The sequence below is a fragment of the Maribacter sp. Asnod2-G09 genome (genome assembly GCF_045063795.1).
In the GTDB taxonomy this organism is placed as follows: domain Bacteria; phylum Bacteroidota; class Bacteroidia; order Flavobacteriales; family Flavobacteriaceae; genus Maribacter.
The window spans coordinates 692057-807399 of sequence record NZ_JBEFOA010000005.1; the positions used below are offsets into that span (position 1 = coordinate 692057).

Consider the following 115343-nt stretch of genomic DNA (forward strand, 5'->3'; position numbering starts at 1 on the left):
GGTAATTAAATAGTTTGGCATATTTTATATTATAAAACAACTTATAGTGTGTACCAAAGATATTGAAAAAGTTTGGCGCTGATTTTCGCCTTATAAAAATGACCATCTATTTTATGAATTATAATAGTATCAAGTTCTATACTAGCATGTTTATACTATTAATAAAGTCAAAAAAATGCCGACTTAACTAATGTAATTGTACTACCCTTAGTATCTTTCGCCTCAGTTTTCATTTAAATACTTTTATTATGACTTCAGCCAACTCTGTAAAAGGTGCAAAGCAATCTTCTCTTGAACATCATTTCGCTAAATTCAAATCTCACGTAGTGGGTGAAAATGCGGTATTTAAGACGGTTTATGGTACTCAAAACCTGCTTTATGCAGACTGGATCGCTAGTGGTAGATTATATGGCCCCATTGAAGATACGATGAGAAACAAAATAGGTCCGATGATTGCCAATACGCATTCATTTTCAAGCGAAACCGGAAAAGCCTCTACCTATGCTTACAGACATGCCAGAGAAATAATTAAAAGGCATGTAAATGCAAATGAAAACGATGTATTAGTAACGGCTGGTACAGGTATGACAGGAGTACTTTCTAGACTACAGCGTATTATGGGACTCAGGTGGCCAGACGCTATCAAAAACAACATAAAGTTACCAGAGAACGAACGCCCTGTTGTTTTTATTTCTCATATGGAACACCATTCTAACCAAGTCCCTTGGATGGAAACCATTGCAGATGTAGTTATTGTACCTTCGGATGAAAATAATCTTATTTGTCCTGAAAAATTAAGAACTGAGGTTGAAAAATACGCAGATAGACCTCAAAAAATAGGAGCTTTTACAGCCTGTTCTAATGTTACGGGAATAATTTCTAGATACTACGAACTAGCAAAAGTAATGCACCAAAATAAAGGAATTTGTATCATGGACTTTGCTGCTTCTGCGCCATATGTAGAAATAGATATGCACCCTAAAGATCCAGAGGCGTATTTAGATGCCGTTTTATTTTCACCTCATAAATTTTTAGGAGGCCCTGGTACTTGTGGGGTACTGGTTTTTAATAAAAATCTTTATAATACCGATTGCCCTGATGTACCCGGTGGCGGAAATGTAAAATGGACCAACCCATGGGGCGCATACAGCTACCATACTGACATAGAAACAAAGGAAGATGGCGGGACTCCAGGTTTTCTTCAAGTAATGCGTACAGCGCTTGTTATACGTCTTAAAGAAAAAATGGGAACTACAAACATTGAAAAACGCGAAGAAGAATTATTAGCGCAATGTTTTACCGCTTTTAAGCAAATTGATGGATTGTTTGTCTTAGGAGAAAATGAAGCAAAACGTATAGGGGTTATTTCTTTCGGAATAAAAGGAGCACATTACAATTTAGTAGTTCGTTTACTAAATGACAGATTCGGAGTTCAAGTTAGAGGAGGCTGGTCATGTGCAAGTACCTATTGCCATTATTTATTTGGCATGGATACCGACTCGTCTATTACTATGACCAAAGATATTGAGAATAGTAATTTAACAGACAAACCAGGTTGGGTTCGCTTATCGCTGCACCCAATTACTTCGAATAAAGAATTAGTATATATCTGTGACGCCGTAAATCAAGTTGCGCAAAACTTTAAAGAATGGGGCGAAGATTACGTCTACAACCCAAAAAGCAACGAATTTGATTTTAAAAATAGTGGCGACCAGAAGATTATTGAAGAAGTAACAGATTGGTTTGCTATGTAGTTCACATCAAAACACTATTTATAAAATAATAAAGAAGGCTACTTATAATTAGGCAGCCTTCTTTATTTTATGCTATTTCTTCTATTTGAAAATTTCTTAAAGTAGATAATTACCTTTCTTTAATAATCAAGAAAAACAATTGTTTTAAATTCTGATTTAACAATAGGTTACCCGCAAGTTTTAGTGGTATACCGAATAGTACGCCGAATTTCTTATAATTACTTTGAAAGAGATCCTTGTATTGAAAAGTAGTATTTCTGCCTAAACAACGCGAAGCCGCACCAGTATTGACTAAAAACAAAAAATCCAACCTAAATAAATAGATTGGATTTCGCTTTTTGCTCCCCCTCTTGGGCTCGAACCAAGGACCCTCTGATTAACAGTCAGATGCTCTAACCAACTGAGCTAAGGAGGAAAATAACCCGTTTTAGTTTCCTAAAGCGGGTGCAAATATAGTAGTTTTTTGAAACTCGCCAAACAAAGAATTAAGTTTTTTTATTTAAATATCAATTTATAGATATCATTACCGTTCGCGAACAGTAAAAGTGCTATTAAAATAAAGAAACCTGTTACTTGTGCGTACTCTAAAAATTTATCGCTCGGCTTTCTACCGGTAATCATTTCGTAAAGCAAAAACATTACGTGTCCGCCATCTAAAGCTGGTATTGGCAGAATATTCATAAATGCTAGAATAATCGATATAAAAGCAGTTGTTGCCCAAAATGCTGGCCAGTTCCAAGTATCTGGAAACATACCACCAATAGCAGCAAAACCACCAACCTCTTTATAAGCACCTGTATCAGGGTTGAAGATCTTCTTCATCCCCTTAATGTAATCTGTAAGGGTCTTAACACCTTTGTTCCATCCAGCTGGGATAGATTCTATGAAAGTGTATTTTAAAGTCTCCACTTTGAAATAACCTTTCTCTTGATATTCCTCCATAGAATTTAATCCGGCATAAACCCCAAATTTACCTTCATCCGAAACTTTTGCATTCAAAGTGATTTTATTCCCATCACGAATTACTACAACAGGAACACTTTTTCCTTTATTGGCAGCAAGCACAGGAATAACTTGATCTTGAAATTCAACGGCATTCCCTGCAATATCAACAACTGCATCACCTGCTTTAAATCCACTATCCTTATTTTGAGAATCTTCAGGAATTTCTCTTATTACAAATGGTATTCTATAATTAATAAATCTTGCATTCTCTTTATTATTAGAAATGGTTTCAATAAAATCTACTGGAATTTCCTTTTCTATTGTATTACCATCACGTTCAATAGTAATATTCTCACCATAAACTACTTCTGGCAAAATACTATTTAAAGATTCTATTCTTTTTCCATCTACCGCAAGAACCTTATCACCCGTTTCTATACCAAGAGCATCACCCAAAACGGTATCGGTAATCCAGACTCCGTCTTTTAAACTATCATTTGCAATGTACTTTTCACCATAAGCATAGGCCAAGCCAATAAAAATAATTACTGCTAAAATGAAATTCACTGTAACACCACCTAACATTATAATTAAACGTTGCCAAGCTGGCTTGCTTCTAAACTCCCACTCCTTAGGCTCTTCTGCCATGGCTTCTTTGTCCATGCTCTCATCTATCATTCCTGATATTTTTACATATCCGCCTAAAGGCAACCAGCCAATACCGTATTCAGTTTCCCCTATTTTCTTTTTGAAAAGCGAAAACTTTACATCAAAGAACAAGTAGAATTTCTCTACTCTTGTTTTAAAATATTTTGCTGGTATAAAATGCCCTAACTCGTGTAGTACTATAAGTATAGAAAGGCTTAAAAAAAATTGTATTGTCTTTATTATAATAGGGCTCATTCTTTTTTCCTGAAAATTAAAATCGCACAAAAGTACATTTTTACAACCGCTAAAAAAAAGAAACACTCTGAGGGAGTGGTATTTTATGAATAATTTACCAGCTGACAGGGCGAATTCACTTGAAAAATAAATAGCCCTAGCGTACCTTTGTAAAAAATTCTTATGCGGTCTTTTTTCGCTAAATTCAAATTATTCGGTCTGGTACTGCTGCCTATATCTGCAGTTATCATGTATCTTTTTTACAACGCCCTGCAACCTGTAAAGCTATTACCGGTATATTCGCCTGCAATGGTAAATGCAGAATTGGTTTCTGAAGAAATACAGCACGTTAGAAAATACCATACTATCGCAGATTTCTCTTTAACGAACCAAAATGGCGAAACTATTACCCAAGACAATTACAAAGGTAAAATTTACGTTGCCGATTTCTTCTTTACCACTTGCCCTACTATTTGCCCTATAATGACCAAAAATATGGTAGACCTACAAAAATCGCTTGGTAAAGATTCTGAAGTGATGCTTTTATCGCATTCGGTAACACCAGAAATTGACTCGGTTGCTCAATTAAAAAAATATGCCCTTGAGAAAGGGGTTGACGATAGCAACTGGAATTTAGTTACGGGTGATAAGAAACAAATCTATGACCTTGCCCGTAAATCGTATTTAGCCGTAAAGACCGATGGTGATGGCGGACCATTTGATATGATCCATACCGAAAACTTTATTCTAGTAGATGAGAAAAAGAGAATTCGTGGTTTTTACGATGGTACCAAAAAAGAGGATATTGAGAAACTATTGAACGATATTAAAGTACTTCAAGAATCGCATAAAAAGTAAAACACTTATTCAACGGTTATTTTAAGATAATAATTCACAAATTCCCAACTGTTAAAATAACGACTACTATAACTGCTGTTCATATTAAAAACCCCTATTTAATTATGCTAAAAAGTATAGGGAATAATATTATTTCCATTACTTTTGCCTTACTTATAATGAATCTAAATAAAGATTGGAAACTACAGTCGCACATTTAAAAAGAGGACAAAAGGGAATTATAAAAGAATTCACTGAAAACCTACTACCTATAAAACTGTTAGAACTAGGCTGTTTACCTGGCAACGTTGTAGAATTGGTGCAAGTAGCTCCATTAAACGACCCTATCTATATCAATGTTAACGGATCACATATTGCCATTAGAAGAGAAATGGCTTTGCATATAGCACTTGATATTATTGAAGATAATACGGTTATATGAGCAAACAAATTAATGTAGCCCTTATCGGGAACCCAAACACCGGTAAAACTTCGGTTTTTAATCAACTTACCGGGTTAAACCAGAAAGTAGGTAACTACCCAGGTATTACGGTTGAGAAAAAAGAAGGAATCTGTAAACTGCCCAGAGGTGTAAAAGCCCATATTTTAGATTTACCAGGAACCTATAGTTTAAACACGACTTCGTTAGATGAAAGTGTTGCCGTCGAATTGCTTCTTAACAAAAATGACAAAGATCACCCAGATGTCGCTATTGTAGTTTCTGATGTAGAGAACCTAAAAAGAAACCTACTACTTTTTACGCAAATAAAAGATTTAAAAATACCCACCATACTAGTCATTAACATGGCAGACCGTATGTCGCGCAAGGGTATTACTATTGATATAGAATTATTAGAAAAGAAATTAAACTCGAAAATTGCATTAGTTAGTACCCGTAAAGAAACAGGTATCGACAAACTTAGAGAGTTAATTGCTGATCACAAGAATTTACCAAAAACGCAAAATGTAGATATTTCTGTAATTGCACCAGAGTATTTCGAAAAACTTGCTACCGCATTCCCAAAAGAAGACGTGTACAAATTGTGGCTGGTAATAACACAAGATGTCAATTTCATGCCTCTTGAAAAGACGTTATTTAAAGACGCCTCTTCGTTTGCCACTAAATCTAAATCTGAATTAAAACGTCTTCAACAAAAAGAAACGATTTTAAGATACCAGTTTATTAATGGTATTTTAAAAGAGACATATAAAGTCGACGTTAATGCTGCCAAAGGTTTTAGAGCGACCTTAGACAAGGTTTTAACGCATAAAGTATTTGGCTACCTTATATTCTTTCTAATACTGTTGACCATATTTCAAGCGATTTATGGGTGGAGTGAATACCCAATGGATTTAATTGACGGATTCTTTGCATCAGCTACAGAATGGGTAAAAGACACCTTACCACCAGGGGTTTTTACTAATCTAATTGCTGAAGGTATTTTAGCTGGTATTGGTGGTATTGTTATTTTCATTCCGCAAATTGCATTCTTGTTCCTATTTATAGCCTTGTTAGAAGAAACAGGCTACATGAGTAGAGTTGTGTTTTTGATGGATAGGATAATGCGTCCATTTGGTTTAAGCGGTAAAAGTGTTGTTCCGTTAATATCGGGTACCGCTTGCGCCATACCTGCAGTAATGGCCACTAGAACCATTGAAAACTGGAAGGAAAGATTAATTACCATATTGGTAACTCCGTTTACCACCTGTTCTGCACGATTGCCGGTATACCTAATTATCATCGCATTGGTTATACCCGAAGGTAGCTTTCTAGGTTTGAGTTATAAAGCCCTTACATTAATGTCATTGTACTTAATGGGCTTTGGGGCAGCTATTTTATCGGCAGTAATCTTAAACAAAATTCTTAAGATTAAGAGCAAATCTTTCTTCGTTGTTGAAATGCCGAATTACAAATTACCATTACTTAAAAATGTTGGCTATACCGTTCTTGAAAAGACTAAAAGTTTTGTTTTCGGAGCAGGTAAAATAATCTTGGCAATTTCAATTATACTTTGGTTTTTAGGTTCTAACGGATCTTCTGACGAATTTAAAAACGCAGAGACCATTGTAACCAACCGCGTAGAACAAGAAGGTTTCAGTACTAATAGTGAAATATATTTTGAAACCCATCAAGATGGTTTTGATATAAATGCCCCTAACGCTTCAGACCAACAAAAAGAACTTGAAGAACGTGCTTTAGCACAAGAAATAGCAGGGTATAAATTAGAGCATTCTTATATGGGTCATATGGGTAAAGCAATAGAACCTATTGTAAGACCTTTAGGTTATGACTGGAAAATTGGTATTGCCGTCATCACCTCCTTTGCAGCTAGAGAAGTTTTTGTTGGCACATTGGCAACTATTTACAGCGTAGGTAATGATGAAGAAGAAACCATAAAAAACAGAATGGCTGCAGAAGTAAACCCTAGAACTCAAAAACCACTATTTAATTTGGCTTCTGGTGTTTCGCTACTTCTATTTTATGCATTTGCAATGCAATGTATGAGTACACTTGCTGTAGTAAAAAGAGAAACGAATTCTTGGAAATGGCCAGCTGGTCAGCTAGTATTTATGAGCCTATTTGCTTATATTGTAGCTTTAATAGCTTATCAATTATTAAAATAAAAAACACATGATACAACACATCTTAGTTTACATCACTTTAGCTATTTCTGTTGGTTATATAGTTACTAAATTTTTTATTCCAAAATCTATTTGGTCTAGCAAAAAAGAAAGTTCAAAGGCTTGCGGTCAAGATGGTTGCGGCTGTCATTAGGCTTTAGCTTTTTGTTAAAATTTATTTAAAACGTTCACAACAGTTTCTAAAATTGTAACGTTACTTACATTGGTTCGTCTAGATTGCGTAAGAATAATCGAACCTATGAACACTAAATTACCTTTTCTAGCTTTTTTTACATTTCTAATTTTTAACCTTTTTAACGCCAATGCACAGAGCTTAAGTGCAACTGTTATTGATAGTGTTAGCCAACAACCTATACCTTTTGCCTCAGTGCAATTAAAAGATAAGTGGGCTATTTCGAATGAAGAAGGTAGCTTTAATTTGGTATTCGGCGATGTCATAAAAGAATCTGACTCTCTTATTATATCTATAATGGGTTACGAGACCTTATCTAAACCCATTTCTGAATTCACTACAACCAAAATAGCACTTGTACCTAAAGCTATAGAGTTAAGAGAAGTTATTGTCTCTAACAAGAATTATACTGCAGATGAGATTATGGATTTCGTTGAGGATAATCTAGAAAAGAATTATTCTAATGATCTCTCGAAAAAAAGACTTTTCCACCGAACATCAAATTTTGACCGTTGGACGAAAAGTGATTTTAAGGTCAAAAAATCTTCTATAGATGTATTGAATCAACAGTTTATAGATAGTATCATTACTACGGTTCCAAAAAATGATAGTTATTATTCTGAAATCGTAGGAGACTTATATGGCAATCATAACGAAGAACTACAAAAATTTAATTTACTGAAAGCCTCTAAATTATATGACGAAAGCACAGAATTTGATTATGAAAAAATCGAAGAAAGGTTAAACGACATTTTAATAGAAAACGTAAAACCTGGCTCTTATTTTAAAATTAAATCTGGCTTATTATCTTTCAAAATAGATTCTGATGAAGTAAGCACACTTTTTGAAGAAGATGTTGATTCTACCGATGTAGCAGCTGTCAACAAAGAGCTTGAAGAGAAAAAGAAAAGTAAAGAAGAGCAGCAAAAAAATTATGGTAATTGGAAAAGAGGTCAATTAGCTAAAATATTTAGTGGTTTGCCAACACAAGAAGGTACAAAACTAAATTTTATTGAGAAGCAAAGAAAATACGATTATACACTTCAAGAGTTTACCTTTTTAGGCGATAATCCTGTCTATGTAATTTCTTTTAAACCAGATGGATCAGCAGATTACGAAGGGACTTTATATGTAAATGCAGATGATTTTGCAGTAATACAAGTGGACTATTCTAATGTTAAACCTACTAGTAAATTTAGTCTATTGGGTATTTCAACTAACAACTACCTATCCAAGGGGAAAATAATTTACAACAAGGGTAAAGATGGCTTTTATGGTGTACGTTATTATGAATCTGAAAATGGTATGCGGGTTGGTGTTAGAAGACCTCTAAAAATTATTGAAAAAAATAAAATAGTAAAAGGTAGAAATAAGCAAAACGAATTAGCTGGAGATATGGATTTTGTTATTATCAGTACAGAAAAGAACGAAATGATTGTATTTGAGTCCGAAAATATTAATCAGACTACCTTTGATGGTTTTAAAGAAAACAACACCATATCGCCTACTTATATGCCTAAATACGACCCAACTTTCTGGGAAGGTTATGCCATTATGGAACCGAATACAGCAATTAAAGAATTTACCGCTACTTCTTCCGAATAAATTAAATCAAGTTCTTAATAAAACTATAGAATAATAACCCCCAGCCTACTACTAAAAAGAGTCCGCCAAGAGGGGTTATAGGACCCAATATTTTTAATTTATTTCCTTTGGATGCAGAAATGCATAATCCGTAGATACTGAAAGAAAATAGGATGGTTCCGATAATAAGACAATAGATAATAGCTTTCTCTAAACCAGTTTCTAGATTAAGATTAAAGCTCAGCACTAATATTAATAGCGCGTGATACATTTGATATTTCACTCCCGTTTCAAAACTATTCAATTGATCTGCGGTAAAGGTTTTCTTAAGTAAATGTGCACCAAAAGCACCAAATACCACAGCTAACAAACCCAACAAAGCCCCTACCAATTGTGCCACTAAAACCATAACTTTTTATTTCAAAGATACTGTCATCTCCTTTTAATTCATAAATTACAGAAACCATTATTGAATAAAAATGAAAACGTATCTATCTCTTCACTTAATAGGAATAATTCTATTGTGTAGTTGTGGTTCTACGAAAAGTACTACCAAAGACAAATCATCTTTAGATACTGAATTAAGAGAAAAGAATAGAGCTAATGTTTCGCTATTGCAACGCATAAGGCAAAAGCCAGGAGTGGTGTTACAGAATAATGTTCCCATTTTGAATAAAACAACAAACTCATTCGATTCTAGCGGAAATCAAGAACCATTATACGTTTTAAATAATCAAATAATCGGAAATTCGTTTCATTCTGTAAACGAACTGATAGACAGTTATAATGTGAAGAAAGAGTTATGCTATCTGGCGCAGATGCTGCAGGTTACGGAACCCAAGGTTCTAATGGGGTAATTAAGATAACGAGTTATTAATTGTGATTAATTTAAACTAATATTCATCTCCATATTAGAATTTACGGTAAACACGCACTCTTTATATTTTGGCGGACCGAACATTTTCATTTTCCCTTTTGAAAAAGCAATTTGCTCTTTTGGAATACCTAGCATATTAGTGTCTAAGTTTTTATTTCCATTGGCATCATGAAAAATAGCAATAGCATAATCACCTTCGGGTAAATCTGTAATATCAAAAGATGTTTTCCCTTTAAGTGCTTTCTCTGAACCAGATTTGTAGACTTTATCGAACTTCAAAAAAGAACCTTCATCATTATATACCGCAAAACAGATATTCCCTTGCTCAGAAGCAACTCCGTCAATATTTAAACTAACATTATGCTGTGCAAAAACTCCGGTAGACATTAACGATATGACAAATAATACAAATAGATTCTTTTTAATCATGGGTGCTATTTAAAGACAAAAATAGTTTCAATAGTTATGCCAAAAGGATTGAATACTTTAAGGTTGTTTTAAATTTTAGTTTATTCTCACCTAATTAGGTTCACTTAAATCACTGGTATTAGTACTAAGCTTCTGAAACAATTGAACAGTTTCAACGGAATCTTTTAGGTTAAAGTATACATAGCTCGAATCTTTATAAACCAACTTTACTTTACTCTGATTGATATTATCGACAAACACATGTACCTTCTTATCGGTCAAAGAATCTTTAAATTCTCTAAAGACACCTTTCTCTTTTTCTAAGGCAGAGAAACCATGTAAGCGTTGCATTGGCGGAATTCTTTCTACAAATACCACACTATCCAATTCATTTAGGGGAATTTCAATATTATAAAAACCCGAGCGTAGACCAAGACTTATTTCATCATTAGTTACCCAGTTCTTTACATGAAGTATTAAAACGACTGCACAACAAACAACCGTTATTATTAACGTTATTGTCCAGATCCAATTTTTCTTAGAAGAATGCATAAAAATTTAAAGTATCAAGTTAACAATACTATTGCCTTAAACGCTAAAATTGATATTAAATTATTACATCGCAAAAACACTTTGATCCTAACCTAGACCAACGTCTAAGGTCATCATGATTATGAAGCCGCCAATGAAGCCCATAGTGGCTATATCGGTGTATTTATCTTGCTGTGTTTCTGGTATTACTTCCTCAACCACAACAAAAATCATCGCACCAGCAGCAAATGAAAGCGCATAAGGTAAAATAGGTTGAAAAGTCATGACTGCCCATGCACCTAAAACAGCAGCAACAGGTTCTACAAGTGCAGATGCCTGACCAAACATAAAACTCTTAGTTCTGCTTAAACCATGTCTTCTTAATGGCATGGCAACGGCAAAACCTTCTGGAAAATTCTGCAAACCAATACCTAATGCCAATGCAACGGCACCACCAATAGAAGCTCCGTCAAAACCAGCAGCTACTCCGCCAAAAAGAACTCCAACAGCTAAACCTTCTGGTATGTTGTGCAGGGTAATTGCCAAGGTTAGCAAAGTGGTTCTGTGCCAAGGAGTCTTTACCCCTTCTGCTTCACTTTCTTTAAAATTGATATGTAAATGCGGTAAAATTTTATCCAATCCGAAAATAAACATGGCTCCTAGAAAGAAACCAATCGCTGCAGGTATCACTTTTACAAATCCTTCACCAGGACTCATTTCTATACCAGGTGCCAGCAAGCTCCAAAAACTAGCCGCAACCATTACTCCACCAGTAAAACCTAACATACCATCTAAAACGGCACGGTTCATTGTTTTAAAGAGAAAAACCAAAGCAGCACCGGCTGCAGTTAGTCCCCAAGTAAATAATGTCGCATAAAACGCAGCCAACACTGGGTCTATCGATTCAAAATACGCTATAATTTCATCCATAATTTTAAAAATTATTCAGTTAAAAACTACTCTTCATCAACTATCTCTAAAAATAAATTCGTTGCAATTTGTTTGGATATTCTGATAGACCCTGACCGTGTAGAAATAGTTACCGAACCATCAAACTCTTCAATTTCCAATATTTTAAAAGTATCGCCCAGGGCAATCTTATTCTTATCTAAAAACTTCAAAAAAGCTGCCGAAGAATCATTGACCCCAACACAGACCCCTTGACTCCCAACAGGTAACTCACTAATTAATTTCTTGACAGATTTAGTAAATACGCCGTCTTTATTAGGTATTGGGTCTCCGTGCGGATCCACTTTTGGAAATCCTAAATGGGCGTCTAATTTATCTATTAAGGCATCACTCTTTATATGTTCTAATTGTTCGGCCACTACGTGTACCTCATCCCAAGAAAAATTTAATTTATCAACCAAAAACACTTCCCATAAACGATGCTTTCTAATGATAGAGAGTGCTACTAACCTTCCTTTCTCTGAAAGTGACACACCTTGGTACTTTTTATAGTTCACCAAAGACTTTTCTGCTAACTTTTTAATCATGTCGGTAACCGACGACGGCTTCGTTTTCATCTGCTCGGCTATTGCATTGGTAGCAACAGACTTACTATTGAACTCGCTTAAATGATAAATGGCTTTTATGTAATCTTCTTCAGATAATGTCATGTTAAAACAATATAAACACAAAAATACATTTTTATACGTAAAAACAATTTTTTAGATTTGTCTAAAATTAAATTTAGATGATTAAAATAATATTTTTTGTTTGCTCTATTTTATCTTTCGGTATCGTGAGTGCGCAAAATTCTGCGATATCTGGCACTGTTTCATCAAATGACGGTACAGTAGCGTATGTAAATATTTACTTGAAGGGAACCGAAATTGGCACTGCTTCAGATGAAAATGGACAGTACACTTTAAAAAATATTCCATCAGGAAAATACACACTAATAGCTTCTACCATTGGCTTTGAGAAATATTACAAAACAATTACAATTGCCGAAGGCGAAGACCAAATCGTTAATATCACCTTATCACCTTCTACCGAATCTTTAGATGAAATGGTCGTTACCGGCACATTAAAACCTGTAAGTAGATTAGAGAGTCCGGTTCCTGTAGAAGTATACAAACCCACTTTCTTCAAGAAAAACCCAACGGCTAGTATTTTTGAAGCTTTGCAAAATGTAAATGGTGTTCGCCCACAAATAAACTGCAATGTTTGTAATACCGGTGATATTCATATTAATGGTTTAGAAGGTCCGTACACCTTAGTGCTTATTGACGGTATGCCGATTGTAAGTGGTTTGGGAACTGTATATGGATTATCTGGTATACCAAATTCGCTTATTGAACAGATTGAAGTGGTAAAAGGTCCTGCTTCTACATTATATGGTAGTGAAGCCGTTGGCGGACTCATAAATATCATTACAAAAAACAACCTGTCTGCACCCGATTTTTTCGCGGATAGTTTTGTTACCTCATGGGGAGAATTTAATTTAGATGTCGGCACAAAATTCAATGTAGGTAAAAAAGTAAATGTGCTCTTAGGAGCGAACTATTTCAAGTATGACAACCCTATTGATAATAACGGAGATAATTTTACAGACCTAACCTTACAAGACCGAATTTCAGTTTTTCAAAAGTGGAATTTTACTAGAAAAAATTCTCGAATTCTTTCGTTAGCCGGACGCTTTTTTTACGAAGATAGATGGGGTGGCGAAATGCAATGGACTCCAGATTTTAGAGGAGGAGATGAAATTTACGGAGAAAGTATTTACACCCGTAGATGGGAAGTTTTAGGTAAATATCAATTACCTACCGAAGAGAAAATGATGCTTTCTTTTTCATACAATGACCACAAACAAAATTCTGTTTATGGAGATGTGCCCTACCTAGCAGATCAACGTATAGGTTTTACACAATTGACTTGGGACAAAACTGTAGGCAAACATAGCCTTTTAGCAGGTACTGCATTGCGTTATAATTATTATGATGACAATACACCGGCTACCTCAAATGTCGATGGTAATGGTAACCAGCCAGACGAAGTTATAATACCGAGTTTATTTGTACAAGATGAAATAGCATTTAATAAAAAACACTCTTTACTTTTAGGTGGTCGTTACGATTATGATGATCGCCACGGTAATATTTTTACTCCGCGAGGTGCATATCGTTTTAAATTCACTGACAATGATATAATTCGATTAAACGCTGGTACAGGTTTTAGAGTGGTTAATCTATTTACCGAAGATCACGCTGCATTAACGGGATCGCGAGATGTTATTATCGCAGAAGAATTGAAACCAGAGCGTTCGTTTAATGTCAATCTAAATTACTTAAAGAAAATTTATGGTGATGACGGCACTTTTGTTAGTCTAGATGCCTCTGTATTCTATACGAATTTTCAGAATGTGATTATCCCTGATTATGAGACCAATCCTAATCAGATCATATATGATAATTTAAACGGAACTTCAATTTCAAAAGGAATAAGTGCCAATCTAGACGTGGCTTTCTACAACGGATTAAAATTCATGGTAGGTGGTACTTTACAGAATGTGAGCAATACTGAAGACGGAGTAAAAGAAAGACAAATACTTACTGAAAGTTATTCTGCAAACTGGAGTGTTAGCTATGATATTCGTACTTGGAATTTGTCTGTTGATTACACAGGAAATTTATACGGACCAATGCGTTTACCAACTTTAGGAGAAAGCGACCCTAGAAGCGATTTTTCACCAGCGTGGAGTATTCAAAACATTCAATTTACCTATGATGGATTAAAGAATTTCGAGTTCTATGGCGGAGTCAAAAACTTATTAGATTGGACACCAAACAGAGGAAATCCGTTTATAATAGCACGTGCAAACGACCCATTTGACAAAGAAGTTACTTTTGACACCAATGGTAATGCAGTTGCGACACCAAACAACCCAAATGGGTTGACTTTTGACCCTTCTTACGTTTATGGACCTAACCAAGGTATAAGATCATTTTTTGGAGTACGTTACACATTGAATTAAGCATAAAAGCCAACTGCTATTTCGTATTTTTGAGATTCTCAGTATTTAATACCTGAGCAAAGTTTTAAAATACATGACCGAATACGATTATATCATTATTGGCGCAGGGGCATCTGGTCTATTACTAGCTGATGCCATGCTTAATGATTCGTTTTTTAATGATAAGAGGGTATTACTTCTTGACAAAGACCCCAAAAACAGCAATGATAGAACATGGTGTTTTTGGGAAGAAGGCGATGGTCAGTTTGAAACTATCGTTCATAAAAGATGGCATTCTATTCACTTTCAAGGAGAAGACGTTCTTAAAAGAACAGATATCAATCCGTATTCCTATAAAATGATCAGGAGTATTGATTTCTACGATCATTACTTAGGTCGAATCAAAGAATCAGTCAATATCACATTTGTTCAAGAAGGTATGGTAGCCTTAAAGGAGTCCGCAACCGAGGTTACTGTAAAAACTACCAACAACACGTATTCTGGCAAGTATATATTCAATAGTCTTTTTGACTACAAAATGGCAACTGAACAAAAAAAATATCCGGTATTGCAGCAGCATTTTTTGGGATGGGTGATTAAAACTGAAAAGCCTATTTTCAATGCCAATGAAGTTACTTACATGGATTTTTCTATCCCTCAAAAAGGAAATACCCGTTTTATGTATGTACTACCCTATTCAAATGACACCGCGTTAATTGAATACACATTGTTCTCAGAACAATTATTACCTAAAGCCGAATATGAAGCTGCTATAAAAGAATATATAAAAGATCGTTTTCAATGCGAAACTTATGAGATTATTGAAAAAGAAGCGGGTAGTATACCCATGACAGCATATGACTTTCGAGAACACCACACCAATAGAATTAGATATATAGGTACTGCAGGCGGATGGGCAAAACCAAGCACTGGATATACTTTAATGAGTACTGCAAATAAGATTCCGAAATTAATTGAACTTATAAAACAAGATAAGCCGCTTCAAAAACTGAAATTAAAAAATAAGTTCTGGTTTTATGATATGCTCTTTTTAGATGTATTACACCACAATAATGGTAACGGACATGCCATTTTCGAATCTATTTTTAAATCTTTAAAACCACAAATGGTATTTAAGTTTCTTGATGAAAAAACAAGTTTAAAAGAAGATATCGTTTACATAAATTCTTGTCCGAAAACTCCATTTATAAAAGCCTTATTTAGAAGGTTATTTTAAACGGTTCTATTCATAAGGTTTTCACCAAATTCTCTAAGCAGGGTTTTATTTGCTTCTTCAACATCCATTTCATCCAATACTTCAAATGCTTTGGCAGTATAGTCTGAAATAGCCACTTTAGTCGCTTTATCTGCTTCTGTTTTCTCAAAAATTGAGCGTACGGCCTTAACCTTAGATTCTGATTCTTTTGGCTGAATAGAGTATAAATGCTCTAATTCTTGCTTCATTATTTCAGAACCAGAATTCAATGCTTTTAAATATAAATACGTTTTCTTATTCTCAATAATATCGCCACCTACTTGTTTACCGAACGTTTCTGGATCCCCGAATACATCTAAATAATCATCTTGCAATTGGAAGGCAATACCAAGATTTAATCCGAAATTATACATTTGTTCTTGCGCAGTATCTGAAGCACCGGCAACAATAGCTCCCATTTTAAGCGCAGCAGCAACGAGAACAGCTGTTTTGTACTCGATCATTTTTAAATATTCAGGCAACATTACATCGTCTCTTGTTTCAAAATCGACATCGTATTGTTGACCCTCGCAAACTTCTAATGCTGTTTTACTGAACAATTTGGCAAGATCTCTAAATACATTAGGCTCATAGTTTTCAAAAAGCTGATACGCCATAATTAGCATTGCATCACCAGATAGAATACCAGTATTTATATCCCATTTTTCATGAACGGTAGTTTGCCCTCTACGAACAGGGGCATCATCCATAATATCATCATGTACTAAAGAAAAATTATGAAAAACCTCAATAGCTACCGCCGCATCTAAAGCATTTTTAAAATCGCCTTTAAAAATCTCAGCGGTCATTAATACCAAAACTGGTCTTAAGCGCTTTCCACCTAAACCAAGAATATAGGTAATGGGCTCATAAAGGTTTCTAGGTTCCTTTGTAATTTTCTTTGAGTCCAAATACGCAATAAACTCTTCTCGGTATTCATTAATAGTATGCATTCCTCGCAATTTTTTTCAAAAATAGAACAAATAAGATTGAAATACCCCCTTTTTACACTCTAAGGAACAAATCTCTAAACCCTATAATACCCAAGAAAACTAAGATTTAAACATCAACATTGAATTCAATCAAAAGAGTGTTATAAAGAAGCGCGTTTAATTAACCTCGACGGCATAATTACCTGAGTAACACTTTCATTTTTTAAATGCCTAGCTGCGGCCTTAGCCATTTCATTAAAATCTGTAGAAATGGTGGTAATACCACCAAAAACAATCTCTTTCGAAACATTATCGTTCTGTGAAAGTATACCGATATCTTCACCGATCACTAACTTTTTACGTACAGAATCACGTAAAATATGCCATAGAATAGTATCGCCTAATGCAAAATAAAGGTTACCCTTAGTTGCAGAACCAATAGTATAGTTTTCTTTAACTACACCATCAATTGAAAACTCCTTTAAAAATTTTTCAAAAGCCTTTTTAATGGTTAGCGGTGAATAATCGCTCTCTTCATTGAAATAAAGGATAATCTTATTATATTTTTTGATTTCAGGAAGCAATTGTACTAAAGAAGTATAAATAACATCTTCGAATTCTTGAGAAATGTAAGAAAAAGACTTTCCTAAATTCAAATAACGATCCACTAGCAGTAATTTTTTAGGCTCAATATTCTGCAATAATTGAGCTGCCTTTTGATTTTGAATAGGTGCAACGACATACATTCCATATTTACCATTAATATTGGTCATAATGGTTTCAAAAACAGTAGGATTATTATGGTGAAAAAAAACATCGATTTGAAATCGCTTACCCATCTCTTTTCGAAAGGTTTTGTAAAATTCTTCTTGATAACTCTGAAAAGCAAATAACAACAACGCCATTCTTTTAGTAATGTTTGTTGCTTGGCTAATTACAAAATACCCTTTTAATTGCCTAGACTCAATTAAGCCTCTATTTTTAAGTTCTTCGTATGCTTTAAAAATAGTTTTTCGAGCATAACCAATTTCCTCAACCATAATATTTATAGAGGGTAAGCGGTCACCAACGGTCAATTCTCCTCCTTCAATTGATTCAATAACTCCTTGAACTAATTGTTCGTGTTTTGTAAGGTTATTATTGTGGGTTAGGTTTAAAATTTTACTAATAACCGGCATAAATTATAATCAAATTAAGAGCCGTCAATATACAATTTAATAAAATATATCAAAGTTCTTCCATTTTTAGTTCACTCTTAAACCGTAGTTCAGCAGTGAAGTTTTAATAGAAAAATCATAATTAAAAATTGAAGTAAAACGTTCACGTGAAATTTTTTTTAAAAATTAATTTTTTGATTAAAAAAACCAATCTCCGAAGAAAAACCCCTATAAACAGGGAGTCCTAATGAAATGTTAACACTGACAGATCCTCAATTATTTGTGTTTCAAATATCATATTCAAAAAATATCCTAGCAAAATTTATTAAATTAACATTAATTTATATATTTGTTTATGGTAGCATAGTGTATCATAGTCTTTTTCTCTCAAAATGCTTCCATGAGATTATGATGCCAATGTCAACAAGAATAACTAACAACTGTAACAACTAACTTTATGAATTATCAAAAAAACTTTCCTAAGTTTTCCATGATTCGAAATCATGTAGGCTTAACGATGATTTTATTTTTTAGTGGATTTCTCTTCACCAGTCTCCACGCACAAACAACCGTTTCTGGAACTGTTACATCAGCTTCAGATAACATGCCGTTACCGGGTGTATCAGTCATTGATGCCAATAACCCAACAACGGGAGTACAAGCAGATTTTGACGGTAACTTTACAATTACCGTAAATGATGGCAGTACCAGTTTACGATTTAGCTATATTGGTTTTAAAGCAGTAGTAGTACCCGTAAACAATCAAAGTACCGTTAATGTTTCTTTAGAAGAAGACGTTGCCAACCTAGACGAAGTAGTTGTCGTTGGTTATGGTACTCAGAAAAAAGCAACCGTAACCGGTGCGGTAACTGCAGTACAAGGTCCTGTTCTTGAAAGTTCACCCGCTATTAGTGTATCTAACTCACTTGCAGGTAGACTACCAGGGGTAGTAATCGTACAAACCAGTGGGGAGCCTGGTAATGACGAATCTACTATTAGTATTCGTGGTACAAACACCTTGGGTAACAACCAACCATTAATCGTAATCGATGGTATACCAGATAGAGATGGTGGTATAGGTCGTATTAATGCAGATGATATTGCTAATATTTCTGTACTTAAAGATGCTTCTGCAGCAATTTATGGAGCAAGAGCTGCAAACGGTGCAATTATCGTTACCACTAAATCTGGTAAAGTTGGCAAAATGCAAATAAACTATAAAGCCGATTTCGGACTTACAAGACCAACACGAACTCCTGAAATGGCTAGTGCTGTAGAGTACCAAACCATAATGAACGAACTGGCGATCTACAATAGTAATATACCAGCATCGCAATGGGGTACTGCAAATACCGCTTTTCAAAACTCTGGTAGTTATACCATACCTGGCAGCAGTCCTGCAGAAACTGTGAATGCTGCTTTTAGTCCAGAGACAATTAACAACTATAGAACTAGTGCAGATCCATGGTTATACCCAGACACAGATTGGTTCGGTGCAACTTTTAAAGATTGGGCAGAACAACAAAGACACAATCTATCTATTAGTGGTGGTAATGAAGATTTAAAATATTATGCTTCTTTAGGTTATTCTGACCAGGGTGCTATTTATAAGAATTCTGCGAACAGGTATCAGCAATATAATTTTAGATTAAATACCGATGCTAGAATTAACGACTACATTTCTACAAAGTTGAGCATGGCATACAGAAAGGAAGATAGAACTTTCCCTACTGAAGGTGCAGGTGCTATTTTTAGAATGTTAATGAGAGGTAGACCAAACGAACCTGCAATATGGCCAAACGGCTTGCCAGGTCCAGATATCGAAAATGGACAACAACCAGTTGTTGTTACTACCAATGCTACCGGTTATGATAAACAACCAACAGACTTCTTACAATTTACTGGTTCTGTTGATATTTCGAACCCATGGGTTGAAGGTCTTAAATTAAATTTAACGGCAGGTGTAGATCAAAGTCAGTTACGTAGAAAATTATGGCAAACACCATGGACGCTCTATTCATTAGATCGTGCGAATTATATTGCAACAGGCACTCCTGAACTAAGCGGATCTATTCGTTCAAATTTTACAGATGCAAGATTATTACAATCATCTAATAATGTACTAAACACTAACCTTACGGGTATATTAACTTATGATAGAACCATTGGTGAAGATCATAACATTGGTCTTTTAGCAGGTATTACACGTGAAAATTTTCAAGGCGAGTTTTTCTCAGCATTTAGAAGAAATTATCTTTCTACGGCAGTTGATCAACTTGGTGTAGGTGGGGAAATTGCACAAGAAACAGATGGATATGGATATAACCGAACTCGTTTAGGTTACTATGGTCGTGCTCAGTACAACTACAAAGAAAAATATTTGGCTGAATTTATTTGGAGAGTTGATGGTTCTTACATCTTCCCAGGTGATGATCGTTTCGGATTCTTCCCAGGTTTATTACTTGGTTGGAACATTAATAACGAAGATTGGTTCAATGTAGATTCAATCAGTTACTTAAAACTTAGAGGTTCTTATGGTGAAATGGGTAATGACCAAGTTTCTTTTGACACGAATGGTGATGGCGAGATTACAGATGACGAATTACAGGAATATGCATATCAGTCTATTTATGAGTTCGGACAGTACCCTGTAAATGGTCAAGTACAAACTACATTATTCGAAAACTTATTGGCTAACCCAAGCTTTACTTGGGAGCGTGCTAAAAACTATAACATTGGTTTAGATGGTATAGTGCTTGATGGCAAATTGAGTTTTACATTAGAATACTTTTTAAACAAACGTGATCAAATTCTTATTCAAAAGACAGGTTCTACACCAGGTTCTTCTGGTATTTCAGATTTATTACCTCCAGTTAATGCTGGTAAGGTAAATAATGAAGGTTTTGAATTTGCTTTAAACTATTTCGGCGGTAGTGTTGATGGCTTTAAGTGGGATGTTGGTGTTAATGGTGGTTATGCGCAAAACAGTGTAGAGTTTTTAGATGAAATTCCTGGGGCTCCAGATTACCAATTACAAGAAGGAAAGCCAATTGGGTCATATTTAGTATATGAATCTGACGGGGTTTTTATTGACCAAGCTGCCATAGACGCTGATCCATTAGATTATAGCGCAGTTAAGCCAACCTTAGAACCTGGCGACATGAAGTTTAAAGATGTTAATGGTGATGGCGCAATTAATGATTTAGATCAAGTAAGATTAAAAAACAGCATTAACCCTAATTTCAACTTTGGTGTTACCTTTAATGCTTCTTATAAGAATTTTGATCTTTCTGTATTATTACAAGGTGCAACAGGTGCTAAATTATTCATTCAAACAGAATCTGGAGATATCGGTAACTTCTTAAAGTATAGCTACGATAACAGATGGAGTCCAGATAACCCAAGTAGTGTACACCCAAGACTAGCAAGTCGTGGAGATACATATTATACAGGTGGTGATTATGGTAATAACACCTACAACCTTTTCAGTAAAGATTATTTAAGACTTAAGAACGTTCAACTAGCCTATAATTTCCCGTCAGAAATGATTAGTCAGTTCGGACTTTCTAAATTCAAGGTATACATGAGTGGCCTTAACTTGGCTACATGGGCAGCTCAAGATATCTATGACCCTGAATCGACTAGTAATAGTGGTCAGTTCTACCCACAACAGTCAATTATTAACACAGGTTTTAGTTTAACATTTTAAAAAAAAATCATGAAAAAAAGAAAATTAGTACTCTTAGGTCTACTAACGCTAGCGTTAGTACCTATTTCGTGTAATGAAGATTTTTTAGAAACTTCACCATTAGATGCCATTTCAGCAGATGCCACATGGGCAGATGGGGCTTTATCAGAAGCTTTTGTATTTAATGTGTACTCATCTCTAGGCTATGGAGGATTTGAGGAAGAGGGTTTATCTTCATTAACAGACGAAGCAATGTTTACCCACTCTGGTAGAGGGGTAAATGTAATTACCGAAGGTTCACTTTCACCGTCAGGCACGGGGAACGTAAATATCATTCCACAATGGAACGAGTTGTATTTAGCTATTCGTAAAGCGAATATTGCAATACAAGAATTACCAAACGCAGGGTTTGATGACCAAGCACTAAAAGATAGATTACTAGGTGAGTCTCATTTTTTAAGAGCTTATTATTACCATCAACTAATGCGTTTTTATGGTGGTGCACCATTAATAGATGCGCCTTATGGTTTAGATGACGACTATACCATAGCGAGAGGCACTTACGCTGAGAATGTAACTTTCGTAACTGATGATTTAGACAAAGCAATTTCATTGTTAGACGGTAAAGACGTTACACCCGGTAGAGCATCAATGTTAAGTGCTATGGGTTTAAAATCTAGAATACTAACTTATGCCGCTAGTGATTTAAGAGATGGTCCAACGGCAAGTGCAAAATCATCAGTACTAGGTGGATATTCAAATCTAGAATTAGTTGCTTACACCTCTGGCGATAGAGATGCAAGATGGACAGCCGCTAAAACTGCAGCCAAGGCAGTATTAGATGCAACAACTGGTTATAAATTAGATTTAACAGCGCCTGCATCTGCAGAAGAAGCTGAACAGACTTATATCTCCATTGCTATGGGAGGCGGAAGTGCTGTTGGTGATGCTGCTGCAAGATCAGAACTGTTATTTGAAAGAACGCATTCACCTTTATTTACAGCTGAGAGTAACTGGCCTTTAGGTGGTATTCACCAAGGGATCAACAATGGTCCGAACGGTTACCATAACTGGGCTGGTAATACGCCTATTCAACAACTGGTAGATGATTACCAAATGATGGATGGTTCTGATTTCGATTGGAGCAATCCTGAGCATGCTGCTGCACCTTATGAAAACAGAGACCCAAGATTGACCGCAACTGTTCTTTACGACGGAGCTGCTTGGAAACCAAGACCAGATGACGTTGCTGGAATAGATCCATTTGATGAGATTCAAACAGGTACCTATGCAGATGGTAGTGGCGGAATCATTGCAGGTGTAGACATGCGTGATTCACCTATCGAGAACTGGAACGGTAGTAGAACAGGATATTACGTTCGTAAGTTTATCGATTCAGATCCATCATTAGTAGACAATCAATCAAGTGCACAGGTAGTGCCATGGCCGTTTATTCGTTATACTGAAGTAATATTGAATTATGTAGAAGCATCTATTGCACTTGGCGATGAAGGGGAAGCTAGAAATTGGCTGAACAAGATTCGTTATAGAGCAGGTATGCCAGCAATTGAATCATCAGGTACTGAGCTTTTAGAAGACTACATCAACGAAAGAAGGGTTGAACTAGCTTATGAAGAGCATAGATACCATGATGCTAGAAGATGGATGATCGCTGACCAAACATTGGGTAGAGGTATTAAAGTAATGAAAGTAACTGCGGCACTAAAAGCAGGTGCTACACCAAGATCTCCTTATCAATATGACACAACAGTATATGATTACACGTATACCGTTGTTGATAATAATGATAATGAAACCAGAACTTGGGATGACAAAATGTATTTCATGCCTATTAGTAGAGATGAAATCAACAGAAATAACCTATTGATTCAGAATCCGGGTTATTAGTTTAGTTTAAATTGAGTTAAATTAAAGATCTATCCCTTTTTGGGATAGATCTTTTACTTTTAAGCAAATGACAAAAAATCTAACTCTCTATTTTCTTATTATATGTACACTCCTTCAAAGCTGTACAGAAAAGCCTAAAAAAGATGAAGCAACGGCTACTATCAATAAGCCAGAAAAACCATCTCTTTTTACTCTTTTATCTAAAAATGAAACTAAGGTTACTTTTCAGAACACTTTAAAAGAAGGGCTAAATGCTAATGTATTGGTATATGAATACTTATATAATGGTGGTGGCGTAGCTACGGGAGACTTTAATAATGACGGATTACAAGATTTATATTTCACTTCTAATATGGGTGAAAATAAGTTCTATCTAAATGAAGGCGGTTTTACTTTTAAAGATGTAACCGCAATTTCAAAAATCACCGGCAGACCAGGACCTTGGAAAACGGGTATTACGTCTGCAGACGTAAACGGCGACGGTAAATTAGACCTATACCTATGTTATTCAGGAGCATTACCAGATGCTAAGCGTAAAAATCAACTTTTTATCAATCAAGGTAACGACGCTAACAACATTCCCATTTTTAAAGAACAAGCTGAAACATATGGATTGGCAAGTGCCGCATTCAGTAACCAAGGCTATTTTTTTGATTATGATAAAGATGGCGATTTAGACATGCTGTTATTAAATCATAATCCGAAATCACTGCCAGTATTAAATGAAGTAAGCACAAAAGAATTTTTAAAAAAAGACGACCCGTTTCAAGGTACTCGTCTATTTGAACAAAGAGATAATAAATTTTACGACATCACCGAAAAAGCAGGTATAAGTGGTTCTGCCCTAACCTACGGATTAGGTATTGCCATAAGTGACATCAATAACGACGGATGGCAAGATTTCTACATTTCTAATGATTACACAGTGCCAGATTACTTGTACATTAACAATCAAAACGGAACATTCACAGACCAATTAGGCTCACAAATGGGGCACACGAGTCATTTCTCAATGGGGAATAATGTCGCGGATATTAATAATGACGGACTACAAGATATTTTCACATTAGACATGTTACCAAAAGATAACAAACGCCAAAAGCTACTTTTATCTCCCGATAATTATGAAAAGTTCGATTTAAATATCAGAAGCGGATTTCACCATCAATACATGCGTAACATGCTACAATTGAACAATGGTGATGACACCTTTAGTGAAATTGGGCAATTATCAGGCATCTCAAATACAGACTGGAGCTGGGCTCCACTATTTGCAGATTTCGATAATGACGGATTTAAAGATCTATTTATTTCTAACGGATATTTTAGAGACTACACCAATTTAGATTTCATCAACTACATGGATAGTTACGTGCAATCTAAAGGCAGGTTACAACGACAAGATGTTCTTGAACTCATAAAAGAAATGCCAGCCTCTAACCTAACCAATTTCTTTTACAGCAATAAAGACGGCGTAAATTTTACAGACAATACTAAAGGTGCCGGTATGGATCAACCTGCGAATAGTAACGGCGCTATATATACCGATTTAGATAATGATGGAGATTTGGATTTAGTGGTAAATAACATTAACAAACCCGCCTTTATTTACAGAAACGATTCGCCAAATGAAACCAATAACTATTTGAATGTAGAACTTAAAGGCAGCGATAAAAATACAAATGGTATTGGTTCTAAAGTAAGTATTTTCAGTAATGGAAAAACTCAAGTAATTGAACAAATGCCCACTCAAGGTTATCTATCAACTGTTTCGCCCATTTTACATTTTGGATTGGCTGATAACACTACCATAGATTCCCTAGTAATCAATTGGAATTCGGGTAAAAAAGAAATCCTCACACAAATTTCCACAAATCAATTATTGGTACTTGAAGAAAGTAATGCAAAAAAATCAGTTTTAGTAAAAGATGAATCAGAGGTCTTATTTTCAAAGATCGCAAGTGCTATTAATTACCAGCACCGATCATCATCAGTAAATGACTTTAAAAGGCAATCACTTTTATTAAAACAAGTTTCTCATGATGGTCCGCCAATGGCAAAGGGAGATATTAATAATGACGGATTAGAAGATATTATCATTGGTGGTGGTATTGGGCAAGCAACATCCATATTTATACAGAACAACAATAAGAAATTTACTCAAAAAGTCAATGCTAGTTTTGATGTAGACAAAGAAAGTTTCGATTCAGACATCGCACTTTTTGATGTAAATAATGATGGTAACTTAGACATGTACGTTGCTAGTGGTGGCTACCATAACTTTGCCCAAAATGATCCATTATTACAAGACCGATTGTATTTAGGTGATGGGAAAGGAAATTTTATAAAATCTGAATCTGCCCTACCTAATATGCAAAACAACACAAGTTCAGTTGCTTTTTCAGATGTGAACGACGATACCTTTTTAGATATTTTCGTTGGTGGATCTATTACTCCCGGTCGTTTTCCTGAATCATCTAGCAGCTATATTCTAATAAATGATGGCAAAGGCAATTTCACGGACCAGACCGATGCTATTCAGCCAGAATTGAAAAATTTAGGGATGACCACTGATGCTGTATGGGCAGACATGGACGGTGACCAAATCGATGATTTAATAGTTGTAGGTGAATGGATGCCTATTTCTATTTACCTCAATAAAAATGGTAAATTAATTAATGAAACTAATCAGTTTTTTGAAGAGCCTTTATCTGGATTATGGACAAGCCTACAGGTAACTGACCTTAATAAAGATGGCAAACCAGATATAATTGCTGGTAACATTGGTAGCAATACTCAATTTAAACTGAGCAACGATACTCCCGCTGAATTGTATTATTCAGATTTTGACAACAACGGTTCCGTAGATCCTATTTTGAATTTTTATATGGATGGTACTAGCTACCCCTATATCACAAGAGATGAGTTGCTAGGTCAACTTTCAGGTAAACGACAACAGTTTAATAGTTATGAAAAATACGCCGATGCAACATTGTCAGATATTTTCGCTGAAACCGAAATGCAGAAGGCTAATAAACTAACCATAACCCATCAAGAAACTACCGTTTTAATGAGCAACTCAAATGGCAAATACCAAAACATACCATTACCTGTTCAAGCGCAATACGCCCCTATTTCAGAAATTATAAGTTCAGATTTCAACAATGACGGTAATATAGATTTGCTACTTTTAGGCAACAATGATTTTTATAAACTTAGAATAGGGAAGTTTGATGCCAACTACGGCACAGTACTTTTAGGTGTTGGCAACGGTACTTTTAAATATGTATCGCAACCAAAATCTGGACTATCAATAAAAGGAAGCAATACCCATGCAGTATTGATAAATAATGAACTTATATTAACCAGTTACGGCGCAGCAACTGAAACCTATAAACTTTTAAAATAGCTCTTTAAATAACGATGACTAGTACCATAAATAAAACACTTACAAGAATTTCTACAGTACTACTGCTCTTACTTATAATGGCATGCTCTACAAACGAGCAGCCAAAAATGAGTAATAAAGAAGTTGCTTTAGAATGGGCAAATATGACCTTGTTCATTACCAGATATACGCCCTCGAACTCCCCCACTTTTGCATCTAGGGCATTTGGCTATACTGGGCTAACCATGTATGAGGCAATTGTACCGGGTTTCACTGAATATAAATCAATGAATGGTCAATTGAAAGGGTTAGAAATGCTTCCTATGGCAGATGATTCAAAAGAATATAGTTGGGTATTGGCATTAAATGCTGGGCAATCTGAAATTCTAAAGAATATCTACGTTCAAACATCCGAAGAAAATATTCAAAAAATTGACTCTCTAGAACAAGTGATATTTACTCAATTTCAAAATGGTTTAGATGAAGAAACCGTTTCCCGTTCTGTGGCTTTTGGTAAATCTGTCGCACAAACTATTTTCGAATGGTCAAAAACAGATGGCGGACACAGAGGGTATCTCAATAATTTCGACAAAACAATGGTGCACCCAGATCGACCAGGTGCTTGGAAACCTCCATTATTCGCACAATCGTTCAGCCACCACCCATTACACCCACATTGGGGAGAAAATAGAACCTTTGCATCCACAAATAAAGAACTAAAAGACCCAAAGATGATTCCGTATGACACAACTGTTGGTTCACCGTATTACAAGCAGTTTGAAAATGTATATCTAAAAGATTTAGAATTGACACAGCTAGAAAAAGAAGCTGCTATTTGGTGGGGCGATGATCCAGATGTTAGTTTTACGCCACCAGGGCATTCTTATTATTTTGCCACCTTGGCTATAGATGGGCATGATACTTCACTTATCGAAAGTGCCAAAATCTATGCTCAAGTAGGGATGGCAGTATCAGATGCTTTCGTGAATTGCTGGAAATGGAAATATCAGTTTTTTACAGAACGACCAAACACATTTGTACCAAAATATATTGATGAAGAATGGGAGTCTTTTTGGCCCGATCCACCTTTTCCTTCTTTCCCTTCTGGGCATGCGATTCAAGCAGCTGCAGCGGCAACAGTTTTAGAGCACAACTTCGGAAAAGAATTTACATTTACAGATAAAGCTCACGAAGGCAGAGAACGCGACGAACTTAAAGAAACCGATTTTGTAATTCGGTCATTCGATACCTTTTGGGATGCCGCATTAGAAACTGCAGATTCTAGATTTTATGGTGGCATACACACACAATTAGACAACGAAGTAGGTTTAGAAAAAGGGGTTGAAATCGCTAAAAATGTTTATGCCCTAGAATGGAAGAACAATGACAAAAAATAATTCAGCCCTTATTAAAATAAGCAGCAGCATATTCTTTCTATTATTCGGATTGATGAGCTATGCGCAACAAACTTTTACTGATGTCTCAGAAGCTGCCGGTATTGACCACCAATATGAAGTCTACGAAGGTACTTTTGGCGGTGGTGTTACCGTATTCGATGTCAATAATGACGGCTACGAAGATTTATATATAACGAGCGGCATAAAATCTGACCGATTATACCTTAACAATGGTGACGGTACTTTCAAAGATATTTTTGATAGTTCTGGTTTACAAATTACTAATGACTATGTTACCCAAGGTGTCGTAAGTGCCGATATTAATAAAGATGGATTTAGAGATTTATTCATTACCACCATTACTACTACCGATGGCAAAAGCGTTATACCAAGGGCAAAAAACTTACTCTTCTTAAATAATGGAGATATCACCTTTAAAGATGTTACGAATGAATACGGATTAGAGGACTTAAACTCCTTCAGTACAGGACCAAGTTTTGGTGATTTTAATGCAGATGGATATCCTGATTTATTTGTGGGTAATTATTTTCAAGAATTTACCGGCAAACTTGGTATTATAAAAGATGCCACCATAGTTAGTGCGAACCAAACCGCTAGAAGTTATTTACTAGAAAATAAAGAAGGTAAAAGTTTCCAAAACGTGTATGATGCATATGGTTTAGGGCATAAAGGTTTTGGTTTTGGTGGAGTTTTCACCGATTATGACAATGACCAAGATCAAGACTTATTGGTAAATCAAGATTTTGGTTATAAGGCCGTGCCTAATTTTCTATACCGAAATGAGTATCCTGATGACCATTTTGATGATGCCAGCAAGGAAACCGAAATGGATTTGAAAATAAACGCCATGGGTGCAGCTGTTGGCGATTATAACGGTGATGGGTGGATGGATTATTATATTACCAACATCAAGTTCAATATGCTAATGGAGAACCAAGGTATTGGCAAACCATTTGTTGACAAAGCAAAAGAATTAGGTACTTACAATTTAGCCATTAGTTGGGGCGCAAATTTTGCAGATTTTGATCATGATGAAGATTTAGACCTATTTGTTTCTAACGGAGATCTTAACCCCAATTGCACGCCTATGGGTAATTTCTATTTTGAGAACAATGATAATACGTATACAGAAAAAGGCAGAGAACTAGCTATTAACGATTACGGAATTGGTAGAGGTTCGGTCATTTTTGATATGGATAATGATGGTGATATGGATTTACTAGTTGTAAATCAACAACCGATTCTAAATTACCCCATAGCATCTACCACACGACTTTTCAGAAATGACCTAGAAAAAGGTAATTGGCTAAAAGTTGCACTTAAAGGTTTGGATTCTGAAGCAAATGGCATTGGCTCTCGCGTAACTGTAATTGCTAATGGAAAAAGAATTATAAGAGAAATTGATGGTGGTGGATCGAGCCATTTATCACAAAACTCGGTGATAGCACACTTCGGATTGGGAGATAACATTGCTATTGATTCTGTAATTGTTAACTGGACAGGCGGCAATACTCAAATTCTAACCAACATAAAAGCTAACCAACAATTAGAAATTGTAGAAATCAATCAACCGCAAAAGGAAACTTCTAATATATGGTACTTAATTGGCGCTTTATTATCACTTGTTGTTCTCTATTTTGTAGCAAAAAGGAAAAGGCAATAAGCTTATTTTACTCTACTAAAGACCATTATAATCTATTTATTTTTAGAATACCTACTTCAAAATACATCAGTATTCAATACCTCATCTTTTCTAATTCATACATTTTAAAACGCTTTTATACCTTCTATGCATAATAGCGAAACTTGGTTTTTTCAAAAAGCCATAGTTCTAGCTACAATTCACTAAAGCTATATAGCTAGTTACGAATCTCTCAAAAATTCATTAAACAACCACCGAACATTAAAAAATTGTAAAACTTTGGAAACTTTTTTAGTTTCTAAAGTTTCCTGATGTATATTTGCAGCCGTTATGAAAGAAAAAATTAGGGATACAGCTTCGCAGCTTTTCTTAGAGCGTGGTTTTAAGAGTATTACCATGGACGATATTGCCAATGAAATCGGCATGTCTAAAAAAACTATTTACAGCGAATACAGTAATAAGACTTCGTTAGTAGAAGATTGCGTCATGCATAAATTCTGCGATTTAAGTGATGGTATTGACCTGATTATAGCGATGGAGAAAAACGCTATTGAAGAATTGTATGAGATTAAAAAATATGTAATGTCTCATTTAAATGATGAAAAAAGCTCTCCTCAGTATCAATTAATGAAATACTATCCGAAAATTCATAAAAACCTGAAGCTTATGCAATTCGATAAAATGCATAAGTGCATTTTATTGAATGTTGAAGGCGGTTTAAAACAAGGCTTGTTTAGAGATAATATAAATCCGGAGTTTGTTGCTCGAATATATTTTACCGGTCTAAATAGTATAAAAGACCAAAACATGTTTCCGTTAGAACAATTTCCGATAGGCAAACTTATGGACTCATTTTTAGAATACCATATTAGAGGTATTGTAACACCAAAAGGAAAAACCATATTAAATAATATCATCAATTCAAATCAAGAATAAATGCGAAATCAATTAGTAATCTTAATCACTATTCTAAGTATTAGCTTAGGATATTCACAAGAGCAAACCTATTCGTTTACGTTAGAAGAAGCGATTCAATTTGCATTAGAAAACAACTATTCGGCGATTAATGCGAATAGAGATATCATAGATGCCCAAAAGCAAAAATGGGAAACTATAGCAGGCGGACTTCCACAAATTAATGGATCTGTTGGGTACTCAAATCAATTAAAACAACCTGTAACATTATTACCTGCAGAATTAGTAGGTGGTGCAGCAGGTGAATTTATACCTGTAGTTTTCTCTCAACCACAATCAGCAACGGCAACTGCAACATTGACCCAACAAATATTTGATGGTTCATACATTGTTGGTGTACAGGCAACAAAAACATTTTTAAGCTATAGCGCAAACAACAAAGAGAAAACAGATTTAGATGTTAGAAAACAAGTTGTTGAAGCTTACGGCAACGTGCTTTTAGCAGAAGAAAGCATCGAAATATTAGAAAAGAATAAAAGCACGCTCGAAAAAAATCTCTTCGAGACTTCAAAGTTATTTGAAAACGGACTTGGAGAAGAAGAAAGTGTTGATCAACTTCAAATTACCCTATCATCTGTAGAAAATCAATTACAAAGTGCTCTTAGACTAAAGGATATTACGTTACAAATGTTGAATGTAAGTATGGGGCTTGACCTAAATGCGCCAACACAATTACAAGAAAACCTAGAAGATCTTACCATGTCAAAAATGGATTTAGGTATTCTTGGTTTCGACTTCAATATTAATGATAATGTAGATTACAAACTTGCTGAGAATTTGAACGAACAACGTTATTTTGAATGGAAACTAGCAAGAAGTCGTGCGCTACCTACTTTGAATGCTTATGTAAATTATGGCAGTTCAGCTTACTCAGAAAGCTTCGATTTTTTCAGCGGAGACCAACAGTGGTTCGATTCTTCTATTTTAGGTTTTGACCTAAATATTCCCATTTTCAGTTCATTTAAAAGAAGTGCCAGCACCCAACGCGCTAAAATTGCTTTAGAAAAAGCAAAAACGCAATTAACCGAAGCTGAACAACAAATTAGATTACAGTTAGAGAACGCTAAAAACAATTATACCCTGGCAATCGATAATTACGAAACTGCGAAGCAGAACCTAACATTATCTGAACGTATTGAAAACAAAAACCAAATCAAATACAAAGAAGGTCTTGCAACCAGTTTTGAATTGAGACAGGCACAAACACAATTGTATACTACCCAACAAGAATACTTACAATCAATGGTAGAGGTAATTAATAACAAGACCGAACTAGAAACCATTTTAAATACAAAAGACTAAATAATCAATCAATAAAAATACAATCATGAAGAAAATACTAATTTTATTAATTGCAACCGTTGGCATATACTCATGTGGTAGCGGTGAGCAATCGGTAGCCGATATAATAGCACAGCAAGACTTAGAGGCAATAAGAGCTAAGAAAAATGATATTACCTCACAACAAAAACTGATTGATGCACAATTAAAATCTTTAGATTCTGCAATAGCCGTTTTAGGTAATGAAGAGAAATTACCATTGGTAAATACATTGACAGCAAAAAAAGAGCTGTTTAATCACTATTTAGAATTACAGGGTGATGTGTCTACTAAGCAAAATGTATTGATCTACCCAGAAATGGCAGGTACACTTCAAAGAGTATATGTTAAAGAAGGTGATAGAGTTTCTAGAGGGCAAGTATTAGCCACTATTGATGATGGCGGTATGTCTAGCCAAGTAAGTCAATTGAAATCGCAAGCTGCTTTAGCAAAAACGACTTTTGAGCGTCAAGAGCGTTTATGGAACCAGAATATAGGTTCAGAAATTCAATATTTACAAGCTAAAACCAATTATGAAGCTGCAGAGAATATGGTTTCTCAAACGCAGAGCCAATTAGGGAAATCTACTATAAGAGCACCTTTCTCTGGTATTATTGACAATGTAATAAAAGACCAAGGTACTGTAGTTGCGCCTGGGCAAGGTTCAGAGGTATTTCGCATTGTAAATTTATCTGATATGTATATTGAGGTAGAAGTACCAGAAACGTATTTAGGTAGCGTTTCTAAAGGAAAAGAAGCTTTGGTATACTTTCCTGTTTTAGGTGATAGTATTGTTACAAAAATTAGAGAAACAGGCAATTTTATCAATCCTTCGAATAGATCTTTCGAAGTTGAAATACCTGTACCGAATAAAGAAGGTAAAATTAAACCGAATCTTTCTGCTAAAGTCGCTATTAACGACTACACAAGTGAAGACGCTATATTAATACCAACTAGTATAATTTCAGAAAATGCAGATGGTGAGCAATATGTTTTCGTTGCAGAAGAGCCGAATGCAGATGGTGAGGCATTGGTAAAAAGGAGTGTAATAATTACTGGTAAAACACAAGGTGCGAATATTGAAGTATTATCTGGTTTAGCAGATGGCAACCAAATTATTAAAGAAGGTGCTAGAAGTGTAAAAGATGGTCAAAAAGTAAAAATAAAAAAATAAATATCGATGAGCAAAGTACAAAAGAACGCCGATAAGGAATTCGGTTTATCGTCTTGGGCCATTGATAACCCCTCGGTTATTTATGTGATGATTGCCATTTTTCTTTGGTTGGGATTTAGCGCCTATATGGCGATGCCCAGAGAAGATTTTCCTGAAATTATAGAGACCAAAATCTACATTAGTACACCTTACCCAGGTAACACTGCCGAAGATATTGAAAAACTGATTACAGACCCTTTAGAGGATCGGTTAAAGAATATTAGTAACGTAGTAGAAGTTACCTCAACTTCTCAAGAAGATTACGCCATTTTAACCATAGAGTTCGATGAAGAGATTACTGTTGAACAGGCTAAGCAAAAGGTAAAAGATGAAGTAGATAGTGAAAAAGCGAGTGAAGACTGGCCTACTTTCAATGGTGCTAAGGTAGAACCAAATGTGTTCGACCTCAATTTCTCTGAAGAAGTACCTATTATGAACATCAATTTCACAGGAGATTACCCTGTAGAAAAGTTGAAAGAGTTTGCTGAATATTTACAAGATGAAGTAGAAGACTTACCAGAAATTAAGCAAGCAGATATACGTGGTGCACAAGATTTAGAAGTGGAAGTCGGTGTCGACATTTACAAAATGATGGCTGCTAAAATCAGCTTTCAAGATGTAATCAGTGCTATTAGCAATGGTAATATGACCATGTCTGCAGGTAACTTAAAAACTGTGGGACAAAGACGTACCATTCGTATTCTAGGCGAAGTTGAAGACCCTAAAGAATTGAACAACTTCGTGGTAAAATCTGAAAATGGGGCTGTTTACCTAAAAGATATTGCGACCATTAACTTTCAAGCAAAAGACAAAACTACCTATGCTCGAGAATTCGGGAATAACGTAGTAATGCTAGATGTAAAAAAGCGAGCTGGTAGAAATTCTATTTCTGCAGCAGATAAAATAAAGGAACTGGTAAAAAAAGAGAAAGCAGATTACTTTCCGCCAGATTTAAATATATCTATAGCCAATGACTCTTCTACTCGTACACTGAACCAGGTTGATGACTTAGTAAACAACATCATCTTCGGTATTATACTCGTAGTAACTGTTTTAATGTTCTTCTTAGGCTTTAGAAATGCGTTATTCGTTGGTTTCGCGATTCCAATGTCAATGTTCATGTCTTTCGTCATATTATCATGGCTAGGTTATACCCTAAACACGATGATCCTTTTCGGAATGATCATGGGGCTTGGTATGTTAGTAGATAACGGTATTGTAGTTGTAGAGAACGTGTACCGATTAATGGATGAAGGTTTGTCAAGAACCGAAGCTGCTAAAAAAGGTATCGGTGAAATAGCCTACCCTATTATTATTTCGACAGCTACAACGGTAGCGGCATTCGTTCCATTAGGACTTTGGCCTGGTATTTTTGGGCAGTTTATGATCTACTTCCCTATTACACTTTCTGTAGTATTGGGCTCTTCATTATTCGTGGCAATTTTCATGAACTCGATGTTGGTTTCTAAATTCATGAGCACCGATGAAAAAGAATTGACCCTAAAGCAATTAATTAGAATGAGTGTTATTCTAGGTGGTCTAGGAGCATTAATACTAATTTTTGGTGGCGCTATGCGTGGTTTAGGTTCAGTATTAATATTAACCGGAATCATGTTTTGGGCTTATAAATACATTATTAAAGGTTCAGCTATTAGATTTCAAAAGAGAACCATGGCGCGCTTTGAAAATTGGTATGAGCGTCGTTTAAAACATGCTTTAAAGGGTGGCAATGTATACTGGTATTTTGGTATTACATTTTTAATGTTGATTGGTGTATTCATGTTATTTGCTATGTCTGTAATGAGCGGTCGAACAAAAATTGAATTTTTCCCTGATAACAAACCAAATGAAATCTATGTGTATGTAGAATACCCTGAAGGTACTTCTATTGAAAAGACTAATGAGATTACCAAAGAGGTAGAAAACCAGGTGTACGCTATCATGAATGATGATATGTACAAGAATGAAAAGGGTGAAAACTTTATGATGGCATCTGCTGTATCTGTAGTAGGTGAAGGTGCCGGTAACCCGCTTACCGATGGTGGTTCATCTGCCGAAATGCCTCATAAGGGTAAGGTAACCGTAAACTTTAGCGAGTATAAATTTCGTAATGGTTTAAATACCGAAGATATTCGTGGTCGTGTACAAGCCGCATTACAGGGTATTTATCCTGGTGTTGCCATATCGGTAGAGAAAGATGCCAATGGTCCGCCAGCAGGTTTTCCTATTAACATTGAGCTTGAAGGTAACGATTATGACGAACTGATCAATACTGCCGAAGACATTAAAAACTTCATCAATACTAAAAACATTGCAGGTATTGAAGAATTGAAAATTGATGTAAATAAAGGTAAACCAGCCATGCAAGTAATTGTGGATCGCGAAAAAGCAGGTGAATTAGGTGTTGCCGTTGGGCAAGTTGGTAATCAGTTAAGACGTTCTATTTTTGGCGAAAAAGCTGGTGTTTATAAAGAAGATGGTGAAGATTATGATATCAACATCAGATTCAATAAAGATTTGAGATATAATAAAAGTGCCTTATTCAATCAGAATATCATTTTTAGAGATCCTTCTAACGGACAAATTAAGGAAATTCCGATTTCTGCCGTAGCAACCGAAAAAAACACATCGGGCTTTAGTGCTATTAAACACCGCGATGGTAAACGTGTAGTTACTATTTATTCGGGATTAAAACCTGGCTTTACAGATGCCGGTGCAATTGTTGCCGAAATTCAGAATGAAATGGGAAGTTTTGACGGGACTCCTAATACAGTGAAAATCGATTACACAGGTCAATTAGAAGAGCAAGCAAAGCAACAAGCTTTCTTAGTAGGTGCCTTTTTCTCAGGATTAGGATTGATTATGCTTATCCTAATCTTCCAATTTGGTGGTATTTCGAAACCATTAATTATTATGATCGCAATTTTCCTAAGCTTTATCGGCGTATTTGGAGGATTGATGATCACCGGATGGTCTTTTGTAATTATGATGACCATGATGGGTATTATCTCATTAGCCGGTATTGTGGTGAATAACGGAGTGGTACTCCTCGATTACACCCAAATTCTGGTCGACCGTAAAAAGATAAGACTTGGTATGGAAGATAGCGATCTATTGACCATTAAAGATGCGACAGATTCTATGATCGTTGGCGGTAAGGCAAGATTACGACCGGTAATATTAACTGCCATTACAACCGTATTAGGATTGATTCCGCTAGCTATTGGTTTAAACATTGATTTCTTTGCGCTATTCTCAGAGTTTAATCCGCATATATACATTGGTGGTGACAACGTAATTTTCTGGGGACCATTGGCTTGGACGGTTATCTTCGGCTTAATCGTTGCGACCTTCTTAACCTTAATCATTGTACCGGTATTATTTAATATAGTATACCGTATAAAAATAAAGTTCAGTAGTTTCGGTGGAAATAGTAATGAAGAAAATGAACAATTAGAGCACGTAGCTTAAGCTACAAAAAGCTGAAATAAAAAAGCCCCGTATCAAATGATACGGGGCTTTTCTTATTGTTGTTGTATTTGATTGAGATTATTTATTCGTTACAACAGGATCTTTTTTACTAGCTTTATTTACACTAGCAATTCTGTTATTATCAAAGCTTACTTCGCTTTTTACATCGCCTTCCCAGAATAACCACGTACCAGTTCTTACACCATTATCATAACTACCCATGGCAATTTTGTCTCCTTTTTCATTAAACATTTTCCATTCACCTTCTAACTTCTCATTTAAAAAGTACCCTTCTTGAGACTTTTCACCATTTGCGTGAAAGTACGTTGCTTTTACCTTATCTCCTTCTTTTTCAAAAGTAGGATCAACTTGAGCGTAAGCTCCGAACGACAATGCCATTACAGCTATAATTAAGAATTTTTTCATGATATATTTTTTTTGGGATTATTATTTTACAGTACTCTAACGAGATAAAGATACAATTATTTTGCAATTAATCAATGTTTAGGTAACTTTTACATAACATTAAATTTACATTGAAGCCATATTTAACTGTTTTTAAGATAGTTAAGTAAAATTCAACTTCATATCAACCAAACCGGTCATCCTATAAAACGTGTCTTTAATATAGACCTATAATGAAATAGACTTCTTAAATTTGCCCTTTCATTAAAGCACATGTTATGTATAGAAGCCATTCCTGCGGGGAATTAAGAGAATCACATATTGGCCAAACGGTTACACTATCTGGTTGGGTAGCCAAAACTAGAGACAAAGGTTTCGTTGTTTGGGTAGATTTAAGAGATCGCTATGGTATTACACAACTCGTTCTTGATGAAGACCGCACCAGTGCTGAACTTTTAGAGCAGGCAAGAAATTTAGGTAGAGAGTTTGTTATTCAAATAAAGGGTGAGGTTATTGAAAGAGCTTCAAAAAACACCAACATCCCAACAGGTAATATTGAGGTTTTAGTTTCTGAGCTTACCATTCTGAACGAATCTAAAACTCCGCCATTCACTATCGAGAACGAAACCGATGGTGGTGAAGACCTACGTATGAAATATAGGTATTTAGACATCCGTAGAAATCCTGTAAAAAACAATCTTATTTTTAGAAGTAAGGTAACTATGGAAGTTCGTAAGTTTTTATCCGGTGAAGGCTTTATAGAAGTGGAGACTCCGTATTTAATAAAATCTACACCAGAAGGTGCTCGCGATTTCGTGGTACCAAGTCGTATGAACGAAGGGCAGTTTTATGCCTTACCACAATCGCCACAAACCTTTAAGCAGTTGCTTATGGTTGGTGGTATGGATAAATACTTTCAGATTGTAAAGTGTTTTAGAGATGAAGATTTACGTGCTGACAGACAGCCAGAGTTTACACAGATAGATTGTGAAATGGCTTTTGTTGAGCAAGAAGATATACTTAACGTTTTCGAAAACTTAACCAAGTACCTTTTAAAAGAAGTGAACGGTGTTGAGATCGATTCGTTCCCAAGAATGACTTATGACGATGCCATGGCTAAATATGGTAACGATAAGCCAGATATTCGTTTTGGAATGGAATTCGCTGAATTAAATAGCGTTGCCCAGCATAAAGAATTCGGAGTTTTTAATTCTGCAGAGTTAGTAGTAGGTATTGCCGTACCAGATGCTGCCTCATATACTAGAAAAGAATTAGATGCTTTAGTAAACTGGGTTAAGCGACCGCAAATTGGAGCTAACGGAATGGTTTACGTAAAATGTAATGAAGACGGAAGCTTTAAATCTACCGTAGATAAATTTTACGACCAAGACGATTTAGCTAAATGGGCAGCAGCAACTGGTGCTAAACCAGGTGATCTTATCTGCGTACTTTCTGGTGATGCCAATAAAACAAGAACACAATTAAGTACCTTGAGAATGGAAATGGCAACCAGACTTGGACTTAGAAAACCAAATGAATTTGCACCATTATGGGTAGTTGATTTCCCATTATTGGAGCTTGATGAAGAAACCGGGCATTATCATGCTATGCACCACCCATTTACTTCTCCAAAACCAGGTCAGTTAGAATTACTAGATACTGATCCAGGTGCAGTACGTGCAAACGCTTATGATCTTGTATTGAACGGAAACGAAATAGGCGGTGGTTCTATTCGTATTCACGATAAAGATATGCAAGCAACCATGTTCAAGCATTTAGGCTTTACACCTGAAGAAGCAAAAGCACAATTCGGCTTTCTAATGGATGCCTTCCAATACGGTGCACCACCACATGGCGGACTAGCATTTGGTTTAGATAGACTTGTATCTATTTTAGGCGGACAAGAAACTATCAGAGATTTCATTGCTTTCCCTAAAAATAATAGTGGTAGAGATGTAATGATCGATGCACCTGCACCGATTGATAATGCACAGTTGAAAGAACTGAGTTTGAAGTTAGATATTCAAGAATAGCCTAACTTAATAGTATTATAATTTAAAATCCTGCCACTGCGCAGGATTTTTTGTTTTCTACCAATTGATAAATGAACATCAACAAAGAGTCTAACCATGTAAGGTATTTTTTGTTAAATTCACTTTGTGAAAAAATGGGTTAAAATAGTATTGTATAGTTTATTGGGCATAGTGCTAATATTTTGTGCGTTAGTTGGGTATCTTTATTATCAATATGATTGGAAATATGAAGTGAATGAAAAAAAATACCCTCATAATATTGGACATCTACCGCAGAATAATACAGAATCAAATTTTAATCTTTGTAATAAAGAACGTATAGTTGGCTGGTTTGCTAGTGCTGCTATGTCTGTCCCCATATTCAGAGGGAGCAAATCCACCTTTAAAAAATATATTTTAGAAAACTTTAATACTACAGATAATAGTGATAATGGTTTTTTAAACTTAAGATTTATAATCAATTGTAAAGGAGAAGTTGGAAGAATCGAAATCAATGAATTAGATATTGATTATAAGCCATCTAAATTCTCGCCAAACCTTGTCAAACAAATTGTAGAACTAAGTTCTAGAAAAGAAAATTGGAATATATCAAACATTAAAGGTGAACAGTTAGACAGCTATATGTACTTAATTTACAAAATTGAAAATGGTGAAATTTCAGAAATACTACCTTAGCACAATACTGGGTTTATTTTTGTTGGTTTCTTGCAATAAAGCTTCAAAAAATAATACTCAAAAAGATAAAGAACTTGCTACAATTCTTTTTGAACAAGAATTCGGTACACATGACCACCTGAAGCCTATTCAAGGTACACCTAAATCAATGACCATGTTGGACTCTATTTTAAAATTGGACCCAACACATGCCGCAGCTTGGCGCGAAATTTCAATACCATATTTAAAGAGAGGAATGCCTTTAGAATGGAAACCACTCATTGACAAATCTGTCGAAATAGATCCAAAAAATTGGCAGCCAATGAGAGGCTACCTATATCTTAATTTCTACAGAGATTATGAAAAAGCCATTGCAGATTTTAACGCATCAGATTCGTTAACTCCGTATTTAGATTATCCACAAGGGCATAGTGTAGATTTTTGGCGTGGCATTGCTTATTTAGGCGCAAAAGACTATGACAACTCCATTGCTTTTTGGGACAAACATATTACTAAAGAAACAGAGGACTCTGGTGAAGATTGGGTAGAACTTGAAGCATTTCTATATAGAGGTATTGCGTATTATGAAGCTGGTAACATTGAAAAATCAAATGAAAACTTTGAAAAAGTCATTCAATACTTCACCAACTCTGCAGATGCCAAATATTACACAGCACAGATATTATTAAGTGAAGGAAATAATAAAGCGGCTTTAAACATGATTAACGATGCCATAATTGATTTCAATAATGGGTATTATAACAATAGAGCATATGTTGAAACGCTACGCCAAATTTATCTTGAAGATTTAGAAGAACTTAAATCCAAAATCATAGCAAGTAATTAAATACCTTTGACCCCTATCACTGATATGGCTCAACCATGCCCATCCAAAGGAATAACATTTTAAAAAGTATTTACAAATGGAGATATAAACATATCTCTCAAAAGACCTTTATATATATTTTAAGTGTGGTTGTGGGGCTTTTAGCTGGTTTGGCATCTGTCACCCTAAAAAACATCACTTATTTTATTGAGGCATCCCTTGAAAAAGGAATTATTTTTTCTAGTAATCAACTGTACTTCATCCTACCAATAATTGGCTTAACGCTTGTTTATTTATATGTAAAGTATATTCATAAAGAAAAGCTTAACCATGCTGTTTCTTCAATTCTATTCTCATTATCTAAAAACAAAGGGCGTATAGCTGTAAAACAAGTTTACACCCAACTTATTATTGCTCCGCTAACTGTTGGTTTTGGTGGGTCTGTAGGGTTATTGGGTCCGGCAGTGGCAACGGGGGCAGCTATAAGCTCTAATTTAGGTAAGCTCTTTCACATAAATTCTAAAACACGCTCTTTATTAATTGCCTGTGCATCGGCAGGTGCCATATCATCTATATTTCAATCGCCGATTGCCGCTATCATTTTTGCGGTAGAAGTATTTAGTTTAGATCTGACCATGATATCGATGTTACCCTTATTACTGGCTTCGATAAGCGGTGTGCTTACCTCCTACTTTTTTATGGGAAACGAGAATCTTTTCAATTTCTCGATTACAGAACCATTTGAGGTCAAAGACACTTTGTTTTACATTCTATTAGGTGTTGGTACCGCAGTAGCCTCTATTTACTTTACAAAAATGTACTTTGGTATTATTAATCTTTTTAAGCCTTTAAAGAGTCCAAAATACCGATTGCTCGTTGGTGGTCTAGCTATAGGTATTATGCTATATATGATTCCTCCACTGTATGGTGAAGGTTTTTCCTTTATCAACGACCTTTTAATTGGTGATCATATTAAAGCTTTAGGCAAAACACCATTTGATGCCTACATCGGTAATATTTGGGTAGTAATTGCACTATTGGTCGGTATTACTATTTTTAAAGCAGTTGCGATGACGACTACTTTAGCTGCCGGTGGCGCAGGTGGTATTTTCATTCCCACCATGGTTATGGGGAGCGCATTAGGGAATGTTGTAGCTAAATTGATCAACAATTCAGGATTAGGATTTTCAGTTTCCGAAAGTAACTTCACCCTTATAGGCATGGCGGGTCTTATTGCCGGTGTACAACATGCACCGTTAACCGCAATTTTCCTTATTGCTGAAATAACAGGTGGTTATGCCCTATTTGTGCCTTTAATGATTACCGCATCAATATCGTACATTATCACCAAAAACACCGTAGATTATACGATTTACACAAGAGAATTAGCAGAAAGTGGCGATTTACTGACACACAATAAAGATCAAGCAGTGCTAACCCTTATGGATCTTGATATGGTAATAGAAACCAACTTCAAAATCGTACACCCAGATATGACCTTGGGTGAAATGCTACACGACTCCGTTGCCAAATCAACACGAAATATTTTTCCCGTGGTAGATGTAAATCATATGTTTTTGGGTATTATTTTATTAGATGATATTAGGGAGTTTATGTTCGACACCAAATTGTACAACACTACAAAGGTGGAAACATTTACCCATAAAGCCCCCGATCACATATATTATGGGCTGGACAGTATGCAAATTGTAATGCAAAAATTTCAAGATAGTGGCGCGTGGAATTTACCAGTAGTCAAAAACGGAAAATATATGGGCTTTGTTTCAAAATCAAAACTATTGACCGCTTACAGAAGAGAACTTATAAAATTCACTAAGTAAAATAACTCATGAAATATATAATCATCGCTATAGTATTAGTCTCAATCGGATTAATCATTTACGGATTCAATTTAGATACCGGTGAAGAAGCACTTTCACATCGATATATAGGCTCAGGCACCTTATTGCTATTTTTAATAGCCATGCCACTTTTTCTAATAAGAGAGAGCAAGGGTAAAAAATTCAATGATTACATGCTTACCGATGAAAATGTACGGAAAATGCAAGGAAAAGAGCCTAGAAAGACTGATAATCAAGACACTCCGAAAAATTAATAGTGCGATTCGCTACCAATGAATCTTAAAATATTGTAAATTAGAATGTTAACATTAAAATTTCAATACAATGATTGGTACCGTCAAATTTTACAATGAATCTAAAGGTTATGGATTTATAACCAATGAAGAAACTGGAAAAGATATTTTTGTTCACGCCACCTCTTTACACGGCACTGAACTTAGAGAAGGTGATAAAGTGAGTTATGAGGAGGAAGAAGGAAGAAAAGGTACTGTTGCCGGACAAGTGCAGGTGCTTTAACAAGTATCTTTTTTTCTAAAAAATTTAGATAACCACGCTCTTGCGTGGTTTTTCATTTATGCTCAAAACCCTATTTTCTTTTCTTCGCAAAAAACTGAAGCAATAAACTAGAAGCTTCATGTGCAAGAATACCACCAGATATTTTAGTTTTAGGGTGTAGTGTAGTTCCCATAACTCCGCAACCACGCTGTTCATCTGTAGCCCCATAAACGATTTTACCAATCTGGCTCCAATACAACGCGCCAGCACACATTTGGCAAGGTTCTAATGTTACATAAAGCGTACAATCTTTTAAATACTTTCCGCCTAAAAAATTAGCAGCCGAAGTAATCGCTTGCATTTCTGCATGTGCGGTAACATCATTTAATTTTTCAGTGAGATTATGTGCTCTGGCAATGATTCTATCTTGCACTACAATAACTGCACCAACGGGCACTTCACCAGCTTCAAGTGCATATTCTGCTTCTTGTAGCGCCTTTTTCATAAAATAAGTATCATCGTAAGGTAAAACCATAGGTTCAAAAATACGATAGTTTCATTTTTAAAAAAGTATTTTTGTCTCCATTATACCCACAGCTTGAAATCGATACTAGAACATATCAATTCACCCAACGACCTTAAATCTTTAAAAGAAAAAGATTTAGAGCAACTGGCTATTGAGTTACGTGAGTTTATAATTGATATTGTTTCGGTCAAAGAAGGGCATTTAGGTGCTAGCTTGGGTGTTGTAGAACTAACCATTGCCTTACATTATGTTTTCAATACCCCTGTAGACAAACTTATTTGGGACGTAGGGCACCAAGCATACGGACATAAAATACTGACTGGTAGAAAAGAGGTTTTTGATACCAACAGACAATTAGGTGGTATAAGCGGCTTTCCTAAAATGCAAGAAAGCAAATATGACGATTTTGGTACAGGGCATAGCTCCACTTCTATTTCTGCGCTATTGGGCATGGCTTTAGCTGCCCAATTACAAGGAAAACTACAAAGACAACATATTGCCGTAATAGGCGATGCATCTATAGCCAGCGGTATGGCATTTGAAGGTTTGAACCATGCCGGCGTTACTAATGCCAATATTCTTGTCGTGCTTAATGACAATGCTATGGGCATAGACCCAAGTGTAGGTGCATTAAAAAAATACTTGACCAATGTTAAAACAGGTACCGCAAAAGAAGAAAATATTTTCGAGTGCCTAAATTTCAATTACACTGGACCAATTAACGGTCATGACTTGCCAGCATTAGTAAAAGAATTAGAACGTTTAAAGCATATTGAGGGTCCTAAATTGTTACATGTAATCACCACGAAAGGTAAAGGCTTACAAAAGGCAGAAGAAAACCAGGTTACTTACCATGCACCTGGTAAGTTTGATAAACAAACTGGTGAACTACAAAAGAAAACCAACACCATTGAACCACCTAAATTTCAAGATGTATTCGGAAAGACTTTAGTAGAACTTGCGCTAAAAAATGAAAAAATAGTAGGAATTACACCCGCTATGCCAACAGGTAGTTCCTTAAAATTTATGATGGAAGCCATACCAGATCGCGCTTACGATGTTGGTATTGCCGAACAACATGCAGTTACCATGGCCGCAGGCATGGCAACCGACGGTTTAGTTGTATTCTGTAATATTTACTCCACTTTTTTACAGCGGGCATACGATCAAGTCATACACGATGTAGCCATACAAAATCTACCCGTAATTTTCTGTTTAGACCGTGCTGGTTTGGTAGGTGAAGATGGACCAACACATCATGGTGTATTTGATATTTCATACTTAAGATGCATACCTAACTTAATTATTTTTTCTCCAATGAATGAAATAGAGTTAAGAAACATCATGTACACGGCACAATTAGGTTTAGAACATCCTATTGCTATAAGATATCCGCGTGGACGAGGAAATGAAGTGAACTGGCAAGTACCGATGAAAAAACTCAATATCGGAGAAGCTCAACTTTTAAAAGAAGGAAGCAAAATTGCCATTTTGAGCACAGGACCTATCGGAAATATGGCATCAAATTTGATGTCAGAATTAGACCAACATACAGCAATTGCACATTATAATTTTCCATTCATTAAACCACTGGATACCATTTTGTTAAAAGAAATCTTACAGAAATACGAGTATATTATTACACTTGAAGATGGCTCAGCTATTGGCGGATTTGGTAGTGCTGTGTTAGAATTTGCAAATAATGTTGGAATCCATAAAATAATTAAGATATTTGGCATTCCTGATGCCTTTATTACACACGGTGCTACCGAAAAACTGTATATAAAAGCAGGGATAGATAAGATGTCCGTAAAACAATATGTACAACAATTTCTATGAAAATAATGGCTTCAAAATCGCTTAAATTCTTACTTCCGTTACCTCTTTTGGTAACTTCATTTTCGTTCGGTCAAGATACCATACCGGCACCAATTATCGTAGATAGCGTTACTGTAGACAGTATCGCAGTAGATACTATTGTAATTCGTAGAACGGTCGATAAAATTTATTCTCCTAGAAAAGACGTAAATCTACAAATACCAAAAATTGACTTCAAAAAAACAAAAACTTTACAAAAAGGTTTTCAACGTTTTAGAGTACCATCGTTTTGGGAAACAGAAAATAGCTTTGGTATAAATATTAGCGAAGTTGCCTTTGTAAACTGGAATGCTGGTGGTGATAATGCTATTAGCGGATTAGGCTTTTTAAAATTTGCGAGAAAATATAAATTCAGCAATTTTCAATGGGATAATAATCTAGAATTACGTTACGGATTAAATGCACAAGAAGGTCAAAAACTTAGAAAAACGGAAGATGTAATTCGTTTGAGTTCTAACTTAGGTTTTAAGAAAGAAAATGATAGTAGATGGTTTTATTCTGTACAGTTAAATTTTAATACCCAATTCTCTAACGGTTACAAATACCCAGATAGAGATACACCGATTTCAAGATTTATGGCACCTGGTTATTTACTATTTGGTGCGGGTACATCGTATATCAGTAAAGATGAAAAATTTAATCTTTACCTATCTCCCTTGACCCAAAAATCAACTTTCGTACTAGATCAAGATTTAGCTGATAATGGCTCTTTTGGTGTTCAAGAAGCCATTTTAGATGCAGAAGGCAACGTAATTACTCCCGGCGAAAATCATTTATTAGAAATTGGTATCCTTATTACAAACAATTTCAATTATACCGTTGCAGATAATATTGAATTAAAAAGTAGACTTAATCTTTATTCTGATTATATAAAAAGCTTTGGTAATATCGATGTTGATTGGGAACTTACCATTAACATGAAGGTCAATAAATTTATAAGTACAAGCTTAGGTACACAAATGATTTATGATGACGATATTCTTTTTGATATCGTCAAAAATGATAACGGCACCATTGTAAACCCTGGTGTACCAAAAATACAGTTCAAGCAAGTACTAGGCGTAGGTATTCTATACGGTTTCTAAAGCGTTTTTCCTTTTATCTTATTGTGAATATGCACTGCAGCACTATCAGATAGGCTTGCAACGTAGCAACATGTATTCAATACAATTTGATAAAGCGATGCATTTGTTTCTTGATAAAACCCAGGTAGCGTTCTTAAAATAAGTTTGTGGTAATTAGAAGCTTTGTTGTTCTTCTTACCGATCAAAGCATCAATGTAAACATCTAAAATATCAGAAATAATAGTATAACCCGCTATCTCTTTTTCAACCACTTCTTGAGATTGATAGATTTTCTGAACACTTAGGCTAATGATATCTTCGATTTGGGCTTTAAATCCGCTTTTATCTAACAAAGAGACTTCAAAAGTGCCATTTAAGATGCTTTCTTCATTCTCAATGAAGATCGAAACTGCATCTTGTATTAGCGTATTAATGGCTAAAGCTCGTAAGTAGCTAAGCCTATCTTCCATATACTCCAAAGAATTATACTTTTTGGTATTTATGGTGTCTTTAACCAATTTTATTAGGTATTCTAAGGCGTAATCTTCAGAAATGAGTCCTAAATTAATACCATCTTCAAAGTCAATAATGGTATAGCAAATATCATCTGCAGCTTCTACCAAAAATGTCAACGGATGTCTTCCATAAGAAATAGTACCGTTATTACTTCTAGTGGGTAATCCTAAATCTTGGGCTACTTCGTCAAAAATGTGCTTTTCACTCTGAAAAAATCCGAATTTCTTATCACAGATATGGTTACTAGGTTTTTTAGGTAAAGACTCTTTGGGGTATTTCATGAAAGCACCTAAAGTAGCATAGCTAAGACGGAGTCCGCCAGAAACCCCTGCCCTATCTTGTGTCATTAATCGAAATCCGTTAGCGTTACCTTCAAAATCAATAATATCTTGATACTCTACCTCAGAAAGTAGTTCTTTGAACATTAATCCGTTTCCGGTTTTAAAATATTCCCCGATTGCTTTTTCACCACTATGACCAAAAGGAGGATTACCAATGTCATGAGCTAAAGCCGCAGCGGCTACAATACCACCAAAATCATTGAATTGATAGTCATGAACTTCTTTTAGATATGGATGTTTTTCAATAATCTTTTTTCCTGCCAATCGACCTAAACTTCTACCGACAACAGAAACCTCAAGACTATGGGTTAATCTCGTGTGCACAAAATCGGTTTTTGAAAGCGGTATTACTTGGGTCTTATCTTGAAGACTTCTAAAAGCAGATGAAAATATAATACGGTCATAATCAACATCGAAGCCCAAACGGGTTTCATCTTGTTCATTTCTTAACCTCTTATTTTTATCGCCTTGTCTTCGTAAAGAAAGTAATTGCTCCCAATTCATGTTCGTTATTTTAAAGTCTGCAAGATACGGCATTTGCCCATTTTGATACAGAAAGTGTCAATTAGAGTAAAATATTATGCACCAGAACCTTAACCTTTAAAACATATAATATTAAACCTTAGGTAACCTTATCTTAACCTTGGGTTGTTTTCTTTGTACCAGTTATTTTACACATGAAAAAATTATACATTCTATTTGCTTTAATGATTTGTTCTTTGTCTTTTGCACAAGAGACCAGTTCTATTAAAGGTAAAATTTTAGACGGCGAATTTTTCAATGAACCAATGCTCATGGCTTCGGTAACAATAGATAACGCTGCTCATTCTACACAAACAAATTTTAGAGGAAATTTTGAATTTAACGACATAGCGGCAGGCACGCATAATGTGTTAGTTCAATTTGCAGGGTACGAGCCAATACGCTTAGAAATTGCCGTTATAGAAGGGGAGCAAACTCAAATTTTAGAAACGCTATATGCTAAGCAATTGTCATTGCCTTCTACCGCTAAAGTTAGTGCAACTTCAGAAGACGCTTTAAGTACTTTAGAACTAGCGGTGAACAAAACAAGGTAATCTCTCAACGTTTTTTTCTTAACATTTCTAACTCTTTTGTTTAGAAAAGTGATTTCGATATCAAAACAAAAATTCTTTTTCAAAAAGAAAGTAGTATTTTCATCAACTAAACTTAGTTTCTTTGCAACTATTAAGCATCATTGCAAAGTATACGATATTAACTTCATAACCTTATTTTAACCTTAATGATAATTTATAATATCATTTTTGTTCCTTATTTAAATTTTTGATGGGCGAGAACATATATTTATTCATGATTATTGCATTGGCGGTTTTAGCCATAACAGATTTAATTGTTGGTGTTAGTAACGATGCTGTCAATTTTTTAAATTCAGCAATAGGCTCAAAAGCAATTTCCTTTAAAACTATAATGCTTGTTGCCAGTGTAGGTATAGCCTTCGGAGCTGTTTCTTCAAGCGGAATGATGGAGGTAGCAAGAAAGGGAATCTTTAATCCGTCTGAGTTTGTCTTTGCAGAAATCATGATTGTCTTTATGGCCGTTATGATCACCGATATTCTCTTACTAGATTTTTTCAACACATTGGGTATGCCAACTTCAACAACGGTATCAATCGTTTTTGAGTTATTAGGTGCTGCCGTAGCTATATCATTGGTTAAAATATATTCAGGAGATGGTAACTTTACACACCTTTCGAACTATATAAATACCGACAAGGCAACTGAAATTATTATCGGCATACTATTATCTGTCGTCATTGCCTTTACTATAGGCGCTATTGTGCAATTTTTTACTAGGATATTACTATCCTTCAAATTCAACGATAAACCGAAATGGGTAGGTGCCATTTTTGGTGGCATGGCGATTACGGCGATCATATACTTCATACTTATAAAAGGCCTTAAAGGAACCTCAATATTGAGTCCGGAAGCATCTATGTTCATTGGTGAAAATCCTGAATTATTCTTATTGGGGAACTTCATGGTATGGTTTGCACTATCATGGCTTGCAACTACATTCATGAAATGGAATATTTACACCATCATTATTATTCTAGGTACGTTCGCTTTGGCAATGGCATTTGCAGGTAATGATTTAGTAAACTTTATTGGCGTTCCATTAGCAGCTTACGAATCATATTTAAGCTGGGCAAATTCTGGTCAATTGGCTTCTGAATACAACATGAAAGGTTTGGCAGTTGCGGTTCAAACACCAACATACTTATTGTTAGCTTCAGGTGTTATTATGGTCGTTACATTATGGTTTTCATCAAAAGCTAAAAATGTAGTAAAAACAAGTGTTGACCTTTCTAGACAAGATGAAGGCGACGAACGCTTTGAACCAAATTATCTATCAAGACAAATTGTAAAGTTTTCTATAAAAGCATCAGAAAATCTGAATAACTTAATTCCTGTTTCATTACAAAACAGAATTAACACTCAGTTCGTAAAACCAACTTCATACGCGCAAAAGGCGAAGGCAAAAGACCAACCTGCATTTGACCTTATTAGAGCTTCTGTAAACTTAATGGTGGCAAGTGTACTAATATCTCTTGCAACCTCTTTAAAATTACCTTTATCTACTACCTACGTAACCTTTATGGTGGCAATGGGTACATCTTTAGCTGATAGAGCTTGGGGTTCTGAAAGTGCAGTATATAGAGTTGCCGGTGTACTTAATGTCATTGGCGGATGGTTCTTTACTGCAATCGTAGCTTTCGTAGCTGCAGCTATAATCGCTTATATTATTCACTTAGGTGGTATTTATGCCATCAGTGCATTATTGGTTTTCGCCTTTGTTTTAATTGGTAAAAACTACTTGTCTCACACTAAAAAATTAAAAGAGACCAAAGAAGAAGAGATTTTAGAGCGTGCAGAAAGTAGCTCTATACAAGGTGTAATTGAAGAAAGTGCAAAAAACATTGCCAACGTTGTAAAAAGAGCGAATAAGATTTACTCTAATTCTATTAACGGATTAGCAAAACAAGATCTCAACTCGCTTCATAAAAATAAGAAGCAAGGAGCTAAATTGGCCAACGAAATAGAAGACTTAAGAAATCACACTTTCTATTTTATTAAGAATCTAGAAGAAGCTCATATAGGTGCCAGTAATTTCTACATTAATGCCATGGGGCATTTGACCGATATTTCACAATCATTGGAGTATATTGGCAAAGTAAGCCATAAGCACGTTAACAATAATCATAAGAAGTTAAAGTACAATCAAATAAAAGAGCTTAAGCAGATAGATATAAAATTAGCAGAGATATTAGATAATACTTACCATGCTTTTGAAGAAAGATCGTTTGAAAAAATCGGTACTATTCTTAATAACAAGCAAGAGCTATATGATTTGGTTTCTCAAAAAATAAGTGCACAAGTAGAACGTACAAGATCTGAGGAATCAAGTCCTAAAAACACGACCTTGTATTTCACCATCTTGCTTGAAACAAAAGATTTAATGACAGCAACCATGGATCTTTTAGAATTGTATTACAAAGAACATGATGCCGACGTTGCCCCTGCAACCTTAGATTAAGTCATATTCCTATTTTAATAAAAACCATATTTATGAAATATATCATCTTGTTCACGGTACTGCTTACAGGTATTTATAATCATGCCCAAGAAATATCCGGCAACGAATTATTAGAACGAGCAATAGCATTTCATGACCCAGAAGACAATTGGCCTACATTTAAAGGTAAAATGCTGATTGAGATGGAAAATCCGAAAGGAAGTCCTCGTAGTACAGTAGTAGAAATGAAATTACCTGAGAATTATTTTAAAACTACCGTTACCAAAGACAATTACGTTATTGAATCTGAATTAGATAACAACGATTGTACTTTAAAATTAAATGGAAGCACTTCTATTTTCCCTAAGATAAAAGATAGCATGAACATTAGCTGTGATCGCGCTAAAATGATGAAGAACTACTACACATACTTATATGGGTTGCCTATGAAATTAAAGGACCCTGGCACCATTATAGATAGCAAAGTGGTTAAGAAAACTTTTAAAGGAAAAACGTATTTAGTATTGAAAGCTACCTATGAACAAGAAGTAGGTAACGATACTTGGTATTTCTATTTTGATCCAAAGACCTACGCTATGGAAGTGTATCAATTCTTTCATGATGAAAGCAAAAACGACGGAGAATACATTCTACTTTCTGAGATGATAACTGTAAATGGAATTAAGATACCTAAAGTACGTAAGTGGTATTACAACAAAGGCGATGTATTTTTAGCTACTGATAATCTTCGTAAAGCGAATATTATAGATTAGCGATAAAAATTCATTTCATCCATATACTTCCAAACTTCTGGTGGCAATAAAGGTTTAATGTTTTTACCATTTTTATGCTCTCTTCTAATAAAAGTAGAAGAGATTTCCATAATGGGTGCATTTACATGATGTATCTTGTCATGCTCCTTAAATTGGTGCTCAATAACACCTTCAGATATTCTTGGATAAACATATAGATGATGAAGATCTAAAATAGCTTCATAATTCTTCCACTTATGAAGCCCTTTCAAATTATCCTCGCCCATTATCAATGAAAAATCATATCCGTCAGGATATTTTTCTCCTAAATGAACAAGCGTATTTATGGTATAATTCGGTTGTGGTAAATTGAATTCGATATTACTAGGTTTTAGCTTATCATAATCCTTTGTAGCCTCATAGACCATTTCAAATCTTTGATGATTATCTAGAAGCGTTTTCTTGGTCTTAAATGGACTTTGAGGCGTTACTACAAACCAAACCTCATCTAAGTCTGAAAACTCTACCATATGGTTCGCTATAACCAAATGACCAATATGAATAGGGTTGAAGGTACCAAAGTATAATCCTACCTTTTTCATGTGCACTTATTCTTTATCGTCTGAAACGAAATCGGCTACCAAATCTATAGCTTCTTGTAAAGCAACATCAAGATCATAATTCTTTATGATCTTATCGAACTGTGGTGCAGTTGCCAATTCTACCGAAGCTTTGGCAATACGCATGTTTATTTTGTCTTCGCTTTCGGTACTTCGCTTTTTAAGTCTAATCTTAAGTTCATCAACACTAGGTGGCTTTACAAAAACAGCCAATGTCTGATCAGGAAACTTCTTTTTAATTCTTAAACCGCCAACTACATCAATGTCAAAAATAACGTTCTTACCTTCAGCCCAAAGTCGTTCTACTTCACTTTTTAAAGTCCCGTAAAAGTTATCTCTATAAACCTCTTCCCACTCCAAAAAATCATCATTCTTGATATGATTTTTGAACTCAGAAACCGACATGAAGTAATAATGCTCTTTATTCTTCTCTTTACCTCTTCTTGGTCGTGAAGTTGCAGAAACAGAAAAAGCCAAATTTAATTCTGGTTGTGCCAATAGATGGCGTACAATGGTTGTTTTTCCACTTCCTGAAGGTGCAGAAAAAATGATTAGTTTACCACCTTTCATCTATAATACGTTTAACATTTGTTCTTTAATCTTCTCTAACTCATCTTTCATTTGCACCACAATTTGTTGCATTGGGGCAAAGTTCGCCTTAGAACCGATCGTATTAATTTCACGACCAATTTCTTGAGAAATAAAGCCTAATTTTTTACCATTACTATCGTCTGACTGTAATGTTTTACTGAAGTAATCTAAATGATTCGCTAAGCGAACCTTTTCTTCAGTAATATCATACTTCTCTAAATAGTAAATAAGCTCTTGCTCAAATCTGTTAGCGTCAACATCTGCCTTTAAATCTTGTACTGCTTTTTCTAGGCGCTCGCGAATGGTAGCTTGCCTATCGGGATCAATGCTTATAACCTCTTCTAATAATTTTTTCAAAGAAGATATTCTGTCAAGAAAATCTTTTTCTAATACACTACCCTCTTCTGATCTAAACTCATTAATTTCTACCAAAGCACCTTGCAATGCTTCTTTGATAGCCTCATATTCAGATTCATCTATATCTTCCTTATCGGTCTTCATCGCATCAGGAAAACGCAATGCCATTTCTAACAATCTTAAATCATCGCCATCGGCAATGCTCTTTAATTGGTTCATGTATTGTTTTACTGCAACTTCGTTTACCTGGGTTGAAGTTGTATCGCCTGTAAGCTCAACGTATAGGTTAAAATCTACCTTACCTCTCAACAATGAATTAGCGACCAATTTTCTTAGTTCTAATTCTTTTTCGCGATAACTTGAAGGCATACGTGCATTTAAATCAATGCTCTTACTATTAAGCGATTTTATTTCTACCGTAATTTTTTTATTAGGTAATTGAACTACATGCTTTCCAAAGCCGGTCATTGATTGAATCATAAATACATTTTAGATTAAGACAAAGGTAAGGTAAATGAAAATTTCAACGTTAATCATCTCACCTTACGTAATTAATAAAGGAGCAAACAAAAAAAATATCTTGTTTACTCCTTAAATTCTAACTGATAAAATATTAAAGTTCTCTAACCCAAATATTTCTAAAACTTACACGACTATCGTCGCCGTGATCTTGTAACATTAAAGGTCCTTTACCATGAGCCGGGTTTTTAGGCCAACCAACATAAGGGGTCGTACCTTTTAACTCTACATGATCTTGAACCAAAATTCCGTTATGAATTACGGTAATATCGCCTGATTTTATTTTGCCGCCATCAACATTAAATTCTGGGGCATGATAAATAATATCATACGTATTCCACTCGCCTGTTGGCACAGAAGCCATTGCTAATGGTACATGTTGCTTATAAATAGAACCAACTTGCCCATTTACATACGTTGGATTATCATTTTGATCTAGAATTTGTACTTCATATATGCCGTTTAGAAAAACACCGCTATTTGCTCTATTCTGATTATCTCTCTGCACTGGCAAAGGAGATTTCCATTCTATATGCAACTGTACGTCTCCAAAATTTTGCTTGGTTTGTATATTACCCGTTTTGTCATTTACCGTCATACTACCATCTTTATTCAAATGCCATTTGGCGGCAGTACTATCATTTGTACTGATCCAATTATTTAAGCTAGTACCATTAAAAAGTACCACAGCATCACTTGGTGCATTACTAGCGGTAGCTGATTTAACAACGGCAACTTTAGGCTCATAAAACTCAGTTTCTTCAGGTGTAGTGGGTTCTTCGCCCATGTATTCCTCATAAACGATTACACTATCCTTAACAGCTTCTAACCCTCCATCAGTAGCTACCGTTACTTTTTCTTGACAAGAAATTACTCCTAAAGAAGCAACTAACAATAGTAATGAATATCTATTTTTCATACGTAAATGCTATTAAAGTTGTTTGATTTTTATGTTTCTAAATGCTACTACATTATGGTGATCTTGCAATCCGATTTTTCCGGTTGTATATTTTCCGAATCCGTCCCAACCTGCAAATTTAGATTTTGCCACCATAGCATCCCATTCTTCATTAGCTACTGGGAAAGTTACCATTACAGTGCCATTTAAGGTAACACTACCTACATGCGCATTGTGATCTACCGTAATCACCATAGTGTTCCACTCCCCAATTGGGTTGGTAACATCTTTAGCCGGTGAAACCATATCATACAAAGCACCAGCTTGATGCGTTGTACCTGCCTTTGCATCTGGGTGTTTATCATTATCTAAAATTTGAATCTCTGGACCAGTTTGATAGCCTGTTCCAAATTTCTCATCTTCACTTACACCCCAAAAGACACCACTATTGCCAGCTTCAGATATTTTCCAATCTAAGCTTAACACAAAATTGGTATACTCCTGTCTTGTTACAAGGTCATGGTTTTGATTCTCTTCACCTTCAGCAGGTGGTGTGTATACCAATGCATCCCCCTCTATTTTCCAGGCATCACTTACTCCGTCGGTTTTGAATTCTTTCCATTGATCTAATGAAGTACCGTCAAACAATACTTCCCAATCATTTTCTACTACAGCAACTTCTTCGACAACGGCTGTTTCGGTGGTTTCTTTTTTCTCTTGCTTACATGCAACGAATGCTAATACACATGCTGCACTTACTATATATTTCTTCATCATCTACTTTTAAAGTCCCAACATTTTCTTCAACATTTCTTTATCTATCTCCGCACCTGCAAAATCATCGAAGGTTTTCTCTGTAGCTTCGATAATATGATCAGAAATAAATTTGGCTCCTTCACGCGCACCCTGCTCTGGGCTTTTAATACAACATTCCCATTCCATAACCGCCCAAACATCACAACCGTATTGTGTTAATTTAGAAAATATGGTTTTGAAATCTATTTGTCCGTCGCCCAATGAGCGGTATCTACCAGCTCTATCGCCCCAATCGTTATAACCACCAAAAGCACCTTTTTTACCTGTTGGGTTAAATTCAGAATCTTTCACGTGAAAAGATTTTATAAACTCATGATAATGATCGATGTATGTGATATAGTCTAATTGCTGTAACACAAAGTGACTTGGATCATAAAGTATATTTACTCTTTTATGATTGCCCGTAGCTTCTAGAAAACGTTCAAAAGTATCGCCATCATGTAAATCTTCACCAGGGTGAATCTCATAACAGACATCAACACCTTCTTTATCAAAATGATTTAAAATCGGAGTCCATCTTTTTGCCAGTTCTTCAAAACCCATTTCCACTAAACCAGCTGGTCTTTGTGGCCAAGGGTGCATGGTATGCCATAATAATGATCCAGAAAAAGTAGCATGAGCTTTTAACCCTAGCCTTCTACTTGCAGTTGCTGCTTTTTTTACGGTTTCTATTGCCCATTCTGTCCTAGCTTTTGGATTGCCATGAACATTCTTAGGAGCAAAAGAATCGAACATTAAGTCATATGCTGGGTTTACAGCAACTAATTGCCCTTGTAAGTGCGTTGAAAGTTCTGTTATTTCTAAACCGTAAGAGTTTACTTTGGCTTTCAGCTCATCGCAGTAGGTTTGACTTTCTGCTGCTTTGTCTAAATCGATTAAAAAAGTTTCCCACGTCGGAATTTGAATTCCTTTATATCCTAAATCAGCTGCCCATTTACACATTCCGTCCAAGGAATTAAATGGAGCTTTGCTGTCTACAAACTGTGCCAAAAATACGGCTGGTCCTTTGATTGTTTTCATAAAAATATACTATCTGTTGTTGTTTGAATTTGTTGTTGAATTTGAGATGTCACATCTCTCAAAAAATCTTATATTTAAGAATTGTATCAGGTTCTTCTCAATACTTTGGAGATTTGCTATAAATATAGGGATTACCATCAGAAAAAGATAAAATTTCAAGCATGAATCAAGATGAAATATTCGACGCAATTGTTGTCGGAACAGGAATAAGTGGCGGCTGGGCAGCTAAGGAATTAACAGAGAACGGCTTAAAAACGCTTGTTTTGGAACGTGGCCCAATGGTAAAGCATGTCGTAGATTACCCTACTATGAACGATGACCCATGGGATTATCCTCTGAAAGGGAAATTATCAAAGGAAGATGAGAAAAAATATCATGTACAAAAACGGGTAAATTGGGCTCCGACAGAAGATTCAAAGCACTTTTTTGTGAATGATCTTGAACACCCATATGTAGAAACAAAACGTTTTGACTGGATTCGCGGCTATCAAGTTGGGGGCAGATCACTTACTTGGGGGCGACAAAGTTACCGATGGAGCGATATTGATTTTGAAGCAAATAAAAAAGAAGGTGTTGGTGTAGACTGGCCTGTTCGATATAAAGATATTTCGCCTTGGTACGATAAAGTTGAGGAATATATAGGGGTAAGTGGCGAGGCATTAGGCTTAGATGTATTGCCCGATGGCATATTTCAACCAGCCATGAAATTGAATTGTGTTGAAGAAGATTTTAAGAAAACCACTGCCGATAAGTTTGACGATGGAAGATTGATAACCATTGGTAGAACCGCTCATATTACAGACCCCAATGCAACTTTTGAAGGTCGTGGTACATGCCAAAATAGAGACCGCTGCTGGCGCGGATGCCCGTTTGGTGGTTATTTTAGTAGTAACTCATCTACATTACCAGCTGCAGAACGTACTGGCAACATGACTTTGAGACCAAACTCTATAGTGCATGAAATCATCTATGATGATACAACAAAAAAAGCAACAGGCGTACGAATTATTGATGCTGAAACCAATGAGAAAATAGAATTTAAGGCAAAGGTGATTTTTCTATGTGCATCGGCAATGGCATCAGTTGGTATCTTGCTACAATCTAAATCTGAGCGTTTTCCTAACGGATTAGGAAATGATTCTGATGCTTTAGGAAGAGGTATAATGGACCACCATTACAAACTTGGAGCAACTGCTAAAGTTGATGGTTACTTAGATAAGTATTATAAAGGCAGACGCGCCAACGGATTCTACATACCTCGCTTTGTAAACCTGACCGAGAAAACAAAGCGCGAAGGTTATTTACGTGGTTTCGGTTACCAAGGTACTGCAAGTAGAGGAGATTGGTCTAAAGAAATTGGTGAGTTAGGGTACGGAAAAGAACTAAAAGAATCTGTACTAAAACCAGGAAGTTGGACCATTGGAGTAACAGGATTTGGTGAATTCTTACCATATGACGATAACCGAGTTACCCTAAGCCCTACTGAGAAAGACAAATGGGGATTACCACAATTGGCTTTTGACGTTGAGTTTAAAGAGAACGAGTATAAAATGCGCGAAGACATTAAAAAAGAAATTGTAACCATGTTCGAAGAAGCTGGTTTTAAAGATGTTTCTTCTTATGATGAACCTAGCGGACCTGGCTTAGGCATTCATGAAATGGGTGGCGCAAGAATGGGACACAGTGCAAAGACTTCGATTATAAATAAAAATAATCAAGTACATTTGGTACCAAATGTGTACGTGACCGATGGTGCTTTTATGTCATCATCTAGCTGTGTAAATCCGTCATTAACATATATGGCTTTTACGGCTAGAGCAGCAAACCATGCAGCTGAACAATTAAAAGCAGGAAAATTCGCATAGCGCTAAAATTAATTAGCGATTATAACGTTTATTAAATCCTATAGCTTAAAGAAAATAACAACTTATGGAAAATGCTTCAGCCAGAAATATGTGGGGTGACTATTTAAAAAACCACCTCGAAGATGTCTTTCACGAGACACCGAAAACGATATATTTTGGCGACAATGAACAAGATGCCAACGAAAACGCTAGATTAATACAGAGCGGAGCTAGAAAGGCAATTTCACATTCTTTACTAGGTTTACAAAACCGTAATGAATCTTTACCAAAAATAGGAGATTATATAGTAGTCACAAATTGGAGTGGTGAAGCACAATGTATCGTTGCTACCACCGCCGTTTCTCTTAAACCGTATTTCAGTATTGATGCTACTTATGCTCAATTAGAAGCAAATGGAGACAAATCATTAGATAGCTGGAAAAAGTATCATTGGGACTTTTTTACCAGAGAATTACAAGAATTCAAAAGAGAACCAAGAGAAAGTATGATTGTTGTATGCCAACATTTTAAAGTGGTAAATTCTTAATTATCACTTAAAGTTTATAAAACAAAAAGAGCCGCAAATTGCGGCTCTTTTTTATACTCAATAATTACTTTTTAGTTCTCTAAAGCTACCCAAGTATTTCCGCTTTTATGCGAATCTACGGTTGCTTCAATAAAGTTCATACCACGAACACCGTCTGTCATAGTTGGGAATTCGCCGTCATTGTATTTTTCACCTCTAATTGCTCTTGCAACACCTTTATAAATGTTGGCCATAGAATCAAAAATACCTTCTGGATGACCAGCTGGTAGTTTTGTACCATCTAAAGACAATTCAGAATTATATGCATGACCAGGCTTGTAGATTTGTGTAGGCTCCGTATCACTTAATTTATATAAGAAATTAGGCTTTTCCTGTTCCCATCTAAAAGCACCCTTTTCACCATAAATTGAAATTGCCAGTCCGTTTTCTTCACCCGTAGCTACTTGACTACCTCTAATAACACCTTTTACATGGTCACCCATACGAATTAGCACGGTACCATCAACATCCATCTGGTTATCTTCATAAAGGTAGTTGAAGTCGCAAAGTAGTTCGTTCACTTTAAGTCCCGTAGTATATTCAACCATATTAAAGGCATGAACACCGATATCGCCCATACAAGAACTAATACCAGCTTTTTTAGGATCTAATCTCCAAACAGAAGATCTCTTTTCCTTGTCATGAATAATCGTATTGATCCACCCTTGGTAATAGACTGCATCTACTTTATGTATTTTACCTAAGGCACCAGCTTTGATCATTTCACGCATTTGGCGTACCATTGGATAACCTGTATATGTGTGGGTTAAAGCGAAAACAGTACCTGCTTTCTCATGAGATTTCTGTAAATCTTTAGCCTCTTCTAAAGTAGTGGTCATCGGCTTTTCACAGATAACGTTAAAACCATTTTCTAACAACTTCTTTGCCATTGGGTAATGCAAGAAGTTAGGCGTAAGAATAGAACAAACTTGAATACGTTCATCTTCTGGTAGTTTTAACTCCTCTTCAATTAAGGTATCAAAATCTTTATATATTCTATTTAACGGCACATCTATTTCTTTGGCGAAAGCTATGCTGGCATCATAATCAGGATTAAAAACAGCACCTGTTATTTCATAATTATCATTAATAAACGATGCTACTCTGTGCAACACTCCTATTAAAGAATCTCCTCCTCCACCTAATATTCCTAATCGTATTTTCTTTGGCATTTTGTTGTTGTTTTTGTTGTTTGTTATTGAAAATAGTATTGTTTAAAATCCCTTCGGATTTATATTTGTTCTAATTCTTGAAAAAATTCACCCCATTTATCTACTAAAGAATAGCTATAATATTTAACGAGTCACAATTTTCAGGCGTTTAAATTAAAGAATTTATCTAAGACTGATATTCTATTTTCTCTGTTTTAAAGAAAATGGCGAACAATATAAATACAGCCAACGCAAAACCAGCCGGATACATCCAAATAGTTTCCCAAACATGTTTACCGTCATCTAAAAGGTAAGCCGTTGAAATCTTTCCTGCAACCCAAAACCCTATTAACATACCCACACCATAAGTCGCTAAAGTTATAAGACCTTGTGCCGAGCTTTTAAACTTTTCACCCGCTTTACTATCGGTATATATTTGCCCTGAGACAAAGAAAAAATCATAACATATACCATGCAGTGCTATACCGATGATGAGCATAAACCCAAGTTCGTTAACATCACCAAATGCAAATAATAAGTAACGTACCACCCAAGCAGCCATAGCCACCAGAATAGTCTTTTTAAATCCGAATTTGGTAAAGAAATAAGGAAGTAATAACATAAAGGCACTCTCAGAAATTTGACCTAATGTCATTTTCCCTGTAGGGTTATCCATGCCGATTTCAACAAGAAACGGATTTGCATTCTGATAGTAAAATGCCAGCGGAATACATATTAAAACTGAAGAGATAAAGAAGATTAAAAAATTCTTATCCTTGAATAAACTCAAAGAATCTAACCCTAAAATTTCTTTTAATCCTAGTTTTTCTGAACTAGCTGCTTTTGGCGGTGTTTTAGGTAATGTAAAACTGAAAAATCCTAATATTAAAGAAGCTATGGCAGTCATCAAAAAAGTGTTTTTTAATAAACCCTGCCCTATATTGTCACCTTGGTCCCAGCTAAAAACATAGCTAATTGAGAGTCCGGCAATAATCCATCCTGCAGTTCCGAATACTCTAACCATTGAAAACTCTTTCGCTGGGTTCTTCATTTGATTAAAGGAAATCGAATTTACCAAAGCCAAAGTGGGCATATATAAAATCATATATACCAAAACCAACATATAAAAATTATCGAAAGCAGCACTTTGGTACATGAAATACATGAGAACAGCACCAAAAAGATGCAAAACCCCTAAAATTCTTTCTGCATTAAAGTATCTGTCCGCTATTATACCGATAACAAAGGGAGCAATAATAGCTCCCCATGATTGTGTTGAAAATGCCAAGGCTATTTCACCGTCTGTTGCTTTTAAATTGTTTCCTAAAAATGTACCTAGAGTCACGAACCATGCACCCCAAATAAAAAACTCTAAAAACATCATAAAGCAAAGCTGGGCTCTGACTTTATTTTTCATCTATCTTTTGTAATAAACATAATCTGAGCTTATAGGTGTTTCATCATTATTTCTAAAATCTACAGCAATTTGCCCTCTATGACTTGTAGAATGATTGATGATATGAAACAGAATATCTTGCAAGGTATTGGTAAACAATCGCCCTTCGGAATTCTCATAATCTATACGCTTATCAAAATTATCTGCATTAGTGACTATCTCGAACGAACTACGTTGATTTTCATAATGAATATCTGCCCAGTTTTTGACATCATGTTCTTGCCAAACCTCGTAATCACTAGGTTTATTTAAAATTCTAGCGTTCCAAAGATGATGCGCATTTAATATATGACTAAATAAACGCATGGTTTCTGGCGGCACTGCATCTAGCGCCAAACACTGTTCTATAAGTTTCTTGTTGCAGTGAAAATTATAATCGAATATTTCATTAAAAAAAGTCTCCATAAATCATACTCTTGATTATTCTATTTCTTTTGCCGCTTTCAACAAAAGATCTCTAGTAGCAATTATACCTGCCTCTTCACTTATTTCAGAGCCTTCATATTCCACACCGATAAATCCGGTATATCCAGCATCTTTCACAATTTTCAGCATTTGAACGTAATCAATACCAGTATCATATCCGTCAGCATCAAAATTGTTAGATTTTGCACTTACTGCCTTAGCATATGGCATTAATTCTTTAACACCCTTGTATTTATCATACTCCTTTAAACAATCCCAACTCTCAGGCTTACGTTCAATGCAGAAATTTCCAAAATCAGGTAAGCTTCCACAGTTATCCATATTTACGGTTTTCATCACCTGAGCGTGTAACTCTCCATTAGAGGATAATCCGCCATGATTTTCAACTAAAATATTAATATTCTTAGTTTTTGCGTAAGTCGCTAATTTGGTAAGTCCGTCTACAGAATTCTTGATCCATTCTTCAGGTACGTTACTACCGTTAAGGTTCACTCTAATGGCATGGCAGCCCATAGCTGCAGCGGCATCTACCCATTTTTTATGCTTCTCTACAGTTTCGTTTCTTTCGGTTTCATCATTAACCGCTAAATTTCCTTGACCATCGATCATGATCAAAACATTCTTCATTCCGTATTTTTCAGCCTCTGCATTAGATTTTGCAACGAAATTTGCCATAGCCTCTTCAGAATAACCTGCTTCTTCTAATTCAGGATTATACAGCTGACTTACATATTCTAATCCTGTAAATCCCCAATCTTTAGCTTTTTCAGCAAAAGAATATGGATCAACGCCATCTTCTCTAATCATTTTATGCATTGACCATTGTGCTAGAGATAATTTAAAAAATGGGGCAACATTACTGTCTTTTGCTACGACTTCAGAATTTTCCACTTTTTCTTTTTTGGTTTCCTTACACGCGTAAGTTCCTAATAACGAGATTCCAATACCTACAATAGAGGCAATTCGAATAAAACTTTTTCTTTTCATTTTTGGTAGTTTGTTGTTGTTTGAAATATAACCCTAACTGTTGACGTTAAAATTATGAATTGATACATTATTCTAGCATAACGTTAGCAATAGCGAATTTCGCAAGAATAATGGACTTTAAATGTATAGAATTAATTTTATATTTAATAAATTTAGAGATTAAACAACTTTTATGAGCAAATTTTATTATAACGAAGAACAAGAGTCCTACGACGCAATTGTCGTAGGTACTGGAATAAGTGGTGGTTGGGCCGCAAAAGAACTATGCGAGGCAGGCCTTAAAACCCTAGTTTTAGAACGTGGTAGAATGGTCAAACACATTGATGACTATGAGACTGCTAATAAAGACCCATGGGATTTCCCGAATGCGGGTGAACCGACAAAAGAAATTATAGCGCAACAACCAAAGCAACATAGAACAGGTTACACTACAAACCAAGCAAGTAATATGTGGTTTGTAAATGACTTAAAGCACCCATACAACGAAACAAAGAGATTTGATTGGATGAGAGGGTATCACCTAGGTGGTCGTTCACTACAGTGGGGTCGTCAAAGTTATCGTTTAAGTGATATTGACTTTGGAGCAAATAAAAAAGAAGGTATTGCTGTTGATTGGCCTGTACGTTATAAAGATATTGCACCTTGGTATGATAAGGTAGAGACATTTATTGGTGTAAGTGGTGAAAATTTAGGGCTAGAGCAATTACCTGACGGTCAATTTTTACCAATGATGGACCTGAACTGTGTAGAGCAAGAATTCAGAGAAAAAGTAGCAGAGAATTTTGATGGTCGTGTAGTAACTGCCGGTAGAACAGCACATATTACAGGAACCAAACAATTTGATGGAAGAAGTAAATGTCAATTTAGAAACAGATGTATAAGAGGGTGTCCTTTTGGAGCTTACTTTAGTAGTTTGTCTTCTACATTACCAGCAGCAGAAGCTACAGGTAATATGACACTTAGACCAGATTCTATTGTACATGAAGTAATTTATGACCCAAAGACAAAGAAAGCTACCGGTGTAAAAGTAATTGACGCAAATACGAAAGAAACTTTTGAATTTAAGGCGAAAGTTATTTTCTTATGTGCATCAGCAATTGCATCTACTTCTATATTAATGCAATCTAAATCTGAAACCTTCCCTAATGGTATGGGTAATGAATCTGACCAATTAGGTCGTAACATAATGGACCACCAACTAAAAGTAGGAGCTTCTGGTAAATTTGACGGATTTGAAGATAAATACTATAAAGGAAGAAAGCCTAGTGGAATCTATATTCCAAGATTTAGAAACTTAGGTGGTGATTCTGATAGAAAAGATTACATAAGAGGATTCGGTTATCAAGGTGGTGCCTCTAGAGGTAATTGGCAAGAATCTATTGCCGAACTATCTCACGGTAAAGAATTAAAAGATGCTGTTTTAAAACCAGGTGGATGGACATTTGGTATGATGGGCTTTGGAGAAGTGCTACCATACGAAAACAACAGATTTACATTAGACTACGATAAGTTAGATGATTGGGGTCTACCAACGGTTACTTTTGATGCTGAGCTTCAAGAAAACGAACTTAAAATGCGTAAAGACATTTTAGAGTCGGCTGTTGATATGTTAGAAAAAGCCGGACTTAGAGATGTAAAGGGTTATGATGAAGAAAGTGCATTAGGTTTAGGTATACATGAAATGGGTACAGCCCGTATGGGAAGAGACAGAAAAACATCTGTTCTAAACGGAAACAACCAATTACATGATGTATCTAATGTATATGTAACTGACGGGTCATTTATGACTTCTGCTAGTTGTGTAAACCCATCATTAACTTACATGGCCTTTACGGCTAGAGCTGCAGACCATGCAGTTAAAGAACTTAAAAAAGGAAACATATAATGGATAGAAGACGCGTATTAAAAAATATGGGTATGTCACTTGGATATATGGTGGCCACCCCAACTTTATTATCAATTGTTCAAAGTTGTAAAAGTGAGCCAGCCCTTACTTGGACACCTGAATTTTTAGATCAAAATGAAGGTTCTGTGCTTTCAAAATTGGTGAATCTTATTTTACCAAAAACAGATACACCTTCTGCTACAGAAGTACAAGTTGATATTTTTATAGACAGGTTTGCCAAAGACGTAATGGAAAAGGAACAACAAGATTTCTTTAAAATGTCTATGAACAAATTTATCAATAAAGCCTTGGCTGATTCTGGTAAAGAAAAAGCCGAAGATTTAACTGCTGAAGATTTAGAACCAGTTTTAGCAAGTTCTTTGAAATACAACAAAGATGAACAAGAACAAATGTTCAAAACCATAAACAGTTATACAAAGGCTATTGCCGATGGTGGTACTGCTGAACTAGATGACGAAATTTCAAGATTTGCTTTTGCCAACAACCTAAGAGGTATGACTATTTGGGGCTATAAAGCTTCTGAATACGTAGGTGAAGAAGTTTTGGCATACTTACCTGTACCAGGGGAATATGTGCCTTGCGGTGATCTACAAGAGCTTACTGGCGGTAAGGCATGGTCCTTATAACCAAATAACATTCTAATATTTAATAGCCAAGAGCATGATTTATTATCGCTCTTGGCTATTTTCATTTAAATACACTACCCATGAAAAGAAGAAGTTTCATTCAAAAATCTGCACTAACTACAGGCGCACTTTCAGTAGCAAGTACCGTATCATTTGCCAATACATTAAACCATAATACAGCAGCGCATAAATACAATTTAAAATATGCACCCCACTTAGGCATGTTTAAACATCTTGCAGGCGATGACCCTATTGACCAATTGAACTTTATGGCAGATCAAGGTTATACTGCTTTTGAAGATAATGAGATGCGCAAACGCCCCATTGAGCAACAAGAAAAAATGGCGGCAACCATGAAAAAGCGTGGTATTGAAATGGGTGTTTTTGTAGCCCATGAAATTCATTGGAAAACACCGAATCTAGCATCTGGAGATTTAACTAAAAGAGAAGAGTTTTTAAATGATATAAAAAGCTCAATTGAAGTAGCTAAACGAGTAAATGCAAAATGGATGACCGTAGTACCAGGCCATGTAGATCTAAAACTACGAATGGGCTACCAAACTGCCAATGTTATAGAAAGCCTTAGACAAGCATCTGCCCTATTAGAACCACATAATATTACCATGGTTTTAGAGCCATTGAATTTCAGAAATCACCCTGGGTTATTTTTGACAGACTCTCCTCAAGCCTTTGAAATTTGCAGAGCGGTTAATTCACCTTCATGTAAAATTTTATTTGATATCTATCACCAACAAATTCAAGAAGGAAACCTAATTCCGAATATGGAAGCCTCTTGGTCTGAAATCGCTTATATTCAAATAGGTGACAATCCCGGTAGAAATGAACCAACTACTGGTGAAATCAATTACCATAACGTGTTTAAATGGATACACGAACAAGGCTTTACTGGAGTATTGGGCATGGAACACGGAAACTCAAGAGACGGAAAAGAAGGTGAGCTGGCCGTTATAGAAGCTTATAAGAAAGTAGACGATTTTCTTTAAGCCTAAAATCTACATTATTACAATCATAAGAGAACGAAAAATGCATTTCATCGAATAGTTATCACTTTTTCGATGAAATGCATTTTCAATATGTAAGAATTTACTTACTGATTCGTTCTTTTATATATGTCCCAATACCTACAAACATTACTCGTCTATGCCGGTTTGCTTTTGGCATCAAAAATATCTTTTTATATCTATAAAAAGGTGAAGTTAAATTCATTTGAATTATTTCAAATGAGACTACGATACAAGTGGTTCAATTTTAAAAGTGTCATAAAATTAACCTATCATAGTTTTTTTAATGATACTATTCATTTTCCATAATCCAAAATGGATTTTCATGCGTATATAATTTATACTCTAATACTTAAGCTATGGAAAACTACATCACAATATTGATGATATACGCGGCAGCGCTATTATTTTCGACTGTATTAAAGCCGTATATCAAAAACGATAAATAAAATTCCCCTTACTTAACCTCGGCTTAGCCGTATATAAAAAAGACCTCATCAACGAGGTCTTTTTTATTCTCTTTTTTAAAATTATAGTAAGACCAGAATATTAGTTAATCATCATCTGGTTGCCATTACAACACTTAAAGATCTTTCACTATTTCCTTTGGTGATAAAACCTCTATATTAAATTACGATTAATAAGATCTCGCTATATAAAAACACTAAGGATAAAATAACCTCACTTTCTATACAACAAATAGAAAAAGTATAAATTTTATACTGAAATTTAAAAAACCTAGTAATATAAATAACGACTACTAGTGAATACTGAAGAATATAAAAAGCCAGGTGGTTTGATTGGTACTATAAAAAATGTACGGCCCCACTAATGCTTCTATTATGAAAAATGCCCACCAAGCCTAATAAAGGTAGTTCCCCCGAAACCTTTTCTTAGAACGTAATCATACGACGAATCGTAGTTATACTTATTTTGGCGCTCAAACATTAGATATAAGATAACATACACTACCTTATAAAGAACCGTACTAAATTTTAAACTTTTATATCTGCCTTAAAAGAACCTTGTATATTCAAAGATTCTCCATTAGCATTTTCTAATTGTACTTCTAACTTGCCATCTACATTGTTAGAAAAACTTTCAGTGATTATAACATCACCCGATTTAATAAAAAAAGGTAGTTCACTAATACCACCCAAATCTGCAAAACCGTAAACACCGTTAAACTTATTAAGTAAACGATCTAAATTCTTTATTTTATGAACACCCACAGGTATACCATTATTCATTTTTTCAGTGGAAGCAATTATAAACTCTAAAGTTTGTTTCTCACCACCATCAACTGAAGTAAAACTCAACAACAAATTGTCTATTGTATTACCAAATTTATCTTGTTCAATTTTCTTGGTAAAGGTTGCTTTGCCATCTAAATGAAAACTTCTTTCTCCATCAACCTTAAAACTACATGTGCCTTTATCAACTCTAATACTTTCCAAATCACCTTTTGATCCGCCTGAAAGCAAAATAAAAGGCATTATTCCGAAAAAAAATATTTTTAAAAACTTAGCTATAAACTGAATTATCTTAAACATGATTGTAAGAAATTGTTATAGTCATGGCTTGTTAATATTTCGTTTTTGAACCTCCATTACCACTGCCATATTTTCATTTACCCCATCTTCATCTTGCATAAATTGCGAAGCAACCAATAAAGCAACAATAAATAATGCCAACATTACACCGCACTTTTTCATGTCAATTTCATTTATAACACACTGAAGTTCTTTGCTAAAGATAATTTTAAGCTAAAAAAGGGAGGGTCTTTAATGTATAACCTGTCTTATTTTATGTATAATCGGAAACCTAAATTCTAGCGCAATTAATAAAAAAGAGTATTTGTAGTCTTTTTCTTTCTAAATGTAAAGGATTTAAAAGTTTTCACCCCTTTACCACATTAATATACCGATTACACTAAAATATCTTCCATTGATACAAATTCGCCTATGAAAGCTCTACAAACCCGTAATTTTTCATAACTTTCTAACTTGATACCCGATCTTTTATGTTACAAGCTGTAATAGTTGATGATGAAATTAAAGCTCTGCAGAGCCTAACATGGGAGCTTACCAACTTCAGTGATGAAATCAATGTTATTGCATCATTTACCAATCCAAATGAAGCACTTTCATATTTAGAAAATAACACTCCAGATTGTCTTTTCTTAGACATCGAAATGCCCACTATGGATGGTTTTCAGTTTATTAAAAAACTCACCAACAAGAATTTCCCTGTAGTAATCACCACCGCTTATAATCAATATGCCTTAAAAGCTATTAAAAGTCAGGCTTTAGACTATCTATTAAAGCCGATAGATACCGATGATTTAGAAGAAACCATTGTTAAGATCAAAAAATTTAATAGCAAGAATTTTTCTGTTGAGAAATTAGAAATGGCACTCTTAAATTATAACTCAAGGTCCGTACATAAACGCATTACATTAAACACCGATGGTAAATTGTTATTTTTGGAGAGTGATGAGATTCTTTATGCGGAATCTGATGGTAATTACAGTACCATATTTTTAACCGACGGTCAAAAAATAGTACTTACCAAAAAATTAAAAGAAGTCAACGAGTTGCTTCCGGCAGATTCTTTTTTTAGAATTCACAATTCGTACATCATCAACCTAAATAAAATAAAGGAATTTTTAAAAACTGATGGTTACGTGGTTTTAAAGTCAAATCATAAAATACCCGTATCAAGACAAAAAAAATCAGATTTTTTAGATATGTTATAGCATTATAAAAAGCTATTCACGTATTAATCTTAAGCTCACATTTAAATATTATAGTGCATAAAATCAAGTTTAAATTTCTATTTCTCCTTCTGTACACTATAGTATCGCAGCAACTTAGTTATTCGCAAGATGTAACCAGAAATTTAAAAGAAACAGTAGATAGTCTATTCTCTAAAACTCCGAAAGAATTTCAACAAATACATTCTGCCTTAGCAAACTATAGCAATGACAGTACTTCGTTACGCTACATAGAAAACAAAGCTACAACTAACAAGTATCTTTTGGGTGAAGCATACGCTTTAAACCAACTGGGAAATCTCTATCGAGACTTATCAATGTACCCTAAAGCACTAGAACTTTATCAAAAGGCTTTAGATGTATCTATTAACGCTAATAACATTGAGTTTAGAGTATATAGTTTAAATATGCTCAGTACGGTTTACAGGCGCACAGATGCTATAAAATCTGCTTTAGACAAAAGTCAAGAGGCTTTAGAGTTGGCTGAAAATGTTACCGAACCCAATAATGACCTAAAAAGGAGCATCACCGTATCTCTAAACAGTATTGGTGGAATATATCAAATGCTAGAACAGTATGATCTGGCTATTGAGAAATATGAAAGATCCATGATTCTTCAAAAAGAATTGGACGACAAACAAGGACTTGCCATTAGCCATCAAAATTTAGGTGAGTGTTATGAATATCAAGGAGCGCTTGAGCCTGCTTTAAAAAACTTTAGAAAAGCACTTGTTTACAATGAGATAATTGATTCTAATCGCGGCAAAATAATCTGCAATTATAGTATAGCACACGTGTATGTACACATGGGTAAAATCAAAGAAGCGATTTCAATTTTAGAAAATAATTTATTAAAAGCCATTTCTATTGGTGACCAAAAAATCATAACGACTATTTATATAAACTTAGGATGGTCGTTGATACGTTTTGGCGATTATGACGCTGCAGAAACTAATTTAGAGTCTGGTTTAAGCTTAGCAACATCTAACGATTTCAATGCAGAAATAGCCGAAGCGAATAAATTCTTATCTGAGCTATGGATCAAGCGAGATGATTACCAGAAAGGTATGCGCTATTTTAAAGAATCTAGAAAATACGAAGAGCGCATTACCAACTCTCTTAATCTACGGTACGTAAATGACATGATTTTACGATACGAATCTCAAAAAAGAGCCAACCAGTTAGACCGTCTAGCCAAAGAAAATGAAACGGTACGCTTAAAGTTAAAGAAAAACAGAACCATGCTAATTATCATTGGTATCTTCTTAATTCTACTTGTAGGCATTTTATATATTCTATATAGGCAGAGCCAATTAAACGCAGAGAAAAAACTACTGACATTAGAGCAAAGTATGTTACGTAGTCAAATGAATCCGCATTTTTTATTCAATTCTCTAAACTCGATTAAGCTATATATCATTAATAATGAGAAAAAGAATGCTGTTCATTATTTAAACAAATTTTCGAAACTGGTACGAAAAATACTTGAGGCATCGTCTCAACGAGAAATCTCTTTGGCAGATGAGCTAGAAACGGTAGCGCTGTATATGAATATTGAAAACATAAGGTTTTCTAATGAAATCAACTTTAACATTCATATTAAAGACGACATAAATACTCATAACATAAAAATACCTTCGCTTATACTACAGCCTTTTTTAGAAAACGCATTATGGCATGGCCTCTCATCTAAAGATGGAGCAAAGAATATAGATTTAGAAGTAAAAAAAGGTAAAAGTGGCTTTATTGAAATAATTATTACCGACAACGGTGTGGGTAGAGATGCTGCAGAAAAAATAAAGGACAGTAAGGTTCTCAAGAGAAAGTCGGTAGGTATTGATATTACCAAAGAACGACTAGCAAACTTTTCTCGTGACTATGAAAACTTTTTTCATGTAGATATCATTGATAAGTTTGATGATGATACTAACCCATTGGGCACACAGATAGTAATCTATATACCTATTATTTAAGGTGGTCTTTAGCAACCTCCTCTAATTCATTATACCAAGGCGCACCGAATTTTCTAATTAATGCTTCTTTAACGAATTTATAAACAGGCACTTTTAGTTCGTCACCCAAAGCACACGCTGGGTCACAAATTTGCCATTTATGATAGTTAACAGCAGTTAGCTCGGTATATTCACGCACTCTAATTGGGTACAAGTGGCAAGACACAGGTTTCTTCCACTTTATTTCCCCTTGGTTATAAGCTTCTTCTATACCACATTTAGCTATTTTCTTATCATCGAAAATAACGTAGGCACATTCACTTCCATTTACCAATGGGGTTTCCCACTCACCATCTTCACCCTTAACAAAAGCACCTTGCTCTTCAATAACAGCAACACCCTCAGGTCTTAAAAATGGTTTAACCTTAGCATAGATATCGACCATAATTTCAGTTTCTGAATCTTCAACTGGCGCACCAGCTTCGCCATCGACACAGCAACCACCTTTACACGCGCTAAGGTTGCAAACAAAATCGTTTTCTATAATCTCTTCAGATACTATGGTTTTCCCTAATTGAAACATGACCTAATTTAAAGGGCGCAAGATACATTTTTTAAAAAGTAATGGTCTTAGAAAATTTTAAGAATAAACATCTAAGTGCATATTTATAAACGTAAATTTGCAAAAAATTTGAAGAATGGAGTTTCATTTTGATTTAAGAGAGATTGCAACCGCAAGTATGGTACTATTTGCAGTTATTGATATCTTAGGTAGTATTCCTATTATTATTGGACTTAGAAAAAAAGTAGGACACATTCAGTCTGAAAAAGCATCTGTTGTTGCTGCTGTAATAATGGTTGCCTTTCTATTTCTTGGGGAAGAAATTTTAAATCTTATTGGTATTGATGTAAATTCATTTGCCGTTGCCGGTGCATTCATCATATTCTTTTTAGCTATTGAAATGATTTTAGGTATTCAATTATACAAAGATGACGAACCTGAAAGTGCATCTATTGTACCTATTGCCTTCCCATTAATTGCTGGCGCAGGTACACTTACCTCTTTGCTTTCATTACGAGCAGAGTATTATGTTGAAAATATTATTATAGCTATTGTTGTCAACATTGTCTTCGTTTTCATTGTACTTAAATCATCTGTGAAAATCGAGAAAATGCTCGGTAAAAACGGAGTAAATGTAATTAGAAAGGTATTCGGAGTTATTCTTATGGCAATTGCTGTTAAATTATTCGCCGCTAATATTAATGAGCTTTTCTAGACCGTAAGAAGGTTGTATTTTTATAAAAACAAGTTTATGAGCAAGACGTTATCCATAATTTTCATAGTAATCGCTGTAGCCCTTATAGCCTACAATGTAACTTTAGTGAATTTTGCAGACCCTTTTGAGAAAAATAGTACGATAGCATTAATCGGAATTATGGCGTCGTTATGCGCCATTGTACTTCTTCTAGTATTCGTTACCAGCAGAAAGATTCAAGATAAAATAAATAAGGATTAATTATTGGCTTTAATCTCGCCAGATTCTTGTTGCTGAATTCCGCCGCCATCTAATTCTAGCACCTTCTGAAGCATTAGATCTTCATCTGCTTTAATTTTGGCGTGTATATTCGTGTTGAATAGTTGCTCTGCGATATTAGCTTTCAAAAATCGTTTGATACTCTGCTCATAATCATAGAAATTCATTCTTAGATTTCTATCTACGGAATATTGTACAAATCTTTCAAAGAGAATATCGTCAACTTTAAAATCGTTTACAAATTCTTCTTGTGTGTATTGAGCATATCTTTCTCGATCCTCGTCTAAATGTTCGAATACAAAAAAGGACAAGAAGCCTAAATTATCCATACTCTCAACAGCTTCTTCTTCATTGCTTCCGATTGGCACAAATACATCTGGTATAATACCGCCACCGCCATAAACCACTTTTCCTTTCGGAGTAGTAAACTTCAATGAATCTGCTACTTTAATGCTATCTACAGAAATCATTTCTCCACTATGGAATCTATCTGTAAAACGTTGATAGTAATCTTTAGTACCGTTAGCATATGTTTTTTGAATACTTCTACCTGTTGGGGTGTAATATCTAGAAACTGTAAGTCTAACTGCCGAGCCATCACCTAGCGCCATTTCTCGCTGAACCAAACCTTTGCCGAAAGATCTACGACCTACAATAGTACCAATATCATTGTCTTGTAATGCACCCGCTACAATTTCACTAGCCGAGGCAGATCTTTCATTTATTAAAACATAAATAGGTTTATCTTCAAAACTACCTTCATCTGTAGCAAAACTCTTATTGATCTTGCCTTTTTTATTTTTAGTGAACAAAATGAGTTTACCATCTTCTAGAAACTCATCTGCCATTTCTTCTGCCATGCCTAAATAGCCGCCAGGGTTATCTCGCAGGTCGAGCACTAATTTTTTAGCACCTCGCTTTTGTAAGCGCACCAAAGCATCTTTAAACTCTTTATAAGTAGACTCAGCAAAGCGATTTACTTTTATATAGCCGATATCTCTATTAAGCATATAAAAGGCATCGACACTTTTTAAGGGTACAATACCACGCTTCACCTTTACATTAAAAGTTCTGTTTTCTGTTTTTCTAAATACGGTAAGATCAATAGAAGTACCTTCTTGACCTTTTAACTTTTCTACTATAATTTCACTAGGGAAGTCTTTACCATACAGCGTATCGTTATCTGCCATTAGAATACGATCACCTGGCAAAATTCCTTTTACGAAACTTGGTCCGTCTTTGACGGTTTTTATAACTGCAATAGTATCGTTATAAGAGTAAAAGTTAATACCGATACCCACAAAATCGCCCTTCATATTCTCGGTCACACCAGACATTTCTTTTTCAGAAATGTATACAGAATGCGGATCCAGTTTTTCAAGAATACTGTTGACAGTAATATCAACAATACTATCTGTATTTACATCATCTACATATTCGTAGTCGATGTAATCTATAAGTCTGTTGAGTTTGTCTTTCTTAGAATTTGTAGAAAAAAGACGTTCTGGAGAGTCATTAAAATTCAGTTTTCCGCCTATAAAAAACCCTAATGCAAGCGCAATAGCGATAATTAAAGGAAATAGAGCACTGTATTTTTTATTCATCATTAGTGTAAACGTTAGATAGTAACATTTATTTCTGGCATATGTTGTAATTCAACCCCTGCTTTTGCTAAAAATTGTAATCCCGAATCATCTTTGTATCCTACTTGGTACACTACACGTTTAATGCCAGACTGATGAATTAACTTACTACATTCTCTACAAGGCGATAATGTAATGTACAAAGTAGCACCTTGACAAGATTGGGTAGAACCTGCTACTTTTAAAATAGCATTGGCCTCTGCATGTAAAACATACCATTTCGTGTACCCTTCTTCATCTTCGCAATAATTTTCGAATCCTGTTGGTGTACCATTGTATCCGTCAGAAATAATCATTCTATCTTTTACGATGATCGCACCTACTTGCTTACGCTTACATGAAGAAAGCATACCCCATTCTTTGGCCATTCTTAAATAGGCCCTATCATACTTTAATTGTTTTTCTTTCTTCATTTACAGTACGCTTTATATAAGCACTTAACCCTAAGGTACCTGCTTTGATTAGTACCGACAATATCTTAGGGTAAACTTTAACAATCTAAAAAGGAAATGTTTCATATAACAACGGTAGCGTAACCAGTATTATGATAATGCTACCGACCGTAATAAATAAGCTTTGCTTGACTTTTAAGATGCTTTGAACTACATAAGCCAAAATCAACACTAATAAAACAATAACTACCTGAGATAATTCGATACCTCCGGCAAAACCTAATAAAGGGGCTAATTTATCTTCCTCTCCCATAATCATCATTTTAAAATAATTGGAGAATCCGAATCCGTGAATTAGTCCGAAAAAACCGGTAGCTAAAACATGAAACCAAATAGTTCTATTTTCATTTTGATTCTTATAATCTACCAAATTAAAAATAGCGGTTGCAAGAATTGTTACAGGTATCAAAAACTCTATCCAGCTGGCTTCTATCACTAAAATCTCGTAAACCGAAAATACTAATGCCAAGCAATGCGTAAAGGTAAAGACGGTTGCTAAAAGCAACACATTCTTCCAACTTTTAAATGTAAAAGGAAGCGCCAGTGCAGTTAGAAAAAGTATGTGATCATATGCATTTATGTCTAAAACATGATGCAGACCTAATTCTATATAAAACCAAAACTCTTGCATGCTACTATTTTAAAAAATTCTCTTCTAATTTAACCCGCGCTCTTTCTGTATCGTCTCATAAGCGGCTTGCACCTGCTTAAACTTCTCTTCAGCACCTTTTTTAATAGCTTCATCTTTGGTATTCACCCTGTCTGGATGATACTTTTTAGCCATTTCTCTATACGCTTTCTTTACCTCAGCATCGGTTGCCGACTTCTCAATATCTAAAATTTTATAAGAATTGTTCGCCGATTTCACGAACATGGCTTTTATACTTTCAAATTCATTAAGCGAAACTCTAAGGTAACCAGCAATTTCACGAATTTTTTGAATTTCGGGGTTACTGATACTACCATCTGCCTGAGCAATACCGAATAAAAAGTGTAATAACTGCAGACGGACTTCATAACGGGTGCGTTGTGCCAAAAACGTACAAACGTTTTGTGCAGATATTTGTCCTTTCTTATTTATTTCATTGAAACTTCTAAAAATAGCATTCGCCTTGTCTTTGCCATAGGTGCTAACAAAATACTGGCGTACATAATCCATTTCTGACTGACTCACTTGCCCGTCTGCCTTAATAACAAGTGAACATAACGATAGTAAGTTCAGCTCAAAATCTGCCGCAGTTACATTAGGTCGTGTATAATCTTCGAACACACTACGAGCGCTACCTTTACTAGATCCAAAAAAGCTGTCTATAACACTACCGGCAAAGAAGCCTAAAACTGCTCCAGATAAACCTCTTAAAAAAAAGCCGACTACAGCCCCTAACCATTTAATCATTTCGTATTCTCAATTTTGCCAAAGATAAAATATTACCATCAGAAAGTTAGGCCAATGAAAAGTTAAGGTCTGAAGCACTGCTGCGACTAATTGATTATCTTTGTAATAGTTTAATTAAAATAATAAGAATATGTACCCTGCGGAATTAGTAAAACCAATGAGAGATGATCTGGCTTCTGCCGGATTTGAAGAATTATATACAGCAGATGCAGTAGCAACTGCCATCAATAAAGAAGGAACAACTTTAGTAGTTGTAAATTCTGTTTGTGGTTGTGCAGCGGCAAATGCAAGACCTGCGGCTAAAATGAGTTTGCAGAACGATAAAAAACCTGACTTTGCAGTAACTGTATTTGCTGGTGTAGATAAAGAAGCTGTTGATGCGGCAAGAAACCTTATGGTTCCTTTCCCTCCTTCTTCTCCTTCTATGGCTTTATTCAAAAATGGCGAGTTAGTTCATATGATCGAACGTCACCATATTGAAGGTAGACCAGCTGAAATGATTGCTCAGAATTTAGCACAGGCTTACGACGAGTTTTGCTAGATTTTATAGCTTAAGCTATTTTCTTACAAAATAATAGGATTAAAAAACCGCTCTAATTGAGCGGTTTTTTATTTTTGTACTATGCAGAAGTTGCTTTCTTACATTATAACCCCCTTTTTTTTCGTCGCATTTGGGCTATGCCTCCTTATTTTTCATCCCATTCAATGGATCGGATTTAAGATATTTGGCTACAGCGGATTAAAACCGTCTGTCAGCAAATTGAACTTTTGCTTAATGCGTAGCACCAATATTTTAGGTACAACTTATCGCTTTACAAATAACTTTGACTTACCAACAGACAGACCTTTGATCATTGTTACCAATCATCAAAGTATGTACGATATACCACCACTTATTTGGTATATGCGTAAATACCACCCAAAATTTGTTAGCAAGAAAGAATTAGGAAAAGGCATACCTAGTGTATCATTTAACCTCGTTCATGGTGGCTCTGTTTTAATTGACAGAAACGATGGTAAATCGGCAATAATGGAAATAGGAAAACTGGGTACTTATATTGAAGAACATAAAAGAAGTGCCGTAATTTTTCCGGAAGGTACCAGAAGTAGAGATGGACACCCAAAGCCATTTAAACCGATGGGACTTAAGATGCTACTTAAAAAGGCTCCGTCTGCATTGATTGTTCCTATTAGCATCAATAATTCATGGAAATTGGTTCGCTTCGGACAATTCCCGATGGGATTAGGTGCCAAGGTTCGATTAGAGGTTCAACAACCTTTAGAGAACGAAGGCAACTTAGATGAACTGATCCAACAAATAGAAGCATCCGTAGTTAGCGGGATAAATTCCTTTAAATGACCAATTCAGAAATTGTAGAAGAAACCATCACCTTTGTCAAAGAAACTTTAAAAAATGCCGAAGGTGGGCACGATTGGTTTCATATTCAACGTGTATTTAATAATAGCATGTTAATTGCAAAAGACGAAGATGATGTAAACTTGCTAGTCGTTAGTCTTGGTGCACTACTTCATGATATTGCAGATGCTAAATTTAATAATGGTGATGAAGCCATGGGCCCAAAAATGGCAGAAGATTTTTTGTTAAGTCTTGGTGTGCCGAAAAGAACCATCAACCATGTCACTAATATCATCAAATACAGTTCGTTTAAAGCCAGTTTAACCGATGGTAAGATGAAGAAGAAACTCTTTACTTCAAAAGAGCTGAAAGTGGTTCAAGATGCCGACCGTTTAGATGCCATAGGCGCCATTGGTATTGCCCGTGCCTTCAATTACGGCGGATTCAAAAATCGTGCGCTATATGACCCAAGTATACCTCCAAATTTAGAAATGAGTAAAGAGGAATACAAAAAATCTGAAGCACCTACTTTAAATCATTTCTATGAAAAACTCTTATTGCTTAAAGATAAAATGAACACAGAACCAGGCAAGCGATTGGCAGAAGAAAGACACCAATATATGATTGATTTTCTAGAACAATTTTATCAAGAGTGGAATCCTTTAAAAAATTTAAGTTAAGTTTACAGAACAATTCAACAACATCAAACCATTAAAAAAGGGTCTCAATTTAAATTGAGACCCTTTTTGCATTTTATATGGTATTCTACTATTTCTGTGGCAACTCTCTTGTTAACCAACCGCTTCTACTTGCCGTTACAATTGCATATGGCGTAATCCAGAAAAGACCGAACGTAAAAAGCACGCTGTATGCATATGCCCAAACAGACTCAGATATCGAGTATCTTTTAGCATAGAACAATACTGGAAAAGTTGATAAAACCAATATACTTACAAAAGTAGAACTTAAGAATAATAATGGGTGCGTTACTACAAATACCAACATGAACAGTACAAATGGGTAGCATAATACGATTCTTGAGAATTGGCTAAAGAATAATAATCTTGTACCCGTTTTTGGACCTTTTCTAAAGTTGGTAAATACGTATTTAGACATTTGAATATTCTCACGTACATTACTTCTACCCCATCTAATGAACATTTTGTAAAGTCCTTTATACTTTTCAGGTACGTTAGTATAAGCAAATGCATTTCTTTGAAACAATACGTGGAAACCTTGCTTTAAGATCATGTTCGTCATAGCTCTATCTTCACCTATATCTGAAGCTTGACCCATAAAAGTTTGATTGATCCACTGATCTAAACAACCGAATACTGCAGTAGCTCTGTAGGCTGCTAAAGCACCAGGAGTACATAAAACTGAATTTAGCGTACTTTCAGAAGAACGAACGAACTCAAAACTTAATGCGAAACTTACGTCTAGCATTTTAGGTAAAATCTTATCATTATTCAATACACGAATATTACCTGCAACAGCGCCACAGTTTTCATCAACGATGAAAGGGCTAACTAAATTTCTTAATGTGTCTTTATCTACGATAGAATCACTATCAACGGTTACGAATATCTCACCTGTACCTTCATTAAAACCTCTGTACAATGCGTGACGTTTACCCATGTTCTTAGGTTGCTGGCAAATAGAAACTCTATCTCCCAATTCCTTTTTAGCTTCTTGCATCCAAGTCCAAGTATCATCTTTACTACCATCATCGATAGCCAATAATTGAATTTTTTCTTCTGGATAATCGCTTTCAGCTAAACTCTTTAACGTAGCCCAAACTTGCTTACCTTCATTATATGCAGGTACAATAACCGTAACAGTTGGTAACTCTTTGTCAGAAACCGATGGTATTGCCTTATATTTTAAAAATCTGATGAAGGTGTAAATAAAGAAACTCAATTTAAACACAAAAAAAGCAGCGGCTACAATCATGAAAATGAATCCGATCATGGTGCTTCTTCGCTCTAAGTGTAGTTGCGTAAAGTCGTTTTGTAAAATGTACGCTAAATAAGCTGAACCAAACATTAGCACAAATGTGCTACCCATTACAAAAATACCCCATGCATTGGCATTTTCAATTAGATGTTTAATTCTTGAAAAGAAAGGCTTCTTTTCAGTTTTTTCGGTATTGTTTTTTAATGTTTTCATTTCGTTTTTGGTAGTATTCTTGGTTTTCAGAAATAATGTTCTTATTTATTTCTTCTCCCTATCTACGCTTAGAAGTATCTTTTGGATTTTATTTTAACAAAACTTTTTAAAGAAAATTTTTACCTGTAACTATTCCACGATTTTTAAAAATCATCTGCTAGCTTAAAACCTTAAATTTTTGACTTATTTACAATATTTATCTCGTTTTCATACAGTTAGATCAATCAATTAAGAAATAGCCATATTTAACCTATATTTAAATAACATAAATTAATTTCTCATGAAATACGTTTTTCTACTCCTACTTTTCTCAATAACTTATAGCTACGCACAAACCGATGAAGAGGCTATTATTTCACTTTTAGAAAAAGAATCTTCCACATGGCGTTCAGGCGATGTAGAAGCACATGCTTCTTGCTGGTCAATTCAACCCTATAGCAGAATTTTTGTTTCTATGACAGATGGAAATAGTATTGATGTACCACCGACAATGATGATCAATCCGCCAGAAGATATGGTTGGTAAAGGCGGAACATCTAAAAATTCGAATTATAACATGAATATAAGTGACAACCACGCTTGGGTTACTCATGATGAGGAATCTACCAATACTGACGGAGTTACCAATTATACTTACGAAATGCGCATTCTAGAAAAAATTGATGGCAGCTGGAAACTCGTAGGGCAATCGATACACTCTCGTAATATGGATTAAGCTTAGAATAATTTCAACTGCCCATCTTTATAAGATTCATGCAGCGTAGTATTGAGTTTTGGGAATGTTTTGCCTTCAAAATATTTACCCTTTGCCAAACGTACCATATCATGAATTTGGGTAGCTATAATACCATCACCTCTACTTCTTAAACCGAACCTACTATCGTTTAATCTACCACCATGGCATTCTTGAATTTGATGTAATACCTTCTCTGCTTTGTCGGGCAATGTTTTACGAATCCAATCTGTAAATATTTCACCAATTGCCCCATTTAATCGAACTACGGTAAATGCCATAGATAAAGCACCATGCTCTGACACCGCTTTTGCCAAATTCAAAATCTCGTGACTATTAATACCTGGTATAATTGGCGCCAGCATTGCATTTACAGGGATTTCATTTTCAGATAATACCCTTATAGCTTCTAGTCGTTTTTTAATGGTCGTAGTTCTAGGCTCTAATATTCTTCTTGTTTCTTCGGATAAAGAAGTGACAGAAATGTTGACACCGATTAAGCCGTATTCATTCAATTCTTTTAGAATATCTAAATCACGCAAAACCAAAGCGTTTTTGGTTATAATACCAACCGGATGCCTATATTTCAAAAAAATCTCTAAACATTTACGAGTTAACCGAAATTCTTGCTCTGCAGGTTGATAACAATCTGTGTTGCCCGACATGACTATAGTACTTGGCTTCCAGCTTTTACTTCTTAATTTAGCTTCTAAAAGTTTAGGAGCATCGTGTTTTATCAAAATCTTTCTTTCAAAATCCAATCCGGCACTATAGCCCCAAAACTCATGTGCATTTCTGGCATAGCAGTAAATACAACCATGCTCACAACCTTGGTACATATTCATAGAATAACTCATACCTACATCGGGACTAGTAACTTTATTGACTATCGTTTTGGGAAAAATAGGAAGGTATTGGGTCTTATTTCTATCGGCAACTTCGCCTTCTACACGGCAGAATTCAAGAAAATCGTCTCTTGTTTCGTAACTATATACAGAAAATTTATTGCTGGTATTTTTTTGGGCACCTCTTCCTTTCACCGAAGAATTAGAATTCATTAAATAGGATTTAATCCAAAATTATGGAAATTATCCTAATAAATAAATTTTAAATTTCTAATGCTATTAATATCTAAATTGGCTAAATGAAAAGTATACCTGTTATAGCACTTCTTTTTCTTAGCTGTTATTGTTTTAGCCAATTAGCTTCACCAAGTCTTTATGGTGAATATGATGTATTTATTGATGAAGAATTTAATGACAATATTTTTCATAAAATAACTTTCGGCTCTGAGTTGACATCATTCAAATTTATTGCTCCTGAGTTTGATGTTTCATATTATTATGGCTTAAACTCACAAGAAATACTTTATGCCGAACAAACAGGACCACCAACATATACCGCCTATTTAAGTGAACACTTTGAAGGGTTCGTATGGGGGTTTTCACCAAAACTCTTTTACCAAGAAGAAGGTACTCGCGTGGTTTTTATCCCAAAATATCATTTCGGAAAAATACACGCGACAGGTAATTTTTTAGATTCAGATAATCTTAGGCTAGAAAAAAAGATTAAATCGAAAATGTACTATTGGTCTTTTGCTTTAGGCATTGAAGAATCTAAGTGGTCCAACAATGCTACTTACGGGTTTTACTTAATATATAATGGCTTGAATGCAGGCAAAACATTGAATGAATTAGACTTTGATGCACAATCATTCATAAAAGACAATTACAATACAAGAACCATAGGTCTTGGCATTAGAATCTCTTATAATTTTAAAACACGGGATCAGATTATTTAACACCCACTTGAACCAATTGCTTTTTTGTACCTCTTTTAGCGTAGAATCTTAATTCATCGTTCTGGTGATCAATGTATGGTACAGATACCATTAACGGTAAACGAGCTTCGGTATCATCAATAACCTTACTGTATTTCATATGTCCGTTTTCATCTAAACGGATTAAGAATACATTTCTGTTTCTACTTAAACCTTGTTTGAACATAATACGATCATCGCTCAGTTGTTGCGGGTTTTCTGAAGATGTACTTATGAAAAAGTATGTTGTATTGTTTTTGGTATATGAGCTATAAGATGCATAAGCACCATCGCCCTGTGTAACCTCTGTTTTATTTATATTTCTAGCCCAAACAACATCTCCGGTTGCGCTTAATTTTGCACTGATAATATCATTATGATGGTATCTAGTTACCGCAACACGCCCACCACTAGAGTTAGATTGTACACTTTTACTTGTAAAGTACTCTTCAGCATTAAATAGAATGTTCCCTTCTTTGGTGATATCCATACCTTTGAACACTAAATCTTTTATCGCTTTATCATCTTCACGCCCAAACTTATCCATCATAAACTGTTCTGAAAACGGATTGAATTTTTCAGTCTTCATCTCTAAAGTTTTCGGGTCTAAGTTGAAATAAGAAATTCCGTTATAACGATTATCTTTTCTATCCGCATAAAAACCGATACAAAGCAATTCATCACCTCTAAAAATAGGTTTTAAAGATTCAGGAAATTTACCCGGAGTATAAAAAGACTGTATACTTCTACTGCTATTAGAAATTCGAACCATTTCATATTGAAACTTACGCTCAGTAGCATTAAAACGTTTCTTTTTAAAGTATGCCTTACCTACCAAATACACATTCTGCAAATCTTTCGAGAAGGCGATATTTTCAAAAGCATAATTCTTTTCTTCTACCTCATCAGAAAAATCATGTTCCATTAACTTATTTAAGTTGGCATTGAATACATGAATTTTATGCTGATCAACCTTTCTTTTCTTGTAATGCGTAGTTATGGCAAAAGCCGATTTATCATCATTGAATAAAATAGAAGTTGTAAAGCCAGATGAAAAGTTTCGGTTATAAAAATTTCGATCTAAAGGCTGCTCAACAGGGTCAGACTCAATTGCCAAAATAGTTTCTTTAGTAAATTGAAATTGTGAAAACGGACTTCTATGCACCTCATACTGGTAACTCTTGTTTCTATAACTATACTCTAAAAACAACAAATATACTTGACCGTTACGCACGTAAGCATCTATAAAGTTGGCATCTTTCAACTTATAATTATATTCAGATACGAGTTCTAAATCTTTATTATAATGTTCAATAAAATACCCTTTTGGCCTTAGTATAATACCTGTGTAATAGGCACGTACCACAACAGTACCCTCGCTACCATCATCTGCGATAGCAAGCATATTAGAGTATCTATATTTATCGTGAAATTTTTCGCCAATAGTATATGATACAAGTTCTTCTTGTGCAAAAGAACAAACTACATTAATAAGGAACAAGAATAAGAATGCGCTACGTTTAAACATAACCAATTTGGTTTATGTCATGAACCCGGAAAATTTGCCTTTCTTTTTTCTAAAAATGCAGTAGTACCTTCGGCAAAATCATCTGTACCGAAGCAAGCACCAAAGGCTTCAATTTCCTGCTCATAACCATTTACAGTATTCTTAAAACCAGCATTTACTGCTTTTATTGCATGAGCAATAGCTACAGATGAGTTATTGGTTATTCTAGATATAATTTTATGGCATAAAGGCAATAATTCTTCTTGGGTAGTTACATGGTTTACCAAACCGTAAGCATGTGCTTGTTCTGCGGTTATCATACCTGCAGTCATAATCATTTCCATAGCTCTACCTTTACCAACCAACTGCGGTAAACGTTGTGTACCACCATAACCAGGTATAACACCTAAAGAAACTTCTGGCAGTCCCATTTTCGCATTATCACTTGCTACTCTAAAATGACATGCCATTGCCAATTCTAATCCGCCACCAAGAGCAAAACCATTTACTGCAGCAATAACGGGAGTATCTAATTTCTCTACAAAATCGAATAATTGTTTTTGACCTTTCGCGGCTAATTTCTTTCCTTCTTTTTCACTGAAATCAGAAAACTCTGAAATATCTGCACCAGCTACAAATGCCTTTTCCCCACTACCGGTTAAAATGATAGCTTTAACGCTTTTATCTTTTTGTAAATCTTTAAAAGCCTCATGTAATTCACCAATGGTTTCTTTATTTAAAGCATTTAATTTATTCGGACGATTAATCGTCACGATTGCCGTTGTATCTTCTCTATCTATAAGAATTGTATTGTATGACATAGTTGTTGATTTGTTGATTTATGTATTCTCTTTCGGAAACTTTACACAGAATACCGTACCCTTACCTAAATGAGAAGTGAAATTGATAGACCCCTTATAAGTTTCCACAATGTTTTTTACCATTCCTAAACCTAACCCCATACCACTCGTTTTGGTAGTAAATTTCGGTTCAAATATTTTTTCTTCATTATCCTTTTCAATGCCATAACCATTATCTGCCACTGATATTTTAACCATATCCCCTTCAGATGCTACACTGACCAAAACTCTAGGCGATTCAACATCTGGCACAGCTTGTATGGCATTTTTAACCAAATTGGTTACAACACGTATTAACTGTGTACGGTCTAATTTCGCAATTATTTCCTCTTCATCGGCTATAAAATGTATATAATCTTCATTGAAAATATCTATCGCCAGTTTTACAATTTTGACCACATTTAAAGTTTCGTTCTGTTGCGCCGGCATTTCAGCAAAATTTGAGAAAGCAGAAGCTATACTACTCATGGTATCTATTTGCTGAATTAAGGTATTTGAATACTCCTTTAATTTTTCATGAATCTGCGGATCGCTAGGGTCAAATTTGCGCTCGAAACTCTGCACGGTTAATCGCATAGGTGTTAGCGGGTTTTTGATTTCATGCGCCACCTGTTTTGCCATTTCGCGCCACGCTTGCTCACGTTCACTACGCGCCAGTTTTGCAGCACTTTGACCTAATTCGTCAATCATACCATTGTAAGCCGCAATCAATTTCTCTATTTCTTCACCGGGGTTATCTAGATATATTTTTTTGTTCTGCTTACTCAATTCAGTTTTTCCCATCATGGTTGAAATGGTCTCCAATGATCGGGTGATATATTTTGAAATAAAAAACGCAAATGATATTGCCATTAAAAGCATGAGCAGGTAAACACCTAATAAGCGCCATAAAAACTCCCTCAATTCATGGTCGTTGAACGAATTGTCTTCAAAATAAGGCAAGTTTAAAATACCAATTGGTTTAAATTTTTGATCCGCTATATAAGTAAATGAAGCCTGATAATTATCTCCTGCCAAAGCATTTTCCCTAACGTAACGTTTATTAGGACTTACCGCTAATTCATTCAATATCTCAGCATCTATACACATGGATATAGAATCATTTGCAAATTTTGGTCGAGAGCTTTTAATAAGTTCACCATCTAAACTGTAAATATTGAAATTCATGTTCTGCACAACGGCTATCTCATAAATTTCATTTTTAAAAATAAGATCAAGGTTTTCTGTGGTGACAGGATAAGTGGTTTTCTGAATGGCAAGATCTATACTTTGGCGAATTTGCTCTTCTTTTCGCTCCATTCTGTTTTCATGGTAATCTATATTGATTTCCTTAAACTGATATACGGTTATGCCAAATATTAAAACAGATGCTATTAATACCAATAAAATCATTGATACAAATATGCGCGTCCTAAGAGAAAACTGTTTTAACAAAAGTGATACGTTTCGTTCAAAGTTAGCAAATATCGCACCAAAAATATCAAATAAGCTTTTAAGGTTTAAAGGCAAGAAGTATAAAGTGTTACTTTAAATGCTATCTTCAATACTAGGTTCGTCATTGCGCCATAATTAAAGTATTTAAAAATTCAGATATATGCGTTTACGTACCAGTTGCAATTTAAAGTTCGAGATTTCTGAACCAACTCCATTCATTCTTATGTTAAGACCACGCAGTGGCAGCCAACAATGGGTAGAAAGAGAGGAATATAAAATCACCCCGAGTATTCCAGTTATTGAGTTTACCGACAACTACGGTAATCTATGTCAACGATTAATCGCTCAACCAGGGCAGTTCTTAATTTCTACTTCTTCAGAAATTGTAACCTCAAATTTTATAGATCAAGGTTTTGGCGCATCATTTGTAGATATACAAAATTTACCAGACTCTGTTCTTAGTTACCTATTACCAAGCAGATACTGCGAATCTGATTGCTTTTATGAAATGAGTTCAAGTATAACTAATGGTCATTTATACGGTTATAATCAAGTTTCTGCAATTACCAATTGGTTACGTGACAATATTAGCTATTTACCAGGAAGCAATAATCAGCCATTATCTGCAAGTCAAGTTAATATTTGAAGGTTTGGTGTTTGTCGAGATTTTGCTCACTTGGGTATTGCCCTGTGTCGCAGCTTAAGCATTCCTGCTCGTATTGTTGTTGGTTATCTTTATGGCTTAGAGCCTATGGACATGCATGCTTGGTTTGAAGCTTATGTTGGAGATCGATGGTATACATTTGATGCAACACAAATAAATTCGCCTGGCGGGTATGTTATTCTCGGTTTCGGTCGTGACGCTGCAGATGTTGCTATTTTCAATCAATTTGGTCCGCTTGTACACCCCACAGAACAACTTGTAAAAGTTGAACAGATTTTATCAGACACCTAATCGTATTTGAATCATAGATTGATTTTGTTTGAGCTGGGTTAATTAAATCTCAAATTATTTAAAGTAAAAAATTCATTTTCAAGTGCAATCATTTTGATATATAAAGGCGAAATTTAAAACAAGTTAAAAATGAAAGTAATTTCTTACTTATTTTTGCGTTAATACTATGTTGTAATTTATCTTTTTTATAAAATTCAGGCATGCTATATAAGTCACTATTAACTTTATTCACCATATTCATTGCCCTTTGCACCCCCATAACATTACATTCTCAATACGCTGAATCGCTTACTTTTCAGCATATTCAAGACGGTATGTCTCAAAGTAGTGCAACCGTACTTTTAGAAGATAGTTTTGGTTTTATTTGGATTGGCACCAGAAATGGGCTCAACAGATATGATGGAAAAGATTTTGAAATCTACACTAAAAGTCTAGATGGTAAAACAGGACTCAACCATGAATATATTGTGGCTTTATATGAAGATGGTCAAAATATTATCATCGGTACAAATGAAGGAATAAGTCTTTATCATCGTAGTTTAAATATTATAACACCTTACCCTTTAATCAATGAAGGTCAAGCTATCAAAAATGAAGTATTTGAGACTATAGCTAAGAAAGACGGCATACTCTGGTTAGGATCAGAGTCTAGTGGTCTTTATAGTTACGAGATAGAAACCGGAAAAGTAAAACATTTTTCTCCACCTAATGAACATATTAAAGTTGACAACCCTCGACTTAATAAAGTTGTTAAAATTGATGTTCTAGATGCTAATCGCATTCTAGTGGTATTCACATATAATACCCTAATACTAAATTCTGAAATGGAGATTATTAGTGAAGTATTACAAACAGAAGAGATGGTTACCGGTATAAATTCATCAGATAATTCTTTTTTAATAGGATCAGGCAGGGGATCGCTATTTAGTTTAGTCATAGAAGAAAATTCAATTATTATCACCAAAGAAAAAGATGTTAGCCCTTATTTTGGTATACGCTCTTTAGAAAAAACCCTAGATAATGAATTGTGGATAGGCACCGAAAATAACGGTTTACATATTTATAATGAAAATCTAGATTTTATAAGACATATTGAGTACAGTGTTACAAGACCTAATTCCATTTCTGGTAATTCTATATGGGCATTACTATGTACACGAGATGGTACCATGTGGATAGCCCCTTACAAAAGTGGGCTAAATATTTATGATAAAGAATATTATAAATTTAAACATATTAATTCTGACCCATTCAACTCTACATCGTTGAGCAACAAATTAGTGAATTGCTTTAGCGAAGACGACAAAGGCAACCTTTGGATTGGCACAGATGGCGGAGGAATTGATTACTGGGACCGTTCTTCAGACACATTTGAAAACTATTCATTAAGTAACAAAACATTTGCCAGTAATGTAGTTCTTTCCTTATTACAGGTCAAAGATGACGAATTATGGGCAGGCACATGGACAAATGGTATAGCCGTTATCAATACAAAAACTAAAAAAACCAGTGTACTAACTTCTGAGAATTCATTTTTAAAATCAAATATTATAATTGACCTTTTAAAGGATAAAAAAGAAAGAATTTGGATAGTAAACTACTTTTCAGGAGTTCAAGTGTATGACCCCAAAACAAAAAAACATCAAAATATAATACTCAATTCAGAAGTTGATGGTAGTACAATAAACTCCATATACCAAATTTTTGAAGATAACCAGGGCAATATATGGGTAGGAACATTGAACACTGGTTTATTTAAATTGACAGAAAAGAATGGTGAATGGTCATCTGTTCATTATCATACCAAAAATTCTTTAAGTAATAATTTCATCAATGTGATCATTCAAGATAATGAAGATAACATTTGGGTCGGTACCCAAGGCGGACTTAACAAATATAACCCAGCTACCGATTCATTTTCAGTAATCGCTAAGAGTGATGGTTTAAAAAATGACGCCATTAAAGGTATTATAGATGATCAAAACAGCCATTTATGGTTGAGCACCGAAGAAGGTATTATTAGATATGACACCAATACCGGAGAAACAATTAACTATGATGTAGGCGATGGTCTTCAGTCAAAAGAATTTATTGCAAGTTCATCTATAACTACTAAAAAAGGCGAATATATATTTGGTGGCATTAACGGCTTTAATGTTTTCACTGCAAGTGATGTTGAAAAGCGAAAAGACACGCTTACCCTATTTGTATCCGGATTGAAACTGTTCAATCAACCTGTTTTACCGAATGATGATTTTGGTATATTAGAAAAAGATATTAGTCAAGTAGACTCCCTAACCTTTAACTATGACCAATCTGTAATTAATATAGACTTTAAAGCCCTGACTTTTAGACATCCAGAAAGCGTGAATTATGCTTTTTATCTTGAAGGGTTTGAAAAAGATTGGAATTATGTCGGTAATAATCCTACAGCAACATACACAAACTTAAATCCTGGAGAATATAAATTAAGGATAAAATCTACAAATTCTGATGGTGTATGGGTCGATAACGAAATAGACCTTTATATTACCGTGACACCGCCCTATTGGCAAACTTGGTGGTTTAAAGCATTAATGATTGCGCTTGTTTTATTGTTATTTTATATCGCCCAACACGTTAAACTACTAAATATTCGAAAAAATCAACGAAGATTAGAGTTAAAGGTTGATGAACGTACCAAAGAATTACAATTTCAAAAAAACAAACTAGTAGAAGCAGCAGACAACTTAGCATCTAAAAACGAGGAAATTCAACGATTTACGTATGCCGTTTCTCACGATTTAAAAAGTCCGTTAGGAAATATCAAAGGTCTCGCAAGTCTGATCCCTTTAGAAGTGTCTTTAGAAGATCACCCAGGTCTAGCCGAATACTTGAGTCTTATCGATGTTTCTTGCAACAATATGAACGAATTAATTTCTGATATTACAGAAATTGCCAGACTAGGTAAAATCGACAACAAAAATGAGTTACTAAAAACCAACGAACTATTAAATTTATCAAGAAATTTAATTAAGGGCAAATTGAAACAGCTAAATATAGAGCTTACAATTACTGAAAATATGCCCGATATTTTTGGCGACCGCAATAGAATAATTCAAGTTTTTGGTAATTTCTTAGATAATGCGATTAAGTATATGGGCGACCAAAAAAATCCTAAAATAATAGTTACATACGAAGATAATGGTGACACCAACAGCTTTATGGTTATTGATAATGGGTCAGGTATGCATGAGGGAGCACTTAAAAAGCTATTTACACCTTTCGAACGTTTTCATGATAATGTAAAAGGTACAGGTTTGGGGCTCTATATGGTAAAACAAATAGCGATTTCACATGGCGGTACCATTATCGCAGAATCAGAAGGAGAAGGCAAAGGAGCTACTTTTAAACTAATTCTTCCAAAGGCTAAAATTGCAGCACAAAATGCTAGAAAATCACTTATCTCGTAAATTCTAAAAAATTAGAATCATACTTTAATTTTTAAGTAGTTATGCTTCCGGATTTTTATTTCGAATTCTCTTGTATAGCTTTATACCCAGCATTAAAAGTATACCTAAAACTATAATACCTACCACTCCAAAAATCCAATTAAAGGAGCCTTTCAAAATCACTAAAAACACAATAGCGAATAGAATCAGCGTAGCACCTTCATTCCATATACGCATGAATTTAGAAGTGTATTGAATATCATCTTTTTGAAACTTCTTGAATATTTGATGATTTTTAAGGTGATACAAAATCAGCAACAATACGAAACCTAGTTTTATGTGCATCCACGGTTGGGTAAGCCAACCAGGGTAAATAACAAGCAACCAAATAGCAAAAAATACTGCCAATACAGCCGATGGCCAAGTGATAATATACCACAGCCTTTTGGTCATCAACTTCAATTGCTTAGAAAGAATTTCTTTTTCAGGTGATGGTTTTAAGTTGGCTTCTATATGATAAATGAACAATCTCGGAATATAAAAAAGCCCTGCAAACCACGTTATTACGAAGATGAGATGCAGGGATTTTATATAGTTGTAATATTCTGTCATAGGCTTATAAAAACAAACTCAAGTTCAAGCTCAAAACTAATCTCTCAGTTTTCTTTTCTCAACTCTCTTTTCTAAATTCCAATCTTAAACTAAGCCCAAAGTTAGCAAAAGCGGATAGAACTTATCTTATAATCTTATCGCACCAACTCCAGCATCCCATAACGTTTTATTATAAGCAGGTATAGCAGTGTTGATAAATTGCTTTCCTTTGGCTTTTAAACCGGTCCATTGCGCGTCTAATTCAGCCTTACGATCTTTACTCGCCTTATTCAATCTTGGAATACCACTATTCGTCTGATTAATCATAAATATGTACTCGGCAGAAAACTTGTTAGGAAAATTCTCTACATCATCATATGCTTGCGATTTACGCTGTACCATATCACCATCCCATGCTTTCATATCTGCCAATAGTTTTTCACCAGCAGCTTTCGCGGTAGGATCTGTTACCTTTTTTAAGACCTCGGTTAAATCGTTTTGAGCGGCATATAATTGATTGATCATATTGTGCATTTCAGTCAACTCTGCTTCTGCAGTCGTCATAAAAGCATCATATTCTTCGTACTGACCAGGTTTTGTTTCATAGGTAGGCACTTCATTAATTGTACCTGTAGTAGAAACTGTTTGCCCATCAACCTTTAATTTAAAAGTATATGTACCAGGGGAAACTTTATGTCCGCTGAAACCTGCTTCAATATACACACCTGGTATACCTGGCATTATGGCGTTTTTCATATCCCATACAAAGCGGTTCAATCCTGTCTTCTTACTCAACACTGGTGCTGGTGGTGCACCACCACCATTATGTGGCTTGTAGGTTGGATCCTTTTCTGAACTAATTGTTCTGATCACCTTCCCCTTAGCATCTGAAATCTCTAAAGTAATAGCAGTGCTATCTTTTAATTTAGGAAGCTCATAATATAACACCACTCCGTTAGCAGGGTTTATCCCTTCAAAAGTATCGCTACCCGTAAATTTATCAGAATTACCACTCAATGGACTCCCCCACGAACCATTATAAGCATCTTTTGGCTTTAGAACTTGGAGTCCCGTTTTAGAAGGTTGATACTGCCCAAGAGCAACCACATCATCAAGAATCCAGAAAGAACGACCAGAAGTAGCTACTACCATATCGCCTTTATGCATTTTTAAATCTGTAATAGGAGTTTTAGGTAAATTCAATTGAAAAGGCTCCCAAGATTTACCGCCGTTCCAAGAAGCGTAAATTCCTTTCTCCGTTCCTGCATATAATAAGTCTTTCTTAAACTCGTCTTCACGCACTACACGAGTAAAAGCACCATAAGGAATTCCAGAGTTGATTGCTGTCCACGTTTTTCCATAATCGGTTGTTTTGTAGAAGCCAGGCGTATAATCATTGAATTTATATCGTGTTGTAGCTATATATGCGGTTGCAGGGTCATGCGGAGAAACCTCTATGGCATTGATCAAACATTCTTTTAATCCTTTAGGCGTTACATTTTCCCAAGTTTCTCCTCCGTTTTTGGTCAAGTGTACTAATCCGTCATCACTACCTGTCCAGATATATCCTTTTTCATGTGGAGATTCTAAAATATAAGCCAGTGTACCGTAGTTTTCAGCACCTACTGCTTCGTTAGTATATGGTCCGCCTCCATTGCCTTGTTTTGCATCGATATCTCGGGTAAGATCATCAGATATTTTATCCCAAGTAAGACCCATATCTCGTGTTCTAAATACATATTGTGCTCCGTGATAAAAGGTACCCAACTCATGTGTAGAAGCAATTATTGGAGCGTTCCAATTAAACAAATACTTCATATCTCTAGCCTCGCGACCTAAATATTGAATTGGCGCCTGCATAATCTGCGTTGCTGCTTTCGACTCCATATCCATTACCTCAACCGTACCCAAATATTGACCACCCATTACATATCTAGGGTTATCGGGATCAAAGGCTAAAAAAGCACTTTCACCACCTGCAGAATCGGTCCAATCTCTGGTAGCAATGCTTCGACTGCCTGCAGATAGGCTAGCGATTTTAACAGACCTATTATCTTGCTGACCACCATAAATATTATATGGAAATAAGTTATCTACACTAATTCTATAAAACTGTGCAGTGGGCATATTACTTTGTGTAGACCATGTTTTAGCATAATCAAAAGATACAGATGCACCACCATCGTCTGCTAAAACCATATTTTTAGAATTGTTAGGGTTGATCCATAAATCGTGTGTATCGCCATGGGCAACCTCAACAGTCTCCCATGTTTTTCCACCATCTTCAGAACGTAGTGCTGGTGCACTTAAAACATAAACAGTATCTTCATCATTAGGATCTACAAAAACCTCAATATAATACCAAGCACGTTGCACTAATCGGTTATCACCACTAACCATTGTCCAAGATCCGCCTGCATCGTTAGAAACGAATAAGCCACCTTTATCGGCATCGGAATCACTTTCTATCAAAGCATAGACTTTGTTGGAATTTGACGGACTCACAGCTATCGCCATTTTTCCTTTTTCTTCTGGTAGACCTTTGTGTATTTTCTGCCAAGTCTCACCTGCATCTGTAGATTTATATAATCCGCTACCGACACCACCACTAACTACCATATTCGGTTTACGTTGGTGTTCCCACATGGCAGCATACATAATTTCTGGATAGCTAGCATCCATAGAAAGTTCAGAAGCACCCGTTAAATTATTTACAAACAAAGTATTTTTCCAAGTCTTACCACCATCTACGGTTTTATAGATTCCACGTTCAGCATTCCCTTCAAAAAGAGCTCCTTGCGCCGCAACATAAACAATATCAGGATTTGTAGGATGGATGATAATACGAGAAATATGTTGGGTCTTTTCAAGTCCCATTTTCTTCCATGTCTTGCCAGCATCTGTAGATTTATATACTCCGTCTCCGTAAGATGTCATTACACCACGTGGCGCATGTTCTCCCATACCCACATATACAATATTCGGATTGGATGCCGACACAGAAACTGCACCTACCGATCCTAATTCAAAAAAGCCATCAGAAATATTCTCCCAACGTTGCCCTGCAGATTCTGTTTTCCACACTCCGCCACCAGTTGTGCCCATATAATAGGTCATGGGATCACCAATAACTCCCGTAGCAGTTACCGAACGCCCACCTCTAAACGGACCAATATTTCTAAATTTTAAAGGTTTAAAATAATCGTTGGCCTTTTGGGCAAATGTTATGGTGGTTGCAAGTACCGCCATAAAAAAGAGTAGTTGTTTTTTCATTATAGTTTGTTTGGATGTTGTTTTGGTCTTTATAATGTCAGTTCGAGTGGTTTTTCTTGGAGTAAAACGTAAAGAAAAATTGTATCGAGAACTATTTGGAATACAAAAAGTTTCTCGATACTAATCTTTTCATACTTCAAAAATTCACTCGAAATGACAATTTCGTACGCTACTTACTTTCATCAATGAACAAGTAATTCAATTTAAGCTCGTTAAAACCTTTATTAAACTCTTGAAGCTCTGATGATATTACGTTATTAAAAATTTCAAGTTCTTTATTAATTTTAACCGTCAATTCGTTCTTCACGGCAATATCTTGCTCCGTAGGCGGGAAATCACCAATAGAAACCAAACTATTTAAATGACCCAATTTATTCGTCAATTTAATAGGGAAGTTCAGAGGATCTTGACCACTTCTGTTCTGAGTTTGGTACAATGCTTTTTCTACTTCGCCAAGTTTGTCTTTCATGGCTTTTGCCTTTTCTACCAAATCTTTAGTTCTGTAATCATCTTTATACTGCTCAGTAAACGAATTCAGTTGCTTCGTAACATTTCTAATCTTCTTAATAGATTGATGCGCATTTTCAATGGTTGTATTGATATCAGTAATAAAATCAAACTGCTCTTTCATTTCAGCCACCGAACTTTCTGCTCTTGGGTCTGGCAAAATGGTAAACGTTTCGCTGCTATTAGTACCATTTACATTCAAATGGACTTTATAATCACCAGGTACCGCTTTAGCACCGTCAAAACTAGCCCACCAGAAAATCATTCCTTCTAGTTTTTCAGCTCCTTTACCACGAGTATCCCAAACAAAAGTGTTACCACCTTTCTTTACCTCTAGTTTTTTGTCTTTTTTCTTCGCAGCAGTACTATAATTCGCCAATGTATCACCAGCCATACTCGTATAGGTCAACTGAACAGTGTCTTTCTCAGAATAGTTTTTCATTAGAAAATGAGTAATTACACCATTTTCTAAATTCTGTCCTGCAGTTTTAGAAGGTTTTTTAGAAGCCCTACCTTTTGTACGGTAAGAATCTTTTGGTTTGAACAAAACAGTATTAGCGTTCTTTTTACTGTCATCTAATTGATGAAGTACTGTTAAGTCATCAATAATCCACAGACTACGGCCTTGTGTAGCTACTATTAAATTATCATCTTTTATCGTTAAATCGGTAATAGGTACAATTGGTAAATTCATTTGAAAAGGAGACCAACTCGCACCATCATTAAAAGAAACATACATGCCTGTTTCTGTACCTGCGTATAATAAACCTTTCTTTTTAGGATCTTCACGAACTACCCTTGTAAAATGTTCAGCAGGAATACCGTTCGTTATTTTTGTCCACGTTTTACCGTAATCAGTGGTTTTATATAAGTATGGTTGAAAATCACCTAACTTATATCTAGTAGCGGCTACATAGCATGTACCCTCATCAAAATTAGATGGTTCAATGCTGTTTATCATATTCCATTCTGGCATATTCGAAGGTGTAACATTATCCCAAGTAGCACCAGAATCTTTAGAAACATGAATTAATCCGTCATCACTACCTACCCAAAGAATTCCTTCTTTCAACGGACTCTCATTTGCCGTAAAAATGGTACAGTAGTATTCAACACTCGTATTATCTTGCGTTATTGGTCCGCCACTAGAACCTAATTTTGTTGGATCGTTTCTAGTTAAATCTCCGCTTAACACTTTCCAGCTTTGTCCTTCATTTTCGGTAACATGCACGTAGTTAGAAAAAGTATATAATTTCTTCGGATTATGTCTACTGAACAGAATAGGGAAATTCCATTGAAAACGATATTTCATTGCTTCTGCACCAGCACCCATTGGGTTGTCTGGCCAAACGTTTATACCTCTTACTGTTTTCTTTTTATGATTAACACGAGTTAAAAATCCGTCATAACTACCACCATAAACAATATCGTTGTCTTTAGGGTCAACAGCTATCCAAGCAGATTCACCACCGGCAGTTTCTTCCCAATTACCATCACCAATACTATTTTCATCACTTCTGTGATCAATACGTAACGTAGAATTATCTTGCTGTGCCACGTAAATTCTGTACGGGAAAGAGTTATCTGTAGTTACTCTATAAAATTGAGCCGTAGGTTGATTGTAGTAGGTGCTCCAAGTTTCGCCACCATCATAAGAAATTTGTGCACCACCATCATCGCCAATAATCATACGTTGCGAATCTTCTGGAGAAATCCATAAATCGTGATGATCACCATGTGGCGCGTTGAAGGTATTGAATGACTTACCACCATCTGTAGACTTATGGTAGTTTACATTCAGCACATAAACTATATCTTCATCTTGTGTATCGGCATATACTCTAGTGTAATACCAAGCACGTTGACGAATTTTACGTTCGCTATTTACAATTGACCAAGTTTTACCACCATCTTCAGATCGATATAAACCACCTTTTTCTTTATTCTCTACTATTGCCCAAACCTTTTCAGAGTTTTTAGGCGAAACGGCAACACCGATAATACCTAAAGTATCTTTAGGGAATCCCTCGTTTTTCGAAATCTCTGTCCAAGTTTCACCGCTGTCCATACTCTTCCAAAGTGCAGAACCGTCGCCACCACTAATTAAGCTGTAAGGCGTACGTTGTGCATGCCATGTAGAAGCATATAAAATTCTTGGATTGTTAGGGTCAAAAGTTAAATCTACCGCACCTGCTTGTTCATTTACAAACAAAACCTGCTTCCAATTCTTACCACCGTCTGTACTTTTATAAATACCACGGTCTTTAGTAGGCTTATAAATATCACCAAGTACGGCAGCGTAAACCGTATTATAATCTGTAGGGTGTACGCGAAGTCGTGGTACATGCCTACTGTTCTTTAATCCAGCAGAAATCCATGTTTTACCACCATCTTCGGTTTTCCAAACTCCGTAACCAGAAGACACGTTACCTCTTAAAGTCTTTTCACCACCACCAACGTATATTACATTTGGATCGCTTTTCGCTACCTCAACGGCACCAATACTTCCTCCGAAATATCCATCAGATATATTATCCCAAGTGCGTCCGCCATCTAAGGTTTTCCATACTCCGCCACCAGCTGCGCCGAAGTAAAATAAATTTGGCTCGCCGGGTACACCTGTTACTGCAGCAGAACGCCCACCACGATATGGACCTATAGACCGATACTCTAAACTAGAATATAATTCTTCTGGGTAAGTAGGTGTTGTACTTTGAGATTTGTTTCTTCTTTGAGATAGTGCCGATAACGGCAATAGCAAACATGCTAGCAAGAGTATGCCAGCATTGGTAAGGTGCTTTTTCATTTTGATAGTTTGATGTTAGTCTTCACTAAAATTAAACATTTTGTTGTGTAAATGTTGATTTTAAGATTTTATTAGCATTTCTAAACAAGCATAATTATCAAATTGAGAATCAGTTATACATTTCAATATTTAATTCTCAGTAGTGGTCTATAATTCTATGCATTAAAGAACAAGCAAGAGCAGTATCCTAAGAGAAAATACTTATTCAACATATTAAACAGAAAGTGCTAATTATTTAAAGTATTCATATATTTAAGCCAACAAACTAACAATTATGAAATTTAGAACGCTTTTATTTTCGGCATCGTTAATAGCCTTTCTTTTTAACGGATTGACAATTAATACTGTAAATGCCCAAACCCAAGATTTTTTATACGGAGACCAAATGCCCGATGCACCTAAATTAAGTGCTAGAGGCGAATATAAAGTCGGCGTACAAACCGTAAACTTAGTGAACCCAAATCAAGTTGATATTTTAAACTCAAAAGAAGGCAAAGACCCAACCTACGACAGACCAATTACTATTGAGGTTTGGTATCCTGCAAGTGTAAGTGCTGATGCAAAAACGGTAGTTTATGACGAAGTAATGGGCACCAGAGGAGATTCACTTAGGCCATTAACACCTTTTACTTTTAAAGGAAGAGCTTATAGAGATGCAGAAGCATTGAAAGGCAAGAAATTTCCTTTAGTAGTTGTGTCTCACGGTTATGTAGGTTCTAGATATTTAATGACCTACTTAACAGAAAATTTAGCCTCTAAGGGATACATCGTCGCGGCAATCGACCATACAGATTCTACTTTTAAAGATGCCAACGCGTTTCAAAGCACACTTTTGAACAGACCAAAAGATATTCGTTTTGTTATCAATGAAATGGAAAAATTAGGTACCAAAGGTTCTAAGAATAAAATCGAAGGATTAGTAGATGCTAACAATACCGCTATTATAGGATATTCTATGGGAGGCTACGGAGTATTAAATGTTGGCGGAGCCGGATATAGCGCAGGCTTAGGGCAGTTCTTTACAGGAATGACAGGTGGTAGCACTGCAATCTCAGTAAACACAGCAGGTAACGCAGCATACGAAAAAATGGCTGATGCTAGAATTAAGGCCATCGTAGCTTTTGCCCCATGGGGAATGGAACGTGGTGTTTGGGATACTGAAGGATTAAAAGGATTAAAAACTCCCACTTTCTTTATCGCCGGAAGCCAAGATGATATTTCAGGATATGAAAAAGGTATTAAAGCAATTTACGACGGTGCAGTAAATGCAGATAGATATATACTGACTTACCAAAACGCAAGACATAATGTAGCCCCTAACCCACCACCTGCAGAAGCATTGGCACCAGGTTTACATATAGATGAATACTATAGATATGCAGAGCCATCATGGGATCAACGTAAAATAAACAACATAAATCAGCACTTTGTAACTGCATTTATAGGCAAACATCTTAAAAACCAAGACAACGCTCAATTTTTAGATGTACAAGAAAATTCAAATGAAAAAGACTGGACAGGTTTTAAACCAAGGTCATCTACCGGAATGGAATTGTTACATGCACAACCAGCCAACTAATATTTAACCTTAGATACTTTAACAGCATTTTCCTTAAGTAGCCTTACATAGGTATTTTGATTGTTTATCAATTCTTTAAGTTTCCATGCTAATAGAAATATGGCAACGGCAATTAATTGTGATAAGATAAAATTCATAACAGTATTCTTTAGTGTTTCTAAAGCTACTTACGGAAAATGTTTTTTGAGGTTTGGTTTTTTTAGAAAGATTAAACCAAATTTTTATTGATCTCTTTTCTCAAGTAATACCCAGTAACAATGGTCGCAAGTACATCTGCAATGGGGAAGGAAATCCACACGCCAAGTTCACCTAGAAAGTTTGGAAGTATTAAAATTAAAGGAATAAAGAAAAAGCCTTGTCGACATAATGTTAATAGCAAAGCTGGTACAGCCTTACCTATTGCCTGAAAGTAAGCAGCACCAATAAGCTGAAGTGCAATAATCGGTGTAGCAGCAAATACCCAGCGCATGGCTGACGGAGTGTTTTCCATAACAAAGGCATTCGTAGCAAGCTCTAGCGCAGTCATATCTGGTTTGTTACTTAAAAAGAGTCCCGCTATTTCTGCAGGAAAAATCATGAGTCCCGCGAAAACGATCGTCGCCAAAATTGCGGCATATTTTATTGCGGTATATATAGACTCTTTTACCCTATCATATTTTTGGGCACCGTAATTAAAACCTGCTATAGGCAAAAAGCCTTGTGTGACTCCGAATACAGGAAAAAGAGCGAACATCAACATTCTACCTATTATAGCGTAAACAGCTACCATTGCCTCACCTCCTAAATCAAAAAGAATATTGTTCATCAACAGATAAATGATACTTACTACCGCCTGACGAGATAGTGTCACTACCCCTAGCGAGCTAATTTCTTTTATAATCGAAAAGTCGATACTGAAATACTGGGCATTCAGTTTTAATTCGGAATTTTTAGACAGAAAAAAATATAAGATATAGCTAAAACAAAGAAAATAACTGATTGTAGTTGCCCAGGCAGCACCTGCCATTCCAAAATCTAGAACATTATTAAACAAATTGTGATTTGAATTATAAATTGATAAAAGAGAATCGATTTATATTAATAAGAATCTCAATCTTATTACAGATACCTCATGAATTAAAAGCAGAGCCCATGGTGAATATTGACCAATTTCGTATAATTAGCTTGGCAAAACCGCTATCAGTTTTGGCTTAAGATTGGGGTTTTTAATGTTGGTTTAATGTAGAATACATCACTCGTCTATTTTCTAAAATAGCAAGAACTTCTAAAATATTTGGGGCTTAAGAACATGAAAATTGTAAGACCTTCTATTGAGTAAAATTTTGACTTTTAAAGTTTTTCCTTAATTATCCCTACTTTTAGATTACCCGTTAAAGGGTATTTTTTAATGCAATAATTTACGCGAAATTTGAGATTAGGACCAAAACACACAAAATAATGAATATTTTAAAAAACATTACCCCTACTGTTATTGCCCTTTGCCTTTCATTTTCAACACTCTTCATAAATGCTCAAGACAGAAAAATGGGCGTTGTAGATGATGACGTCAAAATGATTGTAAAAAGAGTAGACGGATTAGAAGAATATAGCTCCACAATAGATTTAAATGACAATCGCAAGCAATTATTAATGGCAGGTCAAAACTATCAAACAAATTACGGCATCTATGCTTCTATTAAAATAGGAGCGTCCTCTTTGGGATCAAATTACAAAACCCTTAAAAATGTAGAATTTGAAATTGTCAATTATAAACCCACCTATTTCATTGGCATTGATTCAATTGTTGTAGCTGAAAGTAGAACGAAAAACGGACTTACTTTTAAAATATATACACGTGCCCTAAGTGATACCAATACATATACATTAAATGAAACCACTTTGAAAAACATTCATTTTGAAAATGGCAGTTATTTACATTCAGAAAGATACCTAAACCCTATGTTTCCTAAAAAAGACAATGCAGGTAATGTGATTTTTGATTCAGACGGTCGTGTAAGTTGTGAACCTGATAATAGGAAGGCTTTTGATTTTGAATTTTTCTATAAGGATGGGCGACATGTAGTACGAAAAGAAGATTATGATCAAGAAAAAGAAAACCCACAAACATATATGAATGAAATCGCTTCTACATTACCAGGAAAAAGATGCTTTCATAGTTTTAATAAAGTCATGTTCTAATAAATGAGTAAAGTAATTAGCCTCTTTCTTTTTTTTGTTGTTTTTAATGTTTGGTCAAACACCATAGAATTAGAAACGTTCTTTTACTTAACAAAATATCAAGATTTTGAAGAAGCAAAGAAAGTAGCTTCTAAATTTGAGGATGAAGAATTAAAAATCGGCCTCATAAACTTGGCCGATGTTTTATCTGATAGAACAAGTACAACTTTTGTTTCACTTGATGCCAATGATGCCAATGAGCTTCGATTTGTAAAACTATTGATTCTAGGGTATCAAAACGCATATGCATCCAAACGAAATAGTTTAAAGGCATATAACAATTTTTCTGATGCCCTTAAATTGAGTGAAACTATTGGCAATGCCAATTTAATAAAAGCATCCTTAATTGCTTTATTAGATTTATTTGGTTCTGAAATTTTTATCGGAAGCAAACAATATGAATCCTACTTAGAACGATTTATAGAACTAAAATCTGATAAGACTGATGAAGCCCTAATAATATTGTACAATCTGGTATTTTTCACAAAAGCAGATGACGACATAAATGATATAGATGCCCAGTACTATAACTACATAGAAAAACTAGATTCAATATTTACGAAATTTCCTAAATCTCATAATTTATTTTCTAGATATTATTATGAAAAAGGAATGTATTATAAGATTGAGGAAGATAACGAGAAAGCAGAAGATTTTTTCTTAAAGGCAGACAGTTTAGCTGCTCAGAATTCTGACCTACAATATTTGAGGGTTGTAAATGCTTGGCAGTTAGCGGCCATTAATTATCAGAAGAACGACTTGGAAAAAGCCAAAAGATATTTAAAAGTCTCGCAAAAACTTGCTAGAAAGCTAAGAGATTCGTTTTATATCAGTCGTTTAAATTCTTTAATTTTCAAAAAAGAAGGTGTCAATGACTCTGCCTATCATTATTTAAGAAAATCTATAGATATAGAATACCAATTAGGCTATAAAAACAATACCCTAGAGTCTTCCATATTAACCGTTCAAAACCAAACCGATAAACTAAAACTAGACAAACTAGAACTTGATACCCAAAGTCGAAAAAATCGTAATTGGGCAACTTCTCTAGCGGTACTATTAATTTTGGGGTCGGCTATCGCCTTTTTAGTATATAGCAATACAAAGCGCAAGCAGTTGTTAGCAGAACAGCAAAAAACGCTACAAGAGCAAAAAGTTTCAACATTATTAAAAGAACAAGAACTTACTACTATCGACGCCATGATCGAAGGCCAAGAAAAAGAACGGCAACGTATCGCCAATGATTTACATGATGATTTGGGTGGGCTGATGGCAACTGTTAAATTACATTTTAACTCATTACATTCTAAGGTAAAAGATGACAAAGATGACATGTATGAAAAGACCAATAATCTAATTGATGAGGCCTACCATAAAATAAGAACGATTGCACATGCTAAAAACTCAGGAGTTATTGCTAAACAAGGCCTTTTAAAGGCGGTAAAACAAATGGCTGCAAAAGTATCTGCCGCGAATACTATTTCAATACAAGTTAAAGATTTTGGTCTTGATAACCGATTAGAGAATAGTTTAGAATTGACCCTTTTTAGAATTATACAAGAACTCATCACGAATACTATTAAACATGCTAAAGCAACAAAAGTAAACATCCATTTAACCAATCATGGTGACTCACTAAACATATTAATTGAAGATAATGGTATTGGTTTTGAATCTAATATAGTAATAGCCGCATCAAACGGCATGGGGCTTAAAAGCATTGATAAAAGAATAACCCATTTAGACGGTACTTTACATATAGAATCTGAACCAGGTAAGGGTTCTACAATCATTATAGACATACCCATATGATACGATTAGCCATAGCAGAAGATCATCAGTCCTTAATAGATGGGCTGGAACTCCTTTTAAAATATGAAGAGGAAATAGAAATTGTTGGTACAGCAAATGATGGTGAGGAACTATTAAAAATTGTACAAAAAAAAGAACCAAACGTTATTGTAACTGATATACGCATGCCAAAAATGGATGGTATTCAAGCGACTAGACTTATAAAGAAGGAGTATCCGCATATTAACGTATTAGCTTTTAGCATGTTTGACCAAGATGAAGCCGTAATGCAAATGTTAGATGCGGGTGCTTCTGGTTATATTTTAAAAAATACATCACTTAATGAGGTTTTAAAAGCAATTTTGACTGTTGCCGAAGGAAAAACTTATTTTGATAGTAATATTAATGCAAGCCGCTTGGGTAAAGAAAGTAAAAAATCTAAAAAAGGAGTGTTAACCAAACGCCAAAAAGAAATTCTGGCACTAATCGGTCAAGGCAAAACTTCGCGTGAAATTGGTGAAGAGTTATTCATCGGTATTCATACGGTTGACACACATCGCAAAAATATGATTCGCATTTTAGGTGTTAAGGGCAAAGGGGAATTGTTGCGCTATGCCCTGGAGAAGAAGTACGACTTTTAAAACAAAGAGCTATCGGGTTCAACCAAACCCATTACGCAATAAAGCTCTTATTTTCTATCTTAGACTTTTATTATTCACTAGAATATTTATTCGCGCCTTAGAATAAGTTTAAAGAACGACTAAGCAGTTTACTTTTTTGCATAAGCCCATGAAACATAAATTTATGATTCATGGGCTTATGCTATGATTAAATATACCCTCCAAAGGGTATTCTCTACTTTAGGATTAACCAATAGATTTGATTTCTTGCATTTTATAACCAATTTAAAATTGAATTAATCATGAAAAATTCTGTTCTAATCGTACTAATATTCTTAGCAAACTTATCCTATTCTCAATCTTACATAGGCTATAGTACTGATAATTACAACGGACTACATGGCGTACTTCATAACCCTGGCGCAATTTCAGATTCAAGAACTAAAATTGATATCAATATATTCTCATCTAGTACTCTAATAGCAACAGATTATACACATCTAACCTTAAATAACCTTACAAATATTTTAGGAGATAATGGATTGGATGAAATTGAGCGTTTTCCTTCGAATAACAATGAAATCTTAATGAATATAGACCTTTTAGGACCTTCATTTATGTTTTCCCTAAATGAACAGAGCAGTATAGGGCTTATTACCAGAGTACGCATTGCCAGTAATTTCAATGATGTAAACGGAGAACTATTTGAGGGAATTTACGATGGTTTTCCAGAAGACAATTTTAATTTTCAGCAAGAAAATCTTGATTACACCACCCATGCTTGGGGAGAAATAGGTGTTACCTATGGTCGTGTGCTTTTAAAAAATTCAAATAACCTATTAAAGGCAGGGGTAGCACTTAAATATTTAATTGGTGGTGGTGCCGTTCAAGGAAGCTCAAATTCTTTAAATGGTAATTATGATTTAAACACAAACCAAGTGACACTTTCCGGAGATTTTTCACAGGCAATAAGCTTTAGTGATGATCAAGACTCTGAAGATTATTTTAGTGAATTATCTCCTGGATTTGGAACGGATATAGGTTTTGTTTATGAATATAGGACAGATAATTCCTTAGCTGCATCAAACAATAATAACCCTAGAGCATTTAACCAGTATAAATTAAAAATTGGGCTTTCTATTCTAGATTTAGGTAGTATTAATTATAAAGATGCTGAAATAACTGACTATACTGTTAATGCAGATGTAAACGCACAAGATCTTGAAGATGATTTTATTGAAACACTAGAAAATAATGGAACTCAAACTACCAGAAACGAAAGTGTAAAAATTTCATTACCAACCTCATTGCAGTTAAATATTGACTATAATCTTCACAAAAAGTTTTACTTAAATCTTGATGTAAACCAATCTTTGGTATCAAAAGATTCTTTTTTTAATAATAATAGATTAAACCTGATAACCTTGACACCGAGATATGAATCTAGAATATTTGCTGCCTATTTACCTATATCATCAAGTAGCTTAGGAAAAACCGCAATTGGTGCAGGTATACGTTTAGGACCATTAGTTTTAGGTTCTGGCACCTTGTTTTCAAACCTTTCAAAAAAATCTAATGTTGCCAACATTTATGCAGGTTTTAAAATACCAATATATCACAAAAGAAAAATTAAAAACTCTCAATTATGAATAAATTAATTCTTTACGTCTTTCTACTAAGTATTGCCCTAGGTTGCTCTTCATTAGATGATGGTAATGTCCTTGAACCTTCGACAAAAGAAGACTCCGAGGAGCCGGTTGAAACGCCAACGGAATCTTCTACTCCAGAAATACCAAGTGGAGCAGAACTTTTATATAATGGCACAGCTATTATGGAGACTAAAGATCCAAAAATTCCTTTTATCTTATATAATCAAAATGGTGCTATATCAACAGCAATAGACCAAAACTTAGATGGTGCATTTGAACAAGTAATCTTAACTGATGGTGATGCGAAAACTGTTATTGACCTGGATATTACAACAGGGCTACCAACCAAAATGTATACTTCTGAAAATGTAGTGGTGATTTACAATTTTAAAGAGGATAACACTACTCTAGATATCGCAGTTATTCAACAAGGTAATGAAACAGTTTATATTGAAAATATCGACGTTTCTGATACTTCATTTACGAACAAAATGATCATTAAAAATAAAAGTATGGAGTGCGAATCATTACAAGCACCGTTACTTTCAATGGCAAACGGAAAAAGCTGGGCTTTAGATGGCTGGTGTAAAATAAAGGAGGACAATAATATTAAGTTTCAGGCTTTAAATTTAACCGCTAAAGAATGTAATGATATATATAGAGATATGTTCCCATGTTGCAGTATTTCTGCTTTTGAAAATGCATATTGTGACCAACTACCAAATCAAGCACTTATTCTTTCAGAAATTGCAGAGCTAGTATCTTGTGCAGCAGATGGTGATGTTAGCGATTGTATTAACTCTGGCATTATGGATATTCAAAATTTAATAAGCGAGGCAGAATCTTTAAAATTGCAAATCGGCGAAGATGTTATAGCAGAAGCAGAGCAACTACTTTTGGATATTATAGATGATAATCTTGGAGGAAACGATGAACTTATAGGTATTTGGAATTTTGTTAAGTACGAAGAACTGTCTGTAGATAATCTGGAAGTGGTAGAAATTGATGTGGAGTATTGTGATGATGCACCAAATGAAAACTCTTGTTACACTATCACAGAATGGAGTGTGGAGTTTAAGTTAGACGGTACTTTTCTTGGCTCAGTAACCGAGTTAGATAAACAACAAGGACCAAACGGACCAGCAGATACCATTGTAGAAATAGAAAAAGGTGATTGGAGTTATGATGCACAAACCAATGAACTTGTTTTTGTAGCACGGTCTTATGAGTATTTAGAAAACGGGGCTGTTGTAGAACAAGACACATACCCAAACGGAGAAATAATAAATACTGAACGCTTCACTGTTACCAATACAGAACTAATAATAGTTTTTGATGAAGAAGATAATGATGGTGATGGAAATATTGAAGAAAGCTATATAGAATATTATTCTAGAAATTAAGTGTTTAGACAATTTTTAGTAATTTGCTAAAGTGCTAATTATGTTATAGATGAAACCTCTTTTCACATTTAAATTTATTTTTATTGCGTTTTTGACGTTAAATATTTGCTACTCACAAGGTTTTCAAGAAATAGTAACCGAAGACATTGATGACTTATGTAACGGTCATCAAAGTCAAGCTGCTGACCTTGAAGCAGAAATGGTAGTTGACCAAATGATGGCTCAAATGCAATTAAAACGTATTTTTAAAATTAGAAAATGTTCTAAAATACAAAATGCGTTCGCAACCATGCAAAAAGATGAAAATGAGAATTTAGCACCTTATATTCTTTATGACCCTACTTGGCTAAAAAGTATGGCAGATAATTCTGATACTGACTGGGCATCTATTGGAGTTTTGGCACATGAAGTTGGCCACTTTTTATTATTTCATACACTCAATAAAAAAGGAAGTAATCCTAGGTGGGAAATAGATGCAGACCGTTTTGCAGGTAAAACTATGGCTATGATGGGCAGTACTTTAGAAGAAGCCCAAAGTATGTTCGCCAACTACACCTTAAAAGAAGACAGCAGAACGCACCCTGCTAGAAATAAGCGATTAGAAGCGGTTAAAACTGGGTGGATGAATGTTAACAACCCTACCAAAAATATAATATTAAATGAAAATACCCCAGAAAGAGATGTTAATCCTGAACTGATCTTTAACCGTTATTTTAAAGAAATGGGCGGATTAAAGAATATGGGACAAGTAAAACAGATTAATTTCAAAGAGAATATTTCTGAAAAAATCGGTGATAGAAAAGGTCAAAAACCTTTAGACTACAATTATTCCTATGAGTTGAGTTCTAATAGAACTAGAATTGTTTATCAAGATCAAAATGAAGAATATTTGATCATAAACAATGATTCCTTATCCCATAAGTTTTTAGATGAAGAGAAATGGAGCACAGGAGCCCCACGTATTGGAACCAGTCTAGATAATGATCCCTATGATTTTAAAAGGTCTATTAGACCAAGTATTTATTATTATTTCGATGATTTTTCACTTATCTCCAATCCTGAAATTGCAGATTACAGAAGAAGAAAGACCATAGAAGATGAGGAGTGTTTTATTATAGAATTACCTCAAGAAACACAAGAAATTGGAGATTTACTTAAAAAAGGAAAACGTATTGTACTGACTAAACGATACTATTACAGCACTTACACAGGGCTACTGCATGCCATTGAAGAAATAGAAAAAATTTCATTTTTCAGAAGAGCACAAATTAAGGACTCGGAAACCAGAAAAACGAATATTGTCATTTCTACCTATCAAGAAATTGAGGACATTATTATTCCTTCTATAATCAATAAAAAAATTACCCTTCTTGAAAATGATATTCCCAAAGATGACGAAACTATTTATCAAGAACGTACCCTTTCAGATATTGAACTTATAAAAACTTCAAATTCAGAATCAACCAACAAGTAAATTCCTACTTAGTTTGGCGCAATAAAGTTAATATGTAAGAATCTGATTTTAAACACGTCACGATTAAAATACCCACTACAGGGTATTTTTTTTAGTTTACAGCCTTTCTATATTTGATTTATTCGTTAAAACCACTATTTATTCGGTATAATCGACAAAATACCTAGTTTAATCTTTAATTTTTTTTATATTTTTAAGTCTCCCCCATTAGTTAAAATAACCACCAAACCAATCATATTAGTATGAAAATTAATCAGCTACTGATTACATTTCTTGTATTTGGGCTACCGCTATATCTATTTTCACAGAATGGACATGGCTTTAGTTTTGACAATTATAACGGGATTTATGGATCAGTTACCAACCCTGCAAATACTGCACAATCAAAATACAGGTGGCACATCAATGCAATCTCATACAATCAACTAGGAATATCAGATTTTGGAACTATTGATTATTTCAATATTGAAGGTAACCCAACTGGATTTAATAGATTAAATTTTGAAGAGCATAATGACAATTCATCGAACTCCAATTTTATGGTTTCAGATTCTGATGTAATGCTCCCTTCTGTTCTATTTAATATTAACGAAAACCATGCAGTAGGTTTAATACTCCGCTCAAGAAGTTTTTCTGATTATTCTAATTACAACGGTCAATTCTTAGCCAATCTAAACAATGATTTTGAAAATACAGAAGATGGTGAATTCAATTCTACTTTTAATAACACTACGCAGCAATGGAAAGAAATTGGATTAAACTATGCACTTGTTTTACTAAACTCTAATTATCATTTTATTAAAATTGGGGGTACTGCAAAATATTTAATGGGAAATAAAGCAGTTGAAGCAAGGGGTACTTTAGCTGGTAATTATACCCAAGGTACTTCTGGAGAAGTAAATTTTACTTCGGTAGACCTTACATATTTAAATACAACAGGAGAGAATAATTTACAGACCGATCCACAAAAATTCTACACAAATGCATTCGGAAATTTTGAAAATAATGGTTGTGGATTTGGAGGTGATTTAGGTCTTGTATACGAATGGCGCCCTAGAGAAACAAATCGCGTTAGTGTACGAAATAATGCAGGAGCTGTAAATACCTATAAACTTAAAATTAGTGCCTCCATACTCGATATAGGGAGTATTAAATATAAATCAAGTATAGAAAAAGATAGTTTATTTACTAATACCCCAACTTCCATTGAAAAAAATGAGATTATTGATAATGGTTTAGTAGAAGCCTTAAAAGAAGGTTCCGGAATCACTCCAGATTTGCAACAAGGTGAAGTCACTTTTGCATTGCCACGTGCTTTAAATATAGGTGTAGATTATATACTTTTTAACGACAAGAACTACTATATAAATTTAAATTATATAAAATCCTTAACCAAACAAGAAGACTTATTTACCAATAGTAGATTAGACCTAATTACACTTACCCCAAGATACGAGACACAAAAATTTAGCGTGTATTTACCTATTACCTATGAACAAAATTCAAGTGATGTATCTGCTGGTATTGGAGTTCGTTTCGGACCAATAACCATAGGATCTGCAGCACTGAGCAATTTAATAATGGATGGTGATATGAAACATCTTTATTTTGGGCTTAACCTGCCCTTGTTTCAAGAAGTATTTAGATAAAAATAGCTGTTAAACTATAAAAAAATGAAAATAAAATTACTGTTCTTATTATATTTTTTAGTTGTCAATGTAGGAGTTGCACAACTAACTTCTATACCAGACGCCAATTTTGAGCAAGCTTTAATAGATCAAGGAATTGATGTTAACACTACCCGAGATGGTCAAATACTAACTTCAGCAATCGAAAATATTACTTTTCTGAATTTAACAGGTGACAATAACTTCAATGTTAATCAAAATGAAATAGGTCTTGGCATTACAGACCTAACAGGCATTAAAGATTTTATTAGTTTAGAAATATTATGGGTACAAGGCAACAATTTAGTTGAATTAGATTTAGAGGGCCTTAGTGCTATTCTTGACATTAGAGCCTTTTATAATGACATAGAAAGCTTAAATATTACCGGTCTTATAAATTTAGATATTATAGGCATTGATTTTAATAATATATCTACGGTAGATGTCTCAACCAATACTAGTTTAAGAATTTTTGACATAGCCAATAACGCCTTAGTTGGTTTAGATATTTCGGGGCTTAGTGCACTCACCAACATGAATGTGCAAGACAATCCTCAGTTATCTTGTATAAATGTCGAAAGTGCTGCTAGGGCTACTAGCTTAAATAATAACAGTGATTTTAGAAAAAACGGAACAACAATTTTTGATGCAAACTGCCCAAGTATTTACACCTTAATACCCGATGTGAATTTTGAGCAAAGCTTACTAGATCAAGGCATTGACAGTGAAGGTGGGCTGCCGAACGGCAGAGTATTAACTTCCGATATAACCCCTATTACCATTTTAGATATATCTAATGAAGGAATAAACGATTTAACAGGAATTGAAGATTTTACCTCTCTCCAAAATTTAAATGTAAGTTTCAATAATTTAAATAGTCTACCGCTTCAAAATAACACCCTGCAAATAATTAGGGCAAACGAATGTAATTTAGGAGGTAAGCAAATTTCCTTTATTGATAACGGTACAGTGCTTACAAACGTGACTACTCTAGAACTTCAAAATAACAATATTGGCAATGGTGCTGCAATAAGTTTTACAGGAGTGCCAAATGCCACCTATTTAGATGTTCGTTACAATAATTTTACAAGCATAACCAGTCTTGCCACTTTAAGTCAGCTCTCAAATTTAAATGTTGCCTTTTGCAACCTTAATAGTATTGATACAAGTGGAAATGGTTTATTATCCTCCTTATATATTTTTGGTAACAACTTAACCAACCTTTCTACAAATAGTAATAACTCTTTAACACAATTACTAGCCGGGGGCAACAATATTACATCCGTTTCTATAACGAACAATCAACTATTGACCATTTTAGATTTGTCTGATAATAATTTAAGCACGATAACCCTACCCCAGACCACGACTTTACAAGAGCTAACGGTATACACTAATAATCTATCTTCTTTAGACATTTCAAATGCAGCTGCCAATTTAACAACATTAAACACCACAGATAATTCTTCATTATCCTGTATTCAAGTAAGTAATGTTGCCAATGCCGAGGCTCAAGGTAATTGGATTAAAGATGCTGCTACAAATTATAGTTTAGATTGTTCAGCTACCAATGCATTTGGTGTCTCTGTAAACTTGGTTGGTGCAGGGAATTCCCCTAATTATGAAATAATAGAAGGAAGCACATTTACGCTTAATTTTGAAGCCGATAACACTGCAACTAACGGCACTCAATTTACACCGAATATTGAATTCACCTTAAATGGTAGCTCTAATGTCACCGATTTCAGATTTAATGGAAATGAAACATCTATTCCTAATAACCCTATTACAGTTAGCGCTGTAAATCCTGATGGAAGTGTTTCAATTTCAGCGTTTGATGATGGCGTTATTGAAGGAGATGAAGTTTATACAATCACCATAACTTCCCCTGATACAAATTCATTTACAATAGTTGATTCGCAAACTTTTACGGTTACTGTAAAAGACAAAGGATCTATTTATAATGGTCCGCTCTCAATTACTACTTCTGTGTCAAATGCCGGTGTTCAACCTTATTTCGAAGTTGAGGAAGGGTCTACCTTTGATTTAAATATTGATACCGAAAATGCTACAAATTTTGGTGATTCTTATCAATTGGAAATAGAATTTTCAACCTATAGAATTGGACCATCAGACGATGTAGAAACTCCAAATTTTAGAGAATTGGTCCCAGCAGGTGATTTAATTCTTTCGAATGAAGAAAACGATAACATCTATGACTTTATAATAGCTCAAAACCAATTAGATGGTACATTACAGTTTACGGTTCTAGATGATACTATAAACGAAAATGTAGAAGAAGTCGTGATTACGGTAAAAACTACTCAAGCAAATCAAACTGTATCGATAAATACATTTTTACTAAAAATAAAAGCTAGCGATCCAGTAGAAATAGAAGTTAATTTAACAAATGCCGGAGTCGCTGGTAATTATCTTATTGAAGAAGGATCTGAATTTGAATTAATAGCTACTATTTTAGGTGAAACCGAAGAATCATTTGATTTTTTAATATCAGATAATTTATCTACTGCAACTACAGACGAGGACTATTATTTTAATGCTAGTCAAAAAATATCTGATTTTGGTGGTGTTCCCGACAATACAATTCCGTTCACTGTTTATTTAGATAGTGTAACAGAAAATACAGAGAAAATAATTCTAAAATTACCCGAACCTAACGGAAATTATATATGGAAAGATGCAGATCAAAATGGTGAATTACAATTCGATATAGACATTCAAGATAAAAACTTCATCGTAAGTCCACAAATCTCCGATACTACCATTGGACAAGATGGTTTTTACGAAGTAGAGGAAGGTGCAGAGATTAGCATAAACCTAAACCCAATTAATTTAAGCTCCGACGTCAGTTTTAAAAATATCCCATTACAAATTAATATCATAAATAGCACGGCAGAAGAAGGCATAGATTTTGAGTTAATTTCCTCAGAATCATTAAATCAATTTAATCAAGAAATACTATTAAAAACAATTATCGACGGAATTCAAGAACAAGCAGAAACATTAGAAATACGACTACCAAAACCACTTGCAAACTATGAATGGGAAAACGCAAATACAGATGGTAGCATATCTTTTTTAGTTAGAATTATAGATAAAGACCTAGAGGGAGCCACCGAAAACTACAACTTACAACTGCTAGCAGAATCGGTTACAATTAATGAGTTTGGTGATGAAGAATACTTAGAAACTATTTTAGAAATAGAAAATGGAGTTTACAAAATAAAAGATAATGAAAGATTACTAATTCAGATAGCCTCAACAACTAATAACAATTCAAAAGGGTTAAGAATTAATACACAAAATGGAAGTGCTATTCACGATTTAGATTTCTTTTCCTATGAACTAAACAAGAATGATTTCTTTACTACGTCCTATTACAGAAGTATAAATTTCACTTCTATAGGAACAAATAACCCTAATAAGACTTTTGCTTTAGATATATTGTCAACAACCAACAATTACGTCCTAAATGCACCCAACGGCACACCCATAAACTATCCCGAAACTGTAACTTTAAATTTTGAAATTGAAAGCACCGATAAAAGAGTTACTCAAGAAATAATAACAGAGATTATTGGCAGTGAGGAAAACTTATATGATCAAGACGCTATTGTTTCTGAATATTTAGTACAAGAAAATGACACAATTACTATTCTTTTAAGTTCCAGAAAACCAAATCAGAATAATGGTGCTGTATATAATATGGGCTTTTTAATAGATAGCCAAACCTCAACCTTAACTCCAGATGATTACACCTTAACCATACAAGATTCTGAAGGAAATGATATGGGTAGTAATTTAAACAACTACACAGTAAACAACAATGCCTCTTATGATGCCAAAATAACCCTAATACTACTTGAAGATTCACAAGCAGAAGTTACAGAAGTACTTAACTTTTCATTGGTGCCAGATGTCACCTTCGGTAATTTTGGATCTATAACAAATTTTAGAACCAAACTGGCAAATGCCCAAGGACCAGACCAAAAACAATATCGTATTCAAGTATCGGAACCTGGATCCCCATTGGCTGTCTATGCTGTTTTGAGTAATACGGGCTCTACAGAAGGCACTAACGAACCCGATGTTATTACGTGCACATTATATAATTCAGACAATACCCCATTCATTTCACACACAAGCACTATTGATATCCCTCATGAATTTGTTGAATATGACGGTGCTGAAGCATTAAAACTATTAGAGGATGAATTTAACCCAGACAAATTAAGCTTTACTTTTCCGCCTGGTGAAAATGAAGCCTCAATAAACGTTATCTACGATAATGAATTGGATGTAAATGATATTGATTGTGACTACTACTATATTAGTTTAAAAGAATCTCCTACTAGTCTTAGTAATAATATAATATTTAGTAAAGTAGATTATTTGGTGAAAGTTGCGGATCAATCAGAATTTCTAATTTTTGTAGACTTAGACATTTCCAATACCAAAAGAATACGCCCAATATATAGAAACAGACATCCAAATGACGATTATGAATTAGATTTCGGAGGCATACGCCAATCTATAGACAGGTATGAAGTTGAAGAGAATACGCCTTTAAATTTTTCAATAGATGCTGCAAAACCAGTAACTGAGGGTAAAGGTTACCTGCTTAATATACTATTCCCTGATTCTCGTTCAGCAAAATTTCAAACAGATTATACGTATAATAATGGCGATAAAACTACAAATTTACCTGTAGTAGTTTTAAAAGATGAAATAGATTATGAGGCAGGCTTTTTAATAGAAGCCGATTTAGAAGACGATTCTGGTGAAACATTCACCGTTACTTTTCAAGAACCAAAATACGAGAAACTTTACCGCTTTTCCAAGAAAGATTCAAGGTCATATGACCAAAGTTATACGTTTACAATTCTTGATGCCCTTCCAGTAAAAATAGAGTCAAATAATACCTCCCCTATTAATGAAGAATTTCCAATAGAAAGTAATGGCGAATTCATTATAAGTATTGATAGATCAAAAGAAAAAGAGCGTAACTATTTAGAAATTGAATTTGAAATAAGTGGCGA

92 protein-coding genes, 1 tRNA gene and 2 pseudogenes (2 of these 95 running past the window's edge) are annotated in these 115343 nt (G+C 35.0%); 55 read left to right on the top strand and 40 right to left on the bottom strand.

The genetic code is table 11. The features are described 5' to 3' along the window. On the bottom strand, positions 1–21 hold the 5' end (the start) of the coding sequence (locus ACJJVT_RS14990) for a biotin/lipoyl-containing protein (protein ID WP_405399775.1). 459 nt of this gene lie to the left of the window's left edge; the window shows 21 of its 480 coding nt (coding positions 1–21); it begins with the start codon at positions 19–21; its stop codon lies beyond the left edge, outside the window. Between the two features lie 227 nt (positions 22–248). Between ACJJVT_RS14990 and ACJJVT_RS14995 the strand changes: the two genes are divergently transcribed. Next, a complete protein-coding gene (locus tag ACJJVT_RS14995; RefSeq protein WP_405399776.1) occupies positions 249–1754 on the top strand; it encodes an aminotransferase class V-fold PLP-dependent enzyme in 1506 nt (501 codons plus the stop codon). Between the two features lie 341 nt (positions 1755–2095). Here ACJJVT_RS14995 and ACJJVT_RS15000 read toward each other — a convergent pair. Both ACJJVT_RS15000 and rseP read right to left on the bottom strand, forming a co-directional pair. Continuing rightward, a tRNA-Asn gene (locus tag ACJJVT_RS15000) sits at positions 2096–2169 on the bottom strand. A gap of 80 nt (positions 2170–2249) precedes the next feature. Then, entirely contained in the window at positions 2250–3602 is a 1353-nt protein-coding gene (rseP, locus tag ACJJVT_RS15005) for an RIP metalloprotease RseP (RefSeq protein WP_405399778.1), read from the bottom strand. Positions 3603–3764: 162 nt separating this feature from the next. Here rseP and ACJJVT_RS15010 point away from each other — a divergent pair, with 162 nt between their 5' ends. The 5 genes from ACJJVT_RS15010 to ACJJVT_RS15030 all read left to right on the top strand — a co-directional run bounded on the left by ACJJVT_RS15010 (position 3765) and on the right by ACJJVT_RS15030 (position 8838). Next, a complete protein-coding gene (locus ACJJVT_RS15010; RefSeq protein ID WP_405399780.1) occupies positions 3765–4439 on the top strand; it encodes an SCO family protein in 675 nt (224 codons plus the stop codon). A gap of 175 nt (positions 4440–4614) precedes the next feature. Beyond that, a complete protein-coding gene (locus ACJJVT_RS15015) occupies positions 4615–4860 on the top strand; it encodes a FeoA family protein (protein WP_073241858.1) in 246 nt (81 codons plus the stop codon). Further along, a complete protein-coding gene (gene feoB / locus ACJJVT_RS15020; RefSeq protein WP_405399781.1) occupies positions 4857–7043 on the top strand; it encodes a ferrous iron transport protein B in 2187 nt (728 codons plus the stop codon). Before ACJJVT_RS15015 ends, feoB begins: the two co-directional genes overlap by 4 nt. Positions 7044–7050: 7 nt before the next feature. Further along, the gene (locus tag ACJJVT_RS15025; RefSeq protein ID WP_299319128.1) at positions 7051–7194 is read left to right on the top strand and encodes a hypothetical protein; all 144 of its coding nucleotides are present in this window, start codon (positions 7051–7053) and stop codon (positions 7192–7194) included. A gap of 105 nt (positions 7195–7299) precedes the next feature. Further along, on the top strand, positions 7300–8838 hold the full coding sequence (locus tag ACJJVT_RS15030; RefSeq protein ID WP_405399783.1) for a carboxypeptidase-like regulatory domain-containing protein: 1539 nt from the start codon (positions 7300–7302) through the stop codon (positions 8836–8838). A 1-nt stretch (position 8839) separates the two neighbouring features. On the opposite strand, the gene ACJJVT_RS15035 is transcribed toward ACJJVT_RS15030, so the two are convergent. After that, positions 8840–9226 carry a DUF423 domain-containing protein gene (locus tag ACJJVT_RS15035; RefSeq protein ID WP_405399784.1) on the bottom strand — a complete coding sequence of 129 codons (387 nt, stop codon included), beginning with the start codon at positions 9224–9226 and terminating at the stop codon, positions 8840–8842. Positions 9227–9296: 70 nt separating this feature from the next. Between ACJJVT_RS15035 and ACJJVT_RS15040 the strand changes: the two genes are divergently transcribed. Continuing rightward, positions 9297–9674: a hypothetical protein gene (locus tag ACJJVT_RS15040; protein WP_405399785.1), complete on the top strand. Its 378-nt coding sequence runs from the start codon at positions 9297–9299 to the stop codon at positions 9672–9674. Positions 9675–9700: 26 nt separating this feature from the next. On the opposite strand, the gene ACJJVT_RS15045 is transcribed toward ACJJVT_RS15040, so the two are convergent. The 4 genes from ACJJVT_RS15045 to ACJJVT_RS15060 all read right to left on the bottom strand — a co-directional run bounded on the left by ACJJVT_RS15045 (position 9701) and on the right by ACJJVT_RS15060 (position 12252). Continuing rightward, complete coding sequence (locus ACJJVT_RS15045; RefSeq protein ID WP_405399786.1) at positions 9701–10123, bottom strand: DUF2141 domain-containing protein; 423 nt, start codon at positions 10121–10123, stop codon at positions 9701–9703. 90 nt (positions 10124–10213) lie between these two features. Beyond that, positions 10214–10654 carry a hypothetical protein gene (locus tag ACJJVT_RS15050; protein ID WP_405399787.1) on the bottom strand — a complete coding sequence of 147 codons (441 nt, stop codon included), beginning with the start codon at positions 10652–10654 and terminating at the stop codon, positions 10214–10216. Between the two features lie 87 nt (positions 10655–10741). Next, the gene (locus ACJJVT_RS15055; RefSeq protein WP_299319107.1) at positions 10742–11563 is read right to left on the bottom strand and encodes a ZIP family metal transporter; all 822 of its coding nucleotides are present in this window, start codon (positions 11561–11563) and stop codon (positions 10742–10744) included. 26 nt (positions 11564–11589) lie between these two features. Beyond that, positions 11590–12252 carry a metal-dependent transcriptional regulator gene (locus ACJJVT_RS15060; protein ID WP_073241832.1) on the bottom strand — a complete coding sequence of 221 codons (663 nt, stop codon included), beginning with the start codon at positions 12250–12252 and terminating at the stop codon, positions 11590–11592. Positions 12253–12329: 77 nt separating this feature from the next. On the opposite strand from ACJJVT_RS15060, the gene ACJJVT_RS15065 reads away from it, so the two are divergent. Together ACJJVT_RS15065 and ACJJVT_RS15070 are read left to right on the top strand one after the other, a co-directional pair. Continuing rightward, positions 12330–14612 carry a TonB-dependent receptor gene (locus tag ACJJVT_RS15065; RefSeq protein ID WP_405399791.1) on the top strand — a complete coding sequence of 761 codons (2283 nt, stop codon included), beginning with the start codon at positions 12330–12332 and terminating at the stop codon, positions 14610–14612. A 73-nt stretch (positions 14613–14685) separates the two neighbouring features. Continuing rightward, complete coding sequence (locus ACJJVT_RS15070; protein WP_405399792.1) at positions 14686–15828, top strand: lycopene cyclase family protein; 1143 nt, start codon at positions 14686–14688, stop codon at positions 15826–15828. On the opposite strand, the gene ACJJVT_RS15075 is transcribed toward ACJJVT_RS15070, so the two are convergent. Together ACJJVT_RS15075 and ACJJVT_RS15080 are read right to left on the bottom strand one after the other, a co-directional pair. Further along, positions 15825–16799, bottom strand: a complete 975-nt coding sequence (locus tag ACJJVT_RS15075; RefSeq protein ID WP_405399794.1) for a polyprenyl synthetase family protein — start codon at positions 16797–16799, stop codon at positions 15825–15827. The two genes, ACJJVT_RS15070 and ACJJVT_RS15075, sit on opposite strands and share 4 nt — an antisense overlap. A gap of 140 nt (positions 16800–16939) precedes the next feature. After that, positions 16940–17956: a GntR family transcriptional regulator gene (locus tag ACJJVT_RS15080; protein WP_405399796.1), complete on the bottom strand. Its 1017-nt coding sequence runs from the start codon at positions 17954–17956 to the stop codon at positions 16940–16942. A 436-nt stretch (positions 17957–18392) separates the two neighbouring features. On the opposite strand from ACJJVT_RS15080, the gene ACJJVT_RS15085 reads away from it, so the two are divergent. From ACJJVT_RS15085 to ACJJVT_RS15125, 9 genes are all read left to right on the top strand, one after another. After that, positions 18393–21644 carry a SusC/RagA family TonB-linked outer membrane protein gene (locus ACJJVT_RS15085; RefSeq protein ID WP_405399798.1) on the top strand — a complete coding sequence of 1084 codons (3252 nt, stop codon included), beginning with the start codon at positions 18393–18395 and terminating at the stop codon, positions 21642–21644. Positions 21645–21653: 9 nt separating this feature from the next. Then, positions 21654–23531 carry a RagB/SusD family nutrient uptake outer membrane protein gene (locus tag ACJJVT_RS15090; protein ID WP_405399799.1) on the top strand — a complete coding sequence of 626 codons (1878 nt, stop codon included), beginning with the start codon at positions 21654–21656 and terminating at the stop codon, positions 23529–23531. Positions 23532–23598: 67 nt separating this feature from the next. Continuing rightward, entirely contained in the window at positions 23599–26940 is a 3342-nt protein-coding gene (locus tag ACJJVT_RS15095) for a VCBS repeat-containing protein (RefSeq protein ID WP_405399800.1), read from the top strand. A 14-nt stretch (positions 26941–26954) separates the two neighbouring features. Beyond that, the gene (locus ACJJVT_RS15100; protein ID WP_405399801.1) at positions 26955–28316 is read left to right on the top strand and encodes a phosphatase PAP2 family protein; all 1362 of its coding nucleotides are present in this window, start codon (positions 26955–26957) and stop codon (positions 28314–28316) included. Beyond that, positions 28303–30000 carry a CRTAC1 family protein gene (locus ACJJVT_RS15105; protein ID WP_405399802.1) on the top strand — a complete coding sequence of 566 codons (1698 nt, stop codon included), beginning with the start codon at positions 28303–28305 and terminating at the stop codon, positions 29998–30000. The genes ACJJVT_RS15100 and ACJJVT_RS15105 overlap by 14 nt, the downstream gene beginning before the upstream one ends. Positions 30001–30309: 309 nt before the next feature. After that, complete coding sequence (locus tag ACJJVT_RS15110; protein WP_405399804.1) at positions 30310–30915, top strand: TetR/AcrR family transcriptional regulator; 606 nt, start codon at positions 30310–30312, stop codon at positions 30913–30915. Beyond that, complete coding sequence (locus ACJJVT_RS15115) at positions 30916–32256, top strand: TolC family protein (protein WP_405399805.1); 1341 nt, start codon at positions 30916–30918, stop codon at positions 32254–32256. It begins immediately after the preceding gene. A 25-nt stretch (positions 32257–32281) separates the two neighbouring features. After that, the gene (locus ACJJVT_RS15120) at positions 32282–33448 is read left to right on the top strand and encodes an efflux RND transporter periplasmic adaptor subunit (RefSeq protein ID WP_405399806.1); all 1167 of its coding nucleotides are present in this window, start codon (positions 32282–32284) and stop codon (positions 33446–33448) included. A gap of 6 nt (positions 33449–33454) precedes the next feature. After that, positions 33455–36958, top strand: coding sequence for an efflux RND transporter permease subunit (locus ACJJVT_RS15125; RefSeq protein WP_405399807.1), 3504 nt, complete (start codon positions 33455–33457; stop codon positions 36956–36958). Positions 36959–37036: 78 nt separating this feature from the next. Here ACJJVT_RS15125 and ACJJVT_RS15130 read toward each other — a convergent pair whose 3' ends face one another. Then, the gene (locus ACJJVT_RS15130; RefSeq protein ID WP_405399809.1) at positions 37037–37384 is read right to left on the bottom strand and encodes a toxin-antitoxin system YwqK family antitoxin; all 348 of its coding nucleotides are present in this window, start codon (positions 37382–37384) and stop codon (positions 37037–37039) included. Between the two features lie 257 nt (positions 37385–37641). On the opposite strand from ACJJVT_RS15130, the gene aspS reads away from it, so the two are divergent. The 6 genes from aspS (at position 37642) to ACJJVT_RS15160 (ending at position 43254) form a co-directional block, all read left to right on the top strand. Then, the gene (gene aspS / locus ACJJVT_RS15135) at positions 37642–39396 is read left to right on the top strand and encodes an aspartate--tRNA ligase (protein WP_405399810.1); all 1755 of its coding nucleotides are present in this window, start codon (positions 37642–37644) and stop codon (positions 39394–39396) included. Positions 39397–39522: 126 nt separating this feature from the next. Beyond that, on the top strand, positions 39523–40071 hold the full coding sequence (locus tag ACJJVT_RS15140) for a hypothetical protein (protein ID WP_405399811.1): 549 nt from the start codon (positions 39523–39525) through the stop codon (positions 40069–40071). After that, positions 40043–40897 carry a tetratricopeptide repeat protein gene (locus tag ACJJVT_RS15145; RefSeq protein ID WP_405399812.1) on the top strand — a complete coding sequence of 285 codons (855 nt, stop codon included), beginning with the start codon at positions 40043–40045 and terminating at the stop codon, positions 40895–40897. Before ACJJVT_RS15140 ends, ACJJVT_RS15145 begins: the two co-directional genes overlap by 29 nt. 35 nt (positions 40898–40932) lie before the next feature. Continuing rightward, positions 40933–42717 carry a chloride channel protein gene (locus ACJJVT_RS15150; RefSeq protein WP_405399814.1) on the top strand — a complete coding sequence of 595 codons (1785 nt, stop codon included), beginning with the start codon at positions 40933–40935 and terminating at the stop codon, positions 42715–42717. An 8-nt stretch (positions 42718–42725) separates the two neighbouring features. Beyond that, the gene (locus tag ACJJVT_RS15155; protein ID WP_405399816.1) at positions 42726–42992 is read left to right on the top strand and encodes a hypothetical protein; all 267 of its coding nucleotides are present in this window, start codon (positions 42726–42728) and stop codon (positions 42990–42992) included. 70 nt (positions 42993–43062) lie between these two features. Then, complete coding sequence (locus tag ACJJVT_RS15160) at positions 43063–43254, top strand: cold-shock protein (RefSeq protein ID WP_299798355.1); 192 nt, start codon at positions 43063–43065, stop codon at positions 43252–43254. A 70-nt stretch (positions 43255–43324) separates the two neighbouring features. Here the strand turns inward: ACJJVT_RS15160 and ACJJVT_RS15165 are convergent, their stop codons facing one another. Next, positions 43325–43768, bottom strand: a complete 444-nt coding sequence (locus ACJJVT_RS15165) for a nucleoside deaminase (protein ID WP_405399817.1) — start codon at positions 43766–43768, stop codon at positions 43325–43327. A 63-nt stretch (positions 43769–43831) separates the two neighbouring features. Here ACJJVT_RS15165 and ACJJVT_RS15170 point away from each other — a divergent pair, with 63 nt between their 5' ends. Together ACJJVT_RS15170 and ACJJVT_RS15175 are read left to right on the top strand one after the other, a co-directional pair. Next, positions 43832–45598: a 1-deoxy-D-xylulose-5-phosphate synthase gene (locus tag ACJJVT_RS15170; RefSeq protein WP_405399819.1), complete on the top strand. Its 1767-nt coding sequence runs from the start codon at positions 43832–43834 to the stop codon at positions 45596–45598. After that, a complete protein-coding gene (locus tag ACJJVT_RS15175) occupies positions 45595–46722 on the top strand; it encodes a DUF3078 domain-containing protein (protein WP_405399820.1) in 1128 nt (375 codons plus the stop codon). Before ACJJVT_RS15170 ends, ACJJVT_RS15175 begins: the two co-directional genes overlap by 4 nt. Here ACJJVT_RS15175 and ACJJVT_RS15180 read toward each other — a convergent pair. Further along, on the bottom strand, positions 46719–48062 hold the full coding sequence (locus tag ACJJVT_RS15180; RefSeq protein WP_405401048.1) for a deoxyguanosinetriphosphate triphosphohydrolase: 1344 nt from the start codon (positions 48060–48062) through the stop codon (positions 46719–46721). The two genes, ACJJVT_RS15175 and ACJJVT_RS15180, sit on opposite strands and share 4 nt — an antisense overlap. A gap of 173 nt (positions 48063–48235) precedes the next feature. Here ACJJVT_RS15180 and ACJJVT_RS15185 point away from each other — a divergent pair, with 173 nt between their 5' ends. The 3 genes from ACJJVT_RS15185 (at position 48236) to ACJJVT_RS15195 (ending at position 51883) form a co-directional block, all read left to right on the top strand. Then, positions 48236–48634, top strand: coding sequence for a carboxypeptidase-like regulatory domain-containing protein (locus ACJJVT_RS15185; RefSeq protein WP_405399822.1), 399 nt, complete (start codon positions 48236–48238; stop codon positions 48632–48634). Between the two features lie 229 nt (positions 48635–48863). Further along, the gene (locus tag ACJJVT_RS15190; protein WP_405399824.1) at positions 48864–51131 is read left to right on the top strand and encodes an anion permease; all 2268 of its coding nucleotides are present in this window, start codon (positions 48864–48866) and stop codon (positions 51129–51131) included. Positions 51132–51163: 32 nt separating this feature from the next. Continuing rightward, the gene (locus tag ACJJVT_RS15195; RefSeq protein ID WP_405399826.1) at positions 51164–51883 is read left to right on the top strand and encodes a DUF6503 family protein; all 720 of its coding nucleotides are present in this window, start codon (positions 51164–51166) and stop codon (positions 51881–51883) included. Here the strand turns inward: ACJJVT_RS15195 and nadD are convergent. The 6 genes from nadD to ACJJVT_RS15225 all read right to left on the bottom strand — a co-directional run bounded on the left by nadD (position 51880) and on the right by ACJJVT_RS15225 (position 56683). Further along, positions 51880–52464, bottom strand: a complete 585-nt coding sequence (gene nadD / locus ACJJVT_RS15200; RefSeq protein ID WP_405399827.1) for a nicotinate (nicotinamide) nucleotide adenylyltransferase — start codon at positions 52462–52464, stop codon at positions 51880–51882. The two genes, ACJJVT_RS15195 and nadD, sit on opposite strands and share 4 nt — an antisense overlap. Positions 52465–52470: 6 nt before the next feature. Next, complete coding sequence (gene gmk / locus ACJJVT_RS15205; RefSeq protein WP_405399829.1) at positions 52471–53052, bottom strand: guanylate kinase; 582 nt, start codon at positions 53050–53052, stop codon at positions 52471–52473. Next, positions 53053–53910 carry a YicC/YloC family endoribonuclease gene (locus ACJJVT_RS15210; RefSeq protein WP_405399830.1) on the bottom strand — a complete coding sequence of 286 codons (858 nt, stop codon included), beginning with the start codon at positions 53908–53910 and terminating at the stop codon, positions 53053–53055. A 133-nt stretch (positions 53911–54043) separates the two neighbouring features. Beyond that, on the bottom strand, positions 54044–54868 hold the full coding sequence (locus ACJJVT_RS15215) for a DUF1080 domain-containing protein (RefSeq protein WP_405399832.1): 825 nt from the start codon (positions 54866–54868) through the stop codon (positions 54044–54046). A 12-nt stretch (positions 54869–54880) separates the two neighbouring features. Then, a complete protein-coding gene (locus ACJJVT_RS15220) occupies positions 54881–55621 on the bottom strand; it encodes a DUF1080 domain-containing protein (RefSeq protein ID WP_405399834.1) in 741 nt (246 codons plus the stop codon). A 9-nt stretch (positions 55622–55630) separates the two neighbouring features. Next, complete coding sequence (locus ACJJVT_RS15225) at positions 55631–56683, bottom strand: sugar phosphate isomerase/epimerase family protein (RefSeq protein WP_405399836.1); 1053 nt, start codon at positions 56681–56683, stop codon at positions 55631–55633. 161 nt (positions 56684–56844) lie between these two features. Between ACJJVT_RS15225 and ACJJVT_RS15230 the strand changes: the two genes are divergently transcribed. Both ACJJVT_RS15230 and ACJJVT_RS15235 read left to right on the top strand, forming a co-directional pair. Next, positions 56845–58548 carry a GMC oxidoreductase gene (locus ACJJVT_RS15230; RefSeq protein WP_405399838.1) on the top strand — a complete coding sequence of 568 codons (1704 nt, stop codon included), beginning with the start codon at positions 56845–56847 and terminating at the stop codon, positions 58546–58548. 64 nt (positions 58549–58612) lie between these two features. Beyond that, positions 58613–59074 (top strand): ASCH domain-containing protein, encoded by a 462-nt coding sequence (locus tag ACJJVT_RS15235; RefSeq protein WP_405399841.1) that lies wholly within the window; start codon positions 58613–58615, stop codon positions 59072–59074. 71 nt (positions 59075–59145) lie between these two features. Here ACJJVT_RS15235 and ACJJVT_RS15240 read toward each other — a convergent pair whose 3' ends face one another. From ACJJVT_RS15240 to ACJJVT_RS15255, 4 genes are all read right to left on the bottom strand, one after another. Beyond that, complete coding sequence (locus ACJJVT_RS15240; RefSeq protein ID WP_405399844.1) at positions 59146–60285, bottom strand: Gfo/Idh/MocA family protein; 1140 nt, start codon at positions 60283–60285, stop codon at positions 59146–59148. 166 nt (positions 60286–60451) lie between these two features. Further along, on the bottom strand, positions 60452–61681 hold the full coding sequence (locus tag ACJJVT_RS15245) for a nucleoside permease (protein ID WP_405399846.1): 1230 nt from the start codon (positions 61679–61681) through the stop codon (positions 60452–60454). After that, complete coding sequence (locus ACJJVT_RS15250) at positions 61682–62125, bottom strand: DinB family protein (RefSeq protein ID WP_405399848.1); 444 nt, start codon at positions 62123–62125, stop codon at positions 61682–61684. It lies immediately after the preceding gene. Between the two features lie 15 nt (positions 62126–62140). Continuing rightward, positions 62141–63133 (bottom strand): sugar phosphate isomerase/epimerase family protein, encoded by a 993-nt coding sequence (locus ACJJVT_RS15255; protein ID WP_405399849.1) that lies wholly within the window; start codon positions 63131–63133, stop codon positions 62141–62143. A 172-nt stretch (positions 63134–63305) separates the two neighbouring features. Between ACJJVT_RS15255 and ACJJVT_RS15260 the strand changes: the two genes are divergently transcribed. The 3 genes from ACJJVT_RS15260 (at position 63306) to ACJJVT_RS15270 (ending at position 66669) form a co-directional block, all read left to right on the top strand. Then, positions 63306–65018 carry a GMC oxidoreductase gene (locus ACJJVT_RS15260; RefSeq protein ID WP_405399850.1) on the top strand — a complete coding sequence of 571 codons (1713 nt, stop codon included), beginning with the start codon at positions 63306–63308 and terminating at the stop codon, positions 65016–65018. Then, positions 65018–65665 (top strand): gluconate 2-dehydrogenase subunit 3 family protein, encoded by a 648-nt coding sequence (locus ACJJVT_RS15265; protein ID WP_405399851.1) that lies wholly within the window; start codon positions 65018–65020, stop codon positions 65663–65665. Before ACJJVT_RS15260 ends, ACJJVT_RS15265 begins: the two co-directional genes overlap by 1 nt. A gap of 80 nt (positions 65666–65745) precedes the next feature. Next, complete coding sequence (locus tag ACJJVT_RS15270) at positions 65746–66669, top strand: hydroxypyruvate isomerase family protein (RefSeq protein ID WP_405399853.1); 924 nt, start codon at positions 65746–65748, stop codon at positions 66667–66669. A gap of 1013 nt (positions 66670–67682) precedes the next feature. On the opposite strand, the gene ACJJVT_RS15275 is transcribed toward ACJJVT_RS15270, so the two are convergent. Both ACJJVT_RS15275 and ACJJVT_RS15280 read right to left on the bottom strand, forming a co-directional pair. Then, on the bottom strand, positions 67683–68240 hold the full coding sequence (locus ACJJVT_RS15275) for a hypothetical protein (RefSeq protein WP_405399854.1): 558 nt from the start codon (positions 68238–68240) through the stop codon (positions 67683–67685). Between the two features lie 21 nt (positions 68241–68261). Beyond that, the gene (locus tag ACJJVT_RS15280; RefSeq protein ID WP_405399855.1) at positions 68262–68402 is read right to left on the bottom strand and encodes a hypothetical protein; all 141 of its coding nucleotides are present in this window, start codon (positions 68400–68402) and stop codon (positions 68262–68264) included. A gap of 308 nt (positions 68403–68710) precedes the next feature. Between ACJJVT_RS15280 and ACJJVT_RS15285 the strand changes: the two genes are divergently transcribed. Next, positions 68711–69445 (top strand): LytR/AlgR family response regulator transcription factor, encoded by a 735-nt coding sequence (locus ACJJVT_RS15285; protein ID WP_405399856.1) that lies wholly within the window; start codon positions 68711–68713, stop codon positions 69443–69445. A gap of 53 nt (positions 69446–69498) precedes the next feature. Next, positions 69499–71436 carry a tetratricopeptide repeat protein gene (locus ACJJVT_RS15290; RefSeq protein WP_405399857.1) on the top strand — a complete coding sequence of 646 codons (1938 nt, stop codon included), beginning with the start codon at positions 69499–69501 and terminating at the stop codon, positions 71434–71436. Here the strand turns inward: ACJJVT_RS15290 and ACJJVT_RS15295 are convergent. Further along, positions 71429–71998 carry a DUF3109 family protein gene (locus ACJJVT_RS15295; protein ID WP_405399859.1) on the bottom strand — a complete coding sequence of 190 codons (570 nt, stop codon included), beginning with the start codon at positions 71996–71998 and terminating at the stop codon, positions 71429–71431. The genes ACJJVT_RS15290 and ACJJVT_RS15295 overlap by 8 nt on opposite strands. Before the next feature lie 115 nt (positions 71999–72113). Between ACJJVT_RS15295 and ACJJVT_RS15300 the strand changes: the two genes are divergently transcribed. Both ACJJVT_RS15300 and ACJJVT_RS15305 read left to right on the top strand, forming a co-directional pair. Next, the gene (locus tag ACJJVT_RS15300) at positions 72114–72692 is read left to right on the top strand and encodes a MarC family protein (RefSeq protein ID WP_282048912.1); all 579 of its coding nucleotides are present in this window, start codon (positions 72114–72116) and stop codon (positions 72690–72692) included. A 36-nt stretch (positions 72693–72728) separates the two neighbouring features. Beyond that, positions 72729–72932 (top strand): hypothetical protein, encoded by a 204-nt coding sequence (locus ACJJVT_RS15305; RefSeq protein WP_276491622.1) that lies wholly within the window; start codon positions 72729–72731, stop codon positions 72930–72932. Here the strand turns inward: ACJJVT_RS15305 and ACJJVT_RS15310 are convergent. From ACJJVT_RS15310 to ACJJVT_RS15325, 4 genes are all read right to left on the bottom strand, one after another. Beyond that, complete coding sequence (locus ACJJVT_RS15310; protein ID WP_405401049.1) at positions 72929–74554, bottom strand: S41 family peptidase; 1626 nt, start codon at positions 74552–74554, stop codon at positions 72929–72931. The genes ACJJVT_RS15305 and ACJJVT_RS15310 overlap by 4 nt on opposite strands. 14 nt (positions 74555–74568) lie before the next feature. Beyond that, positions 74569–75006: a dCMP deaminase family protein gene (locus tag ACJJVT_RS15315; RefSeq protein WP_073241743.1), complete on the bottom strand. Its 438-nt coding sequence runs from the start codon at positions 75004–75006 to the stop codon at positions 74569–74571. A gap of 85 nt (positions 75007–75091) precedes the next feature. Next, positions 75092–75676, bottom strand: coding sequence for a HupE/UreJ family protein (locus ACJJVT_RS15320; protein ID WP_405399861.1), 585 nt, complete (start codon positions 75674–75676; stop codon positions 75092–75094). A gap of 24 nt (positions 75677–75700) precedes the next feature. Next, a complete protein-coding gene (locus tag ACJJVT_RS15325; RefSeq protein ID WP_133685989.1) occupies positions 75701–76441 on the bottom strand; it encodes a TerB family tellurite resistance protein in 741 nt (246 codons plus the stop codon). Between the two features lie 130 nt (positions 76442–76571). Between ACJJVT_RS15325 and ACJJVT_RS15330 the strand changes: the two genes are divergently transcribed. The 3 genes from ACJJVT_RS15330 (at position 76572) to ACJJVT_RS15340 (ending at position 78478) form a co-directional block, all read left to right on the top strand. Next, positions 76572–76982, top strand: coding sequence for a BrxA/BrxB family bacilliredoxin (locus ACJJVT_RS15330; RefSeq protein WP_299318948.1), 411 nt, complete (start codon positions 76572–76574; stop codon positions 76980–76982). Positions 76983–77216: 234 nt separating this feature from the next. Continuing rightward, positions 77217–77801 carry a lysophospholipid acyltransferase family protein gene (locus ACJJVT_RS15335; protein ID WP_341777672.1) on the top strand — a complete coding sequence of 195 codons (585 nt, stop codon included), beginning with the start codon at positions 77217–77219 and terminating at the stop codon, positions 77799–77801. Then, positions 77798–78478, top strand: coding sequence for an HD domain-containing protein (locus ACJJVT_RS15340; RefSeq protein WP_405399864.1), 681 nt, complete (start codon positions 77798–77800; stop codon positions 78476–78478). The genes ACJJVT_RS15335 and ACJJVT_RS15340 overlap by 4 nt, the downstream gene beginning before the upstream one ends. 88 nt (positions 78479–78566) lie before the next feature. Here ACJJVT_RS15340 and ACJJVT_RS15345 read toward each other — a convergent pair whose 3' ends face one another. Next, positions 78567–79967: a glycosyltransferase gene (locus tag ACJJVT_RS15345; RefSeq protein ID WP_405399866.1), complete on the bottom strand. Its 1401-nt coding sequence runs from the start codon at positions 79965–79967 to the stop codon at positions 78567–78569. Between the two features lie 280 nt (positions 79968–80247). On the opposite strand from ACJJVT_RS15345, the gene ACJJVT_RS15350 reads away from it, so the two are divergent. After that, positions 80248–80682: an endo-arabinase gene (locus ACJJVT_RS15350; RefSeq protein WP_405399868.1), complete on the top strand. Its 435-nt coding sequence runs from the start codon at positions 80248–80250 to the stop codon at positions 80680–80682. Between the two features lie 2 nt (positions 80683–80684). Here ACJJVT_RS15350 and ACJJVT_RS15355 read toward each other — a convergent pair whose 3' ends face one another. Next, complete coding sequence (locus tag ACJJVT_RS15355; RefSeq protein WP_405399871.1) at positions 80685–81758, bottom strand: PA0069 family radical SAM protein; 1074 nt, start codon at positions 81756–81758, stop codon at positions 80685–80687. A gap of 86 nt (positions 81759–81844) precedes the next feature. Between ACJJVT_RS15355 and ACJJVT_RS15360 the strand changes: the two genes are divergently transcribed. Continuing rightward, positions 81845–82501, top strand: a complete 657-nt coding sequence (locus ACJJVT_RS15360) for a hypothetical protein (RefSeq protein WP_405399872.1) — start codon at positions 81845–81847, stop codon at positions 82499–82501. On the opposite strand, the gene ACJJVT_RS15365 is transcribed toward ACJJVT_RS15360, so the two are convergent. Genes ACJJVT_RS15365 through ACJJVT_RS15375 form a run of 3 tightly spaced genes read right to left on the bottom strand, consistent with a single transcriptional unit; the run spans position 82494 to position 86278 of the window. Continuing rightward, on the bottom strand, positions 82494–84047 hold the full coding sequence (locus ACJJVT_RS15365; RefSeq protein ID WP_405399874.1) for a hypothetical protein: 1554 nt from the start codon (positions 84045–84047) through the stop codon (positions 82494–82496). The two genes, ACJJVT_RS15360 and ACJJVT_RS15365, sit on opposite strands and share 8 nt — an antisense overlap. Before the next feature lie 17 nt (positions 84048–84064). Then, positions 84065–84847, bottom strand: a complete 783-nt coding sequence (locus tag ACJJVT_RS15370; protein ID WP_405399876.1) for an enoyl-CoA hydratase/isomerase family protein — start codon at positions 84845–84847, stop codon at positions 84065–84067. A gap of 18 nt (positions 84848–84865) precedes the next feature. Further along, positions 84866–86278: a sensor histidine kinase gene (locus ACJJVT_RS15375; RefSeq protein WP_405399877.1), complete on the bottom strand. Its 1413-nt coding sequence runs from the start codon at positions 86276–86278 to the stop codon at positions 84866–84868. A gap of 202 nt (positions 86279–86480) precedes the next feature. On the opposite strand from ACJJVT_RS15375, the gene ACJJVT_RS15380 reads away from it, so the two are divergent. The 3 genes and pseudogenes from ACJJVT_RS15380 to ACJJVT_RS15390 all read left to right on the top strand — a co-directional run bounded on the left by ACJJVT_RS15380 (position 86481) and on the right by ACJJVT_RS15390 (position 90727). Beyond that, on the top strand, positions 86481–86966 hold the full coding sequence (locus tag ACJJVT_RS15380; RefSeq protein ID WP_405399878.1) for a hypothetical protein: 486 nt from the start codon (positions 86481–86483) through the stop codon (positions 86964–86966). 18 nt (positions 86967–86984) lie between these two features. Then, positions 86985–87275, top strand: a pseudogene (locus ACJJVT_RS15385) (transglutaminase family protein); the annotation flags it as partial. A 200-nt stretch (positions 87276–87475) separates the two neighbouring features. Continuing rightward, the gene (locus ACJJVT_RS15390; protein ID WP_405399879.1) at positions 87476–90727 is read left to right on the top strand and encodes a two-component regulator propeller domain-containing protein; all 3252 of its coding nucleotides are present in this window, start codon (positions 87476–87478) and stop codon (positions 90725–90727) included. 39 nt (positions 90728–90766) lie between these two features. Here ACJJVT_RS15390 and ACJJVT_RS15395 read toward each other — a convergent pair whose 3' ends face one another. The 3 genes from ACJJVT_RS15395 to ACJJVT_RS15405 form a co-directional block, all read right to left on the bottom strand. Further along, positions 90767–91318: a CopD family protein gene (locus tag ACJJVT_RS15395; protein WP_405399881.1), complete on the bottom strand. Its 552-nt coding sequence runs from the start codon at positions 91316–91318 to the stop codon at positions 90767–90769. A 126-nt stretch (positions 91319–91444) separates the two neighbouring features. After that, on the bottom strand, positions 91445–94570 hold the full coding sequence (locus tag ACJJVT_RS15400; protein ID WP_405399882.1) for a glycosyl hydrolase: 3126 nt from the start codon (positions 94568–94570) through the stop codon (positions 91445–91447). A 169-nt stretch (positions 94571–94739) separates the two neighbouring features. Continuing rightward, positions 94740–97883 (bottom strand): WD40/YVTN/BNR-like repeat-containing protein, encoded by a 3144-nt coding sequence (locus tag ACJJVT_RS15405; RefSeq protein WP_405399884.1) that lies wholly within the window; start codon positions 97881–97883, stop codon positions 94740–94742. 274 nt (positions 97884–98157) lie between these two features. Here ACJJVT_RS15405 and ACJJVT_RS15410 point away from each other — a divergent pair, with 274 nt between their 5' ends. Next, a complete protein-coding gene (locus tag ACJJVT_RS15410; RefSeq protein WP_405399887.1) occupies positions 98158–99462 on the top strand; it encodes an alpha/beta hydrolase family protein in 1305 nt (434 codons plus the stop codon). Here ACJJVT_RS15410 and ACJJVT_RS15415 read toward each other — a convergent pair. Beyond that, positions 99459–99599, bottom strand: coding sequence for a hypothetical protein (locus ACJJVT_RS15415; RefSeq protein WP_405399889.1), 141 nt, complete (start codon positions 99597–99599; stop codon positions 99459–99461). The genes ACJJVT_RS15410 and ACJJVT_RS15415 overlap by 4 nt on opposite strands. Positions 99600–99670: 71 nt before the next feature. Beyond that, positions 99671–100495, bottom strand: a pseudogene (locus ACJJVT_RS15420) (MATE family efflux transporter); the annotation flags it as partial. Between the two features lie 404 nt (positions 100496–100899). Here ACJJVT_RS15420 and ACJJVT_RS15425 point away from each other — a divergent pair. The 8 genes from ACJJVT_RS15425 to ACJJVT_RS15460 form a co-directional block, all read left to right on the top strand. Then, the gene (locus ACJJVT_RS15425; protein ID WP_405399891.1) at positions 100900–101640 is read left to right on the top strand and encodes a hypothetical protein; all 741 of its coding nucleotides are present in this window, start codon (positions 100900–100902) and stop codon (positions 101638–101640) included. Between the two features lie 3 nt (positions 101641–101643). After that, positions 101644–103491 (top strand): ATP-binding protein, encoded by a 1848-nt coding sequence (locus ACJJVT_RS15430; protein WP_405399892.1) that lies wholly within the window; start codon positions 101644–101646, stop codon positions 103489–103491. Next, positions 103488–104111, top strand: a complete 624-nt coding sequence (locus tag ACJJVT_RS15435; protein WP_405399894.1) for a response regulator — start codon at positions 103488–103490, stop codon at positions 104109–104111. The genes ACJJVT_RS15430 and ACJJVT_RS15435 overlap by 4 nt, the downstream gene beginning before the upstream one ends. Before the next feature lie 281 nt (positions 104112–104392). Next, positions 104393–105739, top strand: coding sequence for a DUF5723 family protein (locus tag ACJJVT_RS15440; RefSeq protein WP_405399896.1), 1347 nt, complete (start codon positions 104393–104395; stop codon positions 105737–105739). Next, on the top strand, positions 105736–107142 hold the full coding sequence (locus tag ACJJVT_RS15445) for a hypothetical protein (protein WP_405399898.1): 1407 nt from the start codon (positions 105736–105738) through the stop codon (positions 107140–107142). The genes ACJJVT_RS15440 and ACJJVT_RS15445 overlap by 4 nt, the downstream gene beginning before the upstream one ends. A 49-nt stretch (positions 107143–107191) precedes the next feature. Then, positions 107192–108616 carry a hypothetical protein gene (locus ACJJVT_RS15450; RefSeq protein WP_405399899.1) on the top strand — a complete coding sequence of 475 codons (1425 nt, stop codon included), beginning with the start codon at positions 107192–107194 and terminating at the stop codon, positions 108614–108616. 242 nt (positions 108617–108858) lie between these two features. Beyond that, positions 108859–110265, top strand: a complete 1407-nt coding sequence (locus ACJJVT_RS15455) for a DUF5723 family protein (RefSeq protein WP_405399901.1) — start codon at positions 108859–108861, stop codon at positions 110263–110265. 24 nt (positions 110266–110289) lie between these two features. Then, positions 110290–115343: the 5' portion of a T9SS type A sorting domain-containing protein gene (locus tag ACJJVT_RS15460; RefSeq protein WP_405399902.1), read on the top strand. 1438 nt of this gene lie beyond the right edge of the window; the window shows 5054 of its 6492 coding nt (coding positions 1–5054); its start codon is at positions 110290–110292; its stop codon lies beyond the right edge, outside the window.

Coding starts and splice junctions, on each gene's coding strand:
- ACJJVT_RS14995 (WP_405399776.1), top strand. CDS start 249: ATGACTTCAGCCAACTCTGTAAAAGGTGCAAAGCAATCTTCTCTTGAA.
- rseP (WP_405399778.1), bottom strand. CDS start 3,602: ATGAGCCCTATTATAATAAAGACAATACAATTTTTTTTAAGCCTTTCT.
- ACJJVT_RS15010 (WP_405399780.1), top strand. CDS start 3,765: ATGCGGTCTTTTTTCGCTAAATTCAAATTATTCGGTCTGGTACTGCTG.
- feoB (WP_405399781.1), top strand. CDS start 4,857: ATGAGCAAACAAATTAATGTAGCCCTTATCGGGAACCCAAACACCGGT.
- ACJJVT_RS15025 (WP_299319128.1), top strand. CDS start 7,051: ATGATACAACACATCTTAGTTTACATCACTTTAGCTATTTCTGTTGGT.
- ACJJVT_RS15030 (WP_405399783.1), top strand. CDS start 7,300: ATGAACACTAAATTACCTTTTCTAGCTTTTTTTACATTTCTAATTTTT.
- ACJJVT_RS15035 (WP_405399784.1), bottom strand. CDS start 9,226: ATGGTTTTAGTGGCACAATTGGTAGGGGCTTTGTTGGGTTTGTTAGCT.
- ACJJVT_RS15040 (WP_405399785.1), top strand. CDS start 9,297: ATGAAAACGTATCTATCTCTTCACTTAATAGGAATAATTCTATTGTGT.
- ACJJVT_RS15045 (WP_405399786.1), bottom strand. CDS start 10,123: ATGATTAAAAAGAATCTATTTGTATTATTTGTCATATCGTTAATGTCT.
- ACJJVT_RS15050 (WP_405399787.1), bottom strand. CDS start 10,654: ATGCATTCTTCTAAGAAAAATTGGATCTGGACAATAACGTTAATAATA.
- ACJJVT_RS15055 (WP_299319107.1), bottom strand. CDS start 11,563: ATGGATGAAATTATAGCGTATTTTGAATCGATAGACCCAGTGTTGGCT.
- ACJJVT_RS15060 (WP_073241832.1), bottom strand. CDS start 12,252: ATGACATTATCTGAAGAAGATTACATAAAAGCCATTTATCATTTAAGC.
- ACJJVT_RS15065 (WP_405399791.1), top strand. CDS start 12,330: ATGATTAAAATAATATTTTTTGTTTGCTCTATTTTATCTTTCGGTATC.
- ACJJVT_RS15070 (WP_405399792.1), top strand. CDS start 14,686: ATGACCGAATACGATTATATCATTATTGGCGCAGGGGCATCTGGTCTA.
- ACJJVT_RS15075 (WP_405399794.1), bottom strand. CDS start 16,799: ATGCATACTATTAATGAATACCGAGAAGAGTTTATTGCGTATTTGGAC.
- ACJJVT_RS15080 (WP_405399796.1), bottom strand. CDS start 17,956: ATGCCGGTTATTAGTAAAATTTTAAACCTAACCCACAATAATAACCTT.
- ACJJVT_RS15085 (WP_405399798.1), top strand. CDS start 18,393: ATGAATTATCAAAAAAACTTTCCTAAGTTTTCCATGATTCGAAATCAT.
- ACJJVT_RS15090 (WP_405399799.1), top strand. CDS start 21,654: ATGAAAAAAAGAAAATTAGTACTCTTAGGTCTACTAACGCTAGCGTTA.
- ACJJVT_RS15095 (WP_405399800.1), top strand. CDS start 23,599: ATGACAAAAAATCTAACTCTCTATTTTCTTATTATATGTACACTCCTT.
- ACJJVT_RS15100 (WP_405399801.1), top strand. CDS start 26,955: ATGACTAGTACCATAAATAAAACACTTACAAGAATTTCTACAGTACTA.
- ACJJVT_RS15105 (WP_405399802.1), top strand. CDS start 28,303: ATGACAAAAAATAATTCAGCCCTTATTAAAATAAGCAGCAGCATATTC.
- ACJJVT_RS15110 (WP_405399804.1), top strand. CDS start 30,310: ATGAAAGAAAAAATTAGGGATACAGCTTCGCAGCTTTTCTTAGAGCGT.
- ACJJVT_RS15115 (WP_405399805.1), top strand. CDS start 30,916: ATGCGAAATCAATTAGTAATCTTAATCACTATTCTAAGTATTAGCTTA.
- ACJJVT_RS15120 (WP_405399806.1), top strand. CDS start 32,282: ATGAAGAAAATACTAATTTTATTAATTGCAACCGTTGGCATATACTCA.
- ACJJVT_RS15125 (WP_405399807.1), top strand. CDS start 33,455: ATGAGCAAAGTACAAAAGAACGCCGATAAGGAATTCGGTTTATCGTCT.
- ACJJVT_RS15130 (WP_405399809.1), bottom strand. CDS start 37,384: ATGAAAAAATTCTTAATTATAGCTGTAATGGCATTGTCGTTCGGAGCT.
- aspS (WP_405399810.1), top strand. CDS start 37,642: ATGTATAGAAGCCATTCCTGCGGGGAATTAAGAGAATCACATATTGGC.
- ACJJVT_RS15145 (WP_405399812.1), top strand. CDS start 40,043: ATGGTGAAATTTCAGAAATACTACCTTAGCACAATACTGGGTTTATTT.
- ACJJVT_RS15150 (WP_405399814.1), top strand. CDS start 40,933: ATGCCCATCCAAAGGAATAACATTTTAAAAAGTATTTACAAATGGAGA.
- ACJJVT_RS15155 (WP_405399816.1), top strand. CDS start 42,726: ATGAAATATATAATCATCGCTATAGTATTAGTCTCAATCGGATTAATC.
- ACJJVT_RS15160 (WP_299798355.1), top strand. CDS start 43,063: ATGATTGGTACCGTCAAATTTTACAATGAATCTAAAGGTTATGGATTT.
- ACJJVT_RS15165 (WP_405399817.1), bottom strand. CDS start 43,768: ATGGTTTTACCTTACGATGATACTTATTTTATGAAAAAGGCGCTACAA.
- ACJJVT_RS15175 (WP_405399820.1), top strand. CDS start 45,595: ATGAAAATAATGGCTTCAAAATCGCTTAAATTCTTACTTCCGTTACCT.
- ACJJVT_RS15180 (WP_405401048.1), bottom strand. CDS start 48,062: ATGAATTGGGAGCAATTACTTTCTTTACGAAGACAAGGCGATAAAAAT.
- ACJJVT_RS15185 (WP_405399822.1), top strand. CDS start 48,236: ATGAAAAAATTATACATTCTATTTGCTTTAATGATTTGTTCTTTGTCT.
- ACJJVT_RS15190 (WP_405399824.1), top strand. CDS start 48,864: ATGGGCGAGAACATATATTTATTCATGATTATTGCATTGGCGGTTTTA.
- ACJJVT_RS15195 (WP_405399826.1), top strand. CDS start 51,164: ATGAAATATATCATCTTGTTCACGGTACTGCTTACAGGTATTTATAAT.
- nadD (WP_405399827.1), bottom strand. CDS start 52,464: ATGAAAAAGGTAGGATTATACTTTGGTACCTTCAACCCTATTCATATT.
- gmk (WP_405399829.1), bottom strand. CDS start 53,052: ATGAAAGGTGGTAAACTAATCATTTTTTCTGCACCTTCAGGAAGTGGA.
- ACJJVT_RS15210 (WP_405399830.1), bottom strand. CDS start 53,910: ATGATTCAATCAATGACCGGCTTTGGAAAGCATGTAGTTCAATTACCT.
- ACJJVT_RS15215 (WP_405399832.1), bottom strand. CDS start 54,868: ATGAAAAATAGATATTCATTACTATTGTTAGTTGCTTCTTTAGGAGTA.
- ACJJVT_RS15220 (WP_405399834.1), bottom strand. CDS start 55,621: ATGAAGAAATATATAGTAAGTGCAGCATGTGTATTAGCATTCGTTGCA.
- ACJJVT_RS15225 (WP_405399836.1), bottom strand. CDS start 56,683: ATGAAAACAATCAAAGGACCAGCCGTATTTTTGGCACAGTTTGTAGAC.
- ACJJVT_RS15230 (WP_405399838.1), top strand. CDS start 56,845: ATGAATCAAGATGAAATATTCGACGCAATTGTTGTCGGAACAGGAATA.
- ACJJVT_RS15235 (WP_405399841.1), top strand. CDS start 58,613: ATGGAAAATGCTTCAGCCAGAAATATGTGGGGTGACTATTTAAAAAAC.
- ACJJVT_RS15240 (WP_405399844.1), bottom strand. CDS start 60,285: ATGCCAAAGAAAATACGATTAGGAATATTAGGTGGAGGAGGAGATTCT.
- ACJJVT_RS15245 (WP_405399846.1), bottom strand. CDS start 61,681: ATGAAAAATAAAGTCAGAGCCCAGCTTTGCTTTATGATGTTTTTAGAG.
- ACJJVT_RS15250 (WP_405399848.1), bottom strand. CDS start 62,125: ATGGAGACTTTTTTTAATGAAATATTCGATTATAATTTTCACTGCAAC.
- ACJJVT_RS15255 (WP_405399849.1), bottom strand. CDS start 63,133: ATGAAAAGAAAAAGTTTTATTCGAATTGCCTCTATTGTAGGTATTGGA.
- ACJJVT_RS15260 (WP_405399850.1), top strand. CDS start 63,306: ATGAGCAAATTTTATTATAACGAAGAACAAGAGTCCTACGACGCAATT.
- ACJJVT_RS15265 (WP_405399851.1), top strand. CDS start 65,018: ATGGATAGAAGACGCGTATTAAAAAATATGGGTATGTCACTTGGATAT.
- ACJJVT_RS15270 (WP_405399853.1), top strand. CDS start 65,746: ATGAAAAGAAGAAGTTTCATTCAAAAATCTGCACTAACTACAGGCGCA.
- ACJJVT_RS15275 (WP_405399854.1), bottom strand. CDS start 68,240: ATGTTTAAGATAATTCAGTTTATAGCTAAGTTTTTAAAAATATTTTTT.
- ACJJVT_RS15280 (WP_405399855.1), bottom strand. CDS start 68,402: ATGAAAAAGTGCGGTGTAATGTTGGCATTATTTATTGTTGCTTTATTG.
- ACJJVT_RS15285 (WP_405399856.1), top strand. CDS start 68,711: ATGTTACAAGCTGTAATAGTTGATGATGAAATTAAAGCTCTGCAGAGC.
- ACJJVT_RS15295 (WP_405399859.1), bottom strand. CDS start 71,998: ATGTTTCAATTAGGGAAAACCATAGTATCTGAAGAGATTATAGAAAAC.
- ACJJVT_RS15300 (WP_282048912.1), top strand. CDS start 72,114: ATGGAGTTTCATTTTGATTTAAGAGAGATTGCAACCGCAAGTATGGTA.
- ACJJVT_RS15305 (WP_276491622.1), top strand. CDS start 72,729: ATGAGCAAGACGTTATCCATAATTTTCATAGTAATCGCTGTAGCCCTT.
- ACJJVT_RS15310 (WP_405401049.1), bottom strand. CDS start 74,554: ATGAATAAAAAATACAGTGCTCTATTTCCTTTAATTATCGCTATTGCG.
- ACJJVT_RS15315 (WP_073241743.1), bottom strand. CDS start 75,006: ATGAAGAAAGAAAAACAATTAAAGTATGATAGGGCCTATTTAAGAATG.
- ACJJVT_RS15320 (WP_405399861.1), bottom strand. CDS start 75,676: ATGCAAGAGTTTTGGTTTTATATAGAATTAGGTCTGCATCATGTTTTA.
- ACJJVT_RS15325 (WP_133685989.1), bottom strand. CDS start 76,441: ATGATTAAATGGTTAGGGGCTGTAGTCGGCTTTTTTTTAAGAGGTTTA.
- ACJJVT_RS15330 (WP_299318948.1), top strand. CDS start 76,572: ATGTACCCTGCGGAATTAGTAAAACCAATGAGAGATGATCTGGCTTCT.
- ACJJVT_RS15335 (WP_341777672.1), top strand. CDS start 77,217: ATGCGTAGCACCAATATTTTAGGTACAACTTATCGCTTTACAAATAAC.
- ACJJVT_RS15340 (WP_405399864.1), top strand. CDS start 77,798: ATGACCAATTCAGAAATTGTAGAAGAAACCATCACCTTTGTCAAAGAA.
- ACJJVT_RS15345 (WP_405399866.1), bottom strand. CDS start 79,967: ATGAAAACATTAAAAAACAATACCGAAAAAACTGAAAAGAAGCCTTTC.
- ACJJVT_RS15350 (WP_405399868.1), top strand. CDS start 80,248: ATGAAATACGTTTTTCTACTCCTACTTTTCTCAATAACTTATAGCTAC.
- ACJJVT_RS15355 (WP_405399871.1), bottom strand. CDS start 81,758: ATGAATTCTAATTCTTCGGTGAAAGGAAGAGGTGCCCAAAAAAATACC.
- ACJJVT_RS15360 (WP_405399872.1), top strand. CDS start 81,845: ATGAAAAGTATACCTGTTATAGCACTTCTTTTTCTTAGCTGTTATTGT.
- ACJJVT_RS15365 (WP_405399874.1), bottom strand. CDS start 84,047: ATGTTTAAACGTAGCGCATTCTTATTCTTGTTCCTTATTAATGTAGTT.
- ACJJVT_RS15370 (WP_405399876.1), bottom strand. CDS start 84,847: ATGTCATACAATACAATTCTTATAGATAGAGAAGATACAACGGCAATC.
- ACJJVT_RS15375 (WP_405399877.1), bottom strand. CDS start 86,278: ATGATTTTATTGGTATTAATAGCATCTGTTTTAATATTTGGCATAACC.
- ACJJVT_RS15380 (WP_405399878.1), top strand. CDS start 86,481: ATGCGTTTACGTACCAGTTGCAATTTAAAGTTCGAGATTTCTGAACCA.
- ACJJVT_RS15390 (WP_405399879.1), top strand. CDS start 87,476: ATGCTATATAAGTCACTATTAACTTTATTCACCATATTCATTGCCCTT.
- ACJJVT_RS15395 (WP_405399881.1), bottom strand. CDS start 91,318: ATGACAGAATATTACAACTATATAAAATCCCTGCATCTCATCTTCGTA.
- ACJJVT_RS15400 (WP_405399882.1), bottom strand. CDS start 94,570: ATGAAAAAACAACTACTCTTTTTTATGGCGGTACTTGCAACCACCATA.
- ACJJVT_RS15405 (WP_405399884.1), bottom strand. CDS start 97,883: ATGAAAAAGCACCTTACCAATGCTGGCATACTCTTGCTAGCATGTTTG.
- ACJJVT_RS15410 (WP_405399887.1), top strand. CDS start 98,158: ATGAAATTTAGAACGCTTTTATTTTCGGCATCGTTAATAGCCTTTCTT.
- ACJJVT_RS15415 (WP_405399889.1), bottom strand. CDS start 99,599: ATGAATTTTATCTTATCACAATTAATTGCCGTTGCCATATTTCTATTA.
- ACJJVT_RS15425 (WP_405399891.1), top strand. CDS start 100,900: ATGAATATTTTAAAAAACATTACCCCTACTGTTATTGCCCTTTGCCTT.
- ACJJVT_RS15430 (WP_405399892.1), top strand. CDS start 101,644: ATGAGTAAAGTAATTAGCCTCTTTCTTTTTTTTGTTGTTTTTAATGTT.
- ACJJVT_RS15435 (WP_405399894.1), top strand. CDS start 103,488: ATGATACGATTAGCCATAGCAGAAGATCATCAGTCCTTAATAGATGGG.
- ACJJVT_RS15440 (WP_405399896.1), top strand. CDS start 104,393: ATGAAAAATTCTGTTCTAATCGTACTAATATTCTTAGCAAACTTATCC.
- ACJJVT_RS15445 (WP_405399898.1), top strand. CDS start 105,736: ATGAATAAATTAATTCTTTACGTCTTTCTACTAAGTATTGCCCTAGGT.
- ACJJVT_RS15450 (WP_405399899.1), top strand. CDS start 107,192: ATGAAACCTCTTTTCACATTTAAATTTATTTTTATTGCGTTTTTGACG.
- ACJJVT_RS15455 (WP_405399901.1), top strand. CDS start 108,859: ATGAAAATTAATCAGCTACTGATTACATTTCTTGTATTTGGGCTACCG.